This window comes from Halorussus litoreus (genome assembly GCF_003382685.1).
GTDB lineage: Archaea > Halobacteriota > Halobacteria > Halobacteriales > Haladaptataceae > Halorussus > Halorussus litoreus.
Map to the genome: position 1 here is coordinate 34,181 of NZ_KZ859503.1, position 113,564 is coordinate 147,744.

A 113,564-nucleotide genomic window follows, 5' to 3' on the forward strand; every position below is an offset into this window, starting at 1 on the left:
GCGAGTCGGCGGCCGCGGTCGTCGCAACGACCGCGGCCGCCGACTCGGCCGGCAGTGGGATTTCCAGTTCCGACTCGCCGGTCGGTGACACTACCGACACCGACGTCGGCGCAGCCACCCGAGAGGCAGCCCGGAGCGTCGGCGGCACCGGCGGCGGCACCGCTCGACGGGGGTACGCCCGCTTCGATTCCGAAACGGACGCGACCGAGTTCGTCTCGGCGTTCCGGGAGGCCTCGACATGACCGACGATTGCGCGACTGCTGGCGACCCCGGCTCGCGCTCGGCGACCATCCGGACCGAGGTCGACGACGCGGCGGTGCTCGCGGGGTCGGTCCGCCCGGACAACACGTCCGAGATCGACACGCGGGTCGAGCGCGACGATGGGCGTTCCGCCGTCGTCACGACAATCGAGCGCGACACGACCGGCGGTCTCCGAACCACGGTCGACGACTACGTCGTCAACCTCGCGGTGGCCCAGGAAGTCGTACAGATCGCCAACCGACACGCAGATACGCAGACCAACACTACACACGACAAATGAGCGAACGATCAGTATCCAAGCAGAAACAGGAGAAGCGCTGGTACACCATCCACGCGCCCCAGGAGTTCGACCGACAAGAGCTGGGCGGGACGCCCGCCGACGAGCCCGAGAAGGTCGTCGGCCGGAACATCGAGACCACGCTGGGCGAACTCAAGGGCGACGCGAGCGAGAACAACACCAAGCTCACGTTCAAGATCGACGACGTGGGCAGCGACTCAGCCTACACTGAGTTCATCAAGCACGAGCTCACCCGCGACTACCTGCGGAGTCTGGTGCGCCGCGGTGCCTCGAAGATCGAAGCGTACGTCACCGTACTGACGACCGACGACTACCGCGTCCAGATCCAGCCGGTCGCGTTCACCACCAAGAGCGCGGACGCGAGCCAGGAGAAGGCCATCCGCAACACGATGGTCGACATCGTCGAGGAGGCCGCCGAGGACCGCACGTTCGAGGACCTCATCGACAGCGTGGTCGAGGGACGGCTCTCCTCGGCCATCTACGGCGAGGCCAAGACCATCTACCCGCTCCGCCGGGTGGAGATTCAGAAGGCGACGATGGAAGCCCGACCCGAGGAGGTCGCCGCCGAGGAGGAGACCTCCGTGGACGTCGACGAGGAAGAAGTCGAAGTCTGAGCGCGGGTTTTTCGTTTCGGTTCGATTTTCGTTCCGTGATGTCGTCTCGTTCGTCACCGCCGGATCCGGTCTGCTTCCGAGGCCGACCGCGAAGAAACGCTGCGAGGTAGCCGGCGTGAACCGACGCGACCATTCAGGAGGACGAGGTATCGAGTTTCCAGCCGGGGTCGTATCCCGTGCGGTCGATGTGTTCGGCTCGACACGCCGGGCAGTAGTCGGGCGTCCCCGTGACGCTCCGGGGGACGTAGACCGCGCCGTTACACTCCACGCACGCATCGGCAACGACGGTCGCGCACTCGACGCAGACATTGAAGTCGTCGACCGTGAGTTCGCGCAGGGGTTCGAGTTGTTTGTCCAAAGTGTACTCGTCGATGACCGCCTGACAGTTTTGGCACGGTTTCATGGCGATGCACTCGGGACCATGCGACCGCCCCACATAGGACTACCGCCTCCAGCAGTCCCATCGTCGTTTCGACTATCGGTTGTCCGAGAGCGAAGTCCCTATTCCGTCACCACGACCTGTCCGACCATCCCCGACGGTTCGTGCGGGATGCAGAAGTAGTGGTAGGTTCCCGGCACCTCGAAGGTGTGCTCGAAGCGCTGACCCGAGTCGATGCGCCCCCCGAACTCCTCCTGCCACTCGTCCAGGGCGGCCTGCTCGGCGTCGAACCCGCCGGAGGCGAAGTAGTCGGCCTCTTCGGGAATCTGGTCCTCGTAGGCGGTGACGGTGTGGGCTCGGTTGCCGGTGTTTCCCCAGACAACCGTCTCGCCCACTTCGACCTCGATCTCGGTGGGGCGAAAGAACGCCGCGCCCATGCCCACGTCGTACTCCCCACCCGCGCTCGCGCTTCCACCCAGAAACGCGTTGCAGCCGGCGAGGCCGACCGAGGCGAGCGCCGCGCCCGAAGCGAGGAACGTTCGGCGGTCCATGGTCGACACTCGGGAGGCAAACGATATATGCCTCACGAAACGTCCGACGGCGATACTCGTCGACTCGCGCTCGCCGAATCCGACTCCGCTACGCTCTCGCGACCAGTTGCAAACCCTTAAAATCGGTCGAACCGAATCCCCCGACAAGAATGACTGCAGATAGCTCCGACGATGGCGGGCCGCCCGTAGTGTACGACCTCGACCCCGACTGCACGGTCGAGGACGTGGCCGAGGGCAACTACTACCGCGCCACGGTCAACGGCGTGGTGGACTACGGCGTGTTCGTGGACGTTTCGAGTTCGGTCTCCGGGCTCGCCCACGAGTCGACCTACGACGGCAGCTACGAGGTCGACGACGACCTCGTGGTCGAACTCACCGAGATCCGCGAGAACGGCGACCTGAGTTTCGAGCCCGTAGAGGTCGGCGACTACGAGACCCAGCAGGTCGGCCACGACTACGACGTCGCGGACGCGGGCGAACTCGGCGACCGGATCGGCGCGACCGTCCACCTCGAAGGCGAGGTCGTCCAGATCAAGCAGACCGGCGGCCCGACCATCTTCCACGTCAGCGACGAGACGGGCGTCATCCCCTGTGCGGCGTTCGAAGAGGCGGGCGTCCGGGCCTACCCCGAGGTCGAGATCGACGACGTGGTCCGGGTCACCGGCGACGTCGAGGAGCGCGACAACGCCCTGCAGGTCGAGGTCGACAGCCTCGACGTGCTGGCTGGCGAGGAGGCCGAGACCGTCCGCGGGCGACTCACCGACGCACTCGACGAGCGCGCCGAACCCAACGAGGTCGAACCGCTCGTGGAGTGGCCGGCGCTCACCCAGATGTTCCCCGACCTCGAAGAGGTCGCTCGGCAACTCCGCCGGACGGTCCTCGAGAGCCGACCCATCCGCGTGCGCCACCACGCCGACGGCGACGGGATGTGCGCATCCATTCCGGTCCAGCTCGCGCTCGAAAAGTTCATCGAGGAGACCCACCACGACCCCGAGGCCAAGCGCCACCTGTTCAAGCGCCTCCCGAGCAAAGCGCCGTTCTACGAGATGGAGGACGTGACCCGCGACCTCAACTTCGCGCTGGAGGACCAGGCCCGCCACGGCCAGAAGCTCCCGCTCCTGTTGATGCTCGACAACGGCTCGACCGCCGAGGACGTGCCCGCCTACGAGAACCTCGCGCACTACGACATCCCCATCGTCGTGGTCGACCACCACCATCCGGACCCCGAAGCCGTCGAGCCGTACGTGGACGCCCACGTCAACCCGTACCTGTACGACGAGGACTACCGCATCACGACCGGGATGATGTGCGTCGAACTCGCGCGGATGATCTGGCCGCCGATCACCGAGGAACTGCGCCACGTCCCCGCGGTCGCGGGTCTGTGCGACCGCTCGAAGGCCGACGCGATGACTGACTACGTGGAGCTCGCCGAGTCGGAGGGCTACGAGGAGTCGGTCCTCCGGGACGTCGGTGAGGCGCTCGACTACGAGGCCCACTGGCTCAAGTACGATGCGGGGCGCAACCTCATCAACGACGTACTGAACGTCGGCGGCGACGAACAGCGCCACCGCGAACTCGTAGAGTTCCTCTCCGATACCGCTCGATCGGAGGTCGACGACCAGCTCGACGCCGCCATGCCCCACGTCGAGCACGAGCGACTCGACAGCGACGCTCACCTCTACCGCATCGACGTGGAGAACCACGCCCACCGGTTCACCTACCCCGCACCGGGAAAGACCACCGGCGAGATCCACGACCGGAAGGTCCAGGAGACCGGCGACCCCGTCATCACCATCGGCTACGGCCCGGACTTCGCGGTCCTCCGAAGCGACGGCGTCCGCCTCGACATCCCCCAGATGGTGTCGGAGCTCGACGAGGAGATCGTCGGCGGCGGCGTCTCTGGCGGCGGTCACCTCGTCGTCGGCTCCATCAAGTTCGTGCCCGGCATGCGCGAGGAGGTCCTAGACGCGCTGGTCGAGAAGATGGCCGACGCGGAACTCGACGAGGAGCTCCAGAGTACCGTGGTCGGTCACGAGCAGGACGACGACTGAGCGTCCTCGGCTCGCCCGTCAGTTCTCGAACGCGACCTCTCGTTTTGCAAATGCTATCGCCGCGAGTGCGCCGACCGCTACCGCGACGAGCAGGCCGACCGGAATCCGATTGCCGTCGTCAGGCCCACCCTGACTCGCTCGCCAGTCGGCGTCGAACGCGTCGGCGTAATACGAACCGACCTCACGGCCGCGTAAGACGACCGCGACCTCCCGGTTGTCGCGCGCGGAGTTGTTGTTCCAGTTCAAACTGCCGACCACGGCCGCGTCGCCGTCCACGACCACGCCCTTGGCGTGGATCTTCTCGTAGCGCCCCCGGGGATTCGCGAGGCGGGCTTCGAGGGGCAGGTTCTCGCGCTCCGCGCGGTCGTTCAGCCACTCGACTAACGCACGGTTCTCCTCCTCGGCGTACCACGCGCTGCTGAGCAGAATCCGAACCTCGACGCCCCTGCGGGCGGCCCGGAGGGTTGCGCGGAGGGGTGGGAAGCTCCGGCTGCCGATGCCGACCTGCTGGACCCGGATCGACTCGTTGGCCGAGTCGAGCAGCGCGACCAGATTCGACTCGGCGTTGTCCGGCGCGACGAGCAGTTCGGCCGAGTCGACGCTGACGTTCTCGGGCGCGAGCTTCGAGGGGTAGCGTCCGTCCGAGGCGTTCGCGGTCTCGAAGCTCTCGCCCCGGCTGAACTCGTCCCACGGCGTCGCGCCGCGCCAGTCCGCGTCGGCGCGGAACACCGCCGCGAGGCGGTCGGCGGTCCCCTCGTCCCGGACGACGACGCCCCAGCCGCGACTCCCGTGGCCACCGGTCCCCGCGGGCTTCCAGTTCTCGGTCAGCACGAGCGCGCGGTCGTCGGCGACCGCGTACTTCGGGTGGTGGAACTCGTAGCGGGCGAGCGAGTGGCCGAGGACCCGGACCTCGACGCCGCGTGCGACCAGCGAGTCGAGCACGTTCGCCTCGCGGCGGGTCAGCCCGCCGACCGGTCCGGCGTCGACGAGCAGCCGGACGGCCACCCCGCGGTCGGCCGCGGACGCGAGCGCGTCCGCGGCCCGCGAGGAGGTGAACGTGTAGCCGGCGACGAGCAGTCGCCGGTCGGCCGTTCGGAGCGTTTCGATGGGGGCGCCGGGCGCGTCCGGGAGCACGAACGCCCGGGCTTGTGCGGGCTCGGACCGGACGGCCTCGAAGTCGGTCGCGCCGAGCGGGGTCCACTGCCAGTCGGCTTCGCCTCCGCCTTCGGAGCGGTGCCAGCGTTCGGCCTCGGGCGCATTCTTGTAGGTGACGGTCGCGGTGACTGCCCCGTCGCTGGTCAGCCGAACGGTCTCGCCGGTGTTCGCAAGCGAGAGGTCGCTCCCGAGTCCGAGGACGCGGTGATCGGTTCGATTCCGAGCCGCGGTGGGGTCCGAGGAGATCGCGACACGGCCCGAGACGGTCGTGTTCGGGAGGCGAGCGGTCGCGTCGTCGTCGGCCAGCGACCACCCCGAGAGGTTCGTCGCGTTCGGAAACCGGGCGACGACGAACTCCCCGGCGTCGCGGTCGGCCGCGGGGTTCGGGTAGACTGCGACGATGTCGGGGCTGCCCGTATCGCCGACACCGGCCGCGCTCGCTGAGTCGTCGTCGGCCGGCGAATTTCCGGGAGCAGGTGCTGTCGCGGGAGTAACCGCGGGCACCGCCGAGAGAGCCATGACGACGGCAAGGGCGAGTCCGACGACCGGAGGAACCGAACTGGAGCGGGACACGGGGGGCTTTCGTCCCGCTTTCGGACTTAAACCTTCGGGGACCGGTGGCTTTTTGCTCGACAGGTTCGCCGACTTGGATATGGTGGACTTCGTGCTGGCACTCGAACTTGCTGGCTACGCGCTCGGCGCGCTCGGAGCGTCGCTGGTCTTCTTCGAGTTCTTCCAGATCCCGAGCTACGTCGAGTACAGCGAGGAGTACAACGACTACAGCGTCGACATCTCGCCGATGGAGGTGACCGAACACACCTGGATCGGCCGCGTGGGCGCGTTCCTCATCGCCGTCGCGTTCGCGTTGCAGTTCGTGGCGGCGCTACTGGGCTAAGAGGACGGCTATTCGGTCGACGGGTGGACCACGTTCCGGCAGTCGGGACACTCGGCGAAGCGGGCGGGGCGTCCCCCGGACTCGTACTCGATGAGGAGGAAGTCCCTGGCTATCTCGTTGCCGCATTCCGGACAGTAGCCGAGCGTTTTCGCGTTGAGCGACATGCGAAGTACACGTATTACAAAAGGACAACCACGTCTTTGTTATTTAAGGGATACTCGGGGGCAGTGATCCGGTATCGTCACACTAATCGCGTCGCTACGGGGTCAATGTAGCACTGAAAATCGATAGTCGGCGATTACGTGGCGACGAAGTGATGCGACGGGAGCCGAAGCGACCCTACGCGGCCGGTTCGACGTCGGCCGTCGCTTTCTCGGCCTCGGACTGAACGAGGTACGCCCGGTCGTTGGCGAACGGTCGGACTGCTTCGAGCGCGCGCTCGGTGCCGATCTGGTTGAGCCCCCACGCCGCGCTGGCCCGGACCTCATCGGCCTCGTCGTCTTCGAGTACGTCCGCCAGCGGGTCGATGGCGCGGGTATCACCGATGAGTCCCAGCGCGCGGGCGGCCCGGCTCCGGACCGAGGCGTCCTCGTCGTCGAGTCGGTTCGCCACGTCCTGGGTCGCCTCCTCGCTGCCGATCTCACCGATGGCCTTCAGCGCGGGCTTGGCGAGGCCGGGGTCGGAGTCGGCGTACTCCAGCACGGCGTCGAGGCCCTCCTCGTCGCCGATCTTGCCGATGATCTTGATGGCGTCCTCGTCGCGCCGCCCTGCGCGCTCGACCATGGTGTCGAGCGACTCGGCGTTGCCCATCCGAGCGAGCGCGTCGAGGCAGTGCTCCTCCATGAAGTTCGAATCCATCTTCTCCAGCGCGAGCAAGACCATGTCGGCGCGGTCGCGCTTCTCCCAGACCTTGAGCGCGTGCCACTCCGGCGGGTAGTCCTTGCGGTGGTCGAGCACGTCGAAGTAGCCCTCGGCCTGCAACTGCTCGCGGACGGTGAGGTCGTCCCACTCCTCGGCGTCGTCGACGCCCGCCGTCAGTTCGTCGGTCGCCGCCACGAGGTCGGCGATGGTGTCGGCGTCGTCGTCCGGGTCGAGGTCGGCCTCGCCGATGGCGACGGCGGCCTCCTCGATGGCTCCGGCGAGGTCCTCGACCTCGGTCGTGACGGTCACGCCGAGACTGGTGCCGAGTGCCTCGTCCACGTCCGCGACGAACGCTTCGACGGTCTCGGCGAGTTCCTCGCGCCCGAGGTCGGTCCACTCGGTGTCCTCGACCGTCTCTCCGGCCGCGCTGGCGTCCTCGACCACGTCCTCGGCGTACGGACCGCGGGCCTCTTCGAGGTCGCCGCGGAGTTCCGAGAGCCGGTCTTCGAACTCCTCGCGGGGCCCCGCCTCGTCCTCGTCGTCGGGTTCGGGCAGGTCGGCACGCTCGACGTGACCCTCGATCTCGTCGAGATGACTCTCGACCTCGTCGAGGTCCGCCTCGGTCTCGGCGGCCTCCAGTTCGGCTTCGGCCTCGTCGAGTTCGGCCTCGATCTCCTCCTCGGAGAGGACGGGCTCGACCGCCTCTTCCTCGGCGGACGCTTCGGCCGCCTCCTCCTCGGTGGTCTCTTCGGCGTCGGTCTCCTCGTCGCTCATTCGTCCCACCCCGCTTCGCTTGCCGGACTCATATGGTCGAAACTCCGTGCGTACGCTTCAAGAGCGTTTCCCTTCCAACTCGGACGGTACTCGATTGAAGTCGTGAGAAAATCCCTTCCTGTCCTCGAAACGTGTAAACGCTTGGAGCTGACTGCTCGTAGAGATGCAGTTTCTTTTCCGAAAGCCCCCGGTCGCTCGCGGTCGCTCAGCGGGATATCTGGCGCGCGCAGTGCTGCGCTCGCCGTCAGAGGCAAGCTCTGACGAGCCTGTGCTCGCTTCGCTCGCGCAGACGCCAGATAGTGGCCGCGCTGAGACGACTGAACTGAACGCGAGCGACCGGCCCCTTTCAGTCCCACCCGATAGCTTGCGTCACCGAGTGATTCCGGAGAAAGAGTCACCTGCCTCAGTCGCCGCTGCTGGCCTCGGGGTCGGGGGCCTCGGATTTGCGGGCTTCCGACTCCCGAGTTTCGGATTCGCGACTCCCTGATTCACCAGCTGACTCACGAGTGTCCGACCCGCGGTCGTCGCCGGCCGACGCGCCGGTGTCCGGCGCGTCGGCGGGCGACTCGTGGACCTCCCGCCAGTAGAACCGCGGCGCGAGCAGGAGGTACGCGAGCGCGGCCGCGAGCAACGCCGTGGGGAACGCCCGCCCGAGCGCGAGCGGGGCCGCCACCGCGAGCGCCTGGAGACCGCCCATCACCAGCGCGTCGCGGGCGAACAGATCCGGGTAGGTCACGCCGGTCACCATCAGGTACGCGAACGCCCCCGTCGCACCGAGCACCACCGCGGCGTCGGTCACGCCCGCGAGCACCGCGGCGGCGATAAGCGTCGCCGCGAGCGTGGTCTGGACGCCCTCGGTGTGGTCGTTGCCCACGTCGTAGGCGGTGTACAGCGCGAGTCGGACGACCGCCATCGCGACGTACAACGCGGGAATCGCGAACGTCGCGGCCGCGGCCGCCGAGGGCTCGGCGAGTCCCCACTGCTGGCGCGCGAGGACGAACGCCAGCACGGCGGGCGCGACCCCGAACGAGGCCACGTCCGCCAGCGAGTCGAGGTGTTCGCCCGCGGGCGTGCTCCCGAACTTCCGGGCGACCACGCCATCGAGCCCGTCAGCGATGGCGGCGAGCAGGACGAGCCGGGCCGCCAGCTCCGGATCGACCGTCGCCGCGACGACCGCGAGAAAGCCCAGCGCGGCGTTCGTCGCGGTCACGGCGTCGGCGAGGCCGAGCCGACCCACGAACCGGGGTTGCATACCTACCCGGTGTGCGACCGCGGTCTTACGTCTTTATACTCGGAAGGGCGTCGAAGCGGACTACTCGCCTCCGACTTCCGATGGGTCGTCGTCCGTCGCCTCGGTTATCGCCGTCGCCACGACGACGAACGCGACCAACCCCCAGAGGAGTACCGGATGGAAGTACGGCGTCGACTGGAGGTACCAGTGGGCGAGGCCGCCGAGGAAGAACAGCGTCACCGTCGTGAGCAGGACGGTGTCGTGCTCCCGGAGTGCGGCCCCGAGCGAGATTCGTCCGGAGTCGTGACTGTGCGCAGTGGCGCTCGCCCGCCGTCGCATCTCGTCGCCGACCAGATAACCGATGGACAGCACGCCCGAGAGGAGGGAGATCAACGGGGAGAGCTGTTCGAGGTTCATGTGCCACCGGAGACGTGTCGCTCGGATGTCTTAAATCGTCTCGTTGTATCCGAACGCGACGGGACGTCGTCGCATCTGGACTCCTGACAGTGGTGCGGATCTGCGTCGTCGTTCGCCCGAGTCGACTGGCGCGACGGCCGAGTCGAATCCTGAAGCCACGACGGGAACCGAAACGGGAGTATCGACTGGTCGGCAGGCGAAACGTCCCGGACATCATCACCGGGCGATGGCGGGCGGTTCGCAACCTTTAGAACGCGCCCGACCGGAAGTGAGTCCATGCGGCTGTTCCGGTCGAGCGAGATACTCGGCATCGCCGAGGACGCCCTCCAGTTCGCCCTCGCGGCGTCCGAGGACGCCCACCCCCACGAGTACATGGGCTTCCTCCGCGGGGAGGACGCCCACGCGCTCGGGCTCGACCAAGACGGCACCGTCATCACCGACGTGCTTGTCATCCCCGGCACCGAGACCAACCCCGTGAGCGCGACCGTCAAGACCAGTCAGGTCCCGAACGACTTCAACTCGGTCGGGTCGGTCCACTCGCATCCCAACGGCGTGCTCAAGCCGAGCAAGGAGGATCTGGCGACGTTCGGGCGCGGGAAGGTTCACATCATCATCGGCTATCCCTACGACCGCGGGGACTGGAAGGCGTTCGACCGGACGGGCGAACGCCGGGAGCTCGACGTGCTCGACGTGTCGCTGCCGGAGGGCGAATCGTTCTTCGACTTCACGCAGGCCGACATCGACGCCGAGATGGATTACGACTTCGACGAGGACACACGATGAGACGCGACGCCAACTCCGACGAGACGCGAGGACCGACGACGAGACGCGGGAACGGAACGGGGCAGGTGGCATGACGGCAGACGACGCGACCCACGTCGTCGCACAGGGGACCTTCGACCTGCTCCACCCCGGCCACGTCCACTACCTCCGGGACGCCGCGGCGATGGGCGACCGGCTGACCGTCATCGTCGCGCGCCGGGAGAACGTCACCCACAAGGAGACGCCCGTCCTGCCGAATCGCCAGCGCCGGGACGTGGTCGCCGCAATCGACGCGGTGGACGACGCCCGCGTGGGCCACCCGGCGGACATCTTCGCGCCCATCGAGGAACTCGACCCGGACGTGATCGCGCTCGGTCACGACCAGCACCACGACGAGGCCGCCATCGAAGACGAACTCGCTCGGCGGGGGGTCGACTGCGAAGTCCGGCGTTCGGGGGCTCGCGAGCCCGAGTACGAGGGCGAACTGCTGTCCACCGGCCGGATCATCGACCGGATTCTCGAAGAGCGGGGATAGCAGTAGTTAGCAGTTCGATTTCGTTGGTGGACACTGCTCACGGAACTCGCAGTAAGTACAGAGCGTGGCTGTATCACGCATAGAAGGCGTGAGTTCTATTGATCTCTTCCTTGACCGACGGAAGATGTACTGTAGGAAACACCTCGATGAGCAGAACACTCTATAAGACAATTATCGTACGTTACGCGAACTCACATCTCTAGTATCATTGCTAAGTCGAGGCGGTCAGACTCGTCTCGATAGCCGTCATACAGCGATCTGGCCCACGACAGAACAGCGGGGGTTTCAGTAACCACGATTCCCCGTATCACGCGATCTTCGTCCAACGTTTCACCCATCCAGATTACAACTTGGGTGTCGAAGATGTGCATGTTAATCGGGACCTCACCATCATACGTCCAGACTTCATCTCGGTCTACTCGCGCTCGCCAGAGCGAGATCTGTTCCGGTTTGTCATCGATATCGGCAAACCAGTCTGCTTGAATGACGAGTTCCGCATCTAATTGTCCAGCTTCTGCCTGTTCGTGGATGATTTCTAAGTATCGCCCCATCGCGAGTTCTACGAGTGAACGCACTTCGGTCGCAGTACGCAGCATCTCCGCCACGTAATCAAACGGTTTGGACGGCGTCGGCGGAGTCGGGGTGATGATCTCGGCGTCGCGGAAATGACGGAAGTCGAGTTCGTGGGCAGGCGATGGCAGCCACGCGATGGCCTTCCCGAGATGTTGTACACCTTCGAGCGTTTCTTGGTAGGACCGAAACTCCTCGATCATGACCGCTCCCATTTCCGTGAGTTCGTACTGGCTACCTTCGGAGTCGATCCACCCTCTTGATTCACCTTTATCGAGAACCCGCGCGACGGTTGACCGTGAGGCTTCGGTTTGCTCTGCGAGGGCACGACTCGTTGTCGATCCGTCAGTGAGTACCTCGAACACGCGTACGCTGTTTGCTGAATTCGCGAAGAACTGGATCGCATCCAGTGTCGCATCCATGGTCATTGGTAACTCACCACAGAGACTCCGTATTGTACGCTACCTACGTGAGGTCGCTAATAGCTTTTGCAGGGGGTGGGAACGTTCGCAGAGGACCGGATACGTCCTATCGAATAGGACTATGGACCGATCAGGCGTTACACGATAGCAGGGTCCATTGCGGGCCCGGGGAAAACCAATGGGACGACCATCGAAGCACGAAAGCTGTATCGACCGACGAACGTTTTTGAGGACTGGAACGACTGTTGCATGTGAAAGTCTCGTAACAGGAATTGGAAGCGCGAGTCGAGACGTGACGACGGTTCCGAAACGTCGTTTTGAGATGGGGGACTCGTTTGCAGTCGGAGACGGAAGAGTGACGGCGTACGCTACCACCAACTCGGTGACAGAGGTTACGTCGCTCGGTTTGCACGTCGATAACGGCGCACTCGACGCATTGGGCAACGAGGAAGTGACAACGAGATTGTCATTTCCGTTGGAAACGACTGCTGGCGACGCCATCGACCTCCATCAGTTCACATTCCTACAGTTCGACTACGTACCGGAAGGACATTGGCCGGAAGGCGTCTACGACACGCCCCACTTGGATATCCAATATTTTATGCTCGACCGATCTATCGTCGAAAGCATCACGCAACGACCGGCGACCTACTCGATTCCGAAGGCCCAGATGCCTGCGGACCACATCCGACCTAACGTAGTCGATACAGACGACGACGGAAGTCCCGATACGCCGATTGTCGAGGCCGGGCGGGGCGAACCGATTGCCGACCCGAGTTCGTCGGAGCATCAGGAGGACGGGGAGTTCACGCACACACATATCTACGGAGCGTCCGACCCCGACGGTGACGGCGTAGGACAGCTCACACTATTTGAGCCGATGGTGACCGTCGACTTCGCCGATCGACTAGATACGGTGACGGATGTCAAATTGAACACGCCAGCAGCGTACGCCGCTGCCGACAAGTATCCGACGTCGTACGTGCTCCAACCCGAGGGTAACGGCGGAATCTACGTCTCGCTGACCGACTTCGAGTCGTTTCCAGGGCCGAGTAGATAAATGCACGGCCGAACGCAAGCGGACACGTAGAAGTAGCTAGCATTCAAACAAACGACTGCGAAAGCCATGTCGCTCACACCGCTGTCAGCAGAAACAGCGGCTATTGCGTTCCAACACAGCGGTGAGGGACCATCTATTACATTTGCACCGCGTACTCAGCGAAACGGCGTTCCACTGTTACACCGTAGCTGAACGATGGGCCAAAATACCAACTACCGGGACGACAACTCCTACAGCGAGTCCCACGCAGTCAGCGCGCGCGGCCACGAGGTGAGGCCCGCGATCCAGCGCGCGGCGACGAACTTCTTGAGGAACTTCGCGGGGTAGGAGTTGAAGGTCCGGATGGGGACCGTGACGGGACCGGCGCTCACGTCGTGAGCGATGGCCTTCTCGCCGATGGAGACGAGCGTCCCCTTGTCGTCGTACGTCCACGTCTCCAGCGGGCGGCCCTCGATGGTGCGCGCGACGTTCTCGCCGGCGACCTCGGCGGCCTGCCACGCGGCCTGCGCGGTCGGCGGCGCAGGGTTGTCGCCCTGATCGACGACGGCCGAGTCGCCGATGGCGAACACGCGGTCGTCGCTCGTCCGGAAGTCCGACTCGCAGGTGACCCGGTTGTGTTCGTCGTCGAGACCGCAGTCGTCCATCGCGTCGCGTCCGGTGATACCCCCGGTCCAGACGAACACGTCGTACTCCAGCGGGTCGCCCTCGTCGAAGTGGATGGCGTCCTCGTTGGCCTCCGTGATGGGGTCGTCGGTCATGATCTCCACGTCGGCGTCCTCCAGACGCTTGCGGACCGCGCCCTGGAGTTCCGAATCCTGGCCCGGCATGATCTCGTCGAGCGCCTCCACGAGGTAGACGTCGATGGGCGCGCGGCGCTCGTCGCGGAACCGTGCGACCTCGCCCGCGCTCTGGATGCCAGACAGACCAGCGCCGCCGATGACGACCTGCGCGGGGTCGTTCCGGGACGCTTGGCTCGCAGCTTCGGCGACCTGCTCGTGGATGTCGAGCGCGTCGTCGAGGCTCTTGAGCGTCAGCGCGTGCTCCTCCATTCCCGGGATGCCGTAGTAGGCGGTCTGGCTCCCGAGAGCGACCAGGAGGTAGTCGTACTCGACCGTTCGGCCGTCGAGTTCGACCACCTGCTCGGCGGTGTCGACGCCCTCGACGGTCGCCTTCACGAACTCCGTGCCGGGCGAAGCGATCTGGCCCACGGGAATCGTGATGTCGTCCTGCACCCCTGGGTCCCTGATCGCGCGGTGGGCCTCGTGGAGGACGAGATGGTAGTCGTTGTCCGAGATCCACGTCAGATCCGCGTCCACCCGCTGTAGCTCCGTCTCCAGCTTCTGAATCGCGCCAGCACCGGCGTACCCCGCGCCGAGCACGACGACCTTCTCAGTCATACCGAAACCTCAGGAGGCCTCCGATACAAAGGCTTTGAAACCCTGTTCGGGTGGGTGTGAGTGCCTAACACGGCCAAACGCGCCCGCAAGACTTGCCGGCGCGCGATAGCTTCGGCATTGTCGACCCGTGAGCGACGAATGTAGCGAGACGAAAGGTGCAGCGAAAACTGGGTTTCAGCGCTCGCGGGGAGGCCTCAGTGTTCGGGCTGCTCGGCGGGCGCTTCCATCGACTCGATCTTCAGGATGAGGATGTTGCTGGTGTCGTCCTTGCCGTCGACGGTGCCGGTGATGGCCAGCTTCGACAGCGGCGTGGGACCGACCTCGACCTTGTCGCCCTCGTGGAACTCCCGAACAGAGCCGCGGAGGTGGAGTTCGGCCCGGCAGAGCTCGGGGTGGTAGACGCTGGTGAGCGAGATCTCCTCGACGTTGGCGTCCTCGACCGGCTCGCCCTCGTGGGTGAGCCCGACCTCGGCCTCGTTGTCCATGTCCTGCACGCCGAGCGCGTCGAACGCTTCGGCGGTGGGCTTGTAGCCGCCCTTCGGACCGGGGACGCCTTCGACCAACTGGAGGGCCTTCAGACTCTGCATCTGGTTGCGGATGGTGCCGGGGTTGCGGTCGACCTGCTCGGCGATGTCCTCGCCTTTGACCGCGTCCTCGGTCTCGCGATGGAGATTTACCAGAGCGGTGAGGATCGTCTTCTGACTCGCGGTCAGCTCGATGGAAGCCATTGTGGGGAGGTTGGCAAGGGGCGGCCTTAAATGCGACGAACCGCCCAACGACGGCGTTAGTTGCCACGAATGCGTCACCGTACCGTGGTACGCAACCCCGTTCTGTCGGGGAGGCCCATAGGTTGCGCCCGCTCAGGACAGTCCGCCTTCCCCTCCGAAGGCAGAACGGAGCGACACCGATTTGGCGGTGTAGGCGGAGTTACGAACCATGCAAGGCAAACGCGTCCTCGTCACCGGCGGTGCCGGATTCATCGGGTCGAACCTCGCGAACGCGCTCGCAGCGGACAACGAGGTGCTCGCGGTCGACGACTGCTACCTCGGCACTCCGGCAAATCTGGACGACAGCGTCGAGTTTCACGAGACGAGCGTGCTCGACGACGACCTCCCGACCGATGGGGTCGACGTGCTCTACCACCTCGCCGCGCTGTCCTCGCTCACGATGCACGAGGAGAGCATCGCCGGGCTCCGGCGCGGCGCACGAGTCAACGTCGAGGGGTTCGCCAACGCGGTCGAGCAGGCTCGACAGGACGGCTGCGAGACGGTGGTGTACGCCTCGACCTCCTCCATCTACGGCGACCGGTTCGAGCCCTCGCCCGAGGAGATGGACGTGGAGGCCCGCACGGGCTACGAGGCGTCGAAACTCGCTCGCGAGCGCTACGGCGAGTACTTCGCGAACGCCCACGAGATGAGCGTCGCCGGGATGCGCTTTTTCTCCGTCTATCAGGGCTACGGCGGTTCGGAGGGCCACAAGGGCGAGTACGCCAATATCATCTCGCAGTTCGCCGACGACGTCGCCAGCGGCGAGTCACCGGTCATCTACGGCGACGGCACCCACGCGCGGGACTTCACCCACGTCGACGACATCGTCCGGGGGCTCGAACTCGCGGCCGACCACGAACTCACGGGCATCTACAACCTCGGCACCGGCGAAGCGTACACCGCCAACGAGGTCGTAGAGCTGCTCAAGGCCGAACTCGACTCGGACGTCGAACCCGAGCACGTCGAGAACCCCATCGACGACGACATGTTCGTCCAGGGGACGATGGCCGACCCCACAAAGATGTGGGAGGCGACCGGCTGGGAGCCCGAGATTAGCTTCGAGGAGGGCATCGCGGAGGTCTGCGCGCAGTACGAGTAACGACCCCTCGGACGGCACACTGTTCTCGCAATTCTCTCGGCAATCGGAAATCACGACTTCTTTACACCGGGTCGCCGAACGCTCACACATGAACCGACAGGTGCGGATCATCGGCGCGCCGATGGACCTCGGCGCGAACCGACGCGGCGTGGACATGGGACCGTCGGCCATCCGATACGCTGGCCTCGCGGCGGAACTCGCGGACGCGAACGTCGAGTCGACCACCGACGCGGGCGACCTGACGGTCCCACGCGCGGAGGAGCGCGACCCCGACGCCGAACAGCCCGCCGAGGGGTCGGCCAAGTTCCTGCGCGAAACCGCCGACCTCTGCACTCGGCTCGGCGACGAGGTGGCCGACGCCATCGCGGACGACGCCTTCCCGCTGGTGCTCGGCGGCGACCACTCCATCGCCATCGGAACCGTGACCGGCGCGGCCCGGAACGCCGAACTCGGCCTCGTCTGGTTCGACGCCCACGGCGACTTCAACACACCCAAGACCTCACCGTCGGGCAACGTCCACGGGATGCCGCTGGCCGCAGTCCTCGGAATCGGCGACTTCGCCGACACCGAGTGGGCCAACGCGCCGAACCTCCGCGAGCAGAACGTCGCCATGGTGGGCCTCCGGAGCCTCGACGACGCCGAGCGCGAGGCCATCCGCGGGAGCGACGTGACCGCGTTCACCATGTCGGACATCGACGAACGCGGGGTCAAACCGGTCGTCGAAGACGCCCTCGACGTGGCGACCGCGGGCACGGACGGCATCCACGTCAGCCTCGACGTGGACTGGCTCGACCCCAAGATCGCGCCGGGCGTGGGCACGCCGGTCCGGGGCGGTGTGGTGTACCGCGAGGCCCACTCCGCGCTGGAGACGGTCGCCGAGCGCGACGAAAAGGAAGACATCCTGCGCTCGCTGGAGGTCGTCGAAGTGAATCCGATCCTCGACGAGTCCAACGAGACCGCGGAACTGGCGACCGGACTGGCCGCGAGCGCGCTGGGGAAGCGGATCCTATAGAGATCTGTTAGCTATATTCTTATTTGGCTGGGAATTACGTGATTTCTCGAACCACCGAACGAAACCCGGATCGAAGTAAGTCGATATGAAGCCGACCGACCGACGCCGTAGGCCCCGTCCTCCACTGTTTCTTAGTTCTACATCGAGTCGAATCCGTCGAGGGTTGCACCCACGAGCTTGGCCTCGGCCTTCCGGAGATGCTCGCCAGCCGTCTGTGGAGTACAGCCGAGTTCGTCCGCTACGTCCGCGTGGGTTGCGCGTCTCGGATGGTCATAGTAACCCACCTCGCGGGCGCATTCGAGCGCCTCGCGTTGGCGATTGCTAAGTTTGGACTCGGGCGCGGACTCGTCCGGCACGGACTCGATTTCGTCGACTTGGACACGGACGCCCGGTGGGGCGTCGTCGAGTGCCGTCTGTAGCGGTTCGGGGTCGCCGACTATCTGAAATGACATCGTGCCCTTGCGGTAGACTATCGGTTTCCGGACGACCAGTCCCGTCTGGGCGCGTGCCTCTCGAATCGCAGCGAACATGTGTGATTCGAGTGGTCGCATCACCGCCAGCGCGTAGGTGGGGCCGTTCTTGCGTGTCGAGAACTCGACGGACTCGATGGCCGGGGCGTCGTCTGCACCCTCGACGAAGGCCGCCGGGTCCCCGTCGATAGCGAAGAGGACCGTCTCTCGCTCACCAACAGTCGTGTTCCACTCTAGGACGCGGGTCTCCACGATGGTGGGGTCGTGAGCGAGAAGCGTGAAAAACGTCGGTGCGCGCTCGGCGTCGACGTGAGCGGTCACTCGGAGATGTTTCACATATCGGTTCTCGGGGGATTGCCTTTTAAATCCGCCTTCCATGCAACGCAAAATCCCCATTCCCGACGGGGCCGTCATCTCCACCAATGACTGCCACACCGGAGGAATCGACCTTGCGAGTTGGGCGACCGCTGAACGACAGACGGGAACCGAAAGCGGAACCAGTCCTGACACTCGACCCCGACGGACGGCCCGCAAGACTGTTGCGAGAGTCTCCGTACCCTCTCGCGTCGAGTCCGGGCGGGGAAACGTGGGCCGCATTATTAGAGCGCCCCGAAGACGGGAAATCTGATCGTCCGGTCTTACTCCAGTGGCTCGGCCCCGAGGGTACCGAACCGCCGAGCCACGTCCACCCGACGACGGAGACCTTCGAGGCCATCGACGGCGAACTCACAGTCACTGTTGCGGGGGAGACGCGACGACTCGGACCCGGCGAATCCGTGACTGTCCCAGCCGAAACGGAACACGCCTTTCGTAACGACACGGACGATGTTGTGGCGTTCAGGGCCGAACTCCCCTCGATGCGGACCGTCCACTCGTTGTTTACTGTCTGGGGGTTGGACCACGAGGGTGCGTTCGGCGGCGAAGACGAGTACGGTGAGCCGGGCCCGATACAGGGCCTCGTGCTGGCCGAGGACCTCTACGACGAGACTCGGATGACGATGGCACCGCTCGTCGTCCAGCGACTGCTGTGGGCCACCATCGGCCGCGTCGCCCGTGCGGTCGGCTATTCGGGGATCGACGAGCAGTACGTCGATTCGGTGTTCTGGGAGCGCCACGTCGAGCAACTGTAGATCGTATCGTGAATAGCGAGTAAAGGAAAATAAACCGATACTATCAAGTTCGCGGCCCGCTCCCTGAAAGCAAATGCCCGACTACGACGCGGTGCTGTTCGACAACGACGGCGTGCTGGTCGAACCGCCGGGAGACGAGGCCCTGCGCGAGGCGGCCGAATCGGCGTTCGCGGCGGTGGGAGTCGAGAATCCGACCCCAGACCACGTCGTCGACGTGATTCGCGGGGTCACGCCCGACCTGCTGGCGGAGGTCTGCGGGACCTACGGCGTCGACCCCGAACCGTTCTGGAAGGCACGGGATCGCCACGCCTCCGACGCCCAGCTCGCGGAGTTCCGGGACGGGAGTCGGGACCGTTACGACGACGTAGCGGCGCTCGCGGACCTCCGGCACGGCCTCGACCACGGCATGGGCGTGGTGAGCTCGAACCAGCACGCGACCGTCGAGTTCATCCTCGACCGCTACGAGTTCGGCGACCACTTCGAGACCTACTACGGCCGCGGGATGGGCGTCGAGGACCTCCGCCGGAAGAAGCCCGACCCCCACTTCCTCGACCGCGCGATGGCCGACCTCGGGGCCGACTCGGCGCTATTCGTCGGCGACAGCGAGAGCGACGTGGCGGCCGCCCACAACGCGGGCCTCGATTCGGCGTTCGTCCGGCGCGAGCACTGCGCGGGGGTCGAGTTGTCGGTCGACCCGGACTACGAGGTCGCAGACCTCTGGGACGTCGCAGAAATAGCGACCGGCCAGCGGTGAGTTTCCAGCCAGCGGTGAGGTAATCGGCGAGCCGTGAGTTACTCGGCAGGCTCGTCGGTCCCGGTCGGCTCCTCGCTAGTCTCGGTCGATTCCTCGTCGCTCGCTGCCGACTCTTCTTCGGTCGTGGCCGGAATCACGTCCACGCTCGCCACGCCGTCATCGCCTTCGAGTTCCATCACAGTTACGCCCATCGTGTTCCGGCCGAACTCGGAGATGTCGGCCGCGCGGATGCGCATGATCTGACCGTCCTCGCTCATGATGACGAGGTGATCGTCGGGGGCGACCGCCTTGACCGACGTGACCGACCCGTTGCGGTCCTCGGTCTTGATGTCCGTGAGCCCGTATCCGTACCGCGACTGCGTACCGTACTCGTCGAGCGGCGTCCGCTTGCCGTACCCGCGCTCCGTGACCGTCAACAGTGACCGCTCGTCGTCGTCTGTAGCGGTTACCATGCCCGCGACCGCGTCGCCGCCGCGGAGCTTCACACCGTTGACCCCCTTCGTCCGCCGACCGGTCGCGGTGACCTCGGACTCGTCGAATCGAATCGCCATCCCGTTTCGGGTGGCGATTACGAGGTCGGTCGTGCCGTCGGTCACCTGTACGTCGACGAGTTCGTCACCGTCTTCGAGTTTCGCCGCGATGATTCCGGTCGAGAAGATGTTGTCGAACTCCGAGGCTTCGGTGCGGTTGACCATGCCGTTGCGAGTCGCCATCGTCAGGTACTCCCCGTCCTCGAAGTCGTCGGTGTTGACGACCGCAGTGATCTCCTCGGCGTCGTCGAGGTCGAGCAGGTTGACCGCGGACTTGCCGCGGGCCGTGCGGGACATCTCCGGAATCTCGTAGGTCTTCAGCCGATAGACCTGCCCCTGATTCGTGAAACAGAGCAGGTAGTCGTGGGTGTTCGCTCGGAACACCTTCGACACCCGGTCGCCCTCCTTGATGTCGCCGCCGATGATGCCCTTCCCGCCGCGGTTCTGGGCGTCGAACTGGGCGACCGGCATCCGCTTGACGTAGTCCTGCTCGGTCACGACCACGACCACGTCCTCCTCGGGGATGAGGTCCTCGCGAGTGACCTCGTTCGTGTTCTCGATGAACGAGGTCCTGCGCTCGTCGGCGTACTCGTCGCGGACTTCGAGGAGTTCCTCCTTGATGACCGCGAGCAGTTCGGACTCGGAGGCCAGAATCTCTTCGAGGCGCTCGATGCGGGCCTGGACCTCGCCGTACTCGTCTTCGATCTCGGCGACCTCCATCGACGTGAGGCTGCCCAACTGCATCCGGACGATGTGGTCGACCTGCTCCTCGGAGAAGTCGTAGGCCGCCCGCAGCTCGGTCTTGGCCTCGTCGCGGTCCTCGGCGTCCTGGATGATGTCGACCACGTCGTCGGCGTTCTCCAGCGCCGTGAGCCGGCCTTCGAGGATGTGGGCGCGATCCTCCTTCTCGTCGAGTTCGTACTGGCTCCGCCGCCGGACGACCTCCTTGCGGTGGTCGAGGTAGTGTCGCAGCGTCTCCGTGAGCGACAGCACCTTGGGCTCGCCGTCGACCAGCGCGAGGTTGATGACGCCGAACGTCTTCTCGAGGTAGCTCTCGATGAGCTGGTTCTTCACGACCTCCGTCATCGCGTTGCTCTTGAGTTCGACCACGACGCGGATGCCGTCGCGGTCGGACTCGTCACGGAGGTCACGGATGCCCTCGATAGAGCCCTCGTTGACCGAATCGGCGATCTTCTCGATCATCCGGGCCTTGTTGGTCTGGTAGGGGAGCTCCGTGATGACGATGCGGTCGCTCTCGCCGTCGCGCTCCTCGATCTCGAACTCCGCGCGGACGCGGACGCGCCCCCGACCGGTCTTGTACGCCGCGTGGACCGCGTTCCGGCCCACGATGTTCGCGCCGGTCGGGAAGTCCGGCCCCTTGACGTGCTCCATCAGGTCCTCGACCGTCGCGTCGGGATTCTCGATGAGTTCGACCGTGGCGTCGATGACCTCGCCGAGGTTGTGCGGCGGGATGTTCGTCGACATGCCGACCGCGATACCCGACGAGCCGTTGACCAGCAGGTTCGGGAACGCCGAGGGCAGCACCTCGGGCTCCTGGAGCCGGTCGTCGTAGTTCGACTGCCAGTCGACGGTGTCCATGTCGATGTCGGCCAGCAACTCCTCGGCGATGGGGGCCATCCGGGCCTCCGTGTACCGCATCGCGGCGGGCGGGTCGCCGTCGACGCTCCCAAAGTTCCCCTGGCCGTCGATCAGCGGGTAGCGCATCGAGAAGTCCTGGGCCATCCGGGCCAGCGCGTCGTAGATCGACTGGTCGCCGTGGGGGTGGAAGTCACCCATCGTGTCGCCCACGATGTTCGAGGACTTCCGGTGGCTCGCGCCGCTGGTGATGCCCGACCGGTGCATCGCGTAGAGGATGCGCCGGTGGACCGGCTTCAGCCCGTCGCGCACGTCCGGAAGCGCGCGGCCCGCGATGACCGACATCGCGTAGTCGATGTAGCTCTGTTCCATCTCGTCCTCGACGCGGACGTTCCGTACTCGCTGTGCGACCTCCTCGGGGAGGTCGGATGAATCCGTGCTCATGCTGTGTGTCGAATTGTGTGTCTCAGATGTCGACCGTGGCTCTCAGATGTCGACCCAGTCGGCCTCGGTGGCGTGTTCCTTGATGAACTGCTTGCGGGGTTCGACCGCGTCGCCCATCAGTACCGAGAACATCTTGTCCGCGGCGGCGGCGTCCTCGATGGTGACCTGCTTCAGGATGCGGTTCTCCGGGTTCATCGTGGTGTCCCAGAGCTGCTCGGGGTTCATCTCGCCGAGCCCCTTGAACCGCTGGACCTGCGAGGGGTTGCCGTCGCACTTCTCCTCGATGATGCTGTCGCGCTCGGCCTCGGTCATGGCGTCGTACGTCTCGCCGCGGTGGCGGATGCGGTACAGCGGCGGCTGGGCCGCGTACACGTAGCCAGCTTCCAGCAGGGGGCGCATGTACCGATAGAGGAGCGTGAGGTACAGCGTACGGATGTGCGCGCCGTCCACGTCCGCGTCGGTCATCAGCACGATCTTGTGGTAGCGGGCCTCCTCGATGTCGAACTCCTCGCCGATGCCTGTGCCGATGGCCGTGATGAAGTGGCGGATCTTGTCGTTCTCCAGCACGCGGTCCAGCCGGTGCTTCTCGACGTTGAGCACCTTGCCGAACAGCGGGAGGATGGCCTGGAACTCGCGGTCACGAGCTTGTTTGGCACTTCCTCCGGCCGAATCGCCCTCCACGACGAACAGTTCGGCCTCGCTCGGGTCGCGAGTCTGGCAGTCGGCCAGCTTGCCCGGGAGCGCGGTCGATGCGAGCGCGTTCTTCCGGCGGGTCAGCTCCTCGGCCTTCTTGGCGGCCTTCCGGGCCTTCGCGGCCTCGACCGCTTTCGAGACGATGGCCTCGGCGGTCCGCGGGTTCTCCTCGAAGTATGTCGCCAGCCCGTCGTGGATGGCCGACTCGACGATGCCACGGACCTCGCTGTTACCCAGCTTGGTCTTGGTCTGGCCCTCGAACTGCGGGTCGGGGTGTTTGACCGAGACGACCGCGGTCAGCCCCTCGCGCACGTCCTCGCCCTTGAGGTTCTCGTCGATGTCGCCCAGGAGGCTGTTCTCGTTGGCGTAATCGTTGACGAACCGCGTGAGCGCGGTCTTGAACCCGGTGAGGTGGGTGCCGCCCTCGCGGGTGTTGATGTTGTTGGCGAACGCGTGGATCGAGCCCTGTAGCTCGTCGGTCGCCTGCATCGCCACCTCAACCTGGATGTTCTGCTCTTCGTCCTCGAAGTAGATTACCTCCTCGTGGAGCGGCGACTTGGTCTCGTTGAGGTACTCGACGAACTCCCGGATGCCGCCCTCGTACTCGAAGGTGTCCGAGTCGCCGTCTTCGCGTTCGTCGGTCAGTGCGATGCGGACGCCGGAGTTGAGGAAGGCGAGTTCTCGCAGTCGGCTCTCCAGCGTCGAGTAGGTGAACTCGTCGGTCTCGAAGATGTCCGAATCGGGCCGGAACCGGATGGTGGTCCCGGTCCCCTCGTCGGCTTCGAGGTCGCGGACGCGCTCCAGCGGACCGGCGGGCTCGCCCTGCGCGAACTCCTGTCGCCAGACCGCGCCGTCACGCCGCACCTCGACTTCGAGATGCTCCGAGAGGGCGTTCACCACCGAGACGCCGACGCCGTGGAGGCCGCCCGACACCTGGTAGGACTTGTTGTCGAACTTGCCGCCGGCGTGGAGGACGGTCAGAATGACCTCGACCGCGGGCTTGTCGTACTCCTCGTGGGTGTCCACCGGGATGCCCCGTCCGTCGTCGGAGACGCTCACCGTCCCGTCGTCGTGGACGGTCACCTCGATGGCGTCGCAGTGGCCCGCGAGCGCCTCGTCGATAGAGTTGTCGACCACCTCGAACACGAGGTGGTGGAGACCTCGGCTGTCGGTAGAGCCGATATACATCGCCGGGCGCTTCCGCACGGCCTGAAGGCCTTCGAGAACCTGGATCTGCCCGGCCCCGTATTCACTTTCCTGACTCATAAAACCTGAATGAGGGTAGCGGTTCCGTCCTGATAAATCCCTCGCACACGCGCGCGCGAACGGAAGTAAATTGTAAAGATACCGACTCTGTCAGCGGGCCATCCGTCCCGAACTCGCGGTCGCGATTCGAACGACGGTCGGACTCCAGTATACTCGGGTCCCTAACTACTTCCGAGTTCCGGACGTCAGTCGGAAACAGTTCCGGAAGCGAAGGTCGATAATTCAGACGCTCGCGCCGGGGTCGCACCGACGAATTCGTCGGTGCGACCCCGGCGCAAGCGTGGTGGAAGCTGGGCGCGAGTCCGACGCGAACGCCCACACGAACCGGCGCGAAGCGACGCCGTGGGGAGTCACTCGACCCGTCGTTCGGACAGAAATGGACGATTACTCTCGGGTCGCCGAGAAGACCGGGGCCGACGCCGGACAGTCGCGTCGCGGACGCTGACAGTTCGCTCGGCGCGAAGTGGCTGCGACCGCGCGAACCAGCCGTTACCGGGCGCAACTGTCGGCAACGGAGTCGATTCCTTATGCTCGTCCGTCCCCGGAGTTGTGACGCATGGTATACACTCGCCGAGAACGGACGGTGTCCGACGACGAGCGCCGGGAGTTCCTGAAGGCGCTCGGGGTGGGCGGCGCGGTCGCCGCCGGGGGCGCGACGCTCGACGGAGTTCGGGAGGCCGTGGAGACGGCCGGAGCGGGGGAAACGGCCCAAGCCGGCGAACTCGCGACCGTGGGCGAGGCCATCCGGGCCGACCTGTCGGGCAGCCTCGACGCCGAACTGCTCGCGTCCGGCCACGCCGGCCTCGCGGAAGCGGCCGCCGAACTGACAGCGGTGCCCCAGCGCGGCCCGCCGGGGTTCGGCGACGGACCGCGCGAGGAATTCGCGGCGGTCGCCGAGGCGGCCCGCCCTGCGTTCGACCACCTCGCAGCGGTCGGCTTCTTCGAGAGCACGACCGAGCGACTGCCCGAGTTCACGCCCGAGTTCGTCGAGGAGAGCGTCCGCAGGTTCGTGGTTTCGGAGGGACTGGCCGGGTCGCTGGCCGACCTCGACTTCTCCCAAGCGGAACTGGTCGACCTGCTGGCGACGGTGGTGAGCCACCGCGAGCGACTCGGCGACCGCCACTGGATCGCCACCGACGAACTCCCACGCGAGCAGTTGGCGTTCGCCGAGCACGTCCCGCCGATGACCAAGGCCGCGGCGGGCGGCGCGATGCTGTGGCTCGAAGACCTCGACGACCACCTCTGGACGAACGCGGTCCTGCTGACCGACGAGATTGTCGCGGACGCGACGTGGGACGCCCGCGCGATGGCCGCGGGCTTCGACCTGATGCTCGACGGCGCGCGTCGCATCTCGGGAGGGGAGGCCGCTGCGGGGGCTGGAGCCGCAGACGAACCCGGCGACGCCACCGCGGACGACGAACTCGCCGGCCTGCTGTCGAGCGGGTTCGCGCTACAGGCCGTCGCCCAGAACCGGCTCCCACGGGACGCCTACTGGATCGGCGAGGAGATGCGCGCCGAGCGAGAGACGACCGTCGACATTCCGAGAACCTAACATGACCGCGGACATCGACCCCGAGACCGAGGAGATCGAACCGGAGGAGCGACCGCACTACATCGACACCGGGCCGGAGGCCCGCGGCGAGGACGAGCACGTCCGCTTCGACGTGCAGGACTTCGCCACCGAATTCGCCTTCGGCGGCGCGATTTCCGGATGGACCGGCCGCGCCCCCTCCAGCATCGAGGGCCAGAACAACCCGACGATGGAACTGGAGGCCGGGAACCAGTATCAGGTCGTCTGGGAGAACGTCGACGGCGCGCCCCACGACTTCGTCATCCAGGACGCCGACGGCAACCGACTGATGGGGACCGACGTGTACTCCTCGCAGGGCGAGACGTACACGCTGACGTTCCAAGCGACCGAGGAGATGGCCCAGTACATCTGTAGCGTCCACCCGAACTCGATGGTCGGCGACATCGAGGTGTCGGGCGAAGGCGTGAACGGTGGCGGCGGGACCGAACAGCAGCAGCAGCCGCCCGGCCCCGGCGCGGCCGACGAGGAGATGCCGAAACTCTCCGTCTCGACCGAGATGCTCCGCGAGGACGCCGAGCGCCGCGACTCGTGGCTGAGCTACGACAAGGGGCTGGGACAGGTCGGGTACACGCCCGCCGACCAGCTCGACGCCGACGACGTCTCCAGCCTCGAACGCAAGTACACCATCCCGACCGACAGCGCGGGCATCGAGACCAACCCGATAATCGTGCCGTCGGACCCGCCGGTGATGTACTACACGACCAGCAACCTCGCCGTCGTGGCGGCCAACGCCCGCACCGGCGAGAAGTACTGGCAGTTCAAGTACGCGCTCCCGAAGAACGCGGCTGGCCAGACCGGCCGCAACCGCGGCGTGGCGGTGTGGGACGACAAGGTGTACTTCGCCACGACAGATTCGTATCTGGTCGCGCTGAACCGCTACACCGGCGAGAAGGAGTGGGAGACGCTGATGCTCACCGACGAGCAACTCGATGAGATGGACCAGCCCCGCCGGATGTCCATCTCGCAGGCTCCCATCGCGTACGACGGTCGGATTCTCGTCGGCATGAGCGGCGACTTCGGTGGCTGGTGTTACGCCTCCTCGGTCGACGCGGAGACCGGCGAGATAAACTGGCAGGTCAATATGGCACCGAAGGACGCGTGGATCGGTGACAGCTGGCGGTTCGCCAGCAACGCACCGTGGATGAGCCCCGCGTTCGATCCCGAGACGAACAACGTCTTCTACGCGGTAGGCAACCCCTGTCCGATGATGAACGGCATCGTCCGGCCGGGGCCGAACAAGCACTCGAACTCCATCGTCGCCATCGACCTCGACACGGGCGACATCGAGTGGGCGAGCCAGCAGCTCGCACACGAGCTCTGGGACTACGACAGCCACGACACCCCGACCGTCTTCGACCTCGAAGTCGACGGCGAGACGCGCCGCGCGGTGTCGACCGACCAGAAGGCCGGCTGGACGTACGTGTACGACGCCGAGACGGGACGACTGCTCGAACGTACCGCGGCGTGGACCAAGCAGGACCACGAGTGGGCCGACCACTTCCTCGCGCTGCCGCCCCGCGGCGAGGAGAACGCCGGGACGTGCTGGCCGGGCACCATCGGCGCGACAGAGTGGCCGCCCTGCGCGTACGACCCCGAAAGCGGGATGCGCTACGTCGCGGCGGTCGACGCCGCCCAGCGCGTCTCCTACGACCCGGACTGGGAGTACGACACGGAGGGCGACATCTCGCTCGCGGAGGGCGGCTCGCGGCTGGCTTCCGAGGACACCTCTCACACGGCGTTCGTGCAGGCTGTCGACCCCGCGACCGGTGACCTCGCGTGGCGGACCGACCTCCCGGACGTGGACTCCTCGTGGTCCCACTGGCGCATCTGGCCCGGTGGCACGACCGCGACCGGCGGCGGGGTCGTGTTCGTTCCGTCGTCGGGCGGCCACGTCTACGCGCTCGACAGCGAGACGGGCGAGCGCATCTGGAGCGCGAACACCGACGCCGACCGGATCACCCCCGCGCCCGTGGTGTGGGACGACCCCGTCGAGCAGACCCAGTACCTCGCGGTCGCGGTCGACGACGAGATCACGGTGTGGTCCTCGGGCGGCTTTGAAGAGTAGCTGTCTCGGGGGATAACCGATTCGAGAAGGAGTCGGGGCGAGCAGGAATCGGGTCGAGAGGTAATTCGTCGGTTTCGCGGTTCGCAGCGCAGTCGCGACGGAGCGGGGCGGCCACGGTCGCTCGTCGGTCTCGGCAGTAGCTAGCTTTGTACCGTCTTTCGCTATACGAAACAGCATCGGAGCCAGCGAACACCAGTAACCGCACACCTAACCGGGTCACGCCCGCACGCGCCCGCTAGAAGTGGAACGGACAACCCGCGCTAAGCGTACTCCCAGAGCGGCCGGAAGTCCGGAATACCCTGCGTTACGTCCGCGATAACCTCCGACCCCCGACCGAAATCTCGGGTGGAGCGTGAAACGGTTCGCACGGTCGCTCGGGGCCGCGGGAAACGGAGTCGGTCGTTTATCCCGCGCCTCGGCGTAGCGGGCCGCGGAATGACCGAGAGAACGACAGCGACCGCATTGCTCGCGGCGATAGCCGTCCTCGCGGCGGGGGCCGTCGTCGGAGCCGGCGCGCTCGGAGTCGGGGCGACCGGCTCCGCCGGCGACGCGTCGCCAGCGGTCGCTCAGGATACGACGGAGACCCAAGAGACGACCGAGGCCGGGGAGACGCCGACCGAGGCCGAGGAAACGACGGCGGAAGCCCAGCAGACCGAACCGGAGGGCGAGGGAACCACGACGCAAGCGGGCGGGAACGAGACGGCGACGAACGACACCGCGGCCGCGGCTGACGCGACGAACCTGAGCGTCCGGAACGTCACGGTCGAGCGACTGGTGCTCCGGAACGTCACCCTGCTCGACGCGCAGTTCGACGACCTCACGGTGGAGAACGCGACGGGCGAGGACAACGCGAGCAACGAATCGTACAGCGGCGTCAGCGTCGAGCAGGTCGAGGCGACCGGCGAAGCGACCGACGTGACGCTCACGAACGTCACCATCCGCGACGAGTCGCTGGCCGACGCCCTGCTGAACGAGACCGGGAACCTCGACGTCCAGACCCGACTCGTCATCGACCTCGCGGTCCTCCAGAACCGGACAGTGAACGGACTCGCGGTCGAGAACGCGACCGTGAGCGGCGATGCGGTCGAGAACGTCTCGACGGCGGCGTCCGAGAACGAGGAGGACGCTGCGGAGGACAACCAGTCAGAGGAAGACGAGCAAGCCGACTCCGACCGGCCCGCGATGAGCGCCGACACTGCGGAAGTCGAGGGGATGAATCTCACCGAGGTTTCGGTGTCTGGCGTCTCGGCCGGTGAGACGCTGGAAGACGCACCTGCGACGGAGGAGACGACTGTCGGGGACGAGACGACCGCAGAGGGGCCGACTACCACCGAAGAGACCGCGGACGGTGGAACGGCGACTGCCGACGCGGCCGACGACGAGACCACCACGACCGAGACGACGAAGGCCGAAGCGCGAAGCGGCGCGACCGACGAGGGGACGACGACCGACGACGGAACTGCCGAGGGAACGACCACGACTGACGAGGAATCCGACGAGTCCTGATTATCGGTTGACTCGCGCCTTCGAGTACCGATGGACTCCCGATTCGCTCACACTATTTTACCGCTGGACGGCCCCGTCCGCCCGAACCATTATACGGCTGACAGCCGTGGTCCCTACGGAAACATGGGGGAGACACGACGACAGTTCCTTCGCGCGACAGGTGCGGGTGCAGTCGGACTGACGGGGGCGGCCCGACTCACGGGTGCGGTCGGCGTCACGGCGGGCCAGGACGACGGCGTCAGCTTGCTGCTCAACTGGAAGCCGAACGGGCTACACGTGCCCTACTACGCCGCGCAAGCTCGGGGGTTCTACGAGGAGGCGGGCGTCGAGGTGACGAACATCGAGAGCGGTCAGGGGTCGGACTTCTCGGCCAAGCAGGTCGGGCTCGGCAACACCCCCCTGGCGATCACGAGCGCCGACCAGTTGCTGAACGTCAACACCCGGGGGCTCTCGCCCACGGCGGCCGGCGTGGTGATGCAGCGCAGCCCGGTCGTGGTGTTCACCACGCGCGAGACGTTCGGCGGGGAGTTCACCAGCGTGGACCAGCTCGCGGGCAAGACGGTCGGTACGGGTCCCGGGATGGTCCGGATTCTCACGAGACTACTGCTGGAGCGCCGCGGCGTGCTCTCGGACGTGGAACTCGTGGACTCGGGATTCGACACGGTCCAGCAGCTTCTCGCCGGGGACATCGACGCGGCGGGCGGCGTCTTCGGCGACGCGGTGACCGCAGGGCAAGACGCCAGCGAGGTGTTCTCGATTCCGGTCGCGGACGCGATTCCGTCGTACGGCCACGTGGTCGCCGCCAACGACGACTTCGCCGACTCGAACCCCGACGCTGTGCGGGGCTTCCTGCGCGCGACCGCCCGCGGCGCGGCGTGGGCGACCGAGAACCCCGGCGAAGCTACGGACCTGCTCGTGGAGGCCAACTCCTCGCTCGAACAGTCGGCAGAAGTCGAGCGCGCGAAGTGGGTCGAGATGGCCAACGGCTACGTCCTCTCGGAGGCGGTCCGCGAGCAGGGCTGGGGCTGGAGCGAATCCGAGCCGTGGGCGACCACCTACGAGGCGCTGCTCGACGCCGACCTGCTCGGCGGTGAGGTCGACCCCGAATCGGTCTGGACCAACGAGTACCTCGATCCCGACAGCGAGTACGTCGGCGACTACGCCTCGCGGGTGTCGATCGGCGAGACCACGACCACCGGCGGTGGAGGTTCGACCACGACAGCCGGCAGTGGGAACGACGAAACCACCACCGCGGGAGGCGGCAACTGACTCCGTGACCTCGCGCTCGTCGAAGTCGCGCTCGTCGTCGAGTTCGTCGGAGTCGGGCCCGAGCGCGCGCCTGTCCACGGATACGGCCGAGCGACCGTCCACAGAACCGGGCGCGCGCTCGGGTTCGCACGCGTTCGCGGCCCGGAGCCGCGAACGCGTGCGAACCCGAGCGGCAGGGCTGGCGGGGCGGACGCTCCCGCCGCTCCTCGTGGCCGGAGTCGTACTGCTCGCGTGGTGGCTCGCCGCCCGGCGCTCGACGCTCCCGGCCGTCGTCTTCCCGGGTCCGGGCGACGTGGCTGCCGCGTTAGCGACTCACTGGCCGACGATGCTCGACGCGGCCGGGGTGACCGCGGCGACGGCGGGGCTCGGCCTCCTCGCGGGCGCGCTCGTCGGCGGTCTGCTCGCGGGGGCGATGGCCGCCTCGGACACGACCGCGACCGTGGTCCGGCCCTACGTGGTCGCGCTCCGAGTGGTCCCCGTCATCGCGGTCGCGCCGCTGGTGTTCCGGTGGTTCGGCGACGGGATGGGAGCTCGCGCCCTGCTCGCGGCCGCACTCGCGACCTTCCCGGTGACCATCGCGACGTATCAGGGGTTGGGGACTACGCCGGAGGAGTACGTCGCGCTCGCGCAGTCGGTCGGGGCCTCCACGGTCCAGCAGTTCCTCCAGGTTCGACTGCCCGCTGCCGCGCCCCACGCCTTCGCGGGGCTGAAGATCGCGGCCGCGGCGTCGGTCGTCGGGGCAGTCGTCGCGGAGTTCCTCACCCTCGACGCGGGCATCGGCTACCGGGTATTCCGGGCCTCGACCTACCTCCAGACCGCTCGAATGGTCGCCGCACTCGGCGTGCTGGCGCTACTGGGCGTCGGATTCTATCTGCTTCCAGCGCTGGCCGAGCGCCGGTTCGACTGGGGATGACGGCGAGGCGGCCGACCGCTCAGTCGTCGCTCGCGACTTCCTTCCGGCCGGTGAGACGCTCCGGAACGAGCCGGAACTGGCGGAACGGCACCTCCTTGGGTGGTCGCTCGAACACGTCGACTTTCGGGATGTCGACCGCCCACATCCCCTGGACGGCGGTCGCGTCGTAGTCGGCGTCCGTCAGGTCTTCGAGTTCGCCGGTGGCGACCACGCTCCGCCACCCCCGGTCCGTTCTCGCGTGGACGACGAACGTGACGGGGCTGTCCACCACGTCCGCTTTCCCGCTGTCCGGCGGAAACGCGAGTTTGAAGTAGAAGCTCCCACCGCCGGCGTCGTACCCGTACGACACCGGCAGCGAGAACGGCGGTTCCGACGCGTCCGTCGAGAACGAGAGGACTCCCGTGCCGCCCGTCCCGAGGAACTCGTCCAGTTCCGAATCACCCAGTTGTACCCACCGAAGCCCCTCCATGCGTACGTGTCCCACCCGAGGATAGAAAACGACTGTGGTGATCGCGGGCCGCCGACCTACCACGACACCCAGTTCTCGACCGCCGCGACCGCTCCGTACACCGCCAGCCCTTCGACGAACAGCACGACCACGGCAGCGACGACCACGTCGGTCTGGACGTTCTCCGCGCCGACGAGCACGAGGTAGCCCAGTCCCTCGTCGGTCAGCACCCACTCGGCGACCACGGCTCCGACGACCGCGAGCGCCGCCGATTGTTTGAGGCCGGCAAAGACGGCGGGGAGCGCGGCCGGAAGCCGGACAAAAACGAACGTCCTGACCGGCCCCGCGTCGACCGACCGGAGCAGGTCGAGGTGCGCCTCGGGCGTGGCTCGGAGTCCGCCGGCCGAACTCACGAACGTCGGGAAGAAGGCCACGAGCGCGACGAACGTGACCGCGGTGCCACTGCCGGTGCCGAGATACACCAGCAGGAGCGGCGCGACCGCGACCTTCGGCAGCACGCGCGCGGTGACGAGATACGGGTAGAGCGCACGCCGGAGGAACGTCGAGTGGGCGACCACCGCGGCCATGCCGAATCCCGCGAGGACGCCGGCGAGTCCGCCCGTCGCGATGGTCCGGAGAGTGACCCACGCGTTCCGGAGGTAGAGGTCGGGGCTGACGAGAAGCCGGTCCGCAACCGCTGCGGGCGTGGGGAGCAGGTACGGCGGGAGGTCGAGCAGCGCGACCACCGCCCACCACGCCAATACGCCGGTTGCCAGTGCGGCCGCGGGGAGCGAGAGGCGGGCGGCCGGCACCCGGTCGGCGTAGCTCATGGTCCTTCGTCGAGAGAACGGCGTCGCTCGTACCCCTCGTGGAGCGCGGTCCGGACCGCGGCGACCTGCTCCTGGAACGCCTCGGTGCCGTACACCGACTCGTCGCGTGGCCGGGGTAGGTCCACGTCGAACACGCCCTCGATCTCGCCCGGCGCGTCGCTCATCACCACGCACCTGTCCGCGAGAAAGACGGCCTCCGAGACGCTGTGGGTGACGAACAGCACGGTCTTGCGCCGCTCGCGCCACACCCGCCGGACCTCAACGCCCATCTCCTCGCGGGTGAGTTCGTCGAGTTCGCCGAACGGTTCGTCCATCAACAGCACGTCCGCGCCGAGGTGGAGCGCCCGCGCGATGGCGACCCGCTGGGCCATCCCGCCGGAGAGTTCGGCCGGTCGCGACTCCTCGAACCCCGCGAGGCCGACCGTCCCGAGCAGTTCGCGAGCGCGCTCGCGGTCGGCGGACTTGCCGGCCATCCGCCGGAGGAAGACGACGTTCTCCAGCGCGGACTTCCACGGCAGGAGCGCGTGCTGTTGGAACACGAAGCCGAACTCACCGCGTCGCCGGGCGCTGTCGGGCGACTCACCGTCGACGCAGACGCGTCCGTCGGTCGGCTCCTGAAGTCCGCCGACGGTCCGGAGCAGCGTGGTCTTGCCACACCCCGAGGGCCCGATGACGGTGACGAACTCGCCGGAATCGACCCGGAGGTCCACGTCGCGCAGCGCTCGGACGGCTTCGAAGTCGACCGTCAGGCCGTCGATTGCTATCGCAGTCTCCGGTTTATCGCCGCCAATAGCGGGTTCACGCCGATTGCCGCGCCGTTCTATTTTCGGCTCGGTGTCGCTCTCGCCGGTCGGCTCCTGTGACCCTCGGGCGCTCGTCCGGGTCCCGACGCTCGAATCCCCTTCGGTCTTCTCGTCCCCCACCATCGCGTTCGTGGGTCGTACGGCGGGGAGCCATAGGTGGTTTACGCCCGGCGGGGCCGATAGGTGGGTTTCGCTCGCGGAATCGAGCGGCCGGATTCGATACACGGGAGGCCGTTCGTTCTCCACTTTCACTTTCACTCCGGTCTACCGAGACACCTTTAAATGTGCCGTCGTTACCACTCTCCACAGAATGCCATCGATCCAGTCGACACTCGGCGACGAGGAGGAAGAGGGGATCGCCGAGGAGTTGGCCGAGAGCCAGCGACAGATCTCCATCGCCGAGTTCTTCGAGAAGAACAAGCATATGCTCGGGTTCGACAGCGGGGCCCGAGGGCTGGTCACGGCCGTCAAGGAGGCGGTGGACAACGCGCTCGACGCGACAGAAGAGGCGGGCATCAAGCCCGACATCTACATCGAGATCGACGACGTGGGGGACTACTACACCCTCGTCGTCGAGGACAACGGGCCGGGCATCACCAAAGAGCAGGTGCCCAAGGTGTTCGGGAAGCTGCTGTACGGCTCGCGGTTCCACGCCAGAGAGCAGTCCCGCGGTCAGCAGGGGATCGGTATTTCAGCGGCTGTACTGTACTCGCAACTGACTTCGGGCAAGCCCGCGAAGATCACGAGCCGGACGAAGGGCAGCGCCGACGCCGAGTACTTCGAGTTGGTCATCGATACCGACGACAACGAGCCCGAGATCAGACACTCGGAGACGACCTCGTGGGACCGAACCCACGGGACCCGAATCGAACTCGAGATGGAGGCCAACATGCGGGCGCGTTCCCAGCTCCTCCAGTACATCAAGCATACCGCGGTCGTCAACCCCCACGCCCGCATCACGTTCAAGGAGCCGAGCATGGACGAGGCCGAGCAGTTCGAGCGCGCCGAGCGCGCCGACCTCCCGGCCGAGACCGAGGAGATTCGCCCGCACCCCCACGGCGTCGAACTCGGTACCCTGCTCAAGATGCTCGCGGCGACCGATTCCCACAGCGTCTCGGGGTTCGTGCAGTCGGAGTTCACCCGCGTCGGGAAGAAGACCGCCGACTCCATCCTCGACGAGTTCCGCGACCGCCACTTCGGCCGCGAAGCCGCGTGGAAGCCGCCGGGGAACCACGAGAAGTCGAACCTCGCACGCGCGGTCGCCGGTGCGGTCGCCAACAAGGGCAAGGACGCGACCGCCGCGTTCGGCGACGAGGTCGCCGACAAGGTTTGTAGCCGGAACCGCGTCGCACACAGTGAACTAGTCGACATCGTCGCCGAGACGGCCGACGAAGTCGGCGAGGACCACGACACCACGTTCGGCGACACGGTTCAAGAGAACGCGGTCGAGGCCGCGTGGGCCGAACTCACCGCCGAGCGAACGAGCGACCTCTACGGACTGGTCGACAAGGCCACCAGCACTCGGAAGGACGACGAGGCCATCAACGGGTTGGCCGAACGGCTCGCCAAGCGGTTCGAGAAGGGCCGCGAGCGCGACCGGGCGACCCACGCGGAACTCGTCGAGTACGTCGACCGCGCGGCCGACCAGACCGAGGAGTACGACGACGCCACGTTCGGCGACACCGCGCGCGAGAACGTCGTGATGGAGGTGTGGGCGACGTTGGTCACGGTGCCAGACGAGGTGCCGAAGGTCCGGGCGTTCGTCGACGACCGCGACGTGGCGAGCGACCTGCTGGAGGCGATGAAGGAGACCGACATCATCGCACCGCCGACCAACTGCCTGTCGCCCATCACGGACGAACTCGTCGAGGCCGGGCTGAAGAAGGAGTACGAGGCGGACTTCTACGCCGCCTCGACCCGCGACGCCGACGTTCACGGCGGCGACCCGTTCATCGTGGAGGCTGGCATCGCCTACGGCGGCGACCTCGAAGCCGAGGGACAGGCCGACGTGCTGCGCTTCGCGAACCGGGTGCCGCTCGTGTACCAGCGCGGGGCCTGCGCCACGACCGACGTGGTGAAGTCCATCGGCTGGCGCAACTACAACCTCGACCAGCCGGGCGGCTCGGGCATCCCGAACGGCCCGGCGGTCATCATGGTCCACGTCGCGTCGACCAACGTCCCGTTCACCAGCGAGAGCAAGGACGCGGTGGCGAACGTCCCGGAGATCGAAGACGAGATCGAACTCGCCATCCGGGAGGCCGCGCGGGAGCTCAAGTCGTACCTCAACAAGCGCAAGTCGATGCAAAAGCGCAAGAAGAAGCAGAACGTCATCGCCTCCATCCTGCCGAAGATGGCCGAGAAGCTGGCCGACGTGACCGGCGAGGGCGAGCCCGAGTACGGCGACGCGATGGCCCGCATCATGAACAACGTGCTCGTCGAACGCGAAGTCGAGGACGGCGAGGTGCGACTCGTCGTGGAGAACCACACCAGCACGAACGAGTCGGTGGAGCTGACCGACATCGTGAGTAGGGAGCCGACGAACCTCTCGGACGGCGCGACCGCGGTCGACATGGACGGCGAGTGGTTCGTGAAGTGGTCGCCGACGGTCGACAGCGGCGACGAGGCCGTCCTGGAGTACGAGGTCGACGGCGAGGCATCGTTCGACGTCAGCGTCGAAGGAATCGAGGACGCGAAACTCACGACCAACACCGAATCATGAGCGCAGACAACGAAGCGGAGGCCCAGGAGAAGCTTATCGACCTCGCCGCGAACTTCTACGACCAGTTCCAGCGCGGCGAGATCCCCGAGATGTCGGTCCCCACGCGGACCAAGAGCAACATCGTCTTCGACGAGGACGAGAACGTGTGGGTGTACGGCGAGCGCGAGAGCACGCGGAGCGCCAACAGCGTCCGGGGCGCGCGCAAGCTCCTGAAGGCGGTGTACACCATCGACTTCCTCGAAGAGCAGCTCGAACAGGATCGGTCGTCCACCCTGCGTGAACTGTACTACCTCAGCGAGAGCTGGGACGTCGACGAGGCCCAATTCACCTCGCAGGACGAGTCGAACCAGCTGGTCGAGGACCTCGAAATCGTCTCGGAGGTCACCCGCGAGGACTTCCACATGCGCCCGGAGGAGTCGGGCGCGAAGGTGATGGGCCCGCTGCTCATCCGCGAGCAGACCAACCGCGGCGACAGGGAGATCCACTGTCAGGACGACGTCGGCCAGGGCGGCTACCAGATTCCGAACAACGTCGACACCATCGAGTTTCTCGACAACGACGCAGACTTCGTGATGTGCGTGGAGACGGGTGGTATGCGCGACCGACTGGTCGAGAACGGCTTCGACGACGAGTTCGACTGCATCGTCGTCCACCTCGGCGGCCAGCCCGCCCGCGCGACCCGGCGTCTGACCAAGCGCCTCCACGACGAGCTCGACCTCCCGGTCACGGTGTTCACTGACGGCGACCCGTGGTCCTACCGCATCTTCGGCTCGGTGTCGTACGGCTCCATCAAGTCGGCCCACCTGAGCGAGTATCTGGCCACGCCGGAGGCCGAGTTCATCGGCATCCAACCCGAGGACATCGTGGAGTACGACCTGCCGACCGACCCGCTCAGCGACTCGGACGTGAACGCGCTGGAATCGGAACTGGAGGACCCGCGCTTCCAGACCGACTACTGGGAAGAGCAGATCGAGATCCAGCTCGACATCGAGAAGAAGTCCGAACAGCAGTCGCTGGCATCTCACGGGCTGGACTTCGTCACGGAGACGTATCTGCCGGAGCGACTGGACGAGATGGGCGTGCTGTAAGTCCGGGAGCTAACTGCGGCCGCCGAATCTTCTCACGACGTTTTCGAGTCGACCAGTGCGTACGCTTGATTCACCTTCCACTCCGGCGCGTGCTGGCGCGAGTTCATCTCGCGCCAAATCGCGCGAGGGCTGAGGACCGCAGGCCGGAGGCCGAGGACCGCAAGCGGTTGGGGAGGACGAGGTTGTCGCGGTGCGGTCGCAGTGCTGTGCGGTTTCTCATATGCCTCGGGAATAGCTAGCTTCACCCCAACGAAATCGGAAATCAGAAGCTCAGTGGAGCTAGCTACTGCCTCGACATATGAGAACCGCAACCGCTACAGCGAGCCTCACACCTCCCCAGCCTCCTCACTCCCTCGCTGCGCTCGGTCGTTCGTCCCTCGCGCGCGTTGCTCGCGCGCGCCAACCGCAAACCGTGAGATAAGCATCGACCGCAAACGTGAGATAAGCATCGACCGCAAACAGTGAAATGAATCCGTCCGAGAATCCGCGTACAGAGCACCGAAAATTTCGGCGCAAACCCTTTTCACGCAGTTCGTCGTACCGCGGGCGATGGCACTCAGCGCACGCAACCGACTCGCGGGAACCGTTAGATCGCTCGAAACCGAGGGGCTGATGGCCGAAGTCGTGGTCGAAACCGACGACGGACAGGAGGTCACTGCGATCATCACCAGCGGTTCGGCCGACCGCCTCGGCCTCGAAGAAGGTGCGGAGGTGAACGCGGTCGTCAAAGCGACCGAGGTGATGGTCGAGAACAGGTAGTCGGCCCGGAGCCCGACTCAGTACTCTACTTGCGCCTCGCCGTCGTTCGCGTCCACGTCGCTCGCGCCGACACTGCTCTCGGTGAACGGGTCGCCCTGCGCGCACGACCGGCAGTAGCCGTTCGTGCCCTTCTCGTCGCGCGTGATCGGAAGCCCCGCGACGTAGAACGTCTCGTGGAACGTCCGCCCGACACCGGTGCCGATGGGGCGCGAACACACGTTGCACGGCGTGTCCGGGGCGTCGACGACCCACTCGTCGGTCGAGCGCACCCACCCGAAGGTAGTGACCGACTTGCGCTCGCGGAATCGCGCGCGGAACGGCGGGAACGAGTATAGCGAGAGCAGGAGGAAGACCCCGGCGAGGAACACTCCCGGGATGTCCGTCGCGCTGCCGAGCACGGTGAACCCGATCAGCGCGAGGAACGCGGCCCCCGCGATGCTTCCCGGGGTCTCGACCGGCTCGTCGGCGTGATCGGCGCGGCCGGTTCGCCCGTCGTCCGTGCCGCCGTCTCGTCCGGCCTCGGTGCTGTCTCGCCAGTCGTCGGTGCGGCCGTCTCGACCGGAGAGCCAGCGGACCGTGCCTTCGGCCCGGAGTTCGACGCGCTCGGCTCCCATCGTGTAGCTGTAGACGGCGTAGAGGAGATTGACGAACCCCAGCGTGAACACGAACAGGATCAGGTGGGCTGGGACGGACCCGAAGCCTCTGTCGGCCAGCACCACTCGGTCGCCGTAGTCGTGCTCGACCTCCCAGCCCTCGACCGTCAGGTCCCGAACCTTGCGACGGAACGCCGACTGGCTACTCGGCTCGGACTCGCCGCGTTGCTCGACACCGGACGACTTGCGGTCGGACTCGCCGCGTTGGCCGACGCTGGTACCGCACTGCGAGCAGAACGCGTCGCCGGGCGACAGCGACGCGCCGCACTGCGAACAGAAGTTGGGGACCGAACCCATGTGTCGGACTACTGGCGCGCGGAACAAGTAGGTTGCGCAATGTGTGAAGCCACGGAGGCGAAGCGGGGACGGTCATCGCTTGAACCCAACGCCATTACTCCTCGAACCACGACTGCAGCACGGTCTCGACCGCGCGGTCCTGTGCGCGGACGTGCTCGCGCTCGGGGTCGCTGCGGAAGTCGAGTCCGCGCAGGGTGTCGACCGCGACGCGCTCGGCGCGCAGTTTCGCGGCTGCGACAACCTTCCGGTCGTCCAGTTCGAAGGAGTCGGCCCGGCGGCCGGCGTCGTCGGCGAGCAGCGTCGTAGCCTCGTCGAGCGCGTCGACGCCGTCCGTCCAGCAGTCCCTACAACACCGGAATCGGAGCGTGCCGCCGTAGTCGCCAATCTCCGTCGGCGCGAGTCCGCCCTGCATCGCCGCGCCCCAGACCAGTCCGAGCGTGTCGACCGCGACGAACCGGTGGTCGTCGCTCCCACAGGCGGCGCAGTCGGTGGCCTCGTCGGCGTAGGGCCAGTCGTCGGGAACCGCGGTCATGGGTCGAACGTCATGCCGACCCGACATATACGTACCTCTTCGGCGTCGTGCGGGATGGGTTCGATGCTGTCAACCGAACAGCCTCTAACGACCAAGCTCCACTCATCACCCGAGCAACATCGCCAGCCCGACCACGTCCCAGACTACGAGCCCGATCCCGTAGAACAGCAGTTTGGCGCGCAGGGAGTGGTTTCCCGACCCGGGAACCATCTCCATGCCCTCCGTGAGTCCTTCCTCGCCCCCGTTCTCGGCATCCGCGAAGCCAGAGGCGGGTGCGGCACCGGCCTCCCCAGCACCGAGAGCGATGAGGAGGAGGCCAGCGCCGGCGAGTAGGAGCAGCGGAAGCCCCGAACCGACGAGGAGGTACGCCGCGGTAATCGTGACGATGGCCGCGAGGAGGGAGTAGCGGACGAGCGGGTCGACCAGAGCGGTCCAATTCATGCCCACCACTACGACGCCTGACAGATAAAACGTAGGGATTGGAACGACTCCTATCGAGACTCGACCGCAGACGGGTTCCCCCACTCGTTCACCTCTCGTCCAGTACCACGGGGACCCCACGACCTGCTACGTCTGCCGCGAACGCACCCGAATCCGTCTGCAGCGCCTCGAAGGTGTTGTAGTGTATCGGCAACACGAGGTCGGGGTCCAACTCGGCGGCGAGGTCGGCGGCCTCGTGGCGATCCATCGTGAACGACCCGCCGATGGGTGGGCAGAACAGCGAAACGTCGAGCTCCGCGTGGCCCGGCAAGGCGTCGGTGTCGCCCGGCCAGAACACCGTCACGTCCTCGACCGCGCCGCCGGAAGTTCGACCCGGAAGCGTGACGTGGAAGCCGACGCCGAAGCCTTCGGGGTGGAACGGCTCGCCGTCGGCACTCGTGTGTGGGCCGTCTGGTTCGTTGTAGGCCGGGACGGTCCGGACCACCACGTCGCCGAACAGCCGGTCGTCGGCTTCGTCCACGCGGACGACCTCGAACGGCAGGTCGTCGAGGCTCCCGCCTTCGCGGTCGATCTTCGGCGGGTACACCGCCTCGTAGACGACCACGGTAGCGTCCTCGCCGGCGACTCGACGGATATCGTCCGAATCGTAGTGATGGTCGTGGGTCACCAGTACGAGGTCGGCGTCGGACCCGCGGTCCGACGAGCCTCCGCTCGCTTCGCTTGCGGAGACGCCGTCCTCTGGCCAGTAGTCCCGCGGTTCGGGATGGCCCGCGCCCGGCGAGTCCGGCGTCCACTCGCCCGTGAGGGTGCCGTACCGGCCGGGGTCGAGGTAGACCACCGTGCCGTCGCCCGATTCGAGGCGCAGTCCCGCGTAGCCGAGCCACTCCGCGGTGATGCCGTCGTGTCGAATCGTCATGGCAGTAGGTTGGGTCGGGCGCGCCTAAACGGTTCGGCATTCACTCGACTCTTTTTCATTCGACTCCGATGCGGCGCTTCTCCCTCCAATTCCGGTGCGGCGCTTCTTCCCTCCAATCCGGTGCGACCGTTCCTCATTCAATCTCGGCGCGCGCGCGAGACGAACGACCGAGCGCAGCGAGGGAGAGGAGGCTGGGGAGGAGGAGGTTGCAGTGCGGTCACGCCGAGGCGCAAGCAGTAGCTAGTTTCACAGTCTCGATAGAAAACGAAGTTACCGTGAAGCTAGCTACTGCCGAAGCATATGAGAGACCGCACAGCACCGCGACCGCACAGCAACGCGACCGTACCGCAACCGCGAGCCTCACGCCTCCCCAGCCTCCTCGCTCGCTACGCTCACTCGTCCCTCGCACGCTAGGGCGCGGCGCGTTCGTGCGCCGCGCCCAAACGCGCGCCAAGTGTGGACTGATGAGATCAATCCGAAGACGCCATCCAGAGCGACGATCAGACCCAATATCGAACGTTGGCCGAGCGCCCCCGGACTATCGAACGTTGGCCGAGCGCCCCCGCACTTTTCCCTCTCGCCGGTGAATCCGGTCGCGCATGGTCGCCTCGCCGGTCGTTCCGGTCGCGCTGTTCCTCGTCGGCATCGGAATCGTGGTGTGGAGCGTCGAGGAGTTCGTCGAGCACGTCGCGGAAGCCGCGGTAGGCATCGGCGTCTCGACGTTCCTGCTTACGGTGGTACTCGCGGGCGTCGACCTCGAAAACGCGGTGCTGGGAATCGCGGCCGCCGCTGGCGACCTCCCGGACGTGGCGCTCGGGACGGTGTTCGGCGAGGCGCTGTTCGTCCTCGGCGCGGCGGTCGGCCTCGCCGGCGTGGTGTCGCCCTTCGAGACGGAGACGCCCCGCGGGTACCTCGCGCTGACGGCGATCTCGCCCGCTCTGCTGCTCGCGCTGAGCGCGGACGGCCTGCTCTCGCGACTCGACGGGGTCATCCTCGTGGTCGCGTTCGTCCCGCTGCTCTGGGCCGTGTATCGCTGGGAGTCCCAGCAGTCGACCCGGTATCTCGAACCCGAAGAAGTCGACGAGATCGAGGAGGTCAAGGAGGAGCAGGAGGGGGAGACGGCAGTCGGCGGTGATGGAGACAGCGACGGTCGCCGGGACGGCGATTCCGAGACCGGCGACTCCGATCCGGGTTCCGGTTTGGACTCCGCGAACGACGTGGGCGACGAACCCGACGAGGACGATGATGCAGGACTCCGGGACCTCGGCGTCGTCCTGCTCACAGTAGTCGGGATGACGGTGGGCTCGGAGCTGGCGGTGATGGGTGCGCGGGACATCCTCGACGCGTTCGACCTCGTGGGACTGGCCTTCGGCGCGACCGTGATGAGCTTCGTCGCGAGTCTGGAGGAGCTACTGCTCACGGTCGAACCCGTCCGCGAGGGCCGCCCGGAGGTCGGCGTCGGCAACGTGGTCGGGAGCGTGCTGTTCTTCGTCACGGCGAACGCGGGCGTGGTCGCGCTCGTCCACCCGCTCGCGCTCTCGCGAGCCGTCACGGTGGTTCACTGGCCCTTCTTTCTCGTCTCGCTCGCTATCGTGCTCGGCGTGCTGTTCCGGGGGAAAGTCGGGCGCTTCGAGGGCGTCGTCCTGCTGGCGGTGTACGCGGGCTACTGGGTGGCGAACTACGCCTGAACGGCAACCGACGCGTGAACTCGGACGATTGTAGGTAGAGCAGTCGAATGCGATTCTTCGTGAAGCGACTCCGAATCTGGAAGCGGCTCTAAACTAATTTAGTCGGTGCGCGCGAGCGACGCGCACGCGAAAAAGACCCACTTAATCCGGCACCAGTTCGAGAGCGGAGGGTCGGCGAACGGACCCCCGAAAACGACACCGCTGACGAGTGACCGTATTCCGCCGTTTCGTCGTCGGTTGTACGATTGGGTCGGCGTAACGTCGACCGGCGAATCGCGCCGTCGATATTCGGAGCGGACGCGTTTCGGTCCAGTGGCTCCGTCCCGACGAAATGATTCCTTTCCCGATAGCATTTGCGGGTCCGGCGAACGACGACTCGACGCGCTCGGATTCGACCGAATCGCCGGAATCAGGCCAGTGCGTCTCCGGCGCAGCGTCGCTTTCCGAGACCCGTACGCTACCATTACTCAGAATCACGTCTAACCAGTTATAACCGCTCGCAGACGCACAAATCAACGCTTATAGGGGTGCGCTCATAATCCCCCGATGGTAGGAGAATATCCGTATGAATCCATGGATAGCGATTGGCGCGTTGGCGCTGGTGGGGCTGTTGATACCGCTCGGGATGATGGCGGTTTCCAGCCTGCTCCGGCCCACCGTGCCCGAGAAAGGAAAAACTGCCACGTACGAGAGTGGCGAGATCCCGACCGGCGGGACCCGGATTCGTTTCAACATTCAGTACTACATGGTCGCGCTGCTGTTCCTCGTCTTCGACATCGAGACCGTCCTCATCTTCCCTTGGACGGTTATCTACCGGCGAGCCGTCTCGATGGAAGGCGTCGGACTGACCGGGGCGTTGCTGCCGATGCTCGTGTTCGTCGGCATCCTCGTCGTCGGTCTCGCCTGGGCGTGGCGGCAGGGCGCCGTACAGTGGGTCCGCAATCCCACCGAATCCCAACGGAGCGTCGATAGACAATGAGCAACGAACCACGGGACGCGATCACGGGAAGCAAAGAGCCACAGACCAAGACCCGCGAGGCCAGAATCGGGACGGGCGGCGTCGACAACCGCTTCAACTCCAAGCTCCGCGAGGCGTTCGGCTCGACGCCGTTCATCCTCACGAAGTTCGACAAGTTCATGAACTGGGTGCGGGGCTCCTCGATGTTCATGCTGCAGTTCGGGATCGCCTGCTGTAGCATCGAGATGATGCACACGTACGCGGTCAAGCACGACCTCGACCGGTTCGGGTCGGGCGTGCCCCGCGCCTCGCCCCGGCAGGCCGACGTGATGATCGTGCCGGGCACCATCGTCTCGAAGTTCGCGCCGCGGATGAAGCGCGTGTACGACCAGATGCCCGAGCCCAAGTTCGTGGTCGGCATGGGGTCGTGTACCATCTCCGGCGGCCCGTTCCAGGAGGGCTACAACGTCATCAAGGGTGCCGAGGAGGTCATCCCGGTCGACATCCACGTCCCGGGCTGTCCGCCCCGACCCGAGGCGCTCATCTACGGCGTCGTGAAGCTCCAGGAGAGCATCGCAAACGGCGAGACCAGCCCCGTCACGGTCAAGCCGTACGAACTCGAGCAGTTCGGCGACCTCCAGCGCGACGAACTGGTCGAGAAGCTCTCGGAGGACATCGACGAGGAGACGCTCGTCATGCGGTACAACTGGGCTGATTCACCATGAGTTCCCAGGAGAAAGCACCGGAGGGCGACCTCCCGGAGACCCACGGCGTCGACTACGACGCGCTGGAAGAACTGCTCGGCGACCGCGTGATTCGCCGCGAGTCCCACCTCAACGCCGAGGGGTTCGTCATTCGCCCCGACGAGGTCGCCGGCGCGCTCGACCTGCTCCGCAACGACGCGGGGTTCGATCACCTCTCGATGGTCACCGCGCAGGACTACGAGGACCGCTACGAGAGTATCTACCACCTGACCAAGTACGACGACCGGACCCAGGAGGTCAGCGTGATCGTCCCCACCGACCTCGAGAACCCGACCAGCGAGTCGGCCGCGTCGGTGTACAAGACCGCGGAGTGGCACGAGCGCGAGGCGTACGATCTCGTCGGAATCGACTACGAGAACCATCCGGACCTGCGGCGCATCCTGCTGCCCGAGACGTGGCAGGGCCACCCGCTGAGTTCGGACTACGACCAGGACAAGCCGCAGGTCGTCACGCTCGAAGAGCACGTCAACCCGGTGGCCGAGAGCCAGGAGGACCCCGACTCGGACACGATGTTCCTCAACATCGGGCCCCACCACCCGGCGACCCACGGCGTGCTCCACGTCAAGACGGTGCTCGACGGCGAGCAGGTCGCCGACGTCGAGCCCGACATCGGCTACCTCCACCGCTGCGAGGAGCAGATGTGCCAGCAGGGCACGTACCGCCACCAGATCATGCCGTACCCTGACCGGTGGGACTACTCGTCGGCGGGGCTGCTCAACGAGTGGGCGTACGCCCGCGTGGCCGAGGACCTCAACGACATCGAGGTGCCCGAATACGCCCAGATCATCCGGACGATGAGCGCCGAACTCTGTCGTATCGCGGCGCACATGCTGGCGGTCGGGACGTTCTGTCTCGACATCTACGGCGACTTCACCGCCATCTTCATGTACGCCATGCGCGACCGCGAGAAGACCCAGAACATCCTCGAAGATCTGACGGGTCAGCGCATGATGTTCAACTACTTCCGGCTCGGCGGCGTCGTCTGGGACCTGCCCGAACCTCGCGACGAGTTCTTCGAGAAGATCCGGGACTTCATGGACGACCTGCCGGGGACGCTCGAGGAGTACCACGACCTCATCACGGGCAACGAGATCTTCCAGAAGCGGACCATCGGCACGGGCGTCATCGACGCCGAGACGGCCAAGCAGTACGGCTGTACCGGCCCGGTCGCCCGCGCGTCGGGCATCGACTACGACCTGCGGCGCGACGACCCGTACGGCTACTACGACGAGCTCGACTGGGACGTCGTGACCGAGGACGGCTGTGACAACTTCGCGCGCCTGCTCGTCCGGATGCGCGAGGTCGAGGAGTCCGCGAAGATCATCAAGCAGTGCGTCGACCTGCTCGAAGACTGGCCGGAAGACGAACGCAACATCCAGAGCAACGTCCCCCGGACGCTCAAGCCCGACGCGGACACGGAAGTGTACCGCGCGGTCGAGGGTGCGAAGGGCGAACTCGGCATCTACGTCCGGTCGGACGGCACGGACAAGCCCGGACGATTCAAGATCCGGAGCCCCTGCTTCAACAACCTCCACTCGCTGGAGGCGATGGCGGAGGGCGAGTACGTGCCCGACCTGGTCGCGGCCCTGGGTAGCCTCGACGTCATCCTCGGGGAGGTGGATCGGTGATGTTCGTCCCCCTCCAGTCCGACCCCGTGTTGCTCCCCGAAACCATCGGACGCGTCCTGTTCGGCGGCGAGATAGCCATCTGGCAGGAGGCCGTCGCGGGGTTCATCGCGGCGTTCGTCATCGCCAACGTCATGCTGGCGAACGCCGGCGTGGCGGGACCGTGGGCCAAGCGGAAGATCACCGCGGCGTTCACCGACCGCATCGCGGTCGACCGCGTGGGCCCGGCCGGGCTGCTCATCATCCCGGCCGCGGCTGTCCAGTTGATGGCGAAGGAACTCATCATCCCGGACGGTGCCGATCGGCCCGCGTACGACATCGCTCCAATTCTGCTCGCGCTTTCGGCGCTCATCGGCTTCGCGGTCATTCCGATGGGATCAATCTTCGGGATCAACCTCCAGATGGCCGACCCCGAGACCGGGCTCGCGTACGTGTTCGCGGTGGCCTCCATCGCCACGCTCGCGCTCACGATGGGCGGCTACGCGTCGAACAACAAGTACTCGCTGATGGGCGGTCTCCGGGCCATCGCGCAGAACATCGCCTACGAGATCCCGCTCATCGTCACGGCGGCGTCGGTGGTCATCTTCACCGGCACGCTCCAGACCAGCGAGATCGTGGCCCAGCAGGCCGAACCGCTGGTGACCATCGCCGGGATCACCATCCCGTCGTGGTTCGCGTTCGTGAACCCGTTCGCGTTCGTGCTGTTCATGGTGGCGAACCTCGCGGAGGTCGGACGGAACCCGTTCGACATCCCCGAGGCACCGACCGAGATCGTCGCCGGGTACATGACCGAGTACTCCAGCATCTACTTCGTCCTGTTCTACATGGGCGAGTTCATCCACATCTTCCTCGGCGGCGCAATCGTCACGACGGTGTTCCTCGGCGGCCCGGCCGGACCGATTCTGCCGGGCTTCGTCTGGTTCCTCGTCAAGATCTGGGCGGTCTTCCTGTTCACCCAGTGGGCGCGGTCGGCCGTGCCGCGCGTCCGCATCGACCAACTCATCGAGATCGGCTGGAAGGGCATGCTGGTGCTCTCGTTCGCCAACCTCGTCCTCACGGCCGTCATCGTCGGGGTGATGCTCTAATGATCGGAGTCCTCAAGTCAATGGCGACGACGCTGAAGCACGCACTGGACGGGTCCACGTTCACGGTGGAGTATCCGGACGTGGCACCCGAAGTAAGCCCGCGATTCCGCGGCGTTCACAAGTTCAGCCAGGAGCGGTGCATCTGGTGCCGTCAGTGCGAGAACGTCTGTCCGAACGACACGATCCAGATCGTGCAGGACGACCAGCGCAACGGCGAGCAGTACAACCTCCACATCGGACAGTGCGTCTACTGTCGGCTGTGCGAGGAGGTCTGTCCGGTCGACGCCATCATCCTGACGGAGAACTTCGAGTTCACCGCGGACACGAAGGACGACTTCGTGTACAACAAAGAGCAGTTGAAGAACGTACCGTGGTACAAAGACATGGATCCCCTCGAATCTCGCGAACCCGACCGCAGCGCGTGGGTCGGCGAGGGCGAGGGCGAGGTGGACTACCAGTAACTCCGTCTCGAAAGGTTGAAAGGACGATTAAGAGAACTTCAAGGTGACTGAAATGGTATACGAGATGCTCACGTTCGGGCTGTTCGCTCTCGTCACGATAGCGAGCAGTCTGGGCGTCGTCCTGGTGCGGGACGTGTGGCACTCAGCGTTACTGCTGGGTGTCGCATTACTCTCCGTCGCGGTTCACTACGTGATGTTACAGGCGGAGTTCCTCGCGGCGATGCAGGTGCTCGTCTACGTCGGCGGGGTCCTCATCCTGATCACGTTCGCCGTGATGCTCACGCGCCAGGCAAAGACAGATGAAGAGGAGGTGACCAACGTATGAGCGTCGACAGGGGCGGCCGAGACGCCGACGTCGACGACCGGAGCCGCAAGTGGCCCGGCGTGGCAGCGATCGCGCTGTTCGTCGTGCTCGCCGCGGTGTTCGTCGGCGCGCCGTTCGGCGACGCCGCCGGCGGCTTCGAGGGCGATGCCGGCATCACGGCCAGCATCGGCTACTCGATGTTCAACATCGACGCGCCCGACGCGATTCCCAGCGAAGGGTTCCTCGTGTCGTTCATCCTCATCGCGGTGGTGCTAGACGCCGCGCTCGACGGCGCGGTGATGCTGGCGACCCGCGAGGAGGAGGACGAACGCAGCCCCGGACTGGCGTCGGACGCGACCGACCGCGGGCCCGAGCGGGTCCCCTCGACCGACGGCGGTCGGCCGGTCGGCGACGGTGAGGAGGTGGACGACTGATGGTACCCATCGAGTACTACCTCCTGCTGTCGGCCGCGGTGTTCTGCATCGGCGTGTTCGGCATCCTGACCCGCCGGAACGCGCTGTTGTTCCTAATGAGCGTGGAGCTGCTGTTGAACGCGGCGAACATCAATCTCGTCGCGTTCTCGCGGTTCCACGGCAACCTCACGGGACAGACGTTCAGCCTGTTCACGCTGGCGCTGGCGGCCGCGGAGGTCGCCATCGGTATCGGCATCGTCCTGGTGCTGTACCGCAACTTCGACGACGTGGACGTGACCGAAGCGACAACGATGAGGTGGTAAAACGATGGCAGCACTCCCCTTCGAACTGGCACCGGCCATCGCGGCCCTACCCTTCGTATCGTTCCTGATTGCGCTGCTCGTCGGAGCGTTCGCTCCGCGACTGCTGCCGAAAGGCGGAGCCATCCCCGGCATCCTCGCCACGGCGGGCTCCCTGCTGCTCTCGATCTGGGCGTTCGTCGCGGTCAGCGGTTCGGCCGACGGCATGTACCACGAGTACATCACGTGGGTCGCGGGCGCGGGAGAGGCGACGCTCGACCTGCACTTCGGCATCCTGCTCGACCCGCTCTCGACGATGATGTTGATCATCGTCTCGCTCGTGGCCCTGCTCGTCCACGTGTTCAGCCTCGGCTACATGAACGACGAGGGCGAAACCGGCCTGCCGCGCTACTACGCCGGACTCGGCCTGTTCACCGCGAGCATGCTTTCGTTCGTGTTCGCGAACAACCTGCTGATGGCGTTCATGTTCTTCGAGCTGGTGGGCCTCTGTTCGTGGCTGCTCATCGGCTTCTGGTTCCGCGAGGAGGGACCGCCGAGCGCCGCGAAGAAGGCGTTCCTCGTCACCCGCTTCGGGGACTACTTCTTCCTCGTCGGCGTGGTCGGCGTGCTCGCGACGTTCGGCACGTCGATGTTCGTCGGCAGCGAGAACATGGAAGCGTTCCCGCACATCGCCGAGCAGGTGCTCGCGGGCGAGGGTGCGGTCGAGGTGACGACGTTCCTCGGCTTCGAGCCGCAGGCGTGGTTCGCGGTGCTCGGACTCCTCATCCTCGGCGGCGTCGTCGGCAAGTCCGCGCAGTTCCCCCTGCACACGTGGCTGCCCGACGCCATGGAGGGTCCGACCCCCGTTTCGGCGCTCATCCACGCGGCGACGATGGTCGCGGCGGGCGTCTACCTCGTCGCGCGCATCTACGGGTTCTACGCCCTGCTGCCGCAGGTGCTGGCGTTCATCGCGTTCGTCGGCGGCTTCACGGCGCTGTTCGCGGCCACGATGGGTGTCGTGAAGAAGGAGATCAAGCAGGTGCTGGCGTACTCGACTATCTCCCAGTACGGGTACATGATGCTCGGGCTGGGCGCTGGCGGCTACGTCGCGGCGAGCTTCCACCTGCTGACCCACGCGTTCTTCAAGGCGCTGCTGTTCCTCGGCGCTGGCTCGGTCATCATCGCCATGCACCACAACGAGAACATGTGGGACATGGGCGGGCTGAAGGAGAAGATGCCCGTGACCTACTACGCGTTCCTCTCCGGGTCGCTCGCGCTCGCGGGCATCGTCCCGTTCTCGGGCTTCTGGTCGAAGGACGAGGTGCTGTACGAAGCATTCGTCCACGGCCTCAACAGTCCGCTGCTGCTCGGTGCGTACGCGATGGGCCTGCTGGCGGTGTTCTTCACCGGGTTCTACACCTTCCGGATGGTGTTCCTGACCTTCCACGGCGAGCCCCGAACCGACACCGCGCGTGACCCCCACGGCGTCGGCTGGAACGTGAAGTTCCCGCTGGCCGTGCTGGGGATCCTGGCGGCCGTCACCGGCCTCGTCAACATGGTGCCGGTCCAGAAGCTGCTGGGCGTCGAGGGGATCGACTTCCTCCACCAGTGGCTCGACGCCGGCCCCGAGGTGCTCTCGGCGCATCACTACAGCACGCTGACTCACGACTTCGCACACTACACTGCCGGGACCATCGGCTCGGCCGACCTGACAGTGCTGCTGAGTGCCGGCGTCTCGCTGGGCCTCGCCCTGGCGGGTGCTGGCGCGGCGTGGCTGCTGTACGACGTGCCCGAGCCCGTCCGGCACACCGACCGGCTGGGCCGGATCAAGACCGTGCTGTTCAACAACTACTACCAGGACGAGTTCCAGGTCTGGCTCGCGCAGGGGGTCACCCTGCCGGTGGCGAAGGCCGCCGACAAGTTCGACCAGGGCGTCATCGACGGCGTGGTCAACGGCGCGTCCAGCGTCAGCCTGTTCGGCGGGAGCCGCATCAAGCGCGTCCAGACCGGCGTGGTGTCGAACTACGCCTTCCTGCTGACGACCGGACTGATCGTCCTTCTCGTCGCTTTCGGCATCATGGGAGGTTGGTTCTGAATGTGGATCGAAGCACTCATCGCGGTGACGTTGCTGAGCGCGTTCGCTGTGTTCCTTTCGCCCGACGGCGCGGCGGGGAAGCTCGCGTTCGCGCTCAGTCTGCTCCCGCTCGCCGGGAGCCTCTGGATGTACAGCACGTACGAGGCCAGCGGTAACGCGCTCCTCGCGGGGAGCGAACTGGCCTTCGAGGAGACGTTCCAGTGGGTCGTGGCCGGCGACTACGCGCTCCAGTGGCACGTCGGGCTGGACGGCATCAGCATGCCGCTGGTCGCGCTGACCACGGTGCTCACGTCGCTGGCGCTTTTGGCGTCGTGGACGCCCATCGACGAGCGACAGAGCCAGTTCTATGGGCTCATGCTGTTCCTCGAGGCGAGCCTGCTCGGCGTCTTCTCGGCGCTGGACTTCTTCGTCTGGTTCGTCTTCTGGGAGATGGTGCTCGTCCCGATGTACGTCCTCATCGGCGTCTGGGGCGGCCCGCGCCGGAAGTACGCCGCCATCAAGATGTTCGTCTACACGAACCTCGCGAGCCTCGTGATGTTCATCGGGTTCGTGGCGCTGGTGTTCGGCCTCGGCGACGTCAACAGCTTCGACATGCCGACGGTCGCCCAGGCGCTTCGCGGCGGCGAACTCGGTAGTTTGGGTCCGGTCGGTCCGGACGCGCTGAAGGTGGCGGCGTTCGTCGCCATGTTCGCCGGGTTCGCGGTGAAGGTCCCGGTGGTGCCGTTCCACACGTGGCTGCCCGACGCTCACGTCGAGGCCCCCACGCCGGTGTCGATCATGCTGGCCGGGGTCCTGCTGAAGATGGGTACGTACGCGTTGCTCCGGTTCAACTTCACGATGCTGCCGGGCGTCGCGCAGGACTACGCGACCATCATCGCGCTGTTCGCGGTCGTGAGCGTCATCTACGGCGCGATGCTCGCGCTGGCCCAATCCGATCTCAAGCGCATCGTGGCGTACTCCTCGGTGTCGTCGATGGGGTACGTCATCCTCGGACTGGTCGCGTACTCGCTGTACGGACTGGGCGGCGCGACGTTCCAGATGATCGCCCACGGCCTCATCTCGGGGCTGATGTTCATGGCGGTCGGAGTCATCTACAACACGACCCACACCCGGATGGTGTCGGACATGTCCGGGCTGGCCAGCAAGATGCCGTTCACCGTGACCGTGTTCGTCGCGGGCGCGTTCGGTTACATGGGTCTGCCGCTGATGGCCGGGTTCGCTGCCGAGCTGTTCATCTTCCTCGGCGCGTTCCAGTCGACGGTGCTCGCGAGCGCGCCGCTGTTCACCGCGGCGGCGATGTTCGGCATCGTCATCGTGGCGGGTTACCTGCTGTTCGCGATGCAGCGCACGCTGTTCGGCCCGTTCGAGGTCGAGACCGACTACGAGGTCGGACACGCGGCGTTCCACGACGTGGCACCGCTCGTGGTGCTCATCCTGCTCGTGGTGGCGCTCGGCGTCGACCCGGGTATCTTCTACGACATGATCCAGAACGCAGTCGATCCGCTCGTCAAGACCGCGGGAGGTGGTGCATAGATGGCGGCTTTCGAACTGCCGCCGTGGATGGCGCTCGCGCCGGCGCTCACGTTCGCGCTGACAGCGCTGGTGCTGTTCGTCGTCGACAGCATCGATCCCGACTCGGAGAACCGGACGCTCGTGGCCGGAACCGCGACGCTCGGTTCGCTGGCCGCAGCTGGCTTCGCGGTCTGGTACCTGTTTGCCGGCACCGGCGAGGAACCCATCGTGCTGTTCGGCGACGCGCTCGTCGTCGACTCGATGAGCCTGTTCTTCGCCGTCGTGTTCGCCAGCGTGACCACGCTGGTCTGTGTCGCCAGCTACGACTACATGGCCGACCACCACTATCAGGGCGAGTTCTACGCGCTCGTGATGCTGGCGGCGACGGGCATGACGATCATGCCCTCGGCCAACAGCCTCGCGATCGTGTTCGTGAGCCTCGAACTGTCGAGCCTGCCGTCGTACGCGCTGGTCGCCATCCTCAAGAAGAACCGCGGCAGCGTCGAGGCGGGCCTGAAGTACTTCCTCGTCGGCGCGCTGTCGTCGGCCATCCTCGTGTACGGCATCAGTCTCGTGTACGGCGTCACCGGGTCGCTGTTGCTCCCGGAGGTCGCTAGCGGGATCGCCGGAACCGAACTCAACGGCGTGCTCGGCGTCGGCATGCTCATGATCATCGGCGGGTTCGCGTTCAAGACCGCGAGCGTGCCGTTCCACTTCTGGGCACCCGAGGCCTACGAGGGCGCGCCCGCGCCCGTCTCGGCGTTCCTCTCGTCGGCCTCGAAGGCCGCCGGGTTCGCCGTGGCGTTCCGCGTGCTCACGGTCGGCTTCCCCATCCAGGAGGTCGTGGTCGGCGCGACCGCGAGCGTCGACTGGGTGCTCGCCGCACAGATCCTCGCGGTGGCGACGATGACGCTCGGTAACTTCGCCGCCGCCACCCAGGATACCGTCAAGCGGATGCTCGCGTACTCCTCTATCGGTCACGCCGGCTACGCCCTCATCGGACTGGCCGCGCTGACCGGCGGCAACGACCAGATGGTGCTCGGTGCCAGTATGGCCCACCTGCTCGTCTACGGGTTCATGAACACCGGCGCGTTCCTGTTCATCGCGCTCGCCGAGCACTGGTCGGTCGGCCGGACGTTCGAGGACTACAACGGTCTCGCGTCGCAGGCGCCGTTCGCCTGCGTCGCGATGACCGTGTTCCTGTTCAGCCTCGCGGGCCTCCCGCCGTTCGGCGGCTTCCTGAGCAAGTACCTGCTGTTCGCGGGTGCCATCGGCGCCGGCTTCTGGTGGCTCGCCGCCGTGGGTGCCATCAACAGCGCGCTGTCGCTGTACTACTACTCGCGGGTCGTGAAGGCGATGTGGATCGAGGAGCCGACCGGCGACTTCGACATCGAGTCCCGACCGGTCGGCATCTACGCCGCGCTGGCTGCGGCCGCGATCATGACGGTGCTGCTCCTGCCCGGCTTCGGTCCGGTCTGGGAGTACGCCACCGGTGCCGCGGCGGCGCTCGGCGCGTAACGACCGCGAACTCGTTTTCGGCGTTTCAGTTTCGGCGTTTCGCAGTTTCTCTCGGAATTCACAAATTCAGAGTACCGACTGGGCTCGTCTCTCAAGCCGAATACGAACTTTCCACACCGGCGCGCGCGTTGCTCGCGCGCGAGGGATGAGCAACGCAGGCCGAATGCCGAGTAGCGCAAGAGGCTGGGGAGGTTTGAGGCCCGGTGCTGTGCCGCTGCGGTCTCTCCGATGCCTCGGCAATAGCTAGCTTCGTGCTGATTTTGACCGCGACGAGTGAGATAGCTACTGCTTGAGCCTCGGAGAATCCGCACAGCACGGCACCACACCGCACCGCGACCGCAACAGCGGGCTTTCAGACCGCCCCAGCCTCGGCGGTCACATAAACGCGAGCGCCTCCCTCGCGCGATGTGGCGCGACACGGAGGTCGCGCCGTCAGCGCACGCGCTGACGAGCCTCGACTCGTTTCACTCGTCGAGATGCCGTGGGAGCGACGTTCCCACAAGCCTGCGCTCGGTTCCCTCGCACAGACGCCAGCACGCGTCGGAAGCAAGGACGAGCCAGCACGAGTCAGAGGGAGAGTCAGCAAGCGCACCGACCCGAATACTAGTATCGAGCGAAACCACCTATAAATCGGGCTCTCACGCCGGGTTTCGATGATAAACGGTAGACGGTAGACTTTAGGCCGAGCGGCAGAAATCGCGGGTTAGAATGGTCTCGCGGCTCGTGCTGGGCTGTGGAACGGTGGGCCAGAACCTCGTGGAGGCGATTACCGACCGTCCCGGCAGACTCGTGGTCGTGGACGACGCCGAGAGCCGCATCGAGGCACTCCGCGACGAGAAGGTGTCGGCCAGCCACGGGGACCCCACCGAGCGCGAGAGCGTGGCCGGGAGCGTCGAGGACGTAGACGTGGTCGTCGTGGCCGGCGACGACGCGGCCGCGAACTGCCGGGCGACCGAACTCGCGGCCGACCTCTATCCCGACGCGTACATTCTCGCCTACACCGGAAAGAACCCTACCGACGACCAGCGGTTCGTGCTCTCGGCCACCGCCGACCGGGTTATCGACCCGACCGACACGGTGGCCGAGCAGGTGCTGACCGCCGCGCTGGGCGAGTACGCGTTCCGAACCGCCACCCTCCGGCGGGTGCTCCGGAGCATCGACGGGACGCTGGCGGTGTTCATGCACGACAACCCCGACCCCGACGCCATCGCGAGCGCGGTCGCGCTGTGTCGCATCGCCGAGGAGTTGGACGTCGACGCGCAAGCCTGCTACTTCGGCGAGATCTCCCACCAGGAGAACCGGGCGTTCGTGAACCTGCTCGACCTCGAACTCCGGAACGTCGAGGCCGGGCCCGACCTCGACCTCTCGGAGTTCGGCGGCATCGCGCTGGTCGACCACTCGCGGCCGGGCGTCAACGACCAGCTTCCCGAGGACACCCCAGTCGACGTGGTGGTCGACCACCACCCGCCGAAAGAGCCGCCCGAGGCCCGGTTCGTCGATTTGCGGAGCGACGTGGGCGCGACCTCGACGCTACTGGCCGAGCACACTCAGCGACTCGGCGTCGAGCTGACCGAGGACGTGGCGACCGCCCTGCTGTACGGCATCCGAGTCGACACCAAGGACTTCGCGCGCGAGGTCTCGACCGCCGACTTCGAGGCCGCCGCGATCCTCCTTCCCCTCGCCGACGTGGCGACGCTGGAGCGGGTCGAGAGCCCCTCGGTGTCCGCGGACACGTTCGAGACCATCGCGCGGGCTATCCGGAACCGCCGGGTCGAGGGCACCGTGCTGGCCTCCTGCGTCGGGAAGCTGGCAGACCGGGACGCCTTGGCGCAGGCGGCCGACCAGTTGCTCGCGATGGAGGACGTGTCGACCACGCTCGTGTACGGCTTCCGGGACGGCACCGTGTTCGTGTCGGCCCGCGCGCGGGCGACCGACGTCGACCTCGGCGAGACGATGCGGGCCGCGTTCGACCAGATCGGCAGCGCGGGCGGCCACGCCGACATGGCTGGTGCTCAGATTCCCCTCGGACTGCTCGGCGAGGTCGAGGCCGAGGAGGAGGCGTCGCTGACAACCGTCGTCAGCGAGGTCGTCACCGACCGCTTCTTCGAGACCATCCGCTCGACGCCCGGGTCCGACGCCAGCTACTCACACGGCGGCGACGCGAACTTCGACGGGACGGTCGTCGAACCCGAGGACTGAGTCGAGTCGCTTGTCGAACCCGAGGACTGACCCGAATCGAGCGACGCTCGGGTCGCCCACCAGCTATTCCCGCCGCGACGCCTTCCATCCGCTATGAACATCGAGCAGTCGATGGCGGAGATCGACCGCGCGGTCGAGGAAACCATCAGCGACCCGCGAAAGTACAGGAACGAGCGGTCCGAGCGGTCCCAGCGGCGTGCCTACCAAAAGTCACTCGAAGCCGTCGACGACCTCGCCAGCGAAGCCGCGGTCGAGCGGCTCGCGACGTGGATCGCCGACACGATCCGTGAGAAGGAGAAGCTCCCGACGAGCAGACGAGTCCGCAAGAAGGGCGCGGAGATCTGCCGGGACGCCGGGCACTCGGTGTCGACCAATGACTGGCTCGGATCGTAGCTATATCGCGATCAGAAAACCGAAACCGCTCGACCGCTTCAGTCCCCGCCGACCTTCTGCTGGATGTCCTCGACCACGTCGGGGTTTCGGAGCGTCGAGGTGTTACCCAGCTCCTCCTCGTTCGCGATGTCCTCCAGCAGGCGGCGCATGATCTTGCCCGAACGGGTCTTCGGCAGTTCGGGCGTGAAGATGACCTGCTCGGGGCGTGCGATGGGGCCGATGGCGTCCTCGACGCCCTGAACGATGCGGTCGCGCATCTCCTCGTCCTCGTCGTAGCCGTCCTCGGTGATGACGTAGGCGTAGACCGCTTCGCCCTTCACGTCGTGGCTCCCGCCGACGACCGCGGCCTCGGCGACGCCCTCGACGCCGACGATGGACGACTCGATCTCCATCGTGCCCAGCCGGTGGCCCGACACGTTGATCACGTCGTCGACGCGGCCGAGCACCGTGACGTAGCCGTCCTCGTCGATCTTCGCGCCGTCCTCGGGGAAGTACACCCAGTCGTCCATGTCGTCGCTATCGGTGTCCGAGTACTCCGCCCAGTACTCGTCGATGAACCGCTCGTCGTTCTTGTAGAGGGTGCGAAGCATCCCCGGCCACGGCTTGTTCACCGTCAGGTAGCCCGCTCGACCGGCGTCGACCTCCTCACCGGTCGTGTCGACGACGCGGGCGTCGACGCCCGGCAGGGGCGGCCCCGCGCTGCCGGGCTTCATCGTGCTGACGCCCGGTAAGGTCGTGACCATCATGCCACCGGTCTCGGTCTGCCACCACGTGTCCACGATGGGGCAGGACTCGTCGCCGATGTGCTTGTAGTACCACTTCCACGCGCGGGGATTGATGGGCTCGCCCACGGTGCCGAGCAGGCGCAGGCTCGACAGGTCGTGTTGCTCGGGGTACTGGCTGCCCCACTTCATGAACGCCCGGATGGCGGTCGGCGCGGTGTACAGCTGGGTCACGTCGTACTCGTCGACGATATCCCACAGCCGGTCGCGCTCGGGGTGGTCGGGCGTCCCCTCGTACATCACGCTGGTCGTCCCGAGCGCGAGCGGGCCGTACACGATGTACGAGTGACCCGTGATCCAGCCGATGTCGGCCGAACACCAGTAGGTGTCCTCGGGCTTGACGTCGAGTACGGCCTGGGAGGTCCACGACACCCACGAGAGGTAACCGCCGGTGGTGTGCTTGACGCCCTTTGGCTTGCCCGTGGTTCCGGAGGTGTACATCAGGAACAGCATGTCCTCGGCGTCTCGGGACACCGGCTCGACCGCCGCGCCCTCGTGGTCGGCCACGAGGGCGGCGTAGTAGTGCTCCTCGTCTTCGAGGTCGTAGCCGTGGCCGTCGTCGCCGAGCCGGTCGACGACCACCACGTCCGACACCTCGTGGTCCACGCCGCCGAGCCCCTCGCGGGTCTTCTCGAAGTGGTCGAGCGCGTCGCCCCGCCGGTAGTAACCGTTCGCGGTGACCAGATACTCCGAGTCGGCGCTCTCCATGCGAGTCGCCAGCGCGTCGGCCGAGAACCCGGCGAACACGACGCTGTGTGGCGCGCCGATGCGCGCGCATGCCAGCATCGCGATGGGCAGCTCCGGAATCATCGGCATGTACATCGTCACCACGTCGTCCTCGCCCACGCCGAGGTCACGGAGCGCGGCCGCGAACTCGTTGACCTCGCGGTGCAGCTCCTCGTACGTGTAGGTCACGTTCTCCTCGTCGCTCGGTTCGCCCACCCACTCGATGGCGGCCTCGTCGCCGCGCTCGTCGAGGTGCCGGTCGAGGCAGTTCGCGGAGGCGTTGAGCGACCCGCCGGTGAACCACTCGTAGAACGGCGGGTCGGAGGCGTCGAGCACCTCGTCGTACTCCTCCTCCCAGTCGAGCAGGTCGGCCGCCCGCTCCCAGCACTCGGGCCACTCCTCCTCGAACTCCTCGTAGATGGCGTCGTCCGAGACGTTGGCCTGTTCGACGAACTCCGCCGGCGGCTCGAACGCGTCCTGCTCCTCCAGCCGCGCTTCGAGTTCCGCGGTATCTTCGGACATAGGTTCGTGCTAATACTCACTAAGGGGAGCAATAAAGGTTGGCGAGTTCTCCCACACTCGAATCCCCCGAAAGAACGTCGTCCCGTCCGAGCAGGGCCGGTAATCACCGCTTATGCGAGGACGACGTGACAGCGACGCCGGACATCAGGTCCGCGCATCAACCCCATCCGCGAGGACGTCAGTTCAGCGCGTCCACCTCGTCCGCGAGGTCGTCGGGGCCGTCGACCGGGCCGTTGACGAACAGTCCGTGCGCGATGACGGCGACGGCGATCAGCCCCGCGCCCGTCACGGCGGTCGGAAGCGCGACCGACGTGAGCAAGTCGACGCCCGCGCCGAGCGCCATCGTTCCGAAGATGACGGCCAGCACGAGATCGTAGTACTGTACGGTGTAGTTCACACTGGAGTGACGGCCCGCCGCCGGAAGAAGCTTGGGCAACGGTCGGTTTCCGCCCACCGAAAACGCCGACTCGAAGCGCCGGCGCAGTCGGTCGTCGGTTCAGTACGCGTTGACGAGATCGACGAAGTAGTCCCAATTCCAGTTCGCACCGGGGTCGGTGTGGTTGCTACCCGGGACCTGGTCGTGACCGATGATGCCGCCGGTGGGGTTGTCCCACGCGTTACTTGGTACCCAGGTGGCGCGCTGCTTCGGGATGTCGTACTGCTCGCAGAGGAACGCGGCGAGGTCGGCCGACTTCTGGTACTGGGCGTCCTCGTAGGTGCCACTGACGTAGCCACCGTGCTCAATGCCGACGGAGGTGTCGTTGTAGCTTCCGTTACCGGCGTGCCAGCCGATGTTGATCTCCGAAAGGCTCTGGTAGAGGTAGCCGCTCTCAGCGACCGTGAAGTGGGCACTCACGTTTGCGTCGGGGTTCTGGAACCAGTTGACCGCGCCGCTGGCCGACCCTTGGACCGTGTGGATGATGATCCCAGTTGATCTCGCTCGCACCGCGGTTCCCACTCGTGTAGTTGCTGGGATCGGCCGGCTCCCAGTCGACCTCCGGCATTCCCACCGAGACGGAGCCCGATAGGGCTGCAGTCCCTGCGACTCCCGCTGTACTTGCTGCACCGAGCTTCTTCAGTACGTCTCGTCTGGATTGCATTGCCTTCCACGATATTAACCCATTATTAATATTATTCTTCTATATTAAATTTATGATTCTGTAGTTTATAATAATACCCTGTACGGACTCACGCGCGAATAGCGGTGCGACTGTTTGCTGTCGAAATTGCGCCGCAAAACTGGTGAATCGGCCGGGCTACGCCACGCTGGCGGTCTCCTGATAGCTCCCGTACTTCGCCTCGAACACCGTCATGATCTCGCCCATCGTGGCGTACACCTTCACGGCGTCGACGATGGCGGGCATGACGTTCTCGTCGGCCTCGATGGCGTCCCGGAGGTCGTCGAGCGCCGCCTCGACCGCGGCGTCGTCGCGCTCGTCCTTGACCGATTCGAGCCGGTCGAGCTGGCGCTGCTGGGTCTGTTCGTCGACCTTGAGGATGTCGGGCCGGGTGTCCTCGTCGATCTCGTACTCGTTGACGCCGACGACCGTCTCCTCGCCCGATTCGACGCGCTCCTGATACTCGTAGGAGGCGTCCTGGATCTCGCGATGGAAGTACCCCTGCTCGATGCCCGCGAGCACGCCGTCCCGGACCGAGCCGTCGCCCATCTCCTTGATCTCCTCGATGTAGGCCATCGCGTCTTGTTCGACCTCGTCGGTCAGGCTCTCGACCGCGAACGAGCCGCCGAGCGGGTCCGCGATGTCTGCCGCGCCCGACTCCTCGGCGATGATCTGCTGTGTCCGGAGTGCGACCCGGACAGCCTCCTCGGAGGGTAGCGCGAGGGCTTCGTCGAAGCTGTTGGTGTGGAGGCTCTGGGTGCCCCCGAGCACGCCCGCGAGCGCCTGAATCGTCACGCGGACGATGTTGTTCAGCGGCTGCTGGGCGGTCAGGCTCTGGCCCGCGGTCTGTGTGTGGAACTTGAGCTGCTTGCTGGCCTCGGCCTCGGCGTCGTACCACTCGTCCATGACGGTCGCGTAGATGCGCCGCGCCGCGCGGAACTTCGCGATCTCCTCGAAGATGGCGTTGTGGGAGTTGAAGAAAAAGGAGAGCTGTGGCGCGAACTCGTCGACGTCCATCCCGCGGTCGAGACAGTCCTCGACGTACGCGAAGCCGTCGGCGAGGGTAAAGGCGAGTTCCTGAACGGCGGTCGAGCCGGCCTCGCGGATGTGGTAGCCCGAGATGGAGACGGGCTTGATCTTGGGGGTCTGGTCGACCGCGAACTCGATGGTGTCGGTCACGATGTCGAGGCTCGGCTCCGGCGGGATGACCCACTCCTTCTGGGCGATGAACTCCTTGAGCATGTCGTTCTGCATGGTGCCCCGCAGCTCCTCGCGCGGGACGCCCTGCTGGTCGGCGAGCGCGACGTACATCGCGTAGATGACCGGCGCGGATGGGTTGATGGTGAAGGAGGTCGAGACCTCGCCGAGGTCGATGCCGTCGAACAGGATCTCCATGTCTCGGAGGGTGTCGACCGCCACGCCCTCCTTGCCGACCTCGCCGTCCGAGAGCGGGTCGTCGCTGTCCTTGCCCATCAGGCTCGGCATGTCGAACGCGGTCGAGAGGCCGGTCTGGCCCTCGTCGATGAGGTAGTGGAACCGCTCGTTGGTCTCCTCGGCGGTGCCGAAGCCGGCGAACTGGCGCATGGTCCACGTCCGCCCGCGGTACATCGTGGGGTACACCCCGCGGGTGTACGGCTCCTCGCCGGGGTAGCCCAGGTCCTCCTCGTAGTCGATGTCGGCCACGTCGTCGGGCGTGTACAGCCGGTCGACTTCGAGGTTCGAGACGGTAGCGAACCGGTCCTGGCGCTCGCCGTAGGCGTCGAGTACCGGGCCGAGCGTCTCTGCTTCCCACTCCTCCTTGCCGTCGCGTATCTCAGCGAGGTCGTCCTCGTCGTACATGTCTACACCGTAGGTCCGAAGAATCATTAATATGGTTGGATTCGGTCCCCGAAGCGACCACCGACGAGTTCAGCTCGGCACCTCGCGCTACTGCAGCCGCTTCGTGGTCTCGACGAGGGGATGGCGCGCGTAGTCGACCACGTCGATGTCTTCGAGCGTCTCCAAGCCCTCCTTCTCGGCGGTCTCGGCCATGCCGAGGTTCACGTCCTCGTCGACGAGGATGACGTAGGCGTCCATCTCGTCGAGGTCGATGCGGTCGGCCGCCATCACGCGGTGGTGGCCGTCGGCCAGCAGCAGGTCCTCTCCCTCGCTGTTGGGCGCGCAGTCGATGACGACCAGCGGCTCCGCGAGGCCGCGTTCGAGTTCGTAGGTCCGGCCCTCCAGTTCGTCGGCGTACACCTTCCCCTGCGTGGGGGTCAGGTCGTCGAGCGACACCTCGCGGCGGGTCTGCTCGACCTCGGTGTCGTGAATGGATTCGAGGGTGCGCATCAGCTTGCCGACCTTCTCGGGGGTCGCGCGCTCGATCTGCGAGCGGATCACGTCCGTGTTCGTGATGATGCCCACGAGGTTGCCCGCGTCGTCGACCACGGGGAGCTTCTGGATGCCCGACCGAAGGATGACCCGCGCGGCGTCGTCGACCTTCATGTCTGGGTGTGCGACGATGAGGTCCTGGGACATCACCTTGAAGATGGGCTCGTCGGGGCCCTCCAACAGGAGGTCGCGCGCGCTCACGAACCCCTCGACCCGCCGCCCGTCGCAGACCGGGTAGCCGTTGTGCTCGTCGCTCTCGACGATGCGCCGGGACACTTCCTCGACGGTGGCGTCGGGCGAGACCGTCGCCACCTCCCGGGTCATGTAGTCGCCGACCTTGGCCTTGCCGTCGGCCATACCGCCGTCCGGTGCCGCCACGTCCATGGCCCCACGAACGAACGCGGTCGTCAAAAGGCTTCCCGCTTCACGGAACGGCCCCGTGCGTCACGGAACGACTTCCAGCTTCGCGGGGTTCGTTGGCGGACCACTCGCGGCGACGAGACTCGCACTTTTTTCGCGCCGTCGTCCCTCGTACCCACCGGAATTTATATCATCAAAGTCGATGAACGACGGGGTATGCACAAACCCCTGCTCGTGACCGACTTCCTCGATAGAGCGCGGGAGTACTACGGCGACGAGGAGGCAGTCGTGGCGACCACCGGCGAGCGATACACCTACGACGAGCTCGGCGACCGGGCCGACCGGCTCTCGGCGGCGCTGGCCGCGCGCGGGATCCGGAAGGGCGACCGGGTGGCCGTGCTCGACCCGAACACCCACTATCACCTCGAAGCCGCCTACGCCATCTTCCAGCTCGGCGCGGTCCACACCCCGCTGAACTACCGACTCACGCCCGACGACTTCGAGTACATCCTGAGCGACGCCGGCGTGGACGCGGTAATCGCCGACCACGAGTACGCCGAGAAGATCGAGGCGGTCCGCGATTCGGTGCCGACAGAGGTGTTCATCTCCAACGACGCCGAGCAGACCGAGAGCGAGGCGCGACGCGCCTCGGACGCGTCGAGCGGGCAACCGCGAGACGGCGACTGGGAGGACTTCGAGGCGGTGATCGCGGAGAGCGACCCGGACTACCACCGCCCGGAGATGGCCGAGGACGAGGTGATCACCATCAACTACACGTCGGGAACCACCGGCGACCCGAAGGGCGTGATGCGAACCCACCGGACCGAGACGCTCCACGCCTACCTCATCTCCATCCATCAGGAACTCCGCGACGACGACGTCTACCTCTGGACCCTGCCGATGTTCCACGTCAACGGCTGGGGCCACCTCTACGCCGTCACGGGGATGGGTGCGACCCACGTCTGCACGCGCGGGGTGGACGCCGCCGAGATTTTCGAGACGGTCGCCGCCGAAGACGTGTCGTACCTCTGCTGTGCGCCAACGGTGCTGAACCGACTGGTCGACTACTTCGACGAGCACGGCCCCGAGACGCGAGGCGACAACGACGTGCGGGTCGCGACCGCGGGGTCGGCCCCACCGGAGGCCACCATCCGTGCGGTCGAAGAGGAGTTCGGCTGGTACCTCAAGCACGTGTACGGCGCGACCGAGACCGGACCGCTCATCACGACCTCGGACGCTCGCAGGCTCCTACCTAAGGGAGAGGAGCGATTCGCCCTCAAGAAGCGACAGGGCATCCCGTACCTCGGCACCGAGGTCGCGGTGGTCGACGAGGACGGCGAGGCGGTCCCGCGTGACGATTCGACCATCGGCGAGATCGTGGTCCGGGGCAATCAGGTGATGGAAGGCTACTGGGAGAAGCCCGACGCGACCGACGAGGCGTTCTCGGACCGACGAGAGGGCTGGTACCACACCGGCGACCTCGCGGTCGTGGACGACAAGGGCATGCTCGCCATCCAGGACCGCAAGAAGGACATCATCGTCTCGGGCGGCGAGAACATCTCCAGCATCGAACTCGAAGACACCCTCTTCGAACACGAGAAGGTGGCCGACGTGGCCGTGATCCCCGCGCCGAGCGACGAGTGGGGCGAGACGCCCAAGGCGTTCGTCGTCCCGGATTCGGGCGATTCGGACGCTGCCGGCGTCTCCACCGAGGAACTTCGGGAGTTCGTCCGCGACAGGGTGGCCTCCTACAAGGCGGTCCGGCGCGTCGAGTTCGTCGAGGAGTTGCCGACCACCGCGACCGGGAAGATCCAGAAGTACGAACTCCGCGAGGAGGAGTGGGACGAACAGGATCGGATGGTGGGAGAGGGATAATCCGATGGTAGCAGAGGGATAACCCGATGGTGGGAGAGGGATAATCCGATGATGGGTGAGGGTTGATCTCGGACGCGGTCGCCCCGCTACGCCATCGTGACGTGCTGGCAGTTGACTCCCAGTCGAATCTCCGGTGAGCCGTCCTGCCCGTTCTCGACCCACACCTCGATACCCGTCCAGTTCTCGCCCTCGCACGGGAGCCGTCGGTGCTCGAACCCCGGCCAGTCGCGCTCGAACCGCGTCCCGTCGACGGTCACGACGACGGTCTCCGGGTCGGTCGACTGGGGGAACGTCGCGTCCTCGTGGGCCTCGTTGCTGTCCGAGAGGCGATACTCCCGCTCGAAGAGGACCGTTCCGTCGTCGTTTTCGACGGTGACGGTCACGTCGTGAGTCTCGTCGCGGTCACCGAGATACACCGTCACCGTGTGAGCAGGGCGTGACGACGACCCCGGGACGGCGCATCCAGCGACTGCGACGAGTGCCGCGCTCGAACTGGCGAGAAACGTACGACGGTTCGGGGAGGGCATCGGTTCGGTACGTGACGACGCTCCGACTGTTAAGCCCATCTATGATGCCTATATAGAAATCCCGGACGTGGCGAGACCGGTCGTGACGTCTCTCGAAAGCCCCGCTCGCTCGCGGTCGCTGTGATTTCACCGGGCAGGTCCTGGCTACTGTCGAGCAGGGTGCTCGCCGGCGGTCGACCGGCAGCGCGTCAGCCGTGACGCCGACCTCACCGTCGCGTCGCTGGCCGAACTCGCCGTGTCGCTGTAACTGCCCGGAACGGCAGTTCTCGGAGCCGGGGCAGAGCGCGTCACGGCGCGAAATTATTGGAGAAAGAATATGACCGGGCTGGAAGTCGAGTACCGGTGGATTCACCGGTAACGCTTGGCTACCCGCGGGATTCAACGATTTTTTACAGGTTCGAAGTCGGAAGCATCCCGTATAATTATTAATGATGTTCGCGTTCCCTGATAGCATGGCACGGGGAGAGCAAAACGACGTGTCGCGCAGAGACGTGGTGAAGATGGCCGGAGCGACCGGTCTCGCGGGGGTCGCCGGAGTCGCCGGGAGCGCGAGTGCACAGGAGAATCCGCCGATAGGAAACTACCCGATTCAAGGGGACACTGCGACGTTCGGCTTCAACGTACCGCAGTCGGGGCCGTACTCCTCGGAGGGGCAAGACGAACTCCGGGCGTACGAGTTGGCGGTCCAGCACCTCAACAACGGCGGTGGTTGGGTCGACAACTGGGAGGGCCTGTCGGGCAACGGGGTGCTCGACTACCAGCTCGACTCCGTGACGGGCGACACCGCGACCGACGCGGACACCGCCCGCCAGTCGGCCCGTCGGATGATCCAACGGGACAACGCCATCATGGTGTCGGGCGGGTCGTCGAGCGCGGTGGCGGTCGCGGTCCAAGAGCTCTGCCAGCGCGAGAAGGTGCAGTTCATGGCGTGTCTGACCCACGCCGACGACACCACGGGTGGCGACTGCGTCCGGTACTCGTTCCGGGAGATGTTCAACACGACCATGTCGGCCCAGGCGCTCGCACCGGTGGTGACCGAGGAGTACGGCGACGACCTCAACTTCTACCAGTTGTACGCCGACTACAACTGGGGACAGTCCCAACAGGACTCGATGAACACGTACTTCAGCGACGCCGGCTGGTCGCAGGTCGAGAGCGTCGCCACGCCGCTGGGCACGTCGGACTTCTCGTCGTACCTCTCGCAGGTACCCCGAGACGAGACCGACGTGCTGTTTCTCAACCACTACGGGCTCGACGGGGCGAACTCGCTGTCGCAGGCCATCGACAGGGGCCTGAACGAGGACATGGAGATCGTCGTCCCGCTGTACAACCGGCCGATGGCGCAGGCCGCCAGCGGTGCCATCGAGGGCGTGTTCGGGACCGTGGCGTGGGACGCCCAGATCGACAACGAGCCGTCGAATGCGTTCACGGAGACGTTCCAGAACGAGTACGACCGCATCCCGTCGGGGCCGGCCCAGCTGGCGTACGCACAGACGCTGCAGTACGCAGCGGCGGTCGAGCGCGCGGGGACGTTCTACCCGCCGGAGGTCATCAGGCAACTCGAGGGCCACGAGTACGACAACATCGGCATGGGGCCGGAGACGATGCGGGCGTGCGACCACCAGGCCCAGCGGGCAGTTCCCGTCGTGCGCGGACTGCCCGAGGGCGAGCAGGAGGAGGGGTCGTTCTTCGAGATCGTCAACCTCACGCCGCGCGAGGAGATCGGCTACGGCTGCGACGAGGGTCCGGCCGCGGAGTGCGAACTCGGACCGTACGAGTAGGTGGGTCCCCGACGGGACCCGGTCGACGACCGAACCAAACTTTATGCTTGCGAGAGAATACCAAACGAACATGGTGGGGAGGGGAAGTTCACATCGAGAATCGAGAGCGTCCGGTCCGGGGACGGCTCCCCCGGACGCGACTGCACGGACTCGGAAGACGACCGCAAGCGGCTCGGAGGTGATGGCGTGCTCGCCGAGGTGCTGACCGTCTTCATCAACGGGCTCCAGCAGGGCGCGATCTACGTGCTGGTCGCCATCGGGCTGTCGATCATCCTCGGCACGCTGAAGTTCGTCAACTTCGCGCACGGCGCGCTCTACCTCGTCGGCACGTACGTCGGGCTGCTCGTCACGCTGGAGATCCAGCTGACCGACGGCAAGCTCGCCGAGTGGGGGTTCACCTCGATCGGGCTCGGCTGGGGCTTTCTGGCCGCGCTGGTAATCGTCCCGATAGTGGTGTTCGCCGTCGGACTGCTGATGGAGCGGTTCGTCGCGCGCCCGTTCTACGACCGGCCCGACACCGACCAGATACTGCTCACGTTCGGGCTCGCCATCGTCGTCCAGGAGGTGTTCAAGATCCTGTTCGGCGGCCAGAGCTACAACTTCGCGCGCCCCGGCTGGGCCAGCGGCCCGGTCGACCTGCCGATAATCGGGGCGTTCCCCGAGTGGCGGCTGTACGTCATCGGTATCACGGCCGTGCTGGTCGCGGGGGTGTACGCGCTCGTGGAGTTCACCGACTTCGGGCTGGTGGTCCGGGCCGGCACCCGCGACGCCGAGATGGTCGAACTGTTGGGCATCAAGCTCTCGCGGCCGTACCTGATGGTGTTCGGCGTCGGCGCGGCGCTCGCGGGCGTCGCGGGCGTGGTCGGCGGCCCGCTGTACGCGGTCAACCCCAACATCGGCACGGAGATTCTGGTGCCCGCGTTCCTCGTCGTGGTCATCGGCGGCGTGGGCTCGATCACCGGCGCGGTACTTGGTGGCATCCTCCTCGGCGAGACGCTGGCGATTCTCGTGGCAGTCGCGCCCCAGTGGTCGCAGGTCGGCATCTACGTACTGGCCGCGGTCGTCCTGCTCGCGCGGCCCCAGGGCCTGCTCGGCTCCGAGGAGGTGACGCCGTGAGCGACGAACCCACCGAGACGGCCGACGCGACCGAGGAGGGCGGCGCGGTCGTCGAGCGCGAGCGAACCGAACGGGAGTTCCCGTCGTGGGAGCGCGTCCGCGAGAGCGAACTGTTCGTTATCGCAATCACGACGGTCGCTCTCGCCGTCTTCCCGTGGCTGTTCGCCCGCGCACCGGTGATCAGCGGCGTCCTGCAGGGGTATCAGGACCTCGCGACGCTCATCGTCATCTGGGGGATCTTCGCGATGGGGTTCAACCTCCTGCTGGGCTACACGGGGCTGCTGTCGTTCGGCCACGCCGCGTTCTGGGGCGGTGCGGCGTACGCGGCGGGCGTGTTCAGTACCCACGTGTCGTCGAGCCCACTCCTCATCATCCTCGCCGGGACCGCGTTCGCGGCCCTGCTCGCGTGGGCGCTGGGGTTCGTCGCGCTCAGGCGCGGGGGCATCTACTTCGCGATCCTCACACTGGCGTTCGGCCAGATGGCCTACTACATGGCGTTGTCCCCGCTCTCGGGGATCACCGGGGGCGAGAACGGCTACACGGGAGTCGAACTCGCTCCGCTGCTCGGGAGCTTCTTCCTCCAGTACCCGGTGCCGGGGCTCGACTGGCTGGTCGGCACGTGGACCTACGTACTCGTCGGCGTCGTGGCGGTCGTCTGCGTGGCGGCCGCGAACCGGATCCTCCACTCGCCGTACGGGATGGTGTTCCGGGCGATCAGGGAGAACGACCAGCGCGCGGAGTTCGTGGGCCTGAACGTCTGGCGGTACAAGCTGATGGCGTTCGTCATCTCGGGGACGCTCGCGGGCGTCGCGGGGAGCCTGTTCACCATCTACAGCGCGTACGTACCGGTCCAGTCGCTGTACTGGACGACCAGCGGGGAAGTGGTCATCATGGCGGTGCTGGGCGGCGTGGGATCGCTGTTCGGCCCCATCCTCGGCGCGGGAATCTACCTCTACGTCGAGAACGTGATCAGCGGGGTCCAGCAGTTGACCCTGCCGTTCACCGGCCCCGGCGAGTACGTCACGCTGGTCCAGGAGCCGGTCGTCCTGCTCGAAGGGTTCGGGGCGTACTGGCACCTCATCCTCGGCCTCGTGTTCGTCGCGGTCATCGTCCTGTTCCCGCGGGGCATCTGGGGGCTGTTCGAGGACGCCGCAGGTGCCGTCCGGCGGCTGGGGAGTGATCACTGATGGCCCTGCTCGAAACTCACGGACTCACCAAGTCGTTCGGCGGTCTCGTTGCGGTCGACGACGTGGACCTCGAAATCGAACGCGGCGAGAGCGTCGCGGTCATCGGCCCGAACGGCGCGGGCAAGTCCACGTTCATCAACCTCGTGACGCGGATGCTGGACGCGACCGCGGGCGACATCGAGTTCAAGGGCGAGTCCATCGCGAGCGACGACCCCCATGAGGTGGTCCAGAAGGGGGTGAGCCGGTCGTTCCAGACCGCCTCTATCTTCCCGGAACTCTCGGTCGAGGAGAACGCCCAGATCGCGGCGCTGGCGGCCGAGCACGGCTCGTTCCGGTTCAACTTCCTCCGGCACCGCGACAACTACGGCGGGGTCGAACGGCTCGCCAGCCGGACGCTCGACGCCGTGGACCTGCTGGACCAGCGCGGCGTGACGGCCGAGGACCTGCCGTACGGCGACAAGCGTCGGCTGGAACTCGGCATCGCGCTGGCGAGCGATCCCGATCTGCTGTTGATGGACGAACCCACCGCGGGGATGTCGCCCGAGGAGACCGCCGACACGGTCGACCTCGTCGAACGGGTGAAGGCCGAGATGGGGCTGACCATCCTGCTGGTCGAGCACGACATGGAGGTCGTGTTCGACGTGGCCGACCGCATCGTGGTACTTCACCGCGGGGCCGTCATCGCCGAGGGATCGCCCGAGGCGGTGCAGGGCGACCCGGACGTCCAGGAGGCGTACCTCGGAGGTGTCGAGGCGTGAGCGACGACGACCGCCTGCTCGAACTCGACGACGTGGACGCCTACTACGGCGAGAGTCACATCCTCCGGGACGTGTCGCTCGGCGTGGCCGGCGGCGAGGTCTGCGCGCTGCTCGGCCGGAACGGCGCGGGCAAGACCACCACGCTCCGCGCTGTCGCGGGCGCGCGGCCGCCCGAGGTCCGGGACGGTCGCATCTCGTTCAAGGGCGAGGACGTGACCGCGATGGAGCCGGAGGACATCTCCGCGCGGGGCATCTCGCTGGTGCCCGAGGAGCGGCGGGTGTTTCCGAACCTCTCGGTCGCGGAGAACCTCCACCTCGCGGAGGTCTCGGAGAACGCCTCGAACACCGTCGGGCGGTCGCTCGGGCAGGTGCAGGTCGAGCACGTCGGCATGACGACCGAGCAGGTGTACGAGGAGTTCCCGCGGCTCCGCGAGCGCAATAGCCAGCAGGCCGGAACCCTCTCGGGCGGCGAACAACAGATGCTCGCCATCGCCCGCGCGCTCAAGCAGAACACCGACCTGCTCCTGCTCGACGAGCCGTACGAGGGGTTGGCTCCCCAGATCATCGCTGACGTGGAGGACGCCATCCGGCGCATCAGCGAGTCGGGCACCACCATCCTGCTGGTCGAGCAGAACGCGGTCGCCGCGATGGACATCGCCGACCGGTGTTACGTCGTCGACCAAGGGAGCATCGTCTTCGAAGGAACCGCAACGGAGCTACGTGAAGATGACGAGACCAGAGAGCGATACCTCGGCGTCTGAGGCAGAGAGCGACGAAACTATCGAAGCGGAGCGTTCGTCGGCGGCGGCCTCACGCGAGGCCGCCGCCGACGAACGCTCCGGCTCGGACAGCCAGCGTTCTGCCCCCGCAGATTCCACCGACCCCGACGCGCTGTTCGACGAACTCGTCGCGGCCGGCGTACTCGACGCGGGCGCGGGCAGCGTTCGGACCACCGACGAGTTCGAGCACACCCACGGCATCTACTACGACTCCTACGTCGGCGTGGACGACGCGGAGTTCCGGCGGGCGGTCGCCAGCGCGTTCGGGCTCCCGGACGACGCCACCGCCACGGAACTCGTCGACGCGGAGGCGGTCACCCGCGAGGACCTCGCGCGGTACCTCGCGGTCCGCTCGCACGCCCCGGACGACGTACCCCCGGTCGATCTGGCGGTCATGACCGAGATGGTCGGCGAGTTGGTGCCAGACACCCCCGTCCCGGCCGCGCTGGCCGACGTGACCGACGACCCTGCGTCGTTCGTCGCCGAGCGCGACCGGGCGGTGGTCACCGTCTGGAAGCGCTTTTGCGACCCCTGCGAGTCGCTGAAGGCCGACCTCGACGCGGCACTGGACGCGATTCCGGACGAGGTGGCGGTCGGGGGAATCGACGGCGAGGTCGCCCGCGACTTCTGCGAGACCTACGGCGTCGACGCCGCACCGGGAGTCGTGCTCGTCCGCGACGGCGACCACCGGACGGTCACGGGCGGCGACGAAAGCGCGTGGACGGCCGCAGCCCGGGAGCTATTCGAGGGGTGAGAAGAGCGAGGTCGGAAGAACGCGAGGCGACGCAGCTACTCTTCGGCTTTCCCGGCGGTGGCGTCGTCCCATCGCGAGACGTACACCACCAGCGCGAGCGGGAGGCCGAGGGCGAGGCCTACGGTCACGACGCCGTACACCGCGAGTCCGAGCGCTGTCGGTTGGAGTTCGAGCACGCCGAGCAGGGCGACGGGGGTGAGGTCATCCGGGCCGAACGCGCCCAGCACCGCGCCCACGAGGCCCGTAAGGGCGACGATGACGGCGTACAGCACGACCACGAACGACTGTCCGCCGAACGTCCGGGACACGTCCGAACGTCGGGACGGCGGAAGGATTAGCCTTTTCATTCGCACGGCCCAACGTCGAGTGTGTCCGACAAAGAGCTGTTCGCGGTGCTGCTCGGCGGCATCGCGATCCTGATGTTCGTGATGGGAATCGTCCTCGTACTGACGTGAGCAAGACGGGGTGAGAAAACGACCCGTCCGCGTTTCGCTTCGCCTCGTCGCAATCTCGGTTTACGGTTCGTCTCGCCGCAGTCGCAGTTTACGTCTCGTCGCGGTCCGCGTCGGCGGAGTCGGCCTCACCGCCGTCGGTCGCGACCTCCTCACCGCCGTCGGTGACGGTGATCGCGGTGTCGCGCTTGCGCTCGAACCACGCCCACTCCTTGGTCTTCATTCCGACGTCCTCGAGGTCCCACGGGTCGCCGCTCTGCACTTTGGGGCCTTCGAGCCACGAGGTGACGATGTTCCAGACGAAGATGAGTTGGCCGAAGCCCATGATGAACGCGCCGGCCGTGGCGATCAGATGCATGTTGGCGAACTCGGGCAGGTAGGTGGCGTAGCGCCGGGGCATCCCGCCGTAGCCCAGGATGAGCATCGCGATGAACGTCGCGTTGCTGCCGATCATCGACAGCCAGAAGTGCCACTTCGCGAGCGTCTTCTGGTACATGCGGCCGGTGTACAGCGGGAACCAGTAGTAGATGCCCGCGAACCCGGCCATGGCGATGGCTCCCATGACGATGAAGTGGAAGTGACCCACGACGTAGTAGGTGTCGTGGAGCACGAGGTCGACGGGGACCGACGCGAGGAACACGCCGGTCACGCCGCCGATGATGAAGTTCTGGACGAATCCGATGCAGAACAGCATCGGCGCGACCAGTCGTATGCGCCCGTTCCACATGGTGGTGATCCAGTTGAACGTCTTGACCGCCGACGGCACCGCGATGGCCAGCGAGACGGCCATGAACGACGCGCGGATGCGGGGGTCGATGCCCGTGCTGAACATGTGGTGGGCCCAGACGCCGAACGAAAGGACGCCGATGGCGAGTGTCGAATAGACGACGAACTTGAAGCCGAACAGTTTGCGGCCGGAGAATCTGGGCAGGATGAGGCTCACCAGCCCCATCGGCGGCAGCACGAGGATGTACACTTCGGGGTGGCCGAAGAACCAGAACAGGTGCTGCCAAAGCAGCGCCCCGCCGCCGTCGACAGCGAAGAACGTCGTGCCCAGATTGCGGTCGAGCAGCAACATTACGAGCGCGCTGCCGAGCAGCGGGAACGAGAACAGGATGATCCCCGACTGGGTCAGCATCGTCCACGAGAAGATGTCGAGGTTCGCCCAGTCGACGCTCTCGCCGCGCTCGCTGAAGATGGTCGCGATGAAGTTGATCGCACCCATCGTCGCCGAGACGCCCGAGAGGTGCAGTCCCAGCAGCATTAGGTCCACGCCGGGGTTCATCTGCTCGACCGACAGCGGCGTGTACATCGTCCAGGACGTCTCGGCGGCCGAGATGTCGCCGCCGGTCAGCGTCGCCAGCGGGAACCCGGCCCAGATGAGGACGGCGGCGGGCGGGAGCAGCCAGAACGCGATGGCGTTGATCCGCGGGAACGCCATGTCGTCCGCGCCGATCAACAGCGGGACGAAGTAGTTCCCGAACGCCGCGAGGATGGGCGTGCCGAACAGGAACAGCATCGTGATCCCGTGGGTTGTCATCAGCGCGTTGTAGAAATTCGCGCCGATGATCTGTGAGGTCGCCGTGGCGAGCTCCGCACGCATCAGCAGGACGGCGATGCCGCCCCACGCGAACGCGAACAGCCCAAACGCGCCGTATAGGATTCCGATGTCCTTGTGGTCGACGGTGGTCAACCACCGCACGATTCCGGCGGGCTTCTCCGAGTGGTGTGCCTGCCCGCTTCCTTCTCCGACGTATCCACTCCCGCCGCTGGCGAGGGGGCTGTACGACCGCCAGTCCTCGTAACGCGAGAGGAACGTGGCGACCGCGACCAACAGCACCCCCATCACGACGGTGAGCGCGATCTGCCCGGCTTCTACCATGCGCGTTGGTCAGGGCTACAGGGTAAAGAAAGGTTAGGATACGTCCCGCCGTCGTCTCGTGACTACCGTGTGAACAAACCGCCTTCAGAAGGCCGAAATACCGCTTCGCCAAGAGGTAGAGTTCTTGGATGGTGACCGCGCAGAAAGGACCGATGAAAGGGAATCTCACGTCGCGGGACGCGACTAACGGGGCGTTACTCCCCGGCGTCCTCGATGAGTCCCGCCGCGACGTACGTCAGGTACGCCAGCAGGATGGTCGGGACGATGAGCAGCGCGAACGAGATGACGGACTCGATTCCCTCGAAGCCCCACGGCGCGAGCACGACGAACATCGCGACGAAGAACGCGACGATGCCCATCGGAATGATGTTGACCGTGATGTCGAGCCACGTTTCCTTGTCGAAAACCGGGGTTGCCATAACTGAGCGTAGAGACCCCGCCGACAAATAGGTTGGCGATTCTGCGGTGACGAAGATAGCATATCGAGATTCCGCAGTGACGATGATAGCTTTGCGATTGTGATGGCGAGGACAGCTTTGCGATTGTGATACCGTTCCGCCTACGCGTGCGTGGACTCGAACAGGGAGCCGAAGACGCCCGCCGCGAGGACTACCACGCCGCCGACCAGTACGGCGAGGCCCCGCAGGTGGACCGATCCGGTGGTCGTGAGCGTGATGACCGCTCCGACTACGAGACAGAGCACCGACGCGGTGACCAACCCGTTCCACGGATTGGCGACGTAGCCGGATTCGCGCAGGATGCCCACGATGCTACCCACGAACAGCAGTAGCCCTCCGACTGCCACGGGGAACAGCGGCCACACGATGCCGACCTCGAAGATGGCGAGGCCGAAGGCCACGAACACCGGCCACGGGCTCGCCTTGCGGTACTCGTCGCTCAAGCCCGGTTGCTCGTCCATGGTCGTGAATCGGAGTGGCGACGACTAAAGGCCACCGACTGCGACCCAACGGGGCGTCGAGTAACCGGCCTTTTGTGGGTTTCAGCGGTCCATCGAGGACTGAAAGCAACTTAGAACTGACCCCGAACGCTCGACTGGTGTTACCCCGAGCGAAGGCTTAACAGCGCGGGCGCTCACAGTCGGAGGTATGCAGTTCATCGAGGTGACCGCGATTGGCCGATAGCTCCCGGGTCGTGCAGATCACAGTCGTGCTGGTCGGGATCGCCGCGGCGGTCGCGGTCGGCTGGCTTCTGTTCGTCGAGGTACCCGAAGGCAACCTCGCGCGACTGGTCGGGGTCGTGCTGGCGGTCGTCACCGGCGTGGTCGGCGCGCGAGCGGCCGGGCGAGTCGCGTCGTCGCAGTTCGCGGCCTACGACGTGGCGGAGGTCGGCGTCGAGGGGCCGATCAGCCGCGACGGCGGCAGTGGCCGTCTGCCGACCAGTCCGGGCGGGACGCCAGCCGACGAGGTGGTCGAGCAGATCGAGGCGGCCGACGAGGACCCCAGCGCGCGAGCGCTCCTCCTGCGGCTCAACACGCCCGGCGGCGAGGTGGTTCCGAGCGACGACATCCGGCTGGCGGCCGAGCGCTTCGACGGGCCGACCGTGGCCTACGCGACGGACGTCTGTGCCAGCGGCGGCTACTGGATCGCCAGCGGCTGCGACGCCATCTACGCCCGCGAGGGGAGCATCGTCGGGAGCATCGGCGTCATCGGCTCGCGGGTCAACGCCGCGGGGCTGGCCGACAAGCTCGGCCTCGACTACGAGCGCCTCGCGGCGGGCGAGTACAAGGACGCGGGCACGCCGCTCAAGGAGATGTCCGACGAGGAGCGCGAGTACCTCCAGGGGCTCATCGACGGCTACTACGAGGAGTTCGTCGACCGCGTCACGGACGGCCGGGACCTCAGCGACGAGCAGGTCCGGGACACCGAGGCCAGAGTGTACCTCGGCGGGGACGCCCAATCCATCGGGCTCGTGGACCACCTCGCCACGAAGAAGGAAGTGAAAGAGCGACTCGCCACGGACCTCGGGCAGGACGAAGTGGAGGTCCGGGAGTTCGAACCAGAGCGCAACGTGATGGCGCGACTGCGGGGCGGCTCGCAGGCGGTCGCGTATGCGTTCGGCGCGGGCGTCGCGAGCGCGGTCGCGGGCGAGGACGCGGGAAGCGTGGACGGGTTCGAGTTCGAACTGCGGTGACCCACGAACTGATACCCGAAACGACGACGGGTGACCAGGAGCCGACCGGTGGTCACGCCCCCTGAATCAGGTTGGTGACGCCGGCCGTCTCGCTGACGATCCAGGCGATGAACAGGAGATACGCCGTCAGTAACGCGTACGACTCGACACCAGTCAGCGACAGGCCCGTCCGCAGGACGACGAATAGCAGGATGGTCGCGAGCGTCAGCACTCCCATCATCGGGACGGCGACGGCGAAGTCGACCGGCGCGCTACCCACGATGAGCACCCCGAGCGGGATTGCGACCAGCAGGTCGAACGTGTTCGACCCGAGGACGTTCCCGAGGCTCGTCGAGCCCTTGCCCGTCCGTGCCGCGCGGACGCTGACGAGCGTGTCCGGCAGACTCGTCGCCGCGGCGATGATGGTGACGCCCGCGAGGAACTCCGGAATCCCGAAGGCGTGGTTCAGCCCCTCGACCGCGCTCACGAGCTGTTCCACCGCCACCAGGATGACGAGGAGTCCGACCGCCAGTTTTCCCCACTGTCGGAGAACTGGGATATCGCCGGCTTCATCGTCGCTCTCGTAGTCGCGCACGTCCTGCCACTGGATGAACAGGTACAGCCCGTACAGCACCAGCGGGATGAACGCCAGCGGTCGCGTTAGCCGCCCGCCGAGCGCCGCGCCGCCCGTCGTCGGGTAGTAGATGACCGCCAGCGCGAACGTGATCAAAAGTGCCGAGACGGCGATCATGTAGAACTGCGCCTCCTTGTAGACGATGGTGCGACTCGACTCGACGGAATCGCCGGTCGTAACACCGGACAGACCGGGGATGACGAGGATGTTGAATATCGCCGAACCCACCACGGCTCCGACGCCCATGTCGAACGAACCCGCGAGCGCGGTGAATACCACGCTCGCCAGTTCGGGGAAACTCGATCCGAACGCGACGACTATCGACCCCTGAATCACTCCCGGAAGTCCGTAGTGCGCCGAGAGGTGGTCAGCGGAACTCTCGAGCCACCCGCTACCGAACCAGATGAGCACCGTCGCGACGGCGACGACGGCCGCGTACACGACTGGCGTGTTCGGGAGGACCCCTCCAAGCACCATCGGGCGGAACGACTCAATCAACGAGTAAATAGGTTCACGTCTCGGCTCGTCGCGTCCCGGTGTGTACTGGTAGGTCGACTGAAGAGGCTAGCTCCACGCCGCAACTGGCCGCTATTTAAACCGGAACGTCTCCAGATTCTTCGGCGCGAACGTCCGCATGTTGTACTCGTGGTACAGCGCCGACGAGAGGTCCTGCACGCTCGACTCGTCGCCGTGGACGCACAGCACCTTCTCTGGCCGGGGACTCATCGTCTTCACGAAGTTCATCAGGCCCTGTCGGTCGGCGTGGCCGGAGAAGCCGTCGACCGTCTCGACGTCGACCTCCAGCTTCAGGGTGTTGTTCCGGCCGCGGCCGCGGTCGTTCATCGGGATCTCGTCCCAGCCGTTCTGGATGCGGCGGCCGAGCGTTCCCTGGGCCTGATAGCCGACGAACGTCAGCGTGGAGTCGGGGTCGCCACCGACGTGTTCGAGCCACGACATAATCGGGCCGCCCGTTACCATACCGGAGGTCGAGAGGACGATGCACGGACCGCCGTCGGCGACCTCCTGGCGCTCCTCCTCGCCGCCGTCGATGTGGTTGAACTGGTCGGCGAGGAACGGGTTCTCGTCCTCGTGGAAGATGCGGTCCCGCAGATCGTCCCGGAGGTACTCCGGATACGTCGTGTGGATGGCGGTCGCCTCCCAGATCATGCCGTCGAGGTGGACCGGCATCTCGGGGATGTCGCCGTTGCGCATCGCCTCCTCGATGACGAGCATCATCTCCTGGGAGCGACCCACCGCGAACGCGGGAATGAGGACCTTCCCGCCCTGGTCGTACGTGTCGTTGATGACGTCTTTGAGCCTGCTCTCGGAATCCTCCTGGTCGGTCTGGTAGTCGTTGCGACCGCCGTAGGTGGACTCGAGGATGAGCGTCTCGACCCGCGGGAAGTCGTTGACCGCGCCGTTGAACAGGCGGGTGTCGTCGTAGTGGATGTCGCCCGAGAACGCGACGTTGTAGAGGCCGTCACCGATGTGGAAGTGCGCGACGGCGGACCCGAGGATGTGGCCTGCGTTGTGGAGGGTGAGCTTCACGTCGGGCGCGATGTCGGTCACGTCGCCGTACTCCAGCGGGATGGTGTGTTTGATGGTCTCCCGGACCATCTCGGACTCGTACGGCGGCGCGCGGCCCTCCTTGGCGGCCACGTCGAGGTAGTCGAGTTGAAGCAGGCCCATCAGGTCGCGGGACGGCTCGGTGGTGTAGATGGGGCCGTCGTAGCCGTACTTGAACAGCAGCGGGAGCAGCGCCGAGTGGTCGAGGTGGGCGTGGGTCAGCACCACCGCGTCGATGGTGTTCGCGCCGGCACCGAGCGCTTCCTCGACCTGCAGGTACGGCACCTCGTCCTCGGCACCGGGCTTGTCGCCGCAGTCGATGAGAACGCGCGTCTCGGGCGTCGAGAGGATGAACGAGGCTCGGCCGACCTCTCGACAGCAGCCCAGCGTGGTCACGCGGACGTACTCGTCGTTGGACATCTCCTCGCGGTGGATCTGTCGGCCCACCTTCTCGAGGATGTCGCGGCGCTCGTCGCGCTCCTGCTTGAGGAAGTTCCGGACGTTCGAGACGGTCGACGACTCGATGGGCGGCGTCCGGACCACCTCGGGGGTCCAGCCGACCTCCTGAGTGATCTCCCGGAGTGTGGAGCCGTGCTTGCCGATGACCATCCCGGGCTTCTCGGCTTCGATGACGACCTCGCCGGTGTCGACGTGGAAGTCGAGGTCGGTCACGCCCGCCTCGTCGGGGATGACCCGCATGATGTCCTCGCGCGCGTCGTTCGGTCGCGACAGCACGTCGGGGTCGGGCCGAACGGTGATGCGCTTGCGGAGCTGGCTCGCCAACTGCCGGATGAGGTCGCCGTTCCGGGCGAACTTCTTGGGGTCGCGCGTGTACACGACCAGTTCCGGGCCTTCGTACTTCACGTCCGACACCGAGATGTCGCTCGGTAGCTCGCTCGTGATCTCTGCTCGCAGGTCCTCGAGTTGCTGGTCTACGTTACTCATAGTGAAAAAGTGGTTTCGGCTGTCTCGCGTGTGCCTGAGTCGAATCTGCCTGTGTCGGGTCTCCGTCCGCCGTCCGGACGCTCGGACCGAGCGGAACGGCGGGCTACCCCGCCGTATGCGCTCGAATCGGCCGTGTCGCCGTGACTACGGTACAGAGTACAGCACAGCATAGATTTTCCGCGGGATTGTCGATTACTCGCGCGTCGGCGAGTCGTCCGCGCCCCCGGGACAACCGGGGAGGACCGGACGCTCGCTCGGGGACGCAGGAAAACCCGCTTAGTCGGCATTAGTCGCCGATGTTATAAAAGCCTTCTCAAAACTGGCCCGCACGAGCCCCCCAGAAAACGGCCACACACAAGCCCCCGGAACTCGTCGACCCACGCATGCGCGTGACACCGGAGCGAGTCGCCGCGGAGTACGAGTGGGTCCGGAACCGTGCCGACGCGGTGGTCCCACTGCTGAACGAGGTCAGGTCCGAGTTGGGCGACCTGTTCGACGCCGAAGTCGACCCGGTGACGGCCGACCAGTACCGCGAGGCGGTCGACGCCGTCTTCGCGGACGGCGACCTCGCGGTCAACGTCGCCGCGATGGTAGGCATCCTCCGCGAACTCGATGTCCAGGACGACTACCCCGGGTTCGTGGTGGACGAACTCGTCGGCCGCGAACTCGCCGGTGCCATCGCTGGGAACCAGCCACTGCGGCTGCTCGGCGAGGCGACGTTCCACTTCGCGGACGTGACGACGCACGGCGACCCTGCTGAGGAAACTGCGGGCGCGGACGACCTCGATGCCGCGCTCGCCGCGGGGTTCCAGACCCGACTGCCGGGATGGGGCTGGACCGAGAGCGAGAGCCCGTTCGCCGTGGCGTCCCGGAAGTAGCCCGACGAGTTACCCGAGCGCGTGGACCGCCGCCTCGGCGCGGTCCACCAACACGGGGTGCGGGTCGGCTTCGGGCCGCGACGCCCGAACCTCGGCGAGCGCGGCCTCGACCGGACAGCCCCGGCGAACAGCGAGCGCGGCGGCCGCGACCGCCGGACTGCGAGAACCGCCCCGCGAGCAGTGGACCAACACCGTCTCGTCGGCGTCGCGCGCGGCGACGACTGCATCGACTGCCTGCCTGAAGGCTTCGGGGTCGTTGCGCGGCCCGTCCATCATCGGGACGTGGACGACCGAGACGGCGTCCGGGTATCCGCCGGTTGGCGGATCGTGCGTGAGCGCACAGACGGTGGAGATACCGACCGTCTGCTGCCGGGACGCGTCGGCCGCCGACTCGGCGCTCCCGACGAACAGCCCTGGCGCGATTCGGTCCATGCGCGGCCGTTTCTCCGTCGCGTCGAATAAACCCCGGTTTTTTGTCCCGTTCGGACCCACGCCCCCACATGCAACCCGCGACGCTGTGTTACCTCCTGCGGCCCGGCGACGAGGAGGTGCTCCTCATCCGGAAGAAGCGCGGCCTCGGCGAGGGGAAGTTCGTCGGCCCCGGCGGCAAGGTCGAGGACGGCGAGACGCCCGCGAGTGCGTCGTACGCGAGGTCGAGGAGGAGATCGGCGTGACCCCGCGCGACCCCGAGAAGGTCGGCGAGTTCGAGTTCGTGTTCGGCGACGAGCCGGAGATGTTCGTCCACGTGTTCCGCGCGGAGGAATTTTCGGGCACGCCCGAGGAGAGCCCGGAGGCAGACCCCGAGTGGTTCGACTACGACGCGGTGCCCTACGACGAGATGTGGGAGGACGACCGCTACTGGATGCCCCATCTGTTCGACGGCGAGACGTTTGCTGGGGAGTTCGTGTTCGACGCGGACGGCGATGAGTTGCGCGAGTGGGCGGTCGAGACCGACGTGGAGGGGATAGAAGGTGGCACGGATCGCTGACTGAGCCGCCCTTGAGAGACTTTGGCGTGGGTCAGCTCCGAACCACTACCACAGCTTCATCGCATTTAAGACCACATCGAAGAAACTCCTACCCAATGAGCGACGACGCACAGGAACTCGGTATCACCGAGTCCAAAGAGCACAGCCCCGGCGACTGGTACGCCGAAGTCGTGACGAAGGCCAAACTCGCCGACTACGCGCCCATGGGCGGATTCATCGTCACCCGGCCCCGCGGGTACGCCCTCTGGGAGGGCATCCAAGACAACCTCGATTCGTGGTTCAAGCAGACCGGCTCGCAGAACACGTACTTCCCCGCGCTCATCCCGGAGAGCTATCTGGAGCGCGAGAGCGACATCGTCGAGGGGTTCGACCCCGAGGTGGCGTGGGTCACCCACGGCGGCCACGACGAACTGGAAGAGCGACTCGCCTTCCGGCCCACTAGCGAGTCGATTATCACGCCGTTCATGAGCCAGTGGATCCGGAGCCATCGGGACCTGCCGCTGCGGCTCAACCAGTGGTGCAGCGTCATCCGGTGGGAGGCCACAGAGACCAAGCCGTTCTTCCGCACGAAAGAGTTCCTCTGGCAGGAGGGCCACACCGCTCACGAGACCGAAGACGAGGCGTGGGACGAGACGATGCTCCGGCTCGACCAGTACGAGAAGCTGTACGACGACGTGCTCGCCATCCCCGTGCTGCGCGGCCGCAAGCCGCCCCACGACAAGTTCCCCGGCGCGCACACCACCACGACGGTCGAGGCGCTGATGCCCGACGGCAAGTCCGTGCAGGGTGGCACCTCCCACTACCTCGGGCAGGGCTTCGCGGAGGCGTACGACCTCACGTTCACCGACGCCGACGAAGAGGAGCAGGTGGCCCACACCACCTCGTGGGGCCTCTCGTGGCGCGCGCTCGGCGCGCTCATCATGACCCACTCCGACGATCAGGGGCTGGTCCTGCCCCCGACCATCGCGCCCGAGCAGGTCGTCATCGTCCCCATCTGGCAGGAGGAGAATCGCGAGGAAGTCCTCGACTACGCGGAGGGCGTGGCCGACGACCTCGAAGCGGCGGGCGTCCGCGTGGAACTCGACGACCGCGACGAGCGCAACCCCGGCTTCAAGTTCAACGAGTGGGAGCTGAAGGGCGTCCCCGTCCGGTTCGAGATCGGCCCGAACGAGGTCGAGGACGAGGAGGTCACGGTGGTCCACCGCCCCGACGGCGAGGACTCGGTCGAGGACCGCGAGGGGATCGCCGAGACCGTCGAGGACCACTTCGACGCGGTGTACGAGACGCTGTACGACGACGCCGAAGAGAACCTCGAAGAGAACGTCCGCGAGGCCTACGAGACCAGCGAGATACTGGGCACCATCGGCCGCTACGGCGGCTACGTCAAGACGCCGTGGTGCGGCGACGAGGCCTGCGAGCAGGTCATCAAGGAGGAGATCGCCGCAGAGATCGTGATGGTGCCGATGGACCGCGACGAGGAGCCCATCGGCGACGAGTGTGGCGTCTGCGGCGACGAGGCTGTCGAGACGGCGTACTTCGCGAAGTCGTACTGACGCCTCGGCGTTCTTCGCACTGTTCAGATAAGCGTGACCGTCTTCTCAGCTTCGGCCGGTTAATCAATCACCATTCCTGGCGGACTGAAAGGGCGAGGCGCGCTCGCGTTCACTGCAGTCGTCTCAGCGACCCCTATCCGAGCGAGCGGCAGCGAGTGAGGATATGTCGCTGAGCGACCGCGAGCGCGCCGAGGGCTTTCGAAGACGCGGTTCCAAGTCTGACTGCGTATCTGAACACTACCCGTTCTTCAATCCCAACGTTCTGCGGTGCGGGCCAGTTTCACCACCTTCCGTCGCGAACGCGCCGACAACACTCAAGGGCGGACCCGTCGTACCCCCGCCATGGGACGAGAGGTCAAACTCAGCCGGATCGAGACGGTGCTCGGCGAACTCTCCTACCCGGTCGACAAGGAGATTGCTTCGCGGGAGTTCGACGACGTGACCGTTCTCTACGCAAACGGGGAACTGAACTTGGGGGACCTGATAGCCGACACGTCGGCCGAACAGTTCGGCTCGGTCGACGACGTGGTCTCGGAACTGGAGAACGTCCTGCCGCGGGACGCGGTGGGCGAGCCGTTCCAGTCGGAGGGCGAGGGATAAATCGCGGCCGTTTCGGCAGTCAAACATAAAACGGGGGGCTTAACTTGGCGGGTCGGCTACCTCGCGGTACAATGGAGTTTTGCGACGAGTGCGGTTCGATGATGAAAGCCGAGGACGGCCTGTGGGTCTGCGGGAGCTGCGGCCACGAAGAGCCCAAGGACGAGGGCCAGAACTACACCGTCACCGAGGGCCAGGAGGACAGCGAGGTCATCGAGACGAGTCAGGGCGGCGAGGAGAGCGCGCTCCCGACCACCGAGGCTCACTGCCCGGAGTGCGGCAACGACCGCGCGCGCTGGTACATGCAGCAGATCCGGGCGGCCGACGAGAGCGAGACCCGATTCTTCATCTGCACCGAGTGCGAGCACAAGTGGCGCGAAGACGACAATTAACTACGACCTTTTGCTGCGGTCGCTGTGCGAGCGGTCGCTTCGCGACACGCTCGCACGACTCCCTGGCAAACGCTCGACCAAAAACACGGCGTCACCTCCTCGCCCTCGTCTCGCTTCGCTCGGCGAGGCTTCGAGGGTTCCTTGGTCCGCTCGCTCGTCGCTACGCTCGCGGTTTCACCGCTCGCGTGGCCGCGGCGCTTCGCGCCGCGCTATCGCTCCTCACTCGCGGTGAAACGGCGCTTCGCGCCGTACGCTGGTGCGACCGTTGTAGGTGACACGAGCGACTAGCTGGTGGGATGTCGGGGTAGCGCCCGCTCCGTCGCTTCGCTCAGTCGCTCGCTAGGAGTAAGAGTCGAGAATCGGGAAGATCTGCTTACGACCGCCGGGCGAACGTCAGATAGCCGGTGTGACCCACGCCCGCGGTCGAGGGGCGCGAGCCCCGGTCGTCGAAGTCCATCCGGCGCTGGATGGTCTCGAAGGTCTCCACGTCCGCGAGTCCGGCCTCGCGTGCCGCGGCCACGATCTCGCGGGTCTGCTCGACGAACGGCGAGTACACCGCGAGGAACCCGCCGCCGACGAGCAGGTCCGGCGCGCGGGCGACCACGGCCGGCGCGTCCCCGGTGTCGAGCGTGAGCACGTCGAACGGACTCTCGTCGTCGAGGTCGCCCTCGTCGAGCGCCTCGGTCACGTCGCCGGCGCGCACGTCCACGCGGTCGGTCACGTCCGCCAGTTCCATGTTCCCGCGGGCGACCTCGGCGAAGTCGGGGTCGCGCTCGAACGTCGTCACGTCTGCGCCCATCCGACCGAGGTACGCCGCGAGCACGCCCGTTCCGGTGCCGGCGTCGAGCACTCGGTCGCCGCGGCCGACGCCGGTGTGGCCCGCGACCAGCCCTACGTCGCGGGGCATCATCGGCGCGCCGGTGCGCTCGAAGTGGTTGAACAGGTCGGGGCCGCGCAGCGGTCGGACCTCGAACGGTTCGCCGAGATGCGTCTCCAGCGTCGTACCGGGTTCGACGTCTTCGGGCACGTCGAGCACGCCGAGGTCCGTCTGCAGTTCCTCGCCAGGGTCGCGCAGGTACTCCCGGTCGTCGTGGACCAGCAGGACCGTCACTCTAGGTGCTGGATCGCGGTCGCGAGGTCGCCGCCGGTGTCTTCGAGCGCCTCGCGGGCCTCGTCCTCGCTCGCGCCGGTTCGCTGGGCCACGATCTCGACGTCCTCGTCGGGGATCCCCGCGTCGCCGCTCGACCCCGCGTCGCCGCTCGACCCCGCGTCGCCGGACTCGACCGCGCTGGCACCGTCAGTGCCGCCCGTACTGCCGGCCTCGCGGCTCTGGGCTTCGCCGACGACCTGATACGTCTCCTGCCCGCGGGCGTCCATCACGGTGATGTCGGGGTCGTCGAAGTACAGTTCCTCGCCGTCGCTCTTGCGGATGATCACTTCCTCGGCGTCGAGTTCGTCGACGTCGATGCCCATCTGCTTCATCATCTGCTTCATCTTGCGGGGATCGAGACCCCCGCCGCCTCCTCCGAACATACTCGAACCGTCGGAACGGGACGGGATAAGCGTGACGCAAGCGTTCGCCGTGAAGCCGTCCACCCCGTTCGCCGCGATGCTGATCTTCCGACCGACCTACGCTTCGCCAGCGCCTTCGCGGATCATCACGGCCATTCCGGTGTCGAAGTCGGCCATCCCCGCTGCTGAAAGCTCTGCGCGGCCCACCCCGAGAAGCTCGCCATCTTCGTGAACCACCGCCACCTCGTCGCCGGGCCGGATCTCGGGACCGACCGCCGAGACGAACTTGGCGAACACGTTCTTGTCGTCCCGGACGAACGGCGCGCTCTCGTCGCCGACGACCACGCGGCCCGCGGGCGCGTCGAGCGCGCTCGCGACCCGGCGACCGCCTTCGAGGCCGAGCGTGAACCGGCCGTCGGTCCCGTAGGTCACGAGCCGCCCCGCGTCGGCGACGACCTGCTGGGGCCGACCCGACGAGGAGCGGATGACCTCCAGCGACTCACCCTCGGAGAACAGCGCCGCGCCGACGCCCGCACCGAACTGGTAGTCGGCGACGACCCGGAGCCGCGGGATGCCGGCTGCCGACTCGTGGTCGTCGCTTCTGTGGTCGGACGCGCCACCGTCAGTGTCCGTGCCAGTCATTTTCCGGCAGTTCGCGCCGCCCGGCGAAAAGGCTTCGCTCTCGGTTCGCGAGGCGGCAAAAGCGGATACGAGCAGTCCGTATGAGGGCTCCACAGACATTGTTACTTGGTATCGTATCCCGAGACATGGCGGAACAATTTCACGATTCTTCACGCCGCAGTCCCGCGGTTTCGGATTGATTTATTAGCGTGGAGTGAGTATGAACGACCGCAATGAAACAACAAATCGGTGTCGCGTTGCTGCTCGTGTTCGGCGCCGTCAGCTTCGCCGTGGCGACCCAGCAGACGTTGACCACGTACATCATCTCGTCGCTCGCCGTGCTCGGCCTCGCGGCCGGCGCGCTCCTGAGCGGCACGGCCGGCGAAGACGGTCGCCCGGTCTGATAGGCACTCGCCCGCGTTTCGGAACCACGTTCGGAACGACGTTTTCAGTCCCCGAGTTTCACAGTCGGCGCGCGAGTTTCATAGCAGGAAGGTGTCCGGCCGCTCGGACATGTCGATGAACGAGTCGGCCGCCTCGAGCAGTTCGTCGGAGGTCGACTCCTCGAAGCTCGTGACCTCGGTGCGCACGCCCTCGTGGCGGAGGTGCGAGCAGAGCCGCGAGAAGTCCCCGTCGCCGGTACAGAGGATGACGGTGTCGACGTGGTTGGCCAGCGTCACCGCGTCGAGGCTCATCCCCACGTCCCAGTCGGCCTTCTTCGAGCCGTCGCCGAACGTCTTGAGTTCCTTGATCTTCGTCTCGAAGCCGATGTTCGCCAGCGCTTCGAAGAACCGCTCTTCGTCCGGGCTGTCGGCCTGGATGACGTACGCGATAGCCCTGGTGAGTTCTCGGTCCTGAACCGACTTCTCGAGGAGCGCGGAGTAGTCGATGTTCCGGCTGTACACGCTCTGGGCCGTGTGATAGAGGTTCTGGGCGTCTGCGAGGACCGCGACTCGCTGGTTCGGGTGTATTTCGGTCATAGAACACGTTTGGAACCCCTTCCGATAAAAACCCACGCACCGCGACCTTTATATCACGACCGTTTGCTGTCTTGGCGAACGAAGTGAGCCAAGGCTCGGAAGACGCGGTTTGTCTTCCGGTGCGCTCGGTCGGCGGACGCCTTCGGCGGCCGCCTCCTTCGCTGGCAAACGCTCGACCAAAACCACGGCATCACCCCCCTCGCTTGGAGATGCGCTGCGCGCATCTCCGGCGCTCGGTCGAGGGTTCCTTGGGCCGCTCGCTCGTTGCTACGCTCCTCGCTCGCGGTTCAACCGCTTGAACTCGTTCAGAAGTCCACCTGCTCCTGCACGGCCGAGCAGTCGCGTGTACGCGACTGCTCGGCCGCGTGACCGTCTCAATTTTCGGCCGCGCGACCACCCGAGTCGTCCGCTACGCGGCCTCGCCGTCCTCGGCGTCATTCCGCGGGCGTGGCGTGGTCGGTCAGTTCCAGCGTCTCGGGGTCGAGTTCGTAGTATCGCTCCCACGCGGGCGCGAGGCTCAGGACCCGAGTGTCGCCGCGGGTCGTCTCGGCGTGGCGCTCGTGGTGGCCGACCAGACAGAGAGCCGGTTCCAGCGCGTCGACGAGTTCGTCGATGCGCTCGCAGCCGGCGTCGTAGCCGTAGTAGATCAGGCCGTGAGGAGCCTCGTGGGCGAGAAGCACGTCCACGTCGTCCAGTCGCTTCAGGTGCTCGACGTCCTCGCGGACGAAGTGTCGCCGGCGGTCGCCAGAGAGGTCGGCGCGGTCCGCGTCGTACTTCGTCGGCGCGTAGTTGCCCGTGAGGCCCGCGACCCGCAGGCCCGCGACCTCCGCTGCGCTGCTGGCGAGCAGGTGAACGTTCGTCGTGGCCGCGTCTTCTCCGGCACGGAGTGCGTCGATCACGTCGAACTCCTCGTTGTTGCCGCCGATGAAGTAGGTCGGAGTCGGCAGGTCGTAGGACAGCAGGTCGCCGGTCTGGAGCGCCACCTCGGCGTCGACCTCGCGGTAGGCCGCCAGCAGGGCGCGTCGATTGTCCGGGTCGTCGGCGTGCGCGTCGCCGAGAACGAGCATTCTCGGATGGTCGGCGAGCACGGGCCTAAACGCTTGGGCTCTCCTCGCCGGAAACTAAGCGACCGGACTCGGAAAATTGAACGACCGGCCGCCAGTGTGTCGTTCGCCGACGAGCGCGCCTGTAAACCGTTAAGTGGGCACGCCACCCAATCCCGAATCGGTATGAGCGAACTCCCCGACGAGTTCAAGTGCACGATAACGAACTGGGACTACATCTACGGGCTCTGCCGGGACGTCAGCGATCAGGTCAAGCGCGACTCCTTCGAGCCGGACGTGGTGGTCGCGCTGGCCCGGGGCGGGTGGTTCGCCGGGCGATGTATCTGTGACTTCCTCGGGATGGACGACCTCACGAGCCTCAAGATGGAGCACTACGTCGGGACCGCCCAGAAGACCGGCGAGCCCGAGGTCCGGTATCCGATGCCGGAGGGGAGCGTCGAGGGCAAGGACGTGCTCATCATCGACGACATCGCCGACACCGGCGGGTCCATCGAGCGCGCGTACGAGTACGTGGACGACCGCGACGCCGGGGAGGTCCGGACCGCCACGCTCCAGCTGCTCCAGACCAGCGATTTCGAGCCCGACTACATCGGCGAGCGCCTCGACGAGTGGGCGTGGATCGTGTATCCGTGGAACTTCATCGAGGACATGATCGACCTCACCTCCTCGGTGATGGAGAAGGCCGACGACGACGCGTTCACCACCGAGGGTATCCGGCACCTTCTGAGCGAGTATCACGACGTCGATCGCATCCAGATGGAGATCGCCCAGCCCGACCGGATGGAGGAGGTGCTCGACGAGATGGTCCGCCGGGGAGTGCTCGACAACGAGGGCGAGCAGTGGCGGCTGGTCGAGACCGACGACGGCGTGCAGGCCTGAGCGGGACTCTCCATTCTTCTCGACCCGGCCCGACGAGTTCGGGACGCCTACGGTTGCGATGGGCTGCCGAAAGGGTAGCTGTTTAGTAGCCGCCGACTCGACTCTGTTTCATGACGATTGGCTTCATCGGCGGAAGCGGCATCTACGACGCGCTCCCGCTCGAAGACACCCGCGAAGAAGAGGTCTCGACCCCGTTCGGCGATCCGAGCGCGCCAATCACCATCGGCGAACTCGCCGGGAAGGAGGTCGCCTTCCTGCCGCGCCACGGCCCGGACCACCAGCACACGCCGACGAACGCGCCGTACAAGGCGAACATCCACGCGCTCAAGCAGGTCGGCGTCGAGCGCGTGCTGTCGAGTAACGCGGTCGGCACCCTGCGCGGAGACCTCCCGCCCCAGACGCTCGTGGTTCCCGACCAGACGTTCGACCGGACGAAGCACCGCGACTCGACGTTCTTCGGCGACGGCGTCGTGGTCCACATGGAGTTCGCGGAGCCGTACTGCCCCCACATGGTCGACCACCTCGCCGGCTCGTGTGCGGACGCGACCGACGCGGACGCCGAGAAGGGCGGCACCTACGTCTGCATCGAGGGGCCACAGTACTCGACCCGCGCCGAGAGCGAGTTCTACCGCCAGCAGGGCTGGGACGTCATCGGGATGACCACCATCCCGGAGGCGAAACTCGCCCGCGAGGCCGAACTCTGCTACGCGACGGTGGCGGGCGTCACCGACTGGGGCGTCTGGCACGGCGAGAACGAGGACCGACTGAACGAGGTGCTGGAGAACGCCGCCGCCAACGAGGAGGCGATCAAGGAGGTCGTCGAGCACGCCATCCGGAACATGCCCGACGAGCGCGAGTGTGACTGCGAGCACGCGCTCGAGGGGACCATCAACACGCCGACCGAAGCGATTCCGCAGGAGACCCGCGAGCGCGTCGACCTGTTCCTCGACGACTATCTGAACTGAAACGGTCGAAAGGACGCGAATATTTCTGAGCCGGAAGAGGCGGTGTGAAATTCGATTAGAACTGGTGACGTGGGGTTAACCCTCCAGTCCGGCGCGTGCGAGCAACGCGCGCGAGGGACGAGCATCGCAGGGCGAAGCCCGAGAAGCGCAGGAGGCTGGGGAGGTTTGAGGCTGGGGAGGTTTGAGGCTGGGGAGGTTTGAGGCTGGGGAGGTTTGAGGCTGGGGAGGTTTGAGGCTGGGGAGGTTTGAGGCTGCGGTGTCTGCGCGAGTGAAACGAGCGCAGCCTCGGCAGAGCTCTGCTCTGCCGGTGCTGTGCGGTTGCGGTCACGCCGAGGCTCAAGCAGTAGCTAGCCCGACCTGTCCCGACAGAGTTTGACGAGAGTACGAAGCTAGCTACTGCCGAGGCATTGGAGAATCCGTACCGCAACCGCACAGCACGGTCCTCAGACCTCCCCAGCCTCCTGCGGTCCTCACTTCGTTGTCTCCGAAAATCGCAGATTTTCGGGATGACGAGAGAGCTTCGCTCTCTCGAACCACGCTACTCGTCCCTCGCACGGCATGGCGCGAGATGAACTCGCGCCGTGGGAGCAGAGCTCCCACGAGCCTGCGCTCGGTTCCCTCGCGCAGACGCCAGCGCGCGACGGGAGGGCCAGTTACTCCTGCTCGAAAATCGAATCGGAACTGAGTAGAACTCCAAAAAACGCCAGTCCACCCCTAGTCCGCGATTGCAGGTGCCTCAACGTCGTCCTCCGCTTCGGCTTCGATGACCCACAGGTCGCCGAACAGGTCGTCCTGATCGAGCGTCACGACCTCACGGTGAGACAGGAACAACACTGCGAGGAACGTCTCGATGCGCGACCCGCCGGCGCGCTCGATTTCGGCGTACAGCACCTCGTCGCGGCCCGCGTCGTAGTGGGTCCGAAGCTCCGTGCGCACGTCCTCGATGACCGCCTCGATGTCCTCGTCGTGGGCGTTGCCCAGCGTCTCGTCGGCGGTCGGCTCGTCGTCGACGCGCATGTCGTCGTCCATCCGGTAGTCGAGCGTCTGGGTGCCGCGCTCGAACCCGCTGGGCGAGTCGCTGGTGTCGTAGCTACGGGAGTCTTTCCACCACGAGCCGCGCTCGCGCTCGCGAAGTTCGCGGACGAGTTCGTCGAGGGTCTCCGGCGTGCCGCGGGCAGTCTTGCGCTCCAACCGGCGGTCCATCTCTTGTTCGAGTTGCGCCACGGGGTCGTACGCCGGGAAGTCCTCACCATCCGCTCCCTCCGGCATCGGCGCGTCCATCCCCGGACCCCACTCGTCCCACGGATCCTCGGGCTCTTCCTCTTCGTCGTCGTCGGCCAGCATGGCGTCGCTCTTCATCCGGAGCAACACGCTGGCGTAGAACAGCGCCCGGCCGGAGGTCCGGAGGTCGGCCTCGTCGAGCCGGTCGAGGAACTTGTCGGTGACCTGCACGATGTCGATGTCCCACGGCTCGATCTCGCCCTCCTCTGCGAGCTGGACGAGGAGTTCGACCGGCTCGGCGTCGTCGTCTTCCGGGTCGGGGTTCACGTCGAGCTCCTCGGCGATGATTGACTCGTCGTCCGACGATTCGGACTCCTCGTCGGTGGCGGTGCCGAACGCGCCCGAGGCCTCGGATTCGGCTTCCCGCTTGCGTTTCTCTTCTTCGTGGCCCGCGATGTTCAGCGAGAAGTCCTCGTCGCTCTCGTCGCCGGCTCGCGGGTCGTCGCTTCGCTTCTCCCCGCTCGCATCTCGAGACTCCTCCGGAGTCTCGCTAGTCATCCGCGGGCACCTCCTCGTCCCCGTCGCCGTCGCCCAACTGGATGCCCGTCACGGTGCTCACGTTGTCGCCCTGCATCGTGACGCCGATGGCGCGCTCGGAGCGTTCCATCATCGCCGAGCGGTGGCTGACCACGACGAACTGGGCGTCGCCCGCGAGTTCGTCGACCATCTCGCCGACGCGCTCTGCGTTGGCGGCGTCGAGGAACGCGTCGACCTCGTCGAGCGCGTAGAACGGCGCGGGGTTGTACCGCTGGATGGCGAAGATGAAGGCGAGTGCGGTCAGGCTCTTCTCGCCGCCCGACATCGCGTCGAGGCGCTGGATGGGCTTGTCGCCCGGCTGGGCCTTCATCGTCAGGCCGCCCTCGAAGGGGTCCTGTTCGTCTTCGAGGTGGAGCGTCCCAGTGCCGTTCGAGAGCCGCTCGAAGATCTCCTCGAACTGGTCGTCGATGGCCTCGAAGGCGTCCATGAAGGTGGCCCTTTTCTGGCTCTCGTAGGAGTCGATGCGCTCGCGGATGCCCTCGCGCTCCTCGACGAGGACGGACCGGCGCTCCTCCAGATCGTCGAGGTCCGACTTCACGTCGTCGTACTCCTCGATTGCGAGCATGTTCACCGGTTCGAGTTCCTCCATCTGGCGTTCGAGCCGCGCGATGTTGTCCTCGACCTCGTCGAGGTCCGGCACGTCGTCGGCCTCGTACTCGCCGACCTGTTCGTCGAGTTCGGCGACCTCCTGCTCCAGTCGGCTTTCGGCCCGCCGCAAGCTCTCCATCCGGTTTTCGACCGACTCGACCTCGGACTGTTTCTCGTCGCGGGCCTGCCGGGCCTCCCGGAGGTCGTCTTTCACGTCGCTGCGCTCGTCTTTGAGGTCGGCGAGTTCGTCTTCGAGTTCGGCGACCGCCTCGCGCTTCTCCTCTAAAAGCGCCTCCTGGTCGTCGATCTTGCTCTCTAACTCGTCGATCTTCTCCTCCTGCTCGGCTTTGCGGTTCTGGGCCTGCTCGATGTCGTCGTGGAGGTCCTCGATGGCCTCCTCGGCGTACTGCTTTTCGAGTTGCAGCTCGTTGAGTTCGGCGTCGAGGTCGTCGACTCTGTCTTCCAGTTCGTCGATCTCGCCCTCGATCTCCTCGGCTTGGGAGGTGAGTTCGGGAATCCGGGAGTCCGCCAGTTCGGACTCCAGCTCCGCGATCTCGCTCTCGACCGCCGCGATTTCGTCTTTGCGGTCGTCGATGTCGGCCTCGACTTCCTGCATCCGGTCGTCGACCTCCTCGCGCTCGGCTGCGAGTTCCTCGAGTTCGTCTTCGAGGTCGTCGATGCGGTCTCTCACGTCCGCGAGGTCCGACTCCCGGCTCTCGACGTTACTCTCGATGGAGCGGACCTGATCGGCGGCGTCGCTCCGGCGGTCGCGGGCGTCGTCGAGCCGGTCGTCCACGTCGCGGACGTCCTCGCGGACCGACCGGCGCTCGTCTTCGAGTTCGTTGATGCGCTGGGCGACTCGTTCGAGTTGGCCCTTGCCCGACTTCGAGAACGAGTAGCGCGAGCCGGACTTCGAGCCGCCGGTCATCGCGCCGCTCTTCTCGACCAGTTCGCCGTCGAGAGTCACCAACCGGTAGTCGCCCATGAAGTCCCGCGCGGTGTCGAGATCCTCGACGACCAGCGTATCGCCGAGCACGTACGAGAAGATGCCCGAGTACTGCGAGTCGAAGTCCACGAGGTTGAACGCGAAGTCGACGACTCCCGGGGCGTTGGGCGCGCTCGGGAGGCTCCGGTCGTGCATCTCGGTGAGCGGTAGGAAGGTGGCGCGGCCGGCGTTCCGGGACTTGAGGTACTCGATGCAGTCCTGGCCCACGCCGTCGTCGTCGACCACCACGTTCGCCAGCCGTCCGCCCGCGGCCGTCTCGCACGCGGTGGCGTACTGCTTGGACACGCCGCCGAGCTGGCCAACCGTGCCGTGGACGCCCGGCTTCTCGGCGTTCAGGATGGTCGAGACCGCCCGGCCGTACGAGGAGTCGCCGCCCTGGTCGGCCTTGGCTTCGAGCTCGGCGTACTCCTGCTGTCTGGCCTGGAGCTCGTCCTCCACGTCGTCGAGGTCGTCCTGTAGCTCGCGCTTGCGCTCCTTGAGGTCCTCGACCACCTCGTCGATCTGGGCGCGGTTGCGCTCGGCCTTGGCGAGTTCGTCCGCGAGGTCGTCGAGTTCGGCCTCGATCTCCGGAATGTGCTCGCGGGCCTCGTCGAGTTCGGCCTCCGTCTCGTTCTCGGCGTTCGAGCGCCGGCGGGCCTCGTCGAGCAGCCGGTCCTGCTCGCGCTGGAGGTCGTTGCGCTCGCTCTTGAGCTGCTCCAGTTCGTCGCGCTTTGCCGCGAGGTCGGCCTTCACCTCGTCGTACTCGGTGTCGATGGCCTCTATCTCGGCCTCGACCTCCTCGAGCTCGGCCTGCTTCTCCTGCACGTCGGCCTTCACCGAGGACTTCTCGATCTTGACGTCCCGGACGTCGCTCTCGAACTCCTCGACGTCCTCCTGCTTGCGGTCGATCTCTACGAACGCCTGCCGGCGGGCGTTCTCGGCGTCCTCGATCTTCTCCTCGGCCGACTCGATGGCGTCTTCGAGCCGCGAGATCTCGCCTTTGACCTCCTCGATCTCGCTCTTGATGCGGAGCTGTTCGTCCTCGCCCTTGCGCTCGATCTCGGCGTTCAGCTCCTCCAGTTCGTCTTCGAGTCGGATGACCTTGCCCTGCCGCTCGTCGAGTTCGGTCTGGAGGTCGGCCAGCTCGTCTTCGCGGTCGTCGATGTCCTCGCGCGTGTGGGCGAGGTCCTCGCGCTTCTCCTCCAACTCGGCGGCCTTCAGGTAGCCCTCGTACTCCTCTTTCTCCTCGCGCAGGCCCTGATATTCGAGGGCGGTCTCGCGCTCGTCGGCCAACTGGTCGAGCCGATCCTGCTTCTCCTCGATGCGGAGTTCGGCCTCCTCGATGCGCTCTTTGACCGTCTCGAGTTCCTCCAGGGCGTCTTCCTTCTTGGCGTCGAACTCCGCCACGCCCGCGATCTCGTCGATAATCTGGCGGCGCTCGTACGGCGTCATGTTGATGATCTCGGTCACGTCGCCCTGCATGACGACGTTGTACCCCTCTGGGGTGACGCCCGCCTGCGCGAGCAGGTCCTGGATGTCCGAGAGGTTGACCGAGCGGCCGTTGAGGTAGTAGTACGAGTAGTAGTTGTCGTCGGTCTCCTTCACCCGGCGCTTGATGGTGATCTCGTCGACGTCGCCGACGTTGTCCGACCCCGCGGCGTTGACGACCTGCGTCCGGTCGAGGGTGCCGTCGGCGTTGTCCAGTACGACCTCGACGCTGGCCTCCCGCGGGCCGCTGGACTCGTCGCTACCGTCGACGTGACCGGGGTTGTAGATGAGGTCGGTCAGCTTCTCGGCGCGGATGCCTCGGGTCCGCGCGAGTCCCAGCGCGAACAGCACGCTGTCGATGATGTTGCTCTTCCCCGAGCCGTTCGGACCCGAAACCGTCGTGAAGTCCTCGTAGAACGGGATCTCGGTCCTGCGTCCGAAGCTCTTGAAGTTGTCCAAGACGAGCTTTTTGATGTGCATGGGTGCTCGTACGCGGGGTCCCTAAGCGACGATGATGTCGTCGCCCGAGTCGGAATCGCCCCCCGTCTCGTCTTCCGAGTTGGTCTCGTCGCCTTTAGCCTCGTCGTTTTCCGCATTTTCTCTGCGCGTACGCGAGGCTTGCTCGGCCGATCCGTCGAGGTCGGCCGACTCGTCGACCGCGTCGGAGCGGTCGGGAGTGCCCGCCGACCGGTCGCGGGCCCCCGCGGCCGTCGACTCGCCCTCCAGCGTTTCGAGTCGGTCGTGAACCTCTACGAGTTCCTCGGTCAGTCCCTGTACGGTGGCTTCGAGCCGCTCGACCTGCGATTCGAGTTCCTCGATGCGCTCGTCCTGGTCGCTCATGTCCGTGTAGGGCCGCGGGGAGACCTTAAACGTACGTCAGACAGGTGTCAAAATTCCGTCTATACTGCCGGGCTCGTGAGACACACACTCGCCCGGCTGTTTTTCCAGAGAGTATAAGTATCTACCTTTGAAGTAGTGACTTGTTAAAGAAAAATGGCTGGGGGTAGCGAAGGGGAGTCAAGACGGGCGCAACTCCAGCGAATCGGGGCGGTCGCCGCGGTCGTCGTCCTCGTCGCGGCCGGGGTCGGCCCGTCGGTGGCCGTCGCGTTCGACGTCGGCGACTCGTCCAACGGTTCGCTCGCTCTACCGATTCCCGGCCCGACCAGCGGGAACGACGATGTCGACCACGGCGACGAGGAGACGACCATTCTTCCGACGATCTCCACCCCGAACGCGACGTCCGTCCCGGCAACCCCCGACCGGACGACCCGAGAGACCCACCCGTCCACGACCGCGGAAACCACGGATTCCACGAGCGGCGAGCGGCCCTCTACGACGGACGAACCCGCAGCCACGACGGACGAGCCACCGTCCACGACCGCCGAATCCCTAGCCTCGACCACCGACGAGTCAGTTCCGACGACCAGTGACGAAGGAGACGCCGAGAAGCCGTCAGCCGGCCCACCCGAGCGCCCCTCCGACCCGAGCGGACCGCCCGACGTCGGTCCCCCGGGATCCGGAAACGGTGGTCCCCCGGGCGTCGGTACCGGCGGCCCTCCCGACGTGGGTAACGACCGACCACCCGGCGTCGGTAACGTCGAGGTTCCCGGCCGGGGGAACGAGAACGCGAGTCGGCCTGAATCCGCAGCGAACCGCACCGGACCTCCACTGAACCGGACTGGACCACCGACGAATCACACTGGATTGCCCGGCAACCGGGCCGAACGCCCGGGCAACTGGACCGAACGACCCGGTAACGCGACCGAGCGACCTGGTAACGCGACCGAGCGACCTGGTAACGCGACCGAGCGACCTGGTAACGCGACCGACCGACCCGGGAACGGAACAGAGCGACCCGGAAACGGAACGGACCGACCCGGGAACGGAACAGAGCGACCCGGAAACGGAACAGAGCGACCCGGAAACGGAACAGAGCGACCCGGAAACGGAACAGAGCGACCCGGGAATAGGGCGGGAATACCCGGGAACGGAACGGAGCGCTTCGGCAACCGAACCGGCGGGGGGAACGCGACCGACTTACCCGACCCGGCCGAGCGCGAGGTGAACGTCACGGTCGAGAACGCCAGCGCGAACGCGTCGGTGTCGGTCGACGTCTCCGAGTCCGCCGACCCCGACGACGGCGTGTCGTTCTCGTCGGTGAACGTGACCCCGGCGAACGACGGGAGCTTCAGCCTGAACGTGACCGCCAGCGGGGATGCCATCCGGGGCAAGACCCCGTCGACGGCGCTCCCGAACGGGAGCCAGCCCCTCGGCTACCTGAGCGTCGACCACTCCATCCGGGACGAGAACATCAGCGAGGTCGGGTTCCGGTTCCGGGTCCGGGCCGACCGGGTGAACGGCTCCGAGCGCGAGGCGATCTCGCTCTACCGGTTCCACGGCGGGACGTGGAACGAGCTTCCGACGACGCTGGTCCGGACCACCGACAGCCACTACGTCTACCGGGTGCGCTCGCCCGGACTCTCGGAGTTCGCCGCCGGGAAGAAGCGCCCGGACTTCGAGATCACCGACGCCGCGGCGACCGACGAGACGCTGTCGACCGGCGACGACCTGCGAGTCCGAGTCCGTGTCGCAAACCGAGGCGGAGCCCACGGAACGTTCACCGCGCGGCTCGTCATCGACGGCGAACAGGTCGCCCAGCACCGCGTCTCCATCGCGGCCGACGGGATGCGCCAGACCACTTTCGAGCGGGAACTGACCGAGCCGGGGGCGTACGAGGTGTACGTCAACGACCATCGGGTGAGCGAGGTGGCGGTGGACGACGGTGCGACCGCTGACGGCGATGGAGCCGACGGCGACGCGACCACCGCTGCGTCGGCGGGCACGGAGTCGACTGACGAAGAGTCGGCGGAGAGAGATGACGACGCCTCCAGTCCCCGATCGACGGACTCGGTCGGTCGGGACGTGACCGAGTCGGCCACGACGTATCTCCCGAACGGCATCGCAGCGACCGATCGAACGTCCGCCTTAGGACTCGGGGCGGTCACGGCCGCGCTGGTCGTTGCGTGCGTCGCCGGGCGGTGCTGGCGCGAGTAACCCCGGTTCGTCAGGCCCGACCGTAATCTCCGTGCTCGACGGGCCTGAGGTCGATCCTGACGATGGATCCCCGCGGTTCGTTCTCGGTGAACGACAGGCGGCCGCCGGACCGCTCGACCACCCAGTGGACCAGCCAGAGGCCGAGCCCGCTGCCGTGTTCGAGGTCGGTCTCCTCGCCTTCGGTCAAGACAGTGCGTTCGTGAGCCGGAATGCCGGGGCCGTCGTCGGCGACCGCGATCCGGATCCACTCCTCGCCGTCCTCGACCACGGTGTCGACCGACACCGACACGGTCGGCTCCGCGTTGTCGTTGTGTTCGACTCCGTTTTCGCAGAGGTTCTCGACGGCAGCCGGGAACGCCGGAATCGCGCGCCCGTACAGCCCGTCGGGGCAGTCGGTCGACACGTCGGCGTCCGGGAACGACGATCGGACCTCGGCCGCGGCCTCCGTCGCCACGGCCGACACGTCCACCGGGGTCGGCCCCGGCTCTTCGTCCCGCATCGAGTTCTCGATTCGGCTGGCCTTCTCGCTCGTGTGGACGAGGTCCCAGCCGTGGGACGCGATCTTCTCGGCCGCGTCACAGATGGCCGGGTCGTCGGACTGTTCGGCCACGAACTCGGCGTAGTTGACCACCACCGTCAGGTCGTTTCTGAGGTTGTGGCGGAGCACCCGATTGAACACCTGCAGCCGCTGTTGGCTCTCTTCGAGTTCGGCCTCGCGGTCGCTCAGCGCGGTTGCGAGTTCCTCGAACCCCTCGCGGATCTGGTGCCACTCCTCGCCCGACGACAGGTTAGGGGTGTAGTCGTAGTCGCCGTTCCGGAGCGCGCGGAAGCCGTCGAGCAGCTTCTCGGCCTGCCGGATGTTCGCATTGTACTCCCAGACCGCCATTGCCACGATGAGCGACAGCACCAGGGCGAGACTGGCGATCTGGACGACGGCCATCTCCCGCAGCCGGGCGTCCAACGCCGACCGGTCCCTGCTGACCCGAACGGTCCACCCCGTCGATTCGACAGTCGCGGTGCTGGCGACGGCGTCGGTGAACGCCCGCGCCGGGTCGTGGAGTACCCGGCCGTCGGCGGTGACCGACACGGTTCGTCGCTCGGTCTCCAGCGACTGGGCCATCGGCAGGAACGTGAACTCGTTGACCGGGAGGTCGGCGACGAGGACGCCGACGATCTCGCCGTCCTCGAAGATAGGCGCACTGATTATCACGGCGTACCTGTCGGTCCCGCTCACGCGCTCGGGGTCGGTCACGGATATCTCGCCCGTTCGCGTAGTCCGGCGGACGTAGCTCCGGTCGCCGAAGTCCTCGCCGATAGTGTCACGCCGGGCCTCCTTGGTGACGTTGCCGCGAAACGCCACGACGGTGCCGTTCGACGCTATCACCTTCCCCGCGTGCACGTGGGGATTGCTCAGGAATCGCCGGAGGAACTCGTCGCTCCGGCTGAAGTTGCTGGCGTCGGGGCGCGAAGCGTAGAAGCCGACGTAGTTCTTCTCGTGTCCGATCTGGGCGTCGATCTGCTCGGCGGTCCGGGCTGCGGTCTGGTCGACGTTCTCCTGCATCCGCTCGACCGACCGATCTTTCGCCAACTCGAGCTGGCCGTACACGACGCCGCCCAGTACGAGCGTAACGACCAGCATCAACACCGCGAACCGGGTCCGAGCCTTCACGTTTCCTCAACGTCCACACCCGGGGGTAATGAACCCTGCTGAACTGGCGTTCGTTAGCCTTTAGCGCCCCCACGGACAACTTGGGCGTAATGACTGCACAGGCTGTCCAGCAGGAGGATCTCGCGGTCGTCATCGGACTCGAGGTCCACGTGCAACTGGAGACGGACACGAAGATCTTCTGCGGCTGTTCGACCGACGTGGCCGACGCCAAACCCAACAGCCACACGTGCCCGGTGTGTCTCGGCCTGCCGGGCGCACTCCCAGTGTTGAACGAGGCGGCCGTCGAATCGGCGGTCGAAGTCGGGAAGGCCATCGACGCCGACGTTCCCGAGGAGACGACGTTCCACCGGAAGAACTACTTCTACCCCGACCTCCCGAAGGGGTTCCAGATCACCCAGTACGACGCGCCAATCTGTCAGGACGGGGAGCTCGCCGTCGAGGTCGGCGGGCAGCGCAGGTCGGTCGGCATCCGGCGGGCCCACCTCGAAGAGGACCCCGGCAGCCTCCAGCACGCGGGCGGGAGCATCGACAGCGCCGACTACACGCTGATCGACTACAATCGGGCGGGCGTCCCGTTGATGGAGATCGTGACCGAACCGGACTTCCGCGACGCCGACGAGGTCCGGGCGTTCCTCGCCAAGCTGGAGGAGGTCCTGGAGTACCTCGGCGTGTTCGACAGCGGGCGCGACGGGAGCCTCCGCATCGACGCCAACCTCAGCGTTATCGACGCCGGGGAGATCGGCGACGACGGCGAGATAAGCGAGGAAGCCCTCGACGCGGCGAATCGGACCGAGGTCAAGAACATCTCCAGCCACAAGGGCGCACAGAAGGCGCTGGCCTACGAGGCGACCCGCCAGAAGAACGCGGTCCAGCGCGGCCGCGAGGTCGAACAGGAGACCCGCCACTGGGACGAGTCCCGCGGTATCACCGTCTCGATGCGCTCGAAGGAAGCCGAGAAGGACTACCGCTACTTCCGCGAGGCCGACCTGCCGCCACTGCAGGTCAGCGACTGGAAGGAGCGACTGGAGATTCCCGAGTTACCGGACGCCCGCCGCGAGCGCTTCCGCGAGGAGTACGGCCTGAGCGCGGAGGCCGCGAGCAAGCTCACCTCGACCCGGCAGGTCGCGGACTTCTACGAGGACGTGGCGAGCGAGTACGACCCCGACCTCGCCGCCACGTGGGTCGCGGACAACCTGCTCGGCGAACTCAACTACCGCGACAAGGCGATCACGGACGTGGCGGACCGCCTCGACGAGTTCACGCGACTCGTCGAGCTCGTCGCTTCCGGGGAGATCACCACGAAGAACGCCGAGGAGACCGTCCTCCGCGAGATGCTCGACGAGAGCGAGGACCCCGAGACCATCATCGAGCGCGAGGGGCTGGGCAAGGCCGACGAGGGCGAGGTCGAGGGTGCCGTGACCGACGCCATCGAGGAGAATCCGGACGCGGTCGAGGACTACCACGCCGGCGAGGACGGTGCGCTCAACTTCCTCGTCGGGCAGGTGATGGCCAAGACCGGCGGGAGCGCCGACCCCGGGTCGGTGAACGGGCTCCTGCGCGACCGGCTGGACGAGTAGCTCTCGTAACTCCCGAGAGCCGGAACAGGGCGAACAGACGGTGCGTGAGGTCGCGTGCTGTCCACCGCGAGGGGCGCACCGCGCTCCCGCCTCGACGCCCTCGCGGCAGTCGTCACGTCACGGGGACCTTTCGTCCCGCCTTCGCATTTAAAATCTTGCGCGTCCTCCCCGATATCGCGTCTCTCGGAGCTAATCCCCCGGAGTCGCCGCCGGCTCCTCCTCGACGACGCCCTCGCACCACGTGCCGAGGTTGAACCAGAGTACCCCGAGGACGAACGAGCCGAGCGCCGCCGCCGACCACGCCCACCAGAGCCCCTCGACGCCCCACGCGTATCCGGTGATCGAGACGCCGGCGAGCGTGACTGTCCCCTGGAACGCCAGGAGGAGCGCGAGCGGAATCCTGAGCAGCCAGCGCGAGAGTATCGAGAGCACCATCGCGACCCGGGTGTCGCCCGCACCGCGGAACCCGCCCTGAATCACCATCAGCCCGCCGAAGAAGGCGAGGAACGGCCCGATGATCCGGAGGAAGGTCACGCCCTCGGCGACGACCGCGGGGTCCGGGATGAACACGCGGATGGCAACCGCGGGGAACGCGAACAGGAGCGCGCCCGCACCGAACAGCACGGCCATCGTGCCGGCGGTCCCCTTCCACGTCACCTCGGCGGCGCGGTCGGGCGTGTCGGCACCGAGGTTCTGCCCGACGCCGGTCGCGGTGGCCTGTCCGACCGCGCCCGAGACGGTCCACGACACCGACATCAGCCGGAGGCCCACGCCGTAGGCCGCGGTCGCGATGGGGCCGAATCGGGCGACCAGCGCGGCCAGCGCCACCGAGGCCAAACTGCGGGCCAGTCCGTCGAGCGTCCCCGGGTATCCCACGTCGACGATCCTCCGGAGGACCGGCCAGTCGGGACGCAGGTCGGCGACCCGGAGCTGGATGCCCCAGTCGCCCCGCAGCAGGACGTAGATGCCAACTGCGGCCGCGAACACCCGCGCGATCAGTGTGGCGACCGCCGCGCCGCGGACGCCCCACGCAGGGAAGGGGCCGTAGCCGAGCACGAAGAACGGGTCGAGCACGACGTTGATGGCGACCGAGACTACGACCAGCCACATCGCGGTCCGGGTGTCGCCCGCGCCCCGGAGACACGCCCGGAACACGAAGAACAGGAACGTGAACGGGATGGAGACGAACAGCACTTCGAGGTAGTCCAGCGACATGGCGTACACCGCGCCGTCCGCGCCGAGCGCGACGAGTAAGGGGTGGCGGAACACGTACCCGAGGACCGCGAGCACGAGCGCGACGACGATAGTGAGCAGGAGGGTCTGGGCGACCACGTTGTCGGCCTCGCGGTCCTCGCCCGCGCCCACGTGCTGGGAGACGAGCGCGACCGAGGCCGCGGTCAGCCCCATCGCAACCGAGACGAACATCCACGCGGTCGGGAACATCAGCGAGACGGCCGCCACCGCGTTCGACCCGACCCGGCCGACCCAGAACATGTCCGCGAGGTTGTAGAACGTCTGGAGCAGGTTGCCCGCCACGAGGGGCCACGCGAGGCTCACGAGTCTGGGCGTGATGGCCCCGGTGGTCATGTCGACGCGGCTGTCGTCTGCTCCGGACACGGCTCTCGCTGGGAAGTCGCCCGAGTGGTCCTTAAACCCGTCCGTTCCGTTCGTGGTTGCTGGATTCGAGGTCGTGCGGTTCCCCCGTTAAGTAGCTCGGCCGACGGACGAGGACCCTATTTTCGAGAATCTTCGTTTTCGACCTCGGCGTGCGCTGCGCGGCGCGTTTATGCGCCGCGCAAAGCGCGCGAGGGATGAGTAGCGCAGGCCGGAGTGAAACGGAGGCCGAGCAACGCAAGAGGCTGGGGAGGTATGAGGCTCGCGGTCGCTGTTGCGGTGCGGTCCCTCCTGTGCCTCGGCGATAGCAGCGAGTTCAGTTCAGACAGCCACATCGAATCTCGTACAACGAAATGCACGGACTGCTGCTGTTCTCACAACTATCCACTATTCCCTTACACGCACCTACGCGCACTCGCTTACACGCACCTACGCGCACTCGCTCACACGCACTCACGCGCGCCTTGGACCGCCGCCCTCCTGCGATTTCCCGCGGCGAAAGCTTTACCCCGACAGTTGTCCTACCGAGGACACGATGACCGACCAGCGACCCCCGGAGCAACACCTGAACTCCGGACGCGCCCGGGCGTCCGGACGAATCTTCCCTCACGGAGGTGAGCCATGGAACTGATAATCACCGAGAAGGACAACGCTGCTCGTCGCATCGCCGACATCCTGAGCGGCGAGTCCGCCGAGGCCGACCGTCAGAACGGCGTCAACGTGTACAAGTGGGGCGGCCGCCGGTGCATCGGCCTGTCGGGCCACGTCGTCGGCGTGGACTTCCCGGACGAGTACAACGACTGGCGCGACGTCGAACCGGTCGAACTCATCGACGCGCCCATCGAGAAGAAGCCCACGAAGGAGAACATCGTCCGGACGCTGCGGCTGCTCGCCCGGAAAGCCGACACCGTCAGCATCGCGACCGACTACGACCGCGAAGGCGAACTCATCGGCAAGGAGGCGTGGGAACTCGTCCGCGAGGTCAACGACGAGGTTCCCATCCAGCGGGTGCGATTTTCCTCCATCACGCAGAACGAAGTCACCGAAGCGTTCGAGAACCCCGACGAACTGGACTTCGATCTGGCCGCTGCTGGGGAGGCTCGACAGGAGATCGACCTCATCTGGGGCGCGGCGCTGACGCGATTCCTCTCGCTGTCGGCGCGGCAGTTGGGCGAGGACTTCATCTCGGTCGGTCGGGTCCAGTCGCCGACCCTCAAGCTCATCGTGGACCGCGAGCGCGAAATCGAGGCGTTCGACCCCGAGGACTACTGGGAACTGTTCGCCGACCTCCAGAAGGCGGCCGAGGCGGCAGCGGACGCGAATCGAGTCGACGAGGACGCCTCGGCGGCGTTCGAGGCACAGTACTTCTACCGCGACGACGACGATAACGAGGCCGAGCGCGTCTGGGACGAGGACGCGGCGTCGGCCGTCTTCGAAGCGCTCGAATCGGCGAGCGAGGCCGTGGTCGAGCGCGTCTCGCGGCGAACCCGGACCGACGACCCACCGGCTCCGTTCAACACCACGCAGTTCATCCGCGCGGCGGGGAGTCTGGGCTACTCGGCCCAGCAGGCCATGAGCATCGCGGAGGACCTCTACACCGCGGGCTACATGACGTATCCGCGGACCGACAACACGGTGTACCCCGACGATCTCGACCCCGAGGAACTGCTCGACACCTTCGCTGGCGACCACCGGTTCAACGAGGACGCCGAGAGCCTGCTGGAGCTGGACGAGATCACGCCCACCGAGGGCGACGAGGAGACAACCGACCACCCGCCGATCCACCCGACCGAGGACGTGCCGAATCCGGGCGACCTGAGCGACGACGAATGGGAGATCTACGAACTCGTCGTCCGGCGGTTCTTCGCCACGGTGGCCGAGTCCGCGAAGTGGGAGCACCTCAAGGTCGTCGCGGGCGTGGACGCTGGGGCAGACGATGAAACCCATCGGCTCAAGTCCAACGGCAAGCGCCTCGTGCGCGAGGGCTACCACGCGGTCTACCCCTACTACAACACCAGCGAGAACTACGTCCCCGACGTGACCGAGGGCGAGGAACTGGCGCTCTCGGACGCCCGCATCGAGGACAAGCAGACCCAGCCGCCCCGGAGATACGGCCAGTCGCGGCTCATCGAGACCATGGAGAAGATGGGAGTGGGGACGAAGAGCACGAGACACAATACCATCGAAAAGCTGTACGACCGCGGCTACGTCGAGAGCGACCCGCCGCGACCGACCCAGCTGGCGAAAGCGGTCGTGACGGCGGCCGAGGAGTTCGCGGAGCTGGTCGTCAGCGAGGAGATGACCAGCGATCTCGAGCAGGACATGACCGCCATCGCGGAGGGCGAGGCCGACCTCTCGGCGGTCGCCGACGAGTCCCGCGAGTACCTCGAACGCGTCTTCGAGGAGCTGCGGGACTCGCGCGAGGAGGTCGCCGACCTGCTGCAGGAGTCACTGAAGGCCGACAAGGAACTCGGCCCCTGTCCGGAGTCGGGCCACGAACTGCTCGTCCGCCAGAGCCGAAACGGCTCGTACTTCGTCGGCTGCGACGGCTATCCCGATTGTGAGTACACCCTGCCGCTGCCGAACACGGGCAAGCCGCTCATCCTCGACGAGGAGTGCGAGGACCACGGCCTCCGCCACGTCAAGATGCTGGCCGGTCGGCAGACGTTCGTCCACGGCTGCCCGCTCTGCAAGGCCGAGGAGGCCGACGAGCAGGAGGACGAAGTCATCGGGGTCTGTCCCGAGTGTGGAGAGGAGGAAGGCGGCGAACTCGCGATCAAGCACCTCCAGAACGGCTCGCGGCTCGTCGGCTGCACGCGGTATCCCGACTGCGACTACTCGCTGCCGCTCCCGCGCCGGGGCGACATCGAGATCACCGACGAGCGCTGCGAGGAGCACGACCTGCCGGAGCTGGTCATCCACAGCGGCGACGAACCGTGGGAACTGGGCTGCCCCATCTGCAACTATCGGGAGTATCAGGCCCGCGAGAGCGAGTCTGGCAGCGACCTCGAAGCGCTCGACGGCATCGGTGCGAAGACCGCCGAGAAGCTGGCCGACGCAGGCATCGAGAGCGTCGACGACCTGAAAGACGCCGAGGTCGAGACGGTGGCCTCGGAGGTGCAGGGCGTCAGCGAGGATCGACTGCGGGGCTGGCAGGCGAAGACCTGACGCGACCACTTTTTGCTGCGTTCTCACGAGCAACGCGAGTGAGGGCTCGAAACGGTGAAGCCGTTTCGGCGGTCGGCGTCTCGCCGAGCGCAGCGAAGCGAGGCTCGGAAGACGCGAGTTGTCTTCCGGCACACGAGAGCGCCTCCCTTACAAAAACGTGGGGAAAAGCCTGCGCTCCTCCCTCCGGTCGTCACTTGGCCCGCTCGCTCACGTTCGTTCGCTCGCGGTGGATCGCAGGTGTACCGGTGGAAGGTCGGTCGTGGCGAGAGTAGCCTGTTGTCACTGTCGTCCGAGAGTGAGAGTATACCCGCACTTGAGGCGCAGTTCCCGCCGCTCTCCCGGACGATCCAGATTCGTACCAGCCGCGAATCGACCCAGTGACCGGCCGCGTTCGTCATCCCGCGCAGGTAACAAATTCTACAGACGAATCGCAACACAAACTATTTGGGTCTACTTGCCAAAAAGTTGGGTATGGCAATGGCGTCGGCCACGCGGGAAGAGAAAGCCCGTATCTACCGCAAGTACCAGCAGGGGGACGCGACGATGGACGACGTCCGCGAGGTGTTCGGCGACGATATCGACGAGTTCGAGGAGTTCGACGCGCTGATGGACGTCGTTAGCGAATCCGCCACGAACGAACCGTCCGACGATCTCTTCTGCTAGCGTTTCCCTAATTTATAGCCGAATGCAGAATTTTTATCCACGGATAGTGCAACCCGAACCGTAATGGCAGGTCTGACGAAGATTCTCGTTGACACCTCCACTCTCGAAGCGGTCTGCAAAACCGAACATTCGACGCCCGTCTTCGAACATCTCCCGCTCTCGACGACGGATATCTGTTTCGAGGAGATCAAACGCAACAGGTCGTCGAACGTCGACCGGACCCGAAAGGAAGCTCTTCGCACGGTCCTCGAACAGTATCGGACCCACGACAACCCGAACATCGTCCGAACGAGTGTCACGTACGAGCCGTACGTCGAAGATCAAGGTGAAGAATCCATCATCGACCTTCTGGAATCGAGAGACACCCAAGCGACGCGATACATCCTCCTGTTCGACGTCACTGCGAGCGACGAAATTCGAGACGTCGTCGACCTCGACGCGGTCGAAGTCAACACGCCAGGTCGGGCGTTCGAACTGCTGTGGCAAGGCGGGTACATTGCGGAGCGAACCCACTACCAAGCACTGCGGCAGATCGCGAACGAAGAGGGGTGGAAAGGCGAGGCGCTCGTCGAAGCCCTGCCGAAGACGCGGTATCAGGACGTTTTCTAGCCGTTCACTCGGCCGCTACCAGCCACCCGAATGCTACATCCGCGCCGGATGCAGACGCAACTGCGCGCCAGCAGAGCGGGCCGGTCCGATTCCACGACCGTCCAGTGGCCGCTCCTCACTCCCCCACGGCGTCCTCGACGATTGCGATCTCGTCGTCGGTCAGCCCGTACAGTTCGTAGACGATCTCGTCGATGAGGTCGTCGGTGCGCTCGATCTTCGCGTCGAGTTCTTCGGCGCGTTCTTTCGTCTCGACGTAGCTCTCCAGCCCGCCCGCCACGTCTGCGACGGTGGGCAGCGTGAGCTTCTCCAGTCGGTCCACCAGCGAGTTCGTCTTGGTGGCGTTGTCCCGGAACCCCGCGAAGCCGCCGGCCTCCGCGACCGCGACGGGGACGAACGCCTCCACGAGGTCGGCCTCGGTCTCGGAGAGGTCGGTGATCCGGAGCGCGGGCAGGAACTCCGTCTCGGTGTAGCCGTACTGGTCGAGGTCGTGGCCGCTTCCGCGGGCTTCGCCCGCTCCAGTCCGAGACCCTCCCGCTGGTCGCGTCTCGCTGTCTTCATCATCGGGTTTGTACCGCGCCGTGAGGTGGATGGTGACGGTGGCGGAATCCTCGCGCTCGACGTTCGCGCGCTCGATCTGGAGTTTGGTCCGCGTCTCGGTGGTCTCGTTGAGGATGGAGTCCGCGCTGTTCGTCGGGGGTTGGCTGAAGCCGATTTCGGTGATGGTGGGGCCTTCCGAATAGTTGCCGAGGTGGTCGAGAAGGGAGAGGTTGAGAGTTCGGAGTTCTTTCTCTTTGTCCTGACATTCGACAGCAGACTCACGAAGTGTTTCCAACTTTTCGCGAGGGATGTTATCTTGCGAGAGTATCGGCAAATCACCGACATATGTTGAGCTATTCATGTAATACCCACCACGCATCATGGAGGCGATATTGTGCAGGTACATCTCTAAGAGATTTGAATTAAGGACTGCAACGAGGTAGGGGTCATCTTGAGTGAAAAAGAAAACCGTCTTGTTCAAGAAATAACCCTCAGTATCGAGAGTGAATTTTGTGTTTTTCGATACCTCGGGGAAAATTATCTTGTCCTTCGAAAACTCGGAGTAGTAGTCACAAGGTCGAAGATGATACCACTTTTCACCACGCTCGGTCCGCTCTTCTAAAGATTCTCGGTACTGTTCCAGATATGACTGAATGCCGGGGTAGTTCTCAATCTTCACACCCCCATGCAACCACAGAAGGTATTCATTGTCAAAGTTAATCGAATGGTTCTCAATATTTTGGCCGGAGATGAATTCTTTGATCAATTCTTCAGAACCGCGATCTGAACGAATTATATCTTCCTTTTCATATTCGTCAATAATCAAAGCTTCATTGAAGCCCGTCATTATACCACGACGAATACCAGTATCGATTATGTCAGAGAGTTTTTCTCCCCTTGAGTCCATCTTGTTCATGATTTGCGTCTGTTCTGGACTCCCGAAAGTCCAACTTTCACCTTGGAAATGGTCACTCGGAACTAAAGCGGAGTTCGAGTCAATAATAGATTGCAAGTCTGAGAAATCCAAATGTGGAATCTTAGCGAACTCCGTTTTACTTTGCTTGACCCCCTTTTTCAGTATAAAGATAGCAGGATAGGTGGTTGCACCATCAAAGACTGGCAAGTCGCCAAAGTCACAAACAGAATCGATTTGGTGATTGTTTGAAAGGAATTTGCGGAGTCCCTTTCCATAGTCAGCAGTAACAAATCGATTCGTGACAATGAGACCAAGCATTCCCTGCTGGCGCAGAACTTGAGTTGACTGCTCAAAGAAATACGTGTAGAGATCAGCAGTGCTATCGTAGGTTTCGAATTTTGTCTGGAAAAACTTCTTGAATCTGCTGATAGACTCCTGCCGCACATACGGCGGATTCCCGACCACAGCATCGAACCCGGCATCCGACGATAACTCACCGCTCCCGTCGAAGAACACCTCGGGGAACTCCAGTTCCCAGTGGAAGAACTGCTCGGTCGCCGCCATCGCCTGCGCACTTGTGAACCAGTCGGACTCGGCCACCTCGTCCCACGAGTCGTCGCGGAGCGCCCTCGCCATCTGCTCGTCGGCGTCGTCGGGCACGTCGAGGCCGAACTGTCCGGCGGTGTGGACCGAACACATCTCCAGCAGGTGGCGGAACTGCGGGTCGTCCCGGATCTCGTCGTAGGTGCGCTCCATCTGCTTGATGTCCGCGAGTTCGTCGTTCTCGATTGCCAGCAGGTCCGCCATCAGGTCCATCACGTGGTCGAGCGCCTCCTGACGGGTCTGCTCCATCCAGTCCGAGAGCGTCGTCTGACCGGACAGGTCGTCGTCACCGTCGTCGGTCGACAGTATCCGGCTGATGTCCGACCCCACCAGCGAGTTGCCGGTCTTGAGATGGTGGTCGAGGAAGGCCAGCGGCTGGTCGGCCGCCAGCGTTTCGAGCCACATCGACAGCTTCGACAGTTCGACCGCCATGTCGTTGAGGTCCACGCCGTAGATGCACTCCTTGGCGATCTTGCGCCGGATCTCCTGCTCGTCGTACGACTGGAGTTCCTGCTCGCGCACCACCGCCATCACGCGCTCGGTGAGATACCCCGTCGCCTTCGTGAGGAAGTGCCCGCTCCCCATCGCCGGGTCGAGGATCTTCAGCCCCCGAACTCGCTGCCAGAAGCGTGCGAAGTACTCCCGGTCGCTCGGCTCCAGCCCGTCGTCCCGGAGGTCCTCGTCGATCTCGGCGACCAGCGGGTCGACCGTCTCCTCGACGATGTAGGTCACCACGTAGTCGGGCGTGTAGTACGCGCCGGTCGCCTTGCGCTCGCCCTCGTCGTTGACGACGTACAGGCTTCCCCCGGGGACCGTTTCGACCGCGTCGGCCACCGACACCTCGGTCGCGGGCTTCCACACCTGCCCGCCGTCCTCGGCGACCGCGGCGTACTGCTCGGGCGCGATGCGGAACTCGTGTTCGAGCAGCCCCTCGTAGATGGAGCCGAGGTGGCGCGTGTCGAGGTCGGCGTAGTCGGCGAGCACGAACTCGCCCTCGTCGGTCTCGGTGGTCGAGAGCCGGTAGATGACCTCCGCGATGTACCGGTCAGAGACGCTGTTCTCGGTGAGGAACCCGTGCTCGTCGGCATCGAACAGCCCGCCGTTGTACGCCGTGACCCCGAGCGCCGCGTTGCCCTCGTCGATCAGCCCGAACAGGTCCCGCAGTCGCTGCCAGATGGACGTGGAGAACTCGCTGTACGCCTCGTCGAACGTCTCGCCGTCGTCTCTCGTCCGGAGGATGTCGAGTCGCTTCTGGTCGAGGCTGAAGTTGTCCCGGTACTCGTCCTTCGCGTCCGGGTCGTCGGGGTTGATGAGTTGGCGCGACTCGGCGTACAGGATGAACATCAGGCGGTACAGCAAGACGAGCGACTGCTCTTTGAGTTCGTCGAGCGCCTCCTCGTCGTCGGGGTCGATGTCGAGGTCGTTCGTCTCGACGAACCCCTTCCCGAGCACTCGAAGCGCGGTGAAGACGTTGTCCTGCAGGTCCTCGCCGAGTTCCTTGGCCGCGGTCTCGCTCTCGGTCCACACCGTGTCGAGGAAGCTGGTTCCGGCCACGCTCCGGAACGCCTGGGGCCGGAAGAACAGGTAGAAGTACTTGAAATCCTCGACGTTGCCGGTTTCGAGCAGTTCCGGCAGGTCGACCTCGTAGAACGTCTGGGTCTCGTAGTCCTTGGTCCCGTACAGTCGCCACTTCTTCCCATCGGTCAGGATGCCCCACTGGACCGACTCGGGCGTTCGTTCGAGGTAGAACTTCACCTGATGGGACGCGTCGCGGTACTGTCGCTCCTCGCTGAACCGCTCGGTGAAGCTCGACCCCCACTGCTTGGCCTCCAGCACCGCGGACGCTCGCTTGAACAGTACCTCGGCGTCGCCCTCCATCCCCTGCATCTCGGCCTCCCGGCGGGCGTCCGCGGACTCGAACAGGAGCCGGTCGACGTACCCGCCGCCGTCGGGAAGCGTCGCTTCCGGCCGCGCGCCGTACCCCAGTACGTCCAGCACCGGGTCGATCCACGCGTCTATCAGGGCGTCCTCGTTCTGGCCCGCCGCCAGTCCGCTCTCCTTCTCGTACAGCGACTGCAGTTGCTCGAACACCGCTTCGACGCCCTCGGCCGACTCCCACTCGTCGAGTTCGTCGATCCGCTCCTTGAGATAATGGTCGGTGAAGAGATTGGAGTTCCGGTATGGTTTCCGGGACAGCGTCGATTGACTCATCTGAATATTCGGTGTCATGGACACCATCGACATGAAACTACTGCATATCCGTCCGGACAGGCCCGACGAGAGTGACTGGTGGGTCCGTTGTTCCCCGCGTAGCTCCCCGATTCGAAGACGTTTTAGTCGCTCCTTTTGATTACACAGGTAATGACCGCACCGTGGGACGACTGGGACCACGTCGTCAAGCTGGACCCAGACAAGAGCCTCGCGCCGGGCGAGAGCTTCGAGGACGTCTGCGAGACCGGCACCGACGCGCTCGAAATCGGCGGGACGACCGGCATGACAGAGGAGAAGATGGAGAAGGTCATCGCGGCCTGCGGCAAGTACGACGTGCCGATCTATCAGGAGCCGTCGAACCCCGCCGTCGTGGTCGAGCGCGAGGAACTCGACGGCTACCTCGTCCCCACCGTGCTGAACGCCGGCGACCCGTTCTGGATCACCGGCGCGCACAAGGAGTGGGCGCGCATAGAGGACGTCGACTGGTCGCGCAGCCACGCCGAGGGGTACGTCGTGCTCAACCCCGACTCCAGCGTGGCCGAGTACACCGAGGCCGACTGCGACCTGACCGCGGAGGACGTCGCGGCCTACGCCGAGGTCGCGGAGCACCAGCTCGGCCAGCCCATCCTGTACGTCGAGTACTCGGGCACGTTCGGCGACCCCGAGGTGGTCGCGGCCGCGGCCGACGCGCTCGACGACGCGGCGCTGTTCTACGGCGGCGGCGTCCACGACTACGACACCGCTCACACGATGGCCGAGCACGCCGACACCGTGATCGTCGGCGACCTCGTCCACGACGAGGGCTGTGAGGCCGTGCGCGAGACGGTCGAGGGTGCGAAGGACGCGGCGAAGACCGCAGCCGAGTCGGTGTAACCCGCCAACCCCCGATTCGGCCGCCAATCCCAGCTTCGCCCGCCAACCCCGATTCGCCCGCCGCTTCTCGTCTTCGTTCCGCTCCACGTCAACTACTCTCTATCCGCCCTCTGCTCCCAATCCTCGGACAGAACGCCCTCTTGCCAAATATTTATCTCCCACCGATGAAACCATACCCGTATGGTCGTGATATTAATGGGGAACGTTCAGGGACACGAGTTCGACTTGCTCGGCGACGAGATACGGTCGCGGGGGAGCGAGGTTACGATCGTCGATCTCGACGAGTGGCCGAGCGAGAAGCCGGTGGCCCAGAACGTCGACGAGAAGTCCGTCCGGATCGGCTCCGAGACCATCCCGATGGCGGACGTGGAGGGCGTGTTCGCTAGGCCCAACACCCTGTTCATCCCGGCGGTCGAGGACCGACTCCACGGCAGTCTGAGCGACGCCGATAACCCGTACGCCGCGCTGACCCAGATACGGGAGTACCGCGGCCTGTTCGAGAGTGTCCTCCAGTCGCTGGAGTACCACGGGGCGACCGTGATACCGGCGGTCGACGCGCTCGTCTGGGAGGAGATGAACCCCTACGGCTGCGACCTGTTCGACTCGATGGGCATCGACGTGCCCGAGACGCTCGCGACGAACGACTCGGCGGCCGCGAAGCAGTTCCTCGAATCCCACGGTAAAGTCGTGTACAAACCGGTCGCCGGGGTCGGCGGCGCGCACGTCATGACCGACGACGAGACCGAGGAACTCGAGAACCTGACCACGCCGGTGCTGTTCCAGGAGTTCCTCCCCGGCGACGACGTTCGCGCGTACGTGCTGGACGGCGAGTTCCTCGGTGCCTTCCAGTACAGCTACGACGACGAGTCGTTCTCGTTCAAGTGGACCGACAGCGAGATCGCCGCCGAAGCGGTCGAACTGCCGGCGTCGGCGAAGCAGGACGTACTCCGCGCCGTCGAGGCGACGCCCGCGGACTACGCCACCGCGGACCTGCGACTCGGGGACGACGGCTCGTACTCGCTCATCGAGGTCAACGCCGGCGGCCGGTTCATGCTGTCGGACTCGAGCGGGATAACGAACGTCGCCGACGCGCTCGTCACCCACCTCCTCGACTAACCCGATGACGGAGCACGTCGTCGTCGACGACGCCCGATACGGGTTCACGTGGTACCGCGTGGACGGCCAGTACTTCCTCGAATCCGAGGACGGCTATCGGCGGGTGAACGACTCGGTCGTCGACCTGCTGAACAAACTCGCGCGGGGAACGCTGACCGTCGAAGAGCTACGAGCGCAGGCGAACGGCGGCCCTGCGGTCGTCGAGGGGTCGGGGACGAACCCGGAGGAGGTGCTCTCGCTCGTCGAGACCTACCTCGAACGGGGCATCCTCCGAGAGGACGAACCGGTCGTCCGCGTCACGCCGCCCGACGACGTGAGACTGTGGCCTCGCGTGGCGGTCTTCCTCCTCGTCCTCTCGGCGTTCGGAGCCGTGGTCGCACCGATCGCGTCGAGCGTGTCGCCTGCGCTGCTCTCGCGGCTGTCCGTCGGTCAGATCGCGTCGATAGCGGTGCTGTCGGCCGGCTTCGTCGCGATCCACGAGTACGGCCACTACGCGGTCAGCGCCCGCCACTTCGATCCCTCGGTTCGGCTCGACGTCGTGAACGGCGTCGTCCCGGCGGTCGTCACGGACACCACCGGATCGTGGACGCTGCCCCGCAACCAGCGCATCTGGATCAATCTCGCCGGGCCGCTGTTGGAACTCGGCGCGGCCGTTCCGTTGGTTGCCCTCCACTACGTCTTTCCGAACCACCTCGTCGTCCAACTCCTGCTCCTCGCCGTGTTCGGGCACGTGGTGTTCGCGTTGAACCCGTTGATACACGGCGACGGCTTCTGGATCCTGTGTGACTACTTCGGTCTGCGGGACGTGCGCCAGCGCGGATTCGAGGACCTGCGAGCGCTCCGGCCCTCCTGGACGGCAGCGTACGTGGTGGTGTCGTACGGCCTCGGAGCGGTTCTCGTGGTCTGGATGACCGTCACGTTGGCCGCGCTCCTCGGACTGGTCGAGTTTCACGTCCCGGTCTGAGCCGTTCGTTCGCGTCGGCGGAGTCCGAGCGATAGACGCGAGCGCAGATCGTCGAGGTACGATGGGCGTCGAAACCCGAAAAAGGGTGTTTTATCGCCGTCGTGCAGTGGGCAGATCGGTGCCTGCGTCGGAACGCTTTACAGCATCTCGACGGAGATGCACGAGGGGAGTGCGGTACTTTCTCGCTCGGTCACTTGGCTATCTTCGAGTTCGCCGATCAGGTGCTTGCTATCGTCGTTCATGGTACTCCATTGCATCCGTGGAACCGGAACCTAATTAA

100 protein-coding genes and 4 pseudogenes are annotated in these 113,564 nt (G+C 66.0%); 59 read left to right on the forward strand and 45 right to left on the reverse strand.

Annotated elements, in window-relative coordinates:
• The 3 genes and pseudogenes from DPQ64_RS19425 to DPQ64_RS00185 all read left to right on the forward strand — a co-directional run.
• A pseudogene (locus tag DPQ64_RS19425) lies at positions 1-242 on the forward strand (hypothetical protein); the annotation flags it as partial.
• Positions 239-541 carry a KEOPS complex subunit Pcc1 gene (locus DPQ64_RS00180; RefSeq protein WP_115862333.1) on the forward strand — a complete coding sequence of 101 codons (303 nt, stop codon included), beginning with the start codon at positions 239-241 and terminating at the stop codon, positions 539-541. The pseudogene DPQ64_RS19425 and the gene DPQ64_RS00180, both read left to right, overlap by 4 nt.
• Positions 538-1,173, forward strand: a complete 636-nt coding sequence (locus DPQ64_RS00185) for a 30S ribosomal protein S3ae (protein WP_115862334.1) — start codon at positions 538-540, stop codon at positions 1,171-1,173. Before DPQ64_RS00180 ends, DPQ64_RS00185 begins: the two co-directional genes overlap by 4 nt.
• A gap of 133 nt (positions 1,174-1,306) precedes the next feature.
• Here the strand turns inward: DPQ64_RS00185 and DPQ64_RS00190 are convergent, their stop codons facing one another.
• Positions 1,307-1,576 (reverse strand): DUF7571 family protein, encoded by a 270-nt coding sequence (locus DPQ64_RS00190; RefSeq protein ID WP_115862335.1) that lies wholly within the window; start codon positions 1,574-1,576, stop codon positions 1,307-1,309.
• A 98-nt stretch (positions 1,577-1,674) separates the two neighbouring features.
• Positions 1,675-2,103 carry a plastocyanin/azurin family copper-binding protein gene (locus DPQ64_RS00195; protein WP_115862336.1) on the reverse strand — a complete coding sequence of 143 codons (429 nt, stop codon included), beginning with the start codon at positions 2,101-2,103 and terminating at the stop codon, positions 1,675-1,677.
• A 149-nt stretch (positions 2,104-2,252) separates the two neighbouring features.
• Here DPQ64_RS00195 and DPQ64_RS00200 point away from each other — a divergent pair, with 149 nt between their 5' ends.
• Positions 2,253-4,154, forward strand: coding sequence for a DHH family phosphoesterase (locus DPQ64_RS00200; RefSeq protein ID WP_115862337.1), 1,902 nt, complete (start codon positions 2,253-2,255; stop codon positions 4,152-4,154).
• An 18-nt stretch (positions 4,155-4,172) separates the two neighbouring features.
• On the opposite strand, the gene DPQ64_RS00205 is transcribed toward DPQ64_RS00200, so the two are convergent.
• Entirely contained in the window at positions 4,173-5,882 is a 1,710-nt protein-coding gene (locus DPQ64_RS00205) for a phospholipase D-like domain-containing protein (protein WP_232820433.1), read from the reverse strand.
• Between the two features lie 79 nt (positions 5,883-5,961).
• Here DPQ64_RS00205 and DPQ64_RS00210 point away from each other — a divergent pair, with 79 nt between their 5' ends.
• Entirely contained in the window at positions 5,962-6,204 is a 243-nt protein-coding gene (locus tag DPQ64_RS00210) for a hypothetical protein (RefSeq protein ID WP_198661956.1), read from the forward strand.
• 8 nt (positions 6,205-6,212) lie between these two features.
• On the opposite strand, the gene DPQ64_RS19035 is transcribed toward DPQ64_RS00210, so the two are convergent.
• The 4 genes and pseudogenes from DPQ64_RS19035 to DPQ64_RS00225 all read right to left on the reverse strand — a co-directional run bounded on the left by DPQ64_RS19035 (position 6,213) and on the right by DPQ64_RS00225 (position 9,487).
• Positions 6,213-6,368: a DUF7837 family putative zinc-binding protein gene (locus DPQ64_RS19035; RefSeq protein ID WP_198661957.1), complete on the reverse strand. Its 156-nt coding sequence runs from the start codon at positions 6,366-6,368 to the stop codon at positions 6,213-6,215.
• A gap of 175 nt (positions 6,369-6,543) precedes the next feature.
• Positions 6,544-7,839 (reverse strand): HEAT repeat domain-containing protein, encoded by a 1,296-nt coding sequence (locus tag DPQ64_RS00215; RefSeq protein ID WP_115862338.1) that lies wholly within the window; start codon positions 7,837-7,839, stop codon positions 6,544-6,546.
• A gap of 529 nt (positions 7,840-8,368) precedes the next feature.
• Positions 8,369-9,091, reverse strand: a pseudogene (locus DPQ64_RS00220) (protein sorting system archaetidylserine synthase); the annotation flags it as partial.
• Positions 9,092-9,151: 60 nt separating this feature from the next.
• Positions 9,152-9,487: a hypothetical protein gene (locus tag DPQ64_RS00225; protein ID WP_115862340.1), complete on the reverse strand. Its 336-nt coding sequence runs from the start codon at positions 9,485-9,487 to the stop codon at positions 9,152-9,154.
• A gap of 276 nt (positions 9,488-9,763) precedes the next feature.
• Here DPQ64_RS00225 and DPQ64_RS00230 point away from each other — a divergent pair, with 276 nt between their 5' ends.
• On the forward strand, positions 9,764-10,270 hold the full coding sequence (locus tag DPQ64_RS00230) for a Mov34/MPN/PAD-1 family protein (protein WP_115862341.1): 507 nt from the start codon (positions 9,764-9,766) through the stop codon (positions 10,268-10,270).
• Between the two features lie 70 nt (positions 10,271-10,340).
• Positions 10,341-10,784 carry an adenylyltransferase/cytidyltransferase family protein gene (locus DPQ64_RS00235; protein ID WP_115862342.1) on the forward strand — a complete coding sequence of 148 codons (444 nt, stop codon included), beginning with the start codon at positions 10,341-10,343 and terminating at the stop codon, positions 10,782-10,784.
• Positions 10,785-10,975: 191 nt separating this feature from the next.
• Here the strand turns inward: DPQ64_RS00235 and DPQ64_RS00240 are convergent, their stop codons facing one another.
• A complete protein-coding gene (locus DPQ64_RS00240; RefSeq protein WP_115862343.1) occupies positions 10,976-11,782 on the reverse strand; it encodes a helix-turn-helix transcriptional regulator in 807 nt (268 codons plus the stop codon).
• 172 nt (positions 11,783-11,954) lie between these two features.
• Here DPQ64_RS00240 and DPQ64_RS00245 point away from each other — a divergent pair, with 172 nt between their 5' ends.
• On the forward strand, positions 11,955-12,836 hold the full coding sequence (locus DPQ64_RS00245; RefSeq protein ID WP_157971533.1) for a hypothetical protein: 882 nt from the start codon (positions 11,955-11,957) through the stop codon (positions 12,834-12,836).
• 230 nt (positions 12,837-13,066) lie between these two features.
• Here the strand turns inward: DPQ64_RS00245 and DPQ64_RS00250 are convergent, their stop codons facing one another.
• Together DPQ64_RS00250 and DPQ64_RS00255 are read right to left on the reverse strand one after the other, a co-directional pair.
• A complete protein-coding gene (locus tag DPQ64_RS00250; protein WP_115862345.1) occupies positions 13,067-14,233 on the reverse strand; it encodes an NAD(P)/FAD-dependent oxidoreductase in 1,167 nt (388 codons plus the stop codon).
• Between the two features lie 194 nt (positions 14,234-14,427).
• Complete coding sequence (locus tag DPQ64_RS00255) at positions 14,428-14,961, reverse strand: Rrf2 family transcriptional regulator (protein ID WP_115862346.1); 534 nt, start codon at positions 14,959-14,961, stop codon at positions 14,428-14,430.
• A 208-nt stretch (positions 14,962-15,169) separates the two neighbouring features.
• Here DPQ64_RS00255 and DPQ64_RS00260 point away from each other — a divergent pair, with 208 nt between their 5' ends.
• Positions 15,170-16,099, forward strand: a complete 930-nt coding sequence (locus DPQ64_RS00260; RefSeq protein ID WP_115862347.1) for an NAD-dependent epimerase/dehydratase family protein — start codon at positions 15,170-15,172, stop codon at positions 16,097-16,099.
• An 88-nt stretch (positions 16,100-16,187) separates the two neighbouring features.
• Positions 16,188-17,111, forward strand: coding sequence for an arginase (gene rocF / locus DPQ64_RS00265; RefSeq protein WP_115862348.1), 924 nt, complete (start codon positions 16,188-16,190; stop codon positions 17,109-17,111).
• A gap of 137 nt (positions 17,112-17,248) precedes the next feature.
• On the opposite strand, the gene DPQ64_RS00270 is transcribed toward rocF, so the two are convergent.
• Positions 17,249-17,917, reverse strand: coding sequence for a helix-turn-helix domain-containing protein (locus DPQ64_RS00270; protein WP_232820434.1), 669 nt, complete (start codon positions 17,915-17,917; stop codon positions 17,249-17,251).
• An 86-nt stretch (positions 17,918-18,003) separates the two neighbouring features.
• On the opposite strand from DPQ64_RS00270, the pseudogene DPQ64_RS19430 reads away from it, so the two are divergent.
• From DPQ64_RS19430 to DPQ64_RS00280, 3 genes and pseudogenes are all read left to right on the forward strand, one after another.
• Positions 18,004-18,402: pseudogene (locus DPQ64_RS19430) on the forward strand (cupin domain-containing protein); the annotation flags it as partial.
• 9 nt (positions 18,403-18,411) lie between these two features.
• A complete protein-coding gene (locus tag DPQ64_RS19435; RefSeq protein WP_232820443.1) occupies positions 18,412-18,711 on the forward strand; it encodes a hypothetical protein in 300 nt (99 codons plus the stop codon).
• A 73-nt stretch (positions 18,712-18,784) separates the two neighbouring features.
• Positions 18,785-19,465, forward strand: a complete 681-nt coding sequence (locus DPQ64_RS00280; protein ID WP_115862351.1) for an HAD family hydrolase — start codon at positions 18,785-18,787, stop codon at positions 19,463-19,465.
• 38 nt (positions 19,466-19,503) lie between these two features.
• Here DPQ64_RS00280 and gyrA read toward each other — a convergent pair whose 3' ends face one another.
• Entirely contained in the window at positions 19,504-22,035 is a 2,532-nt protein-coding gene (gene gyrA / locus DPQ64_RS00285; RefSeq protein WP_115862352.1) for a DNA gyrase subunit A, read from the reverse strand.
• 42 nt (positions 22,036-22,077) lie between these two features.
• Positions 22,078-23,994, reverse strand: coding sequence for a DNA topoisomerase (ATP-hydrolyzing) subunit B (gyrB, locus tag DPQ64_RS00290; RefSeq protein ID WP_115862353.1), 1,917 nt, complete (start codon positions 23,992-23,994; stop codon positions 22,078-22,080).
• A 556-nt stretch (positions 23,995-24,550) separates the two neighbouring features.
• Between gyrB and DPQ64_RS00295 the strand changes: the two genes are divergently transcribed.
• The 5 genes from DPQ64_RS00295 to DPQ64_RS00315 all read left to right on the forward strand — a co-directional run bounded on the left by DPQ64_RS00295 (position 24,551) and on the right by DPQ64_RS00315 (position 31,338).
• A complete protein-coding gene (locus tag DPQ64_RS00295; RefSeq protein ID WP_115862354.1) occupies positions 24,551-25,546 on the forward strand; it encodes a twin-arginine translocation signal domain-containing protein in 996 nt (331 codons plus the stop codon).
• A 1-nt stretch (position 25,547) separates the two neighbouring features.
• The gene (locus DPQ64_RS00300) at positions 25,548-27,650 is read left to right on the forward strand and encodes an outer membrane protein assembly factor BamB family protein (protein WP_115862355.1); all 2,103 of its coding nucleotides are present in this window, start codon (positions 25,548-25,550) and stop codon (positions 27,648-27,650) included.
• Positions 27,651-28,085: 435 nt separating this feature from the next.
• Positions 28,086-29,156, forward strand: coding sequence for a hypothetical protein (locus DPQ64_RS00305; protein ID WP_115862356.1), 1,071 nt, complete (start codon positions 28,086-28,088; stop codon positions 29,154-29,156).
• 123 nt (positions 29,157-29,279) lie between these two features.
• Positions 29,280-30,425, forward strand: a complete 1,146-nt coding sequence (locus tag DPQ64_RS00310; protein WP_115862357.1) for an ABC transporter substrate-binding protein — start codon at positions 29,280-29,282, stop codon at positions 30,423-30,425.
• Positions 30,426-30,582: 157 nt separating this feature from the next.
• On the forward strand, positions 30,583-31,338 hold the full coding sequence (locus DPQ64_RS00315) for an ABC transporter permease (RefSeq protein WP_157971534.1): 756 nt from the start codon (positions 30,583-30,585) through the stop codon (positions 31,336-31,338).
• A gap of 19 nt (positions 31,339-31,357) precedes the next feature.
• Here the strand turns inward: DPQ64_RS00315 and DPQ64_RS00320 are convergent, their stop codons facing one another.
• From DPQ64_RS00320 to DPQ64_RS00330, 3 genes are read right to left on the reverse strand one after another with little or no spacing between them, the layout of a single operon-like run.
• Entirely contained in the window at positions 31,358-31,807 is a 450-nt protein-coding gene (locus tag DPQ64_RS00320) for a pyridoxamine 5'-phosphate oxidase family protein (RefSeq protein WP_115862359.1), read from the reverse strand.
• Positions 31,808-31,863: 56 nt separating this feature from the next.
• Complete coding sequence (locus DPQ64_RS00325; protein WP_115862360.1) at positions 31,864-32,616, reverse strand: ABC transporter permease; 753 nt, start codon at positions 32,614-32,616, stop codon at positions 31,864-31,866.
• On the reverse strand, positions 32,613-33,542 hold the full coding sequence (locus DPQ64_RS00330; protein ID WP_115862361.1) for an ABC transporter ATP-binding protein: 930 nt from the start codon (positions 33,540-33,542) through the stop codon (positions 32,613-32,615). The genes DPQ64_RS00325 and DPQ64_RS00330 overlap by 4 nt, the downstream gene beginning before the upstream one ends.
• 187 nt (positions 33,543-33,729) lie before the next feature.
• Here DPQ64_RS00330 and DPQ64_RS00335 point away from each other — a divergent pair, with 187 nt between their 5' ends.
• From DPQ64_RS00335 to DPQ64_RS00345, 3 genes are all read left to right on the forward strand, one after another.
• The gene (locus tag DPQ64_RS00335; RefSeq protein ID WP_115862362.1) at positions 33,730-36,138 is read left to right on the forward strand and encodes a DNA topoisomerase VI subunit B; all 2,409 of its coding nucleotides are present in this window, start codon (positions 33,730-33,732) and stop codon (positions 36,136-36,138) included.
• On the forward strand, positions 36,135-37,226 hold the full coding sequence (locus tag DPQ64_RS00340) for a DNA topoisomerase IV subunit A (protein ID WP_115862363.1): 1,092 nt from the start codon (positions 36,135-36,137) through the stop codon (positions 37,224-37,226). Before DPQ64_RS00335 ends, DPQ64_RS00340 begins: the two co-directional genes overlap by 4 nt.
• Before the next feature lie 549 nt (positions 37,227-37,775).
• Complete coding sequence (locus tag DPQ64_RS00345) at positions 37,776-37,985, forward strand: TOBE domain-containing protein (RefSeq protein WP_115862364.1); 210 nt, start codon at positions 37,776-37,778, stop codon at positions 37,983-37,985.
• A gap of 17 nt (positions 37,986-38,002) precedes the next feature.
• Here the strand turns inward: DPQ64_RS00345 and DPQ64_RS00350 are convergent, their stop codons facing one another.
• The 4 genes from DPQ64_RS00350 to DPQ64_RS00365 form a co-directional block, all read right to left on the reverse strand.
• Complete coding sequence (locus DPQ64_RS00350; protein WP_115862365.1) at positions 38,003-38,935, reverse strand: zinc ribbon domain-containing protein; 933 nt, start codon at positions 38,933-38,935, stop codon at positions 38,003-38,005.
• Between the two features lie 94 nt (positions 38,936-39,029).
• Entirely contained in the window at positions 39,030-39,467 is a 438-nt protein-coding gene (locus DPQ64_RS00355; RefSeq protein ID WP_115862366.1) for a hypothetical protein, read from the reverse strand.
• Between the two features lie 105 nt (positions 39,468-39,572).
• Positions 39,573-39,908 carry a hypothetical protein gene (locus DPQ64_RS00360; RefSeq protein ID WP_115862367.1) on the reverse strand — a complete coding sequence of 112 codons (336 nt, stop codon included), beginning with the start codon at positions 39,906-39,908 and terminating at the stop codon, positions 39,573-39,575.
• An 88-nt stretch (positions 39,909-39,996) separates the two neighbouring features.
• Positions 39,997-40,824 (reverse strand): MBL fold metallo-hydrolase, encoded by an 828-nt coding sequence (locus DPQ64_RS00365; protein ID WP_115862368.1) that lies wholly within the window; start codon positions 40,822-40,824, stop codon positions 39,997-39,999.
• A gap of 599 nt (positions 40,825-41,423) precedes the next feature.
• On the opposite strand from DPQ64_RS00365, the gene DPQ64_RS00370 reads away from it, so the two are divergent.
• The 14 genes from DPQ64_RS00370 (at position 41,424) to DPQ64_RS00435 (ending at position 56,138) form a co-directional block, all read left to right on the forward strand.
• Positions 41,424-42,512: a sodium:calcium antiporter gene (locus DPQ64_RS00370; RefSeq protein WP_115862369.1), complete on the forward strand. Its 1,089-nt coding sequence runs from the start codon at positions 41,424-41,426 to the stop codon at positions 42,510-42,512.
• 565 nt (positions 42,513-43,077) lie between these two features.
• Positions 43,078-43,491 (forward strand): NADH-quinone oxidoreductase subunit A, encoded by a 414-nt coding sequence (locus tag DPQ64_RS00375; RefSeq protein WP_115862370.1) that lies wholly within the window; start codon positions 43,078-43,080, stop codon positions 43,489-43,491.
• Positions 43,488-44,195: an NADH-quinone oxidoreductase subunit B gene (locus DPQ64_RS00380; RefSeq protein WP_115862371.1), complete on the forward strand. Its 708-nt coding sequence runs from the start codon at positions 43,488-43,490 to the stop codon at positions 44,193-44,195. Before DPQ64_RS00375 ends, DPQ64_RS00380 begins: the two co-directional genes overlap by 4 nt.
• Positions 44,192-45,862 (forward strand): NADH-quinone oxidoreductase subunit D, encoded by a 1,671-nt coding sequence (locus DPQ64_RS00385; RefSeq protein WP_115862372.1) that lies wholly within the window; start codon positions 44,192-44,194, stop codon positions 45,860-45,862. Before DPQ64_RS00380 ends, DPQ64_RS00385 begins: the two co-directional genes overlap by 4 nt.
• Complete coding sequence (locus tag DPQ64_RS00390) at positions 45,862-46,944, forward strand: complex I subunit 1/NuoH family protein (protein WP_115862373.1); 1,083 nt, start codon at positions 45,862-45,864, stop codon at positions 46,942-46,944. The genes DPQ64_RS00385 and DPQ64_RS00390 overlap by 1 nt, the downstream gene beginning before the upstream one ends.
• Positions 46,944-47,405 (forward strand): NuoI/complex I 23 kDa subunit family protein, encoded by a 462-nt coding sequence (locus DPQ64_RS00395; protein ID WP_115862374.1) that lies wholly within the window; start codon positions 46,944-46,946, stop codon positions 47,403-47,405. Before DPQ64_RS00390 ends, DPQ64_RS00395 begins: the two co-directional genes overlap by 1 nt.
• 52 nt (positions 47,406-47,457) lie before the next feature.
• Positions 47,458-47,730, forward strand: coding sequence for an NADH-quinone oxidoreductase subunit J (locus DPQ64_RS00400; protein WP_115862375.1), 273 nt, complete (start codon positions 47,458-47,460; stop codon positions 47,728-47,730).
• Positions 47,727-48,143: an NADH-quinone oxidoreductase subunit J gene (locus DPQ64_RS00405; RefSeq protein WP_115862376.1), complete on the forward strand. Its 417-nt coding sequence runs from the start codon at positions 47,727-47,729 to the stop codon at positions 48,141-48,143. Before DPQ64_RS00400 ends, DPQ64_RS00405 begins: the two co-directional genes overlap by 4 nt.
• Positions 48,143-48,445, forward strand: a complete 303-nt coding sequence (gene nuoK, locus DPQ64_RS00410) for an NADH-quinone oxidoreductase subunit NuoK (protein WP_115862377.1) — start codon at positions 48,143-48,145, stop codon at positions 48,443-48,445. Before DPQ64_RS00405 ends, nuoK begins: the two co-directional genes overlap by 1 nt.
• Positions 48,446-48,449: 4 nt before the next feature.
• A complete protein-coding gene (nuoL, locus tag DPQ64_RS00415; RefSeq protein WP_115862378.1) occupies positions 48,450-50,516 on the forward strand; it encodes an NADH-quinone oxidoreductase subunit L in 2,067 nt (688 codons plus the stop codon).
• Positions 50,517-52,049, forward strand: coding sequence for a complex I subunit 4 family protein (locus DPQ64_RS00420; RefSeq protein ID WP_115862379.1), 1,533 nt, complete (start codon positions 50,517-50,519; stop codon positions 52,047-52,049).
• Entirely contained in the window at positions 52,050-53,546 is a 1,497-nt protein-coding gene (locus DPQ64_RS00425) for an NADH-quinone oxidoreductase subunit N (RefSeq protein ID WP_115862380.1), read from the forward strand.
• Positions 53,547-54,254: 708 nt separating this feature from the next.
• Positions 54,255-55,745 carry a DHH family phosphoesterase gene (locus DPQ64_RS00430; protein WP_115862381.1) on the forward strand — a complete coding sequence of 497 codons (1,491 nt, stop codon included), beginning with the start codon at positions 54,255-54,257 and terminating at the stop codon, positions 55,743-55,745.
• Between the two features lie 93 nt (positions 55,746-55,838).
• Positions 55,839-56,138 carry a hypothetical protein gene (locus tag DPQ64_RS00435; protein ID WP_115862382.1) on the forward strand — a complete coding sequence of 100 codons (300 nt, stop codon included), beginning with the start codon at positions 55,839-55,841 and terminating at the stop codon, positions 56,136-56,138.
• A 38-nt stretch (positions 56,139-56,176) separates the two neighbouring features.
• Here the strand turns inward: DPQ64_RS00435 and acs are convergent, their stop codons facing one another.
• From acs to DPQ64_RS00460, 6 genes are all read right to left on the reverse strand, one after another.
• Entirely contained in the window at positions 56,177-58,168 is a 1,992-nt protein-coding gene (gene acs / locus DPQ64_RS00440) for an acetate--CoA ligase (protein ID WP_115862383.1), read from the reverse strand.
• Positions 58,169-58,346: 178 nt separating this feature from the next.
• Positions 58,347-58,565, reverse strand: a complete 219-nt coding sequence (locus DPQ64_RS00445) for a hypothetical protein (protein WP_115862384.1) — start codon at positions 58,563-58,565, stop codon at positions 58,347-58,349.
• Positions 58,566-58,664: 99 nt separating this feature from the next.
• A complete protein-coding gene (locus DPQ64_RS00450; protein ID WP_232820435.1) occupies positions 58,665-59,114 on the reverse strand; it encodes an N-acetylmuramoyl-L-alanine amidase in 450 nt (149 codons plus the stop codon).
• Entirely contained in the window at positions 58,999-59,268 is a 270-nt protein-coding gene (locus DPQ64_RS19440) for a twin-arginine translocation signal domain-containing protein (protein WP_232820436.1), read from the reverse strand. The genes DPQ64_RS00450 and DPQ64_RS19440 overlap by 116 nt, the downstream gene beginning before the upstream one ends.
• 156 nt (positions 59,269-59,424) lie before the next feature.
• Positions 59,425-61,125 carry a methylmalonyl-CoA mutase family protein gene (locus DPQ64_RS00455; RefSeq protein WP_115862385.1) on the reverse strand — a complete coding sequence of 567 codons (1,701 nt, stop codon included), beginning with the start codon at positions 61,123-61,125 and terminating at the stop codon, positions 59,425-59,427.
• Between the two features lie 87 nt (positions 61,126-61,212).
• Positions 61,213-62,040: a CBS pair associated ParBc domain-containing protein gene (locus DPQ64_RS00460; RefSeq protein WP_232820437.1), complete on the reverse strand. Its 828-nt coding sequence runs from the start codon at positions 62,038-62,040 to the stop codon at positions 61,213-61,215.
• A gap of 192 nt (positions 62,041-62,232) precedes the next feature.
• Between DPQ64_RS00460 and DPQ64_RS00465 the strand changes: the two genes are divergently transcribed.
• Entirely contained in the window at positions 62,233-63,891 is a 1,659-nt protein-coding gene (locus DPQ64_RS00465) for a long-chain-fatty-acid--CoA ligase (protein ID WP_115862386.1), read from the forward strand.
• Positions 63,892-63,977: 86 nt separating this feature from the next.
• On the opposite strand, the gene DPQ64_RS00470 is transcribed toward DPQ64_RS00465, so the two are convergent.
• The gene (locus DPQ64_RS00470; protein WP_232820438.1) at positions 63,978-64,313 is read right to left on the reverse strand and encodes a hypothetical protein; all 336 of its coding nucleotides are present in this window, start codon (positions 64,311-64,313) and stop codon (positions 63,978-63,980) included.
• Between the two features lie 557 nt (positions 64,314-64,870).
• Between DPQ64_RS00470 and DPQ64_RS00475 the strand changes: the two genes are divergently transcribed.
• The 6 genes from DPQ64_RS00475 (at position 64,871) to DPQ64_RS00500 (ending at position 70,793) form a co-directional block, all read left to right on the forward strand.
• Positions 64,871-66,199 carry a substrate-binding protein gene (locus tag DPQ64_RS00475; protein ID WP_115862388.1) on the forward strand — a complete coding sequence of 443 codons (1,329 nt, stop codon included), beginning with the start codon at positions 64,871-64,873 and terminating at the stop codon, positions 66,197-66,199.
• 186 nt (positions 66,200-66,385) lie between these two features.
• Positions 66,386-67,315, forward strand: a complete 930-nt coding sequence (locus DPQ64_RS00480) for a branched-chain amino acid ABC transporter permease (protein WP_115862389.1) — start codon at positions 66,386-66,388, stop codon at positions 67,313-67,315.
• Positions 67,312-68,502, forward strand: coding sequence for a branched-chain amino acid ABC transporter permease (locus DPQ64_RS00485; protein ID WP_115862390.1), 1,191 nt, complete (start codon positions 67,312-67,314; stop codon positions 68,500-68,502). The genes DPQ64_RS00480 and DPQ64_RS00485 overlap by 4 nt, the downstream gene beginning before the upstream one ends.
• Positions 68,502-69,260 (forward strand): ABC transporter ATP-binding protein, encoded by a 759-nt coding sequence (locus DPQ64_RS00490; RefSeq protein WP_115862391.1) that lies wholly within the window; start codon positions 68,502-68,504, stop codon positions 69,258-69,260. Before DPQ64_RS00485 ends, DPQ64_RS00490 begins: the two co-directional genes overlap by 1 nt.
• Positions 69,257-70,021, forward strand: coding sequence for an ABC transporter ATP-binding protein (locus DPQ64_RS00495; RefSeq protein WP_232820439.1), 765 nt, complete (start codon positions 69,257-69,259; stop codon positions 70,019-70,021). The genes DPQ64_RS00490 and DPQ64_RS00495 overlap by 4 nt, the downstream gene beginning before the upstream one ends.
• Positions 69,987-70,793, forward strand: coding sequence for a thioredoxin domain-containing protein (locus DPQ64_RS00500; RefSeq protein ID WP_115862392.1), 807 nt, complete (start codon positions 69,987-69,989; stop codon positions 70,791-70,793). The genes DPQ64_RS00495 and DPQ64_RS00500 overlap by 35 nt, the downstream gene beginning before the upstream one ends.
• Before the next feature lie 35 nt (positions 70,794-70,828).
• Here DPQ64_RS00500 and DPQ64_RS00505 read toward each other — a convergent pair whose 3' ends face one another.
• The 4 genes from DPQ64_RS00505 to DPQ64_RS00520 form a co-directional block, all read right to left on the reverse strand.
• Complete coding sequence (locus DPQ64_RS00505) at positions 70,829-71,101, reverse strand: DUF7520 family protein (protein WP_232820440.1); 273 nt, start codon at positions 71,099-71,101, stop codon at positions 70,829-70,831.
• 235 nt (positions 71,102-71,336) lie between these two features.
• The gene (gene ctaD / locus DPQ64_RS00510) at positions 71,337-73,091 is read right to left on the reverse strand and encodes a cytochrome c oxidase subunit I (protein ID WP_115862445.1); all 1,755 of its coding nucleotides are present in this window, start codon (positions 73,089-73,091) and stop codon (positions 71,337-71,339) included.
• Between the two features lie 230 nt (positions 73,092-73,321).
• A complete protein-coding gene (locus DPQ64_RS00515; RefSeq protein ID WP_115862393.1) occupies positions 73,322-73,546 on the reverse strand; it encodes a DUF6684 family protein in 225 nt (74 codons plus the stop codon).
• 140 nt (positions 73,547-73,686) lie between these two features.
• Positions 73,687-74,046: a DUF7541 family protein gene (locus DPQ64_RS00520; RefSeq protein WP_115862394.1), complete on the reverse strand. Its 360-nt coding sequence runs from the start codon at positions 74,044-74,046 to the stop codon at positions 73,687-73,689.
• A gap of 212 nt (positions 74,047-74,258) precedes the next feature.
• Here DPQ64_RS00520 and sppA point away from each other — a divergent pair, with 212 nt between their 5' ends.
• On the forward strand, positions 74,259-75,278 hold the full coding sequence (sppA, locus tag DPQ64_RS00525; protein ID WP_115862395.1) for a signal peptide peptidase SppA: 1,020 nt from the start codon (positions 74,259-74,261) through the stop codon (positions 75,276-75,278).
• A 52-nt stretch (positions 75,279-75,330) separates the two neighbouring features.
• Here the strand turns inward: sppA and DPQ64_RS00530 are convergent, their stop codons facing one another.
• Both DPQ64_RS00530 and DPQ64_RS00535 read right to left on the reverse strand, forming a co-directional pair.
• On the reverse strand, positions 75,331-76,368 hold the full coding sequence (locus tag DPQ64_RS00530; protein ID WP_115862396.1) for a sodium:calcium antiporter: 1,038 nt from the start codon (positions 76,366-76,368) through the stop codon (positions 75,331-75,333).
• 111 nt (positions 76,369-76,479) lie between these two features.
• Entirely contained in the window at positions 76,480-78,402 is a 1,923-nt protein-coding gene (locus tag DPQ64_RS00535) for a beta-CASP ribonuclease aCPSF1 (RefSeq protein ID WP_115862397.1), read from the reverse strand.
• Between the two features lie 383 nt (positions 78,403-78,785).
• On the opposite strand from DPQ64_RS00535, the gene DPQ64_RS00540 reads away from it, so the two are divergent.
• Complete coding sequence (locus DPQ64_RS00540; RefSeq protein WP_115862398.1) at positions 78,786-79,280, forward strand: hypothetical protein; 495 nt, start codon at positions 78,786-78,788, stop codon at positions 79,278-79,280.
• 9 nt (positions 79,281-79,289) lie between these two features.
• Here the strand turns inward: DPQ64_RS00540 and DPQ64_RS00545 are convergent, their stop codons facing one another.
• Positions 79,290-79,712, reverse strand: a complete 423-nt coding sequence (locus DPQ64_RS00545; RefSeq protein ID WP_115862399.1) for a dual specificity protein phosphatase family protein — start codon at positions 79,710-79,712, stop codon at positions 79,290-79,292.
• A 68-nt stretch (positions 79,713-79,780) separates the two neighbouring features.
• On the opposite strand from DPQ64_RS00545, the pseudogene DPQ64_RS00550 reads away from it, so the two are divergent.
• The 4 genes and pseudogenes from DPQ64_RS00550 to DPQ64_RS00565 all read left to right on the forward strand — a co-directional run bounded on the left by DPQ64_RS00550 (position 79,781) and on the right by DPQ64_RS00565 (position 82,810).
• A pseudogene (locus DPQ64_RS00550) lies at positions 79,781-80,268 on the forward strand (8-oxo-dGTP diphosphatase).
• A gap of 95 nt (positions 80,269-80,363) precedes the next feature.
• Positions 80,364-81,821: a proline--tRNA ligase gene (gene proS, locus DPQ64_RS00555; protein WP_115862400.1), complete on the forward strand. Its 1,458-nt coding sequence runs from the start codon at positions 80,364-80,366 to the stop codon at positions 81,819-81,821.
• A gap of 342 nt (positions 81,822-82,163) precedes the next feature.
• Positions 82,164-82,421, forward strand: coding sequence for a DUF5789 family protein (locus tag DPQ64_RS00560; protein WP_115862401.1), 258 nt, complete (start codon positions 82,164-82,166; stop codon positions 82,419-82,421).
• Positions 82,422-82,492: 71 nt separating this feature from the next.
• Positions 82,493-82,810 carry a transcription factor S gene (locus DPQ64_RS00565; RefSeq protein WP_115862402.1) on the forward strand — a complete coding sequence of 106 codons (318 nt, stop codon included), beginning with the start codon at positions 82,493-82,495 and terminating at the stop codon, positions 82,808-82,810.
• Between the two features lie 373 nt (positions 82,811-83,183).
• On the opposite strand, the gene DPQ64_RS00570 is transcribed toward DPQ64_RS00565, so the two are convergent.
• The 3 genes from DPQ64_RS00570 to DPQ64_RS00580 all read right to left on the reverse strand — a co-directional run bounded on the left by DPQ64_RS00570 (position 83,184) and on the right by DPQ64_RS00580 (position 84,964).
• Positions 83,184-83,921, reverse strand: a complete 738-nt coding sequence (locus DPQ64_RS00570; RefSeq protein ID WP_115862403.1) for a tRNA (adenine-N1)-methyltransferase — start codon at positions 83,919-83,921, stop codon at positions 83,184-83,186.
• Complete coding sequence (locus DPQ64_RS00575; protein WP_115862404.1) at positions 83,918-84,343, reverse strand: nascent polypeptide-associated complex protein; 426 nt, start codon at positions 84,341-84,343, stop codon at positions 83,918-83,920. The genes DPQ64_RS00570 and DPQ64_RS00575 overlap by 4 nt, the downstream gene beginning before the upstream one ends.
• Before the next feature lie 96 nt (positions 84,344-84,439).
• Positions 84,440-84,964, reverse strand: a complete 525-nt coding sequence (locus DPQ64_RS00580) for a PUA domain-containing protein (RefSeq protein WP_115862405.1) — start codon at positions 84,962-84,964, stop codon at positions 84,440-84,442.
• 212 nt (positions 84,965-85,176) lie between these two features.
• On the opposite strand from DPQ64_RS00580, the gene DPQ64_RS19040 reads away from it, so the two are divergent.
• Entirely contained in the window at positions 85,177-85,347 is a 171-nt protein-coding gene (locus DPQ64_RS19040) for a hypothetical protein (RefSeq protein WP_198661959.1), read from the forward strand.
• Between the two features lie 78 nt (positions 85,348-85,425).
• Here the strand turns inward: DPQ64_RS19040 and DPQ64_RS00585 are convergent, their stop codons facing one another.
• Positions 85,426-85,923, reverse strand: a complete 498-nt coding sequence (locus DPQ64_RS00585; RefSeq protein ID WP_115862406.1) for a LabA-like NYN domain-containing protein — start codon at positions 85,921-85,923, stop codon at positions 85,426-85,428.
• A gap of 434 nt (positions 85,924-86,357) precedes the next feature.
• Positions 86,358-86,990, reverse strand: a complete 633-nt coding sequence (locus tag DPQ64_RS00590) for a metallophosphoesterase family protein (protein ID WP_115862407.1) — start codon at positions 86,988-86,990, stop codon at positions 86,358-86,360.
• Between the two features lie 162 nt (positions 86,991-87,152).
• On the opposite strand from DPQ64_RS00590, the gene DPQ64_RS00595 reads away from it, so the two are divergent.
• Both DPQ64_RS00595 and mtnP read left to right on the forward strand, forming a co-directional pair.
• The gene (locus DPQ64_RS00595) at positions 87,153-87,866 is read left to right on the forward strand and encodes a phosphoribosyltransferase (protein WP_115862408.1); all 714 of its coding nucleotides are present in this window, start codon (positions 87,153-87,155) and stop codon (positions 87,864-87,866) included.
• Positions 87,867-87,976: 110 nt separating this feature from the next.
• On the forward strand, positions 87,977-88,831 hold the full coding sequence (gene mtnP, locus DPQ64_RS00600) for an S-methyl-5'-thioadenosine phosphorylase (protein ID WP_115862409.1): 855 nt from the start codon (positions 87,977-87,979) through the stop codon (positions 88,829-88,831).
• A gap of 714 nt (positions 88,832-89,545) precedes the next feature.
• Here the strand turns inward: mtnP and DPQ64_RS00605 are convergent.
• From DPQ64_RS00605 to DPQ64_RS00615, 3 genes are read right to left on the reverse strand one after another with little or no spacing between them, the layout of a single operon-like run.
• On the reverse strand, positions 89,546-90,610 hold the full coding sequence (locus tag DPQ64_RS00605) for a segregation and condensation protein A (RefSeq protein ID WP_115862410.1): 1,065 nt from the start codon (positions 90,608-90,610) through the stop codon (positions 89,546-89,548).
• Positions 90,603-94,190, reverse strand: a complete 3,588-nt coding sequence (gene smc / locus DPQ64_RS00610) for a chromosome segregation protein SMC (protein WP_115862411.1) — start codon at positions 94,188-94,190, stop codon at positions 90,603-90,605. Before smc ends, DPQ64_RS00605 begins: the two co-directional genes overlap by 8 nt.
• Positions 94,191-94,211: 21 nt before the next feature.
• Positions 94,212-94,550 (reverse strand): DUF7518 family protein, encoded by a 339-nt coding sequence (locus tag DPQ64_RS00615; protein WP_115862412.1) that lies wholly within the window; start codon positions 94,548-94,550, stop codon positions 94,212-94,214.
• Between the two features lie 1,221 nt (positions 94,551-95,771).
• On the opposite strand from DPQ64_RS00615, the gene DPQ64_RS18460 reads away from it, so the two are divergent.
• Positions 95,772-96,764 (forward strand): PGF-pre-PGF domain-containing protein, encoded by a 993-nt coding sequence (locus DPQ64_RS18460; RefSeq protein ID WP_157971535.1) that lies wholly within the window; start codon positions 95,772-95,774, stop codon positions 96,762-96,764.
• A 10-nt stretch (positions 96,765-96,774) separates the two neighbouring features.
• Here the strand turns inward: DPQ64_RS18460 and DPQ64_RS00625 are convergent, their stop codons facing one another.
• Entirely contained in the window at positions 96,775-98,433 is a 1,659-nt protein-coding gene (locus tag DPQ64_RS00625; protein WP_115862414.1) for a sensor histidine kinase, read from the reverse strand.
• An 89-nt stretch (positions 98,434-98,522) separates the two neighbouring features.
• Here DPQ64_RS00625 and gatB point away from each other — a divergent pair, with 89 nt between their 5' ends.
• Positions 98,523-100,010, forward strand: coding sequence for an Asp-tRNA(Asn)/Glu-tRNA(Gln) amidotransferase subunit GatB (gene gatB, locus DPQ64_RS00630; protein WP_115862415.1), 1,488 nt, complete (start codon positions 98,523-98,525; stop codon positions 100,008-100,010).
• Between the two features lie 189 nt (positions 100,011-100,199).
• Here the strand turns inward: gatB and DPQ64_RS00635 are convergent, their stop codons facing one another.
• Positions 100,200-101,597 (reverse strand): MATE family efflux transporter, encoded by a 1,398-nt coding sequence (locus DPQ64_RS00635; protein ID WP_115862446.1) that lies wholly within the window; start codon positions 101,595-101,597, stop codon positions 100,200-100,202.
• Between the two features lie 648 nt (positions 101,598-102,245).
• On the opposite strand from DPQ64_RS00635, the gene DPQ64_RS00640 reads away from it, so the two are divergent.
• The 3 genes from DPQ64_RS00640 to DPQ64_RS00650 all read left to right on the forward strand — a co-directional run bounded on the left by DPQ64_RS00640 (position 102,246) and on the right by DPQ64_RS00650 (position 106,064).
• Complete coding sequence (locus DPQ64_RS00640) at positions 102,246-104,792, forward strand: DNA topoisomerase I (RefSeq protein ID WP_115862416.1); 2,547 nt, start codon at positions 102,246-102,248, stop codon at positions 104,790-104,792.
• A 471-nt stretch (positions 104,793-105,263) separates the two neighbouring features.
• Positions 105,264-105,455: a hypothetical protein gene (locus DPQ64_RS00645; protein WP_115862417.1), complete on the forward strand. Its 192-nt coding sequence runs from the start codon at positions 105,264-105,266 to the stop codon at positions 105,453-105,455.
• A 63-nt stretch (positions 105,456-105,518) separates the two neighbouring features.
• Positions 105,519-106,064, forward strand: coding sequence for a hypothetical protein (locus tag DPQ64_RS00650; protein WP_115862418.1), 546 nt, complete (start codon positions 105,519-105,521; stop codon positions 106,062-106,064).
• A gap of 115 nt (positions 106,065-106,179) precedes the next feature.
• On the opposite strand, the gene DPQ64_RS00655 is transcribed toward DPQ64_RS00650, so the two are convergent.
• A complete protein-coding gene (locus DPQ64_RS00655) occupies positions 106,180-110,331 on the reverse strand; it encodes an Eco57I restriction-modification methylase domain-containing protein (RefSeq protein ID WP_115862419.1) in 4,152 nt (1,383 codons plus the stop codon).
• 150 nt (positions 110,332-110,481) lie between these two features.
• On the opposite strand from DPQ64_RS00655, the gene DPQ64_RS00660 reads away from it, so the two are divergent.
• From DPQ64_RS00660 to DPQ64_RS00670, 3 genes are all read left to right on the forward strand, one after another.
• A complete protein-coding gene (locus DPQ64_RS00660; protein ID WP_115862420.1) occupies positions 110,482-111,204 on the forward strand; it encodes a phosphoglycerol geranylgeranyltransferase in 723 nt (240 codons plus the stop codon).
• A 180-nt stretch (positions 111,205-111,384) separates the two neighbouring features.
• Positions 111,385-112,320 (forward strand): ATP-grasp domain-containing protein, encoded by a 936-nt coding sequence (locus tag DPQ64_RS00665; RefSeq protein ID WP_115862421.1) that lies wholly within the window; start codon positions 111,385-111,387, stop codon positions 112,318-112,320.
• Positions 112,321-112,324: 4 nt separating this feature from the next.
• Entirely contained in the window at positions 112,325-113,284 is a 960-nt protein-coding gene (locus DPQ64_RS00670) for a hypothetical protein (RefSeq protein ID WP_115862422.1), read from the forward strand.
• Positions 113,285-113,564: the final 280 nt, after the last annotated feature.

What these genes read in the sequence shown, in the direction of transcription:
- DPQ64_RS00475 (WP_115862388.1), top strand. Translation starts at nt 64,871, where the DNA reads ATGGCACGGGGAGAGCAAAACGACGTGTCGCGCAGAGACGTGGTGAAG.
- DPQ64_RS00520 (WP_115862394.1), bottom strand. Translation starts at nt 74,046, where the DNA reads ATGGACGAGCAACCGGGCTTGAGCGACGAGTACCGCAAGGCGAGCCCG.
- DPQ64_RS00460 (WP_232820437.1), bottom strand. Translation starts at nt 62,040, where the DNA reads ATGGACGTGGCGGCACCGGACGGCGGTATGGCCGACGGCAAGGCCAAG.
- DPQ64_RS00320 (WP_115862359.1), bottom strand. Translation starts at nt 31,807, where the DNA reads ATGGAGGGGCTTCGGTGGGTACAACTGGGTGATTCGGAACTGGACGAG.
- DPQ64_RS00330 (WP_115862361.1), bottom strand. Translation starts at nt 33,542, where the DNA reads ATGGTGGGGGACGAGAAGACCGAAGGGGATTCGAGCGTCGGGACCCGG.
- DPQ64_RS00490 (WP_115862391.1), top strand. Translation starts at nt 68,502, where the DNA reads ATGGCCCTGCTCGAAACTCACGGACTCACCAAGTCGTTCGGCGGTCTC.
- DPQ64_RS00335 (WP_115862362.1), top strand. Translation starts at nt 33,730, where the DNA reads ATGCCATCGATCCAGTCGACACTCGGCGACGAGGAGGAAGAGGGGATC.
- DPQ64_RS00660 (WP_115862420.1), top strand. Translation starts at nt 110,482, where the DNA reads ATGACCGCACCGTGGGACGACTGGGACCACGTCGTCAAGCTGGACCCA.
- DPQ64_RS00210 (WP_198661956.1), top strand. Translation starts at nt 5,962, where the DNA reads ATGGTGGACTTCGTGCTGGCACTCGAACTTGCTGGCTACGCGCTCGGC.
- gyrB (WP_115862353.1), bottom strand. Translation starts at nt 23,994, where the DNA reads ATGAGTCAGGAAAGTGAATACGGGGCCGGGCAGATCCAGGTTCTCGAA.
- DPQ64_RS00655 (WP_115862419.1), bottom strand. Translation starts at nt 110,331, where the DNA reads ATGAGTCAATCGACGCTGTCCCGGAAACCATACCGGAACTCCAATCTC.
- DPQ64_RS00365 (WP_115862368.1), bottom strand. Translation starts at nt 40,824, where the DNA reads ATGACGATTCGACACGACGGCATCACCGCGGAGTGGCTCGGCTACGCG.
- DPQ64_RS00245 (WP_157971533.1), top strand. Translation starts at nt 11,955, where the DNA reads ATGGGACGACCATCGAAGCACGAAAGCTGTATCGACCGACGAACGTTT.
- DPQ64_RS00640 (WP_115862416.1), top strand. Translation starts at nt 102,246, where the DNA reads ATGGAACTGATAATCACCGAGAAGGACAACGCTGCTCGTCGCATCGCC.
- DPQ64_RS00255 (WP_115862346.1), bottom strand. Translation starts at nt 14,961, where the DNA reads ATGGCTTCCATCGAGCTGACCGCGAGTCAGAAGACGATCCTCACCGCT.
- DPQ64_RS00345 (WP_115862364.1), top strand. Translation starts at nt 37,776, where the DNA reads ATGGCACTCAGCGCACGCAACCGACTCGCGGGAACCGTTAGATCGCTC.
- acs (WP_115862383.1), bottom strand. Translation starts at nt 58,168, where the DNA reads ATGTCCGAAGATACCGCGGAACTCGAAGCGCGGCTGGAGGAGCAGGAC.
- gyrA (WP_115862352.1), bottom strand. Translation starts at nt 22,035, where the DNA reads ATGAGCACGGATTCATCCGACCTCCCCGAGGAGGTCGCACAGCGAGTA.
- DPQ64_RS00420 (WP_115862379.1), top strand. Translation starts at nt 50,517, where the DNA reads ATGTGGATCGAAGCACTCATCGCGGTGACGTTGCTGAGCGCGTTCGCT.
- DPQ64_RS00260 (WP_115862347.1), top strand. Translation starts at nt 15,170, where the DNA reads ATGCAAGGCAAACGCGTCCTCGTCACCGGCGGTGCCGGATTCATCGGG.
- DPQ64_RS00225 (WP_115862340.1), bottom strand. Translation starts at nt 9,487, where the DNA reads ATGAACCTCGAACAGCTCTCCCCGTTGATCTCCCTCCTCTCGGGCGTG.
- DPQ64_RS00425 (WP_115862380.1), top strand. Translation starts at nt 52,050, where the DNA reads ATGGCGGCTTTCGAACTGCCGCCGTGGATGGCGCTCGCGCCGGCGCTC.
- DPQ64_RS00615 (WP_115862412.1), bottom strand. Translation starts at nt 94,550, where the DNA reads ATGAGCGACCAGGACGAGCGCATCGAGGAACTCGAATCGCAGGTCGAG.
- DPQ64_RS00580 (WP_115862405.1), bottom strand. Translation starts at nt 84,964, where the DNA reads ATGACTGGCACGGACACTGACGGTGGCGCGTCCGACCACAGAAGCGAC.
- DPQ64_RS00515 (WP_115862393.1), bottom strand. Translation starts at nt 73,546, where the DNA reads ATGGCAACCCCGGTTTTCGACAAGGAAACGTGGCTCGACATCACGGTC.
- DPQ64_RS00250 (WP_115862345.1), bottom strand. Translation starts at nt 14,233, where the DNA reads ATGACTGAGAAGGTCGTCGTGCTCGGCGCGGGGTACGCCGGTGCTGGC.
- ctaD (WP_115862445.1), bottom strand. Translation starts at nt 73,091, where the DNA reads ATGGGGGTGCTGTTGGTCGCGGTCGCCACGTTCCTCTCGCGTTACGAG.
- DPQ64_RS00535 (WP_115862397.1), bottom strand. Translation starts at nt 78,402, where the DNA reads ATGAGTAACGTAGACCAGCAACTCGAGGACCTGCGAGCAGAGATCACG.
- smc (WP_115862411.1), bottom strand. Translation starts at nt 94,190, where the DNA reads ATGCACATCAAAAAGCTCGTCTTGGACAACTTCAAGAGCTTCGGACGC.
- DPQ64_RS00200 (WP_115862337.1), top strand. Translation starts at nt 2,253, where the DNA reads ATGACTGCAGATAGCTCCGACGATGGCGGGCCGCCCGTAGTGTACGAC.
- DPQ64_RS00430 (WP_115862381.1), top strand. Translation starts at nt 54,255, where the DNA reads ATGGTCTCGCGGCTCGTGCTGGGCTGTGGAACGGTGGGCCAGAACCTC.
- DPQ64_RS00195 (WP_115862336.1), bottom strand. Translation starts at nt 2,103, where the DNA reads ATGGACCGCCGAACGTTCCTCGCTTCGGGCGCGGCGCTCGCCTCGGTC.
- DPQ64_RS00400 (WP_115862375.1), top strand. Translation starts at nt 47,458, where the DNA reads ATGGTATACGAGATGCTCACGTTCGGGCTGTTCGCTCTCGTCACGATA.
- DPQ64_RS00355 (WP_115862366.1), bottom strand. Translation starts at nt 39,467, where the DNA reads ATGACCGCGGTTCCCGACGACTGGCCCTACGCCGACGAGGCCACCGAC.
- DPQ64_RS00500 (WP_115862392.1), top strand. Translation starts at nt 69,987, where the DNA reads ATGACGAGACCAGAGAGCGATACCTCGGCGTCTGAGGCAGAGAGCGAC.
- DPQ64_RS00305 (WP_115862356.1), top strand. Translation starts at nt 28,086, where the DNA reads ATGACCGAGAGAACGACAGCGACCGCATTGCTCGCGGCGATAGCCGTC.
- DPQ64_RS00310 (WP_115862357.1), top strand. Translation starts at nt 29,280, where the DNA reads ATGGGGGAGACACGACGACAGTTCCTTCGCGCGACAGGTGCGGGTGCA.
- DPQ64_RS00380 (WP_115862371.1), top strand. Translation starts at nt 43,488, where the DNA reads ATGAGCAACGAACCACGGGACGCGATCACGGGAAGCAAAGAGCCACAG.
- DPQ64_RS00435 (WP_115862382.1), top strand. Translation starts at nt 55,839, where the DNA reads ATGAACATCGAGCAGTCGATGGCGGAGATCGACCGCGCGGTCGAGGAA.
- DPQ64_RS00390 (WP_115862373.1), top strand. Translation starts at nt 45,862, where the DNA reads ATGTTCGTCCCCCTCCAGTCCGACCCCGTGTTGCTCCCCGAAACCATC.
- DPQ64_RS00190 (WP_115862335.1), bottom strand. Translation starts at nt 1,576, where the DNA reads ATGAAACCGTGCCAAAACTGTCAGGCGGTCATCGACGAGTACACTTTG.
- proS (WP_115862400.1), top strand. Translation starts at nt 80,364, where the DNA reads ATGAGCGACGACGCACAGGAACTCGGTATCACCGAGTCCAAAGAGCAC.
- gatB (WP_115862415.1), top strand. Translation starts at nt 98,523, where the DNA reads ATGACTGCACAGGCTGTCCAGCAGGAGGATCTCGCGGTCGTCATCGGA.
- DPQ64_RS00375 (WP_115862370.1), top strand. Translation starts at nt 43,078, where the DNA reads ATGAATCCATGGATAGCGATTGGCGCGTTGGCGCTGGTGGGGCTGTTG.
- DPQ64_RS00575 (WP_115862404.1), bottom strand. Translation starts at nt 84,343, where the DNA reads ATGTTCGGAGGAGGCGGCGGGGGTCTCGATCCCCGCAAGATGAAGCAG.
- DPQ64_RS00300 (WP_115862355.1), top strand. Translation starts at nt 25,548, where the DNA reads ATGACCGCGGACATCGACCCCGAGACCGAGGAGATCGAACCGGAGGAG.
- DPQ64_RS00530 (WP_115862396.1), bottom strand. Translation starts at nt 76,368, where the DNA reads ATGGTGCTTGGAGGGGTCCTCCCGAACACGCCAGTCGTGTACGCGGCC.
- DPQ64_RS00235 (WP_115862342.1), top strand. Translation starts at nt 10,341, where the DNA reads ATGACGGCAGACGACGCGACCCACGTCGTCGCACAGGGGACCTTCGAC.
- DPQ64_RS00465 (WP_115862386.1), top strand. Translation starts at nt 62,233, where the DNA reads ATGCACAAACCCCTGCTCGTGACCGACTTCCTCGATAGAGCGCGGGAG.
- DPQ64_RS00645 (WP_115862417.1), top strand. Translation starts at nt 105,264, where the DNA reads ATGGCAATGGCGTCGGCCACGCGGGAAGAGAAAGCCCGTATCTACCGC.
- DPQ64_RS00280 (WP_115862351.1), top strand. Translation starts at nt 18,785, where the DNA reads ATGCCCGACTACGACGCGGTGCTGTTCGACAACGACGGCGTGCTGGTC.
- DPQ64_RS00635 (WP_115862446.1), bottom strand. Translation starts at nt 101,597, where the DNA reads ATGACCACCGGGGCCATCACGCCCAGACTCGTGAGCCTCGCGTGGCCC.
- rocF (WP_115862348.1), top strand. Translation starts at nt 16,188, where the DNA reads ATGAACCGACAGGTGCGGATCATCGGCGCGCCGATGGACCTCGGCGCG.
- DPQ64_RS00370 (WP_115862369.1), top strand. Translation starts at nt 41,424, where the DNA reads ATGGTCGCCTCGCCGGTCGTTCCGGTCGCGCTGTTCCTCGTCGGCATC.
- DPQ64_RS00295 (WP_115862354.1), top strand. Translation starts at nt 24,551, where the DNA reads ATGGTATACACTCGCCGAGAACGGACGGTGTCCGACGACGAGCGCCGG.
- DPQ64_RS00670 (WP_115862422.1), top strand. Translation starts at nt 112,325, where the DNA reads ATGACGGAGCACGTCGTCGTCGACGACGCCCGATACGGGTTCACGTGG.
- DPQ64_RS00560 (WP_115862401.1), top strand. Translation starts at nt 82,164, where the DNA reads ATGGGACGAGAGGTCAAACTCAGCCGGATCGAGACGGTGCTCGGCGAA.
- mtnP (WP_115862409.1), top strand. Translation starts at nt 87,977, where the DNA reads ATGACGATTGGCTTCATCGGCGGAAGCGGCATCTACGACGCGCTCCCG.
- DPQ64_RS00360 (WP_115862367.1), bottom strand. Translation starts at nt 39,908, where the DNA reads ATGAATTGGACCGCTCTGGTCGACCCGCTCGTCCGCTACTCCCTCCTC.
- DPQ64_RS00395 (WP_115862374.1), top strand. Translation starts at nt 46,944, where the DNA reads ATGATCGGAGTCCTCAAGTCAATGGCGACGACGCTGAAGCACGCACTG.
- DPQ64_RS00325 (WP_115862360.1), bottom strand. Translation starts at nt 32,616, where the DNA reads ATGAGCTACGCCGACCGGGTGCCGGCCGCCCGCCTCTCGCTCCCCGCG.
- DPQ64_RS00585 (WP_115862406.1), bottom strand. Translation starts at nt 85,923, where the DNA reads ATGACCGAAATACACCCGAACCAGCGAGTCGCGGTCCTCGCAGACGCC.
- DPQ64_RS00590 (WP_115862407.1), bottom strand. Translation starts at nt 86,990, where the DNA reads ATGCTCGTTCTCGGCGACGCGCACGCCGACGACCCGGACAATCGACGC.
- DPQ64_RS00605 (WP_115862410.1), bottom strand. Translation starts at nt 90,610, where the DNA reads ATGACTAGCGAGACTCCGGAGGAGTCTCGAGATGCGAGCGGGGAGAAG.
- DPQ64_RS00540 (WP_115862398.1), top strand. Translation starts at nt 78,786, where the DNA reads ATGCGCGTGACACCGGAGCGAGTCGCCGCGGAGTACGAGTGGGTCCGG.
- DPQ64_RS00215 (WP_115862338.1), bottom strand. Translation starts at nt 7,839, where the DNA reads ATGAGCGACGAGGAGACCGACGCCGAAGAGACCACCGAGGAGGAGGCG.
- DPQ64_RS00650 (WP_115862418.1), top strand. Translation starts at nt 105,519, where the DNA reads ATGGCAGGTCTGACGAAGATTCTCGTTGACACCTCCACTCTCGAAGCG.
- DPQ64_RS19040 (WP_198661959.1), top strand. Translation starts at nt 85,177, where the DNA reads ATGAAACAACAAATCGGTGTCGCGTTGCTGCTCGTGTTCGGCGCCGTC.
- DPQ64_RS00180 (WP_115862333.1), top strand. Translation starts at nt 239, where the DNA reads ATGACCGACGATTGCGCGACTGCTGGCGACCCCGGCTCGCGCTCGGCG.
- DPQ64_RS00230 (WP_115862341.1), top strand. Translation starts at nt 9,764, where the DNA reads ATGCGGCTGTTCCGGTCGAGCGAGATACTCGGCATCGCCGAGGACGCC.
- DPQ64_RS00385 (WP_115862372.1), top strand. Translation starts at nt 44,192, where the DNA reads ATGAGTTCCCAGGAGAAAGCACCGGAGGGCGACCTCCCGGAGACCCAC.
- DPQ64_RS00455 (WP_115862385.1), bottom strand. Translation starts at nt 61,125, where the DNA reads ATGTACGACGAGGACGACCTCGCTGAGATACGCGACGGCAAGGAGGAG.
- DPQ64_RS00665 (WP_115862421.1), top strand. Translation starts at nt 111,385, where the DNA reads ATGGTCGTGATATTAATGGGGAACGTTCAGGGACACGAGTTCGACTTG.
- DPQ64_RS00240 (WP_115862343.1), bottom strand. Translation starts at nt 11,782, where the DNA reads ATGACCATGGATGCGACACTGGATGCGATCCAGTTCTTCGCGAATTCA.
- DPQ64_RS00545 (WP_115862399.1), bottom strand. Translation starts at nt 79,712, where the DNA reads ATGGACCGAATCGCGCCAGGGCTGTTCGTCGGGAGCGCCGAGTCGGCG.
- DPQ64_RS00185 (WP_115862334.1), top strand. Translation starts at nt 538, where the DNA reads ATGAGCGAACGATCAGTATCCAAGCAGAAACAGGAGAAGCGCTGGTAC.
- DPQ64_RS00340 (WP_115862363.1), top strand. Translation starts at nt 36,135, where the DNA reads ATGAGCGCAGACAACGAAGCGGAGGCCCAGGAGAAGCTTATCGACCTC.
- DPQ64_RS00405 (WP_115862376.1), top strand. Translation starts at nt 47,727, where the DNA reads ATGAGCGTCGACAGGGGCGGCCGAGACGCCGACGTCGACGACCGGAGC.
- DPQ64_RS19440 (WP_232820436.1), bottom strand. Translation starts at nt 59,268, where the DNA reads ATGCAATCCAGACGAGACGTACTGAAGAAGCTCGGTGCAGCAAGTACA.
- DPQ64_RS00595 (WP_115862408.1), top strand. Translation starts at nt 87,153, where the DNA reads ATGAGCGAACTCCCCGACGAGTTCAAGTGCACGATAACGAACTGGGAC.
- nuoL (WP_115862378.1), top strand. Translation starts at nt 48,450, where the DNA reads ATGGCAGCACTCCCCTTCGAACTGGCACCGGCCATCGCGGCCCTACCC.
- DPQ64_RS00565 (WP_115862402.1), top strand. Translation starts at nt 82,493, where the DNA reads ATGGAGTTTTGCGACGAGTGCGGTTCGATGATGAAAGCCGAGGACGGC.
- nuoK (WP_115862377.1), top strand. Translation starts at nt 48,143, where the DNA reads ATGGTACCCATCGAGTACTACCTCCTGCTGTCGGCCGCGGTGTTCTGC.
- DPQ64_RS19035 (WP_198661957.1), bottom strand. Translation starts at nt 6,368, where the DNA reads ATGTCGCTCAACGCGAAAACGCTCGGCTACTGTCCGGAATGCGGCAAC.
- DPQ64_RS00350 (WP_115862365.1), bottom strand. Translation starts at nt 38,935, where the DNA reads ATGGGTTCGGTCCCCAACTTCTGTTCGCAGTGCGGCGCGTCGCTGTCG.